Origin of the sequence: Pseudomonas sp. B2M1-30, from assembly GCF_025447575.1 — a bacterium.
GTDB classification, from domain to species: domain Bacteria; phylum Pseudomonadota; class Gammaproteobacteria; order Pseudomonadales; family Pseudomonadaceae; genus Aquipseudomonas; species Aquipseudomonas botevensis.
The window spans coordinates 399,863-512,334 of the sequence record NZ_JAOEJT010000004.1; the positions used below are offsets into that span (position 1 = coordinate 399,863).

Consider the following 112,472-nt stretch of genomic DNA (forward strand, 5'->3'; position numbering starts at 1 on the left):
TGTTGGCGCCGTCGATGTACACCTGGCCGCCGTTGTCATGAATGATCCCGCAGATTTCGCGGATGCCTTCTTCGAACACGCCGTGGGTCGACGGGTAGGTGATCATCAGCGCGGCGAGGTGTTCGCGGTGCTCGATGGCTTTGGCGCGCAGGTCTTCGATATCGACGTTGCCGCGGGCGTCGCACGCGGTCACCACCACACGCATGCCGGCCATTTGCGCGGTCGCCGGGTTGGTGCCGTGGGCGGACGACGGGATCAGGCAGATGTCGCGACGGTCTTCGCCACGGCTCTGGTGGTAGGCGCGGATGGCCAGCAGACCGGCGTACTCACCCTGGGAACCGGCGTTCGGTTGCAGCGAGATCGAGTCGTAACCGGTGGCGGCGCAGAGCATCGCTTCCAGTTCGTCGGTCAGTTGCTGGTAACCGGCGCTTTGCGCGGCCGGGGCGAACGGGTGCAGGGCGCCGAATTCGGCCCAGGTCACCGGGATCATTTCGCTGGCGGCGTTGAGTTTCATGGTGCACGAGCCCAGCGGGATCATGGTGCGATCCAGTGCCAGGTCCTTGTCCGCCAGTTTGCGCAGGTAGCGCATCAGCTCGGTTTCCGAGTGATAACGGTTGAACACCGGATGGTTGAGGATCGGCGACTGACGCTCCAGCGCGGCCGGGATGGTGCTCTGCACCGAGGCGGCGAGGGCGGCGAAGTCCGGCAGGGCCTTGCCGTCGGCGAACAGGCTCCACAGGGTTTCGATGTCAGCCTGGGTGGTGGTTTCGTCCACCGACAGACCCAGACGCTGGGCATCGACCACACGCAGGTTGATCTGCCGGGCGCGGGCCTTGTCGTGCAGGGCGGCGGTTTGCGCGCCGGTTGCCAGGGTCAGGGTGTCGAAGAAGTTCGCTTGCTCGACGTTCAGGCCCAGGGCGGTCAGACCCTTGGCGAGAATCGCGGTCAGGTGATGCACGCGATTGGCGATTTGGGTCAGGCCTTTGGGGCCGTGGTACACGGCGTACATGCTGGCGATGTTGGCGAGCAGCACTTGCGCGGTGCAGATGTTCGACGTGGCTTTCTCGCGGCGGATGTGTTGCTCGCGGGTCTGCATCGCCAGGCGCAGGGCCGGCTTGCCGAAACGGTCAACCGAAACACCGACCAGACGGCCCGGCATGTCGCGCTTGAACGCATCCTTGGTCGAGAAATACGCCGCGTGCGGGCCACCGAAGCCCAGCGGCACGCCGAAGCGTTGCGCGCTGCCGATGGCTACGTCGGCGCCGAACTCACCCGGCGGGGTCAGCAGGGTCAGGGCCAGCAGGTCGGCGGCCACGGCCACCAGCGCGTTGGCGGCGTGGAAGCGCTCGGTCAGTTCGCGATAGTCGAACAGGTCACCGTTGCTGGCCGGGTATTGCAGCAGGGCGCCGAAGAACGGCGTCACGTCGCTCAGCTCACGCTCGTCGCCCACCACGACTTCGATGCCCAGCGGCTCGGCACGGGTGCGCAGCACGTCGAGGGTTTGCGGGTGGCTGTGGATCGAGGCGAAGAACTTGTGGCTGCCCTTGTTCTTGCTCAGGCGTTTGCAGAAGGTCATGGCTTCGGCAGCGGCGGTGGCTTCGTCGAGCAAGGAGGCGTTGGCGATCGGCAGGCCGGTGAGGTCGCTGATCAGGGTCTGGAAGTTCAACAGCGCTTCGAGACGGCCCTGGGAGATTTCTGGCTGGTACGGGGTGTAAGCGGTGTACCAGGCCGGGTTTTCCAGCAGGTTGCGCAGGATCGGCGACGGCGTGTGGCAGTTGTAGTAGCCCTGGCCGATGTAGGTCTTGAACAGCTGGTTCTTGCCAGCGATGCCTTTGATCATCGCCAGTGCGTCGGCTTCGCTCAGGCCGTCGTCCATGCCGAGCACGCTGGTGCCCTTGATGCTTTCCGGGATGACGCTGGCGCTCAGGGCTTCCAGAGAGTCGAAGCCCAGGCTGTTGAGCATGGCTTGCTCGTCACCGGCGCGCGGGCCGATGTGACGGGCGATGAATTCGTTGGCGGTGCCGAGGTTTACTTGGGTCATGTCGGTACTCCTCAGGCTTCGGCTTGGGCTTTGATCAGACGGTCGTAGGCGTCCTGGTCCAGCAGTTTGCCGACAGCGGCGGCGTCGGTTGGCTTGAAGCGGAAGAACCAGCCTTCGCCCAGCGGATCTTCGTTGACCAGTTCCGGGCTGTCTTCCAGCGCCGGGTTGGTTTCCAGCACTTCGCCGTCGAGGGGCATGTACACGCCACTGGCGGCTTTGACCGATTCCACGGTGGCGGCTTCGGCGCCTTTGTCATAAGCCTGCAATTCAGGCAGTTGCACGAACACCACGTCGCCCAATGCGTTCTGCGCGAAAGCGGTGATGCCGACCGTGACGCTGCCGTCAGCTTCGGCGCGCAGCCATTCGTGATCTTCAGTAAAACGCAACTCGCTCATGGAAACTCCTAAGGGGCCAGACTCGTCTGGTGGACGCGGTGGAAGGCTGGGGCAGGAAAGCCCTTTATTTATGAGCGGGTACTTAGCAAAAACGCGGCCAATATAAAATTATCGTTATAAATCAAATAGTTATGTGATTTTTATGGCGCATAAGAAGATGTGGCTGTAGCGAAATCGCTACAGCGTAGGGCGAGGAGAAAAGCTGAACCGGATCAAAGCCTTGCAAAGTGGTGATCACAGAGGGGTGTAGCGATATCGTTCCGCTGTAGCGCTTTCAGTACAGATGGAGGTCGCTTTTGGCGCAAGCTCCGTAAGAGCAGGCTTGCCCCCGAAGGCGTCGGATCGGATGTAGCGCTTTTTGCGCGCAAGCCCACGCCCGCAAAGATCTTCAGTGACGGCAAGGTTCAGGTTGTTTCAGGTCTTGTTGGGAATGCCGTACTTGCGCAGTCGATGGGCGATGGCGGTGTGGGAGGTCTGCAGGCGGCTGGCGAGCTGGCGGGTCGAGGGGTAGCTGGCATAGAGCTTTTCCAGCAGGGATTTCTCGAAACCTTCCACGGCCTGTTCGAGGCTGTCGACGTCGGTGTCGGTCTGCCGCGCCACCGAGGTGCCGGCGATGTCGAGGTCGCCGATGTCCACCAGGCTGCTTTCGCAGATCGCCGCTGCGCGGAAGATCACGTTCTGCAACTGTCGCACGTTACCCGGCCAGCGGTTGCCGAGCAGCGCCGGATACGTGCCGGGGGCCAGGCGGCAGACCGGGCGCTGGATCTGCGCGCAGGCCTGCTGCATGAAATAACGGGCCAGCAGCAGGATGTCCTGGCCGCGTTCGCGCAACGGCGGGACTTCGACATTGAGTACGTTGAGGCGGTAGAACAGGTCTTCGCGGAACAACCCTTCGCTGACCATCTTTTCCAGGTCGCGGTGGGTGGCGCTGAGGATTCGCACGTTGACCTTCACTTCACGATCGCCCCCGACCCGGCGGAAGCTGCCGTCGTTGAGAAACCGCAGCAACTTGGCCTGCAGGTACGGCGACATCTCGCCGATTTCGTCGAGAAACACCGTGCCCTGGTTAGCCAGCTCCATCAGCCCCGGTTTGCCGCCGCGCTGGGCGCCGGTGAAGGCGCCGGGGGCGTAGCCGAACAGTTCGCTTTCGGCGAGGTTCTCCGGCAGGGCCGCGCAGTTCAGCGCGAGGAACGGCGCGTTGTGCCGTGCGCTGATGGCGTGACAGGCGCGGGCCACCAGTTCTTTGCCGGTGCCGGTTTCGCCCTGGATCAACAGCGGCGCATCGAGTGCCGCCACACGCTGCGCGCGGGCCTTGAGGGTGCGGATCGGCGGTGACTCGCCGAGCAGTGCATCGAAGCCTTCGGCGTGGTCGTGGTGCAACGCCGAGAGTTGTTCGCCGATGCGGTTCGGTTGGTAGAGGGTGAGCAGGGCGCCGGCGTCGGTGATCGGTGTGGCGTCCAGCAGCAGCGTCTGGCCGTTGACGGTGATTTCCCGCAGCGGCAGGCGAAAGCCCTGTTCGAGCAGGGTTTCCAGCAGGGCCGGGTCGTTGAACAGTTCAGCGACACTTTCACCCGCCGGCTCACGGCCGTACAAGGCGATCAGCGCCGGGTTGGCCAGCAGCACCTTGCCCGCGCTGTCGAGGGCCAGCACCGGGTCGGTCATCGCCGCGAGCAAGGCATCGAGCTGCAAGTGCCGACGCTGGCCGGGCAGGATGTCGACCACCACCACGGCCTCGACGCCGCGCACGCGGAACAGCGCGTCTTTCAGCTCCTCAAGTACTTGCGGGCTCAGGGTCGGGGCGTCGATGTAGACGTTCGGCGGCACCATCTCCACCGCATCCAGATTGAGGTTGCGCCCACCGAGCAAGGCCAGGACTTCCTGGGTGATGCCGACGCGGTCGATGAAGCTGACGTGGATACGCATGGGGCGATTCAGTGTTCTGGGATGCGGAGGGGGGCAAGTATGCCTTGAGCAGCATCAAAAGCCACCCCTCACCCCAGCCCTCTCCCAGGGGGAGAAGGAGCCGATTGTGGGATGCTCGGGAGATACGCCGACCTGAAAATACTGCTGTGAATCCATAATCGACTCAGGTGTTCAGGTCGATGTCTGCCGTTCGACAACTCGGTCAGTCCCCTCTCCCCCGGAGAGGATTAGGGTGAGGGGCCTTCGGGGTTTATTCGAAATGCTCGGGATTCACCGGCTCCCCGGACTTCATGTTCAGTTGCACCCGGATGTCCTCGAACATGGCGTCGTAATGCTTGTGGGTCGACTGGATACTGCTCAAGGCCTTGGGGATGCCGTATTTTTCGGCAATCTGCGTCACGTTTCGGGCAAAGTTGTAGGCCTCTTCCTTGGGCAGAAAGAACGGCTCGTCCACCGCTTTGCCCTGGATCGTGCCGTGCATCCGGAACTGCATCCCTTTGCCTTTCTGCGGGTCCTGCGCCACTTCATAAGTCAGGCAAATGTCGTAGTTGACATCACCTTTGGTCAGCGCGTGTCGCTCGATGTGCAAACGGCCGGGTTCGAACTGGGCCATGGTGTTCTCCTTTCAAGGCATGGGAGAAGGGCAGACCGCCGGCCTGCCCCCGGAGTTTCTTGTTATCGGTAAGTGATCCCCGGCGTAGCGGTGCTGACCCGCGTGCCGGCGCTGCCCTGGACGATGGCTTCGATATCCGCGAGCGAACCGATCACCGCGACCTTGCCAGTATGGCGCGCAAATTCGCTGGCTGCCTGCACCTTTGGCCCCATGGAGCCAGCGGCGAAGCCCAGGCGCTCCAATTCATCCGGGTGGGCCTGGGCAATGGCTTTCTGGGTCGGCTTGTTGAAGTCGATGTAGGCCGCGTTGACGTCGGTGGCGATCACCAGCAAGTCGGCTTCCAGTTGTTCGGCCAGAAGCGCCGAGCACAGGTCCTTGTCGATCACCGCCTCGATACCCTTGAGGTTGCGGTTCTCGTCATACATGGTCGGGATGCCGCCACCGCCGGCGCAGATCACGATGCTGCCCTTGTCCAGCAGCCACTTGATCGGGCGGATTTCGAAGATGCGTTTCGGCCGTGGGCTGGCGACCACGCGGCGGAACTTGTCGCCGTCGGGGGCAATCGCCCAGCCTTTTTCGGCGGCGAGTTTTTCCGCCTCGGCCTTGTCGTAGACCGGCCCGATCGGTTTGGTCGGGTTCTTGAAGGCGGGGTCCTGGGCGTCGACTTCGACCTGGGTCAGCAGGGTGGCGAACGGCACCTCGAAGTCCAGCAGGTTGCCCAGTTCCTGTTCGATGATGTAGCCGATCATGCCTTCGGTTTCGGCACCGAGCACGTCTAGCGGGTAAGGGGTGACGGAGGTGTAGGCCGCCGCCTGCAACGACAGCAGCCCGACCTGTGGGCCATTGCCGTGGGCGATGACCAGTTGATTGCCGGGATGGATCTTGGCGATCTGCTCGGTGGCGATACGGATGTTGGCGCGCTGATTGTCGGCGGTCATCGGTTCACCGCGACGGAGCAGGGCGTTACCGCCCAGAGCAACGACGATACGCATGATGCTGGTCCTTCTGAAAAAGGAAAGTACGGGCTCCCGGTCGACGGTGGGGGCGGGTGGGTTCGCGAAGGAAGCGTGTCAGGCAACATCGGTAGCGCCTGAAACACCGCATTCGCGAGCAAGCCCGCTCCCACTGGGGCTTTACAGGTCAGCCAGGGTCGAGACCAGGATTGCCTTGATGGTGTGCATGCGGTTTTCCGCTTGCTCGAAGGCGATGCAGGCTGGCGACTCGAACACGTCGTCGGTCACTTCGATGCCGTTGGCCAGGTGTGGATACTGCTCGGCGATCTGCTTGCCGACCTTGGTGTCGCTGTTGTGGAACGCCGGCAGGCAGTGCATGAACTTGGTGCGCGGGTTGCCCGAGGCTTTCATCAGCTCGGCGTTGACCTGATACGGCAGCAGTTGCTGGATGCGTTCGCCCCAGGCTTCGACCGGCTCGCCCATCGAGACCCAGACGTCGGTGTGGATGAAGTCCACGCCTTTGACCGCCGCTTTCGGGTCTTCGGTCAGGGTGATGCGCGCGCCGCTTTCTTCCGCGTACTTGTTGCAGCGTTCCACCAGATCGTCATGGGGCCACAGGGCTTTCGGTGCAGCGATGCGCACGTCCATGCCGAGTTTGGCGCCGATCAGCAGCAGTGAGTTGCCCATGTTGTTGCGCGCGTCGCCCAGGTAGGCGTAGCTGATTTCATGGATGGGCTTGTCGGCGTTTTCGCGCATGGTCAGCACGTCGGCGATCATTTGTGTCGGGTGATATTCATCGGTCAGGCCGTTGAACACCGGCACCCCGGCGAACTTCGCCAGCTCTTCGACGATTTCCTGCTTGAAGCCCCGGTACTCGATGGCGTCGTACATGCGCCCCAGCACGCGGGCGGTGTCCTTCATGCTTTCCTTGTGGCCGATCTGCGAAGAGTTCGGGTCGATGTAGGTGACGTTGGCGCCCTGGTCATAGGCGGCGACTTCGAAGGCACAGCGGGTACGGGTCGAGGTTTTTTCGAAGATCAGGGCGATGTTGTTGCCCTTCAGGTGTTGTTGCTCGGTGCCGGTGTATTTGGCGCGCTTGAGGTCGCGGGACAGGTCGAGCAGGTAACGCAGCTCGCGGGTGGAGTGGTGCTCCAGGCTCAGCAAGTTACGGTTGTGGATGTTGAAAGCCATGATGGATCTCCTTCGGTATCGGTTATCCCCCTGGCTGCACTCGGTCAGTGACAGCCAGGGCTCAGAGGTTTAGTAGTCGATCGGATCACGCACGATCGGGCAGGTCATGCAGTGGCCGCCGCCACGGCCACGGCCCAGTTCGCCAGCGCTGATGGTGATGACCTCGACCCCGGCCTTGCGCAGCAGGGTGTTGGTGTAGGTGTTGCGGTCGTAGCCGATGACCACGCCCGGTTCCACGGCCACCACGTTGTTACCGTCGTCCCATTGCTCGCGCTCGGCGGCGAAGCTGTTGCCACCGGTTTCCACCACGCGCAGGTTCGGCAGGTTGAGCGCCCCGGCCACCACTTCGAGGAAGGTCTTGTTCTCGCGTCGCACGTCCAGGCCGTAAGGCTTGCTTTCATCCTGACGGATGACGAACGGCACGATCTCCCTGACCACTTCCGGGAACACCGTGACCAGGTCGCGATCGCAGAAGCTGAACACGGTGTCCAGGTGCATCGCCGCACGGGATTTCGGCAGGCCGGCGACCACCACTTTTTCCACCGCGCCTTTGGCGAACAGTGACTGCGCCAGTTGCGCGATGGCCTGACGCGACGAGCGCTCGCCCATGCCGATCAACACCACGCCATTGCCGATCGGCATCACGTCGCCGCCCTCAAGGGTGGCTTTGCCGTGGTCTTTGTCCGGGTCGCCGTACCAGACTTCGAAGTCGGCGTTGGTGAACTCGGGGTGGAATTTGTAGATGGCGCTGGCCAGCAGGGTTTCCTGACGGCGCGCCGGCCAGTACATCGGGTTGAGGGTCACGCCGCCGTAGATCCAGCAGGTGGTGTCGCGGGTGAACTGGGTGTTGGGCAGCGGGTCGAGCAGGAAGCTCGAATGGCCCAGGTAGTCGCGGTACATCTTGATGACGTTGGAACCTTCGCTGTCGGGCAGGTCTTCACCGGACACGCCGCCGATCAGGAATTCGGCGAGCCGGCGTGGCTCCAGGCCTTCGAGCCAGCTGCGCACTTCGTTGGTCAGGCCGAGGCCTACGGTGTCAGCGGTGATCTTGCGATCGAGAATCCATTTCAGCGCTTCGGGGTTCTGCACGGTCTCGGTCAGCAGGTTGTGCATTTCCAGGACTTCGATGCCGCGCTCGCGCATCTTGGTGACAAAATCGAAGTGATCGCGCTTGGCCTGGTTGACCCAGATCACGTCGTCGAACAGCAGTTCATCGCAGTTGCTCGGGGTCAGCCGCTGATGGGCCAGGCCGGGGGAACAAACCATGACTTTGCGCAGTTTGCCGGCTTCGGAATGGACGCCGTACTTAACTTTTTCCGTGGTCATTACAGTGATCCTCCAGAGTGAAACAATCGGTGCATTACAGGGTCAGGAAGCCGTCGTACAGTCCGTAGGCTGCCACGATGGCGCCCACGACCACTGCGGCGAAAATCAGCTTCTCGACGTTGGTGAATACCGGTTTGTTGAGTTCCATCTTGGCCTTGGCGAACAGGATCGCGCCGGGCGCATAGAGCAGGGCCGAGAGCAGCAGGTACTTGGTGCCGCCGGCGTACAGCAACCAGATCGCGTAGATCAGGGCGACCGCGCCGATCAGCAGGTCCTTGCTGCGTTCGCTGGCCGCGCCTTCATAGCTTTCGCCGCGCACCGCCAGCAGCAGGGCATACGCCGCCGACCACAGGTAGGGCACCAGGATCATCGAGGTGGCGAGGTAGATCAGCGACAGGTAAGTGCTGGCTGAAAACAGGGTGATGACCAGGAACAGTTGCACCATGGCATTGGTCAGCCACAGGGCGTTGACCGGCACATGGTTGGTGTTCTCCTTGCGCAGGAACTCCGGCATGGTGTGGTCCTTGGCGGCGGCGAACATGATCTCCGCACACAGCAGCACCCACGACAGCAGTGCCCCGAGCAGCGAAATGATCAGGCCGACGCTGATCAGGATCGCGCCCCAGTGACCGACCACATGCTCGAGCACGGCGGCCATCGACGGGTTCTGCAGTTTCGCCAGTTCCGGCTGGGTCATGATGCCCAGCGACAGCACGTTCACCAGCACCAGAAACAGCAGCACGGTGATGAAGCCGATCACGGTGGCCTTACCGACGTCGGAGCGTTTTTCCGCCCGGGCCGAGAAAATGCTCGCGCCTTCAATGCCGATGAACACCCAGACGGTGACCAGCATCATCTTGCGCACCTGATTCATCACACTGCCCAGGTCCGGGTTTTTCACGCCCCAGATATCGGCGGTGAAGATCTCCAGTTTGAAAGCGAAGATCGCGATCAGCACGAACAGCAGCAGCGGCACGACCTTGGCGACGGTGGTCACCAGGTTGATGAACGCCGCCTCCTTGATCCCCCGCAGCACGAGGAAGTGCACGCCCCACAGCAGCAACGAGGCGCCGATGATCGCCGCGACGGTGTTCCCTTCGCCGAACACCGGAAAGAAGTAACCCAGGGTGCTGAACAGCAGAACGAAGTACCCCACGTTCCCCAGCCAGGCACTGATCCAGTAACCCCAGGCGGATGAGAAACCCATGTAATCGCCAAATCCGGCCTTGGCGTAGGCGTAAACACCACCGTCCAGGTCAGGTTTGCGATTGGCCAAGGTCTGGAAGACAAAAGCGAGGGTGAGCATGCCGACGGCGGTAATGGCCCACCCGATCAACACGGCGCCGACGTCCGCACTGGCGGCCATGTTTTGCGGTAATGAAAAGATCCCGCCACCGATCATCGAACCAACTACCAGCGCAACGAGTGCGCCGAGTTTTAGTTTTCCGGGGGATTCAGACATTGCATGACTCCAATGTAGGAGAAGAGAGACATCAGGTTAAGTCGACCTGTCGGTGAAACAGCTGACATGGATCAGTGCATCGCTACATTCCATTGTTGAATGAATGACTTATCTCTCGGGATCAGGCAAAAGCATACGACCGGAAAAGCCTGTTCCAGAGGCCTCTGGCTAGATCAAAAAGGAATTGCTCTCATTGCTTCGAATTTCAACTTAGATGGTTTTCGGGTTTTCGCAAATTTTCATCATCTGTTTTCGGAACAGATTCGATTTATTAGTGTCCCGGCTGGTAACTAGATGTTTCGTACTATGAGTTAGAGTGATCGGCTATATATAAAAAGCGAGAATTGGCGTTATCGAATAAACGTTATTACGCTTTATCCATTTAGTTAATGCCGGTTACATGACGGTTTTGCGGCAACCGCCGCCCTTGGGGAATGGGAGACGCTTCAATGTCGCAACCGACGCAAAAACTGCGCCTTGGGGCGCTGATCGCCCTGGTGGTCGGATCGATGATTGGCGGGGGGATTTTCTCGCTGCCGCAGAACATGGCGGCCCGCGCCGATGCCGGGGCGATCCTGATCGGCTGGGGCATCACCGCCATCGGCATGCTGACCCTCGCATTTGTCTTCCAGACTCTGGCCAACCGCAAGCCGGAGCTGGATTCCGGGGTGTACGCCTACGCCAAGGCCGGGTTCGGCGACTACATGGGCTTCTCCTCCGCCTGGGGTTACTGGATCAGCGCCTGGCTGGGCAACGTTGGCTATTTCGTGTTGCTGTTCAGCACGCTCGGGTATTTCTTCCCGGTGTTCGGCCAGGGCAACACACCGATTGCCATTGGCTGCGCCTCGCTGCTGCTGTGGGCCGTGCATTTCCTGGTGATGCGCGGGATCAAGGAGGCGACGTTCATCAACCAGGTGACCACCGTGGCCAAGATCATTCCGCTGATCATGTTCGTGGTGATTGCAGCGGTGGCGTTCAAGGCGGACGTGTTTACCCGAGACATCTGGGGCCGCAGCAACCCGAACTTCGGCGGGGTGATGGAGCAGGTGCGCAACATGATGCTGGTGACGGTGTTCGTGTTCATCGGCATCGAAGGCGCCAGCGTGTACTCGGCGCGGGCAGAGAAACGCAGCGACGTCGGGCGGGCCACGGTGATCGGTTTCATTGGCGTGCTGGCGTTGCTGGTGCTGGTCAACGTGCTGTCGCTGGGGATCATGAGCCAGCCGGAACTGGCGGATTTGCAGAACCCGTCACTGGCGGCGGTGCTGGAACACATCGTCGGGCCGTGGGGCGCGTTGTTGATCAGCATCGGTCTGGCGATATCGCTGCTCGGCGCGTTGTTGTCCTGGGCGCTGCTGTGCGCCGAAATCCTCTTCGCCACCGCCCGGGACAAGACCATGCCGGCGTTCCTGAAAAAGGAAAACGCCAACCATGTGCCGGTCAACGCGTTGTGGCTGACCAACCTGATGATTCAACTGTTCCTGCTGATCACGCTGTTTTCCGAGGGCACGTACACCAGTCTGATCTACCTCGCGTCATCGATGATTCTGGTGCCCTACCTGTGGTCGGCGGCCTACGCGGTGCTGCTGAGCGGACGCGGCGAAACCTACGAACACGCCTCGGCCGAGCGCACCAAGGATCTGCTGATCGGCGGCATCGCCCTGTGTTACGCGGTGTGGCTGTTGTATGCCGGCGGGGTCAAGTACCTGCTGCTGTCGGCGCTGCTCTACGCGCCGGGGGTGATTCTGTTCGCCAAGGCCAAGCATGAGCAGGGCGAGCCACTGTTCACCACCATCGAGAAGGGCATTTTCACCTGCGTGATCGCCGGGGCAGGACTCGCGGCGTACGGGCTGTACAGCGGTTTGCTGTCGCTGTGAGGTTGCGACTCGAATATCAGCCGCCCTATGACTGGCCGGCGATGCTCGGTTTTCTGGCGGCGCGGGCGGTGACCGGGATGGAGACGGTGGTCGATGGCGTGTATTCGCGCAGCATCGGTTTGAACGGGGTGCATGGTTGCGTTTCGCTGTGGCCGAGCGCCGAAGATGCGCTGGAGGTGGCGCTGGATTTTCCCGATGCGACGGCCGTGCCGGAGATTGTTGCGCGCTTGCGGCGGATGTTTGATCTGGACGCGGATTTGCCGATGATGCACGGGCATCTGGCGCGTGATCCGTTGCTGGCGCGGTTGATTGTCGAACGTCCGGGGCTGCGGGTGCCGGGGGCGTGGGACGGGCTGGAACTGGCGTTTCGCGCGGTGCTCGGGCAGCAGATTACGGTGGTGGCGGCGATTCGGCTGGCGGGGAAACTGGTGGCCGGGTATGGCGAGCCTTTGGCGTGTGCGGTGCCGGGGCTAACGCACGTTTTTCCTCGTGCAGAGGTGCTGGCGGTGGCTGATCTGGCGGCGCTGGGCATGCCGAAGAGTCGCGGGCGAACCTTGTCCGGCGTAGCACAGGCGTTGCTGGATGATCCGGCGTTGTTCGAGCCAGGGCGCGAGGAGGGGGTGGCGCGGCTGTTGGCGTTGCACGGGATTGGCGAGTGGACGGCGCAGTACATCGCCTTGCGCCAGTTGCGGGACATGGATGGCTTTCCCCATGGCGATGTCGGTTTGTTGCGAGCGCTGGAAGTGCTGGAGGGCGAGCGGCCGACGGCGCGGGACCTGGCGGCGCGAGCTGAGGCCTGGCGGCCATTTCGCGGGTATGCGGCGCAGGTGTTGTGGGGGGCTTTGAGTCGTGGGGATTGAGGTGCACCACAGTCAAAACCACCGCGCCCGATGCGCCCCCAACTCCGTAGCCGGTAAAGCCCATTGCAATGGCGTTCCCTCTATCCGCAGGGGCACCTGCAACCGATGTGCCGGCCCCCACGGTGTCTGCTCCACCCGCAAGTCCTGATCCTGTTGAACCTCGGCACGCAACACCTCATTCGTCCCCGGCCCATGCTCGATCAGCAGCTTCGCCGTGCGCGCCAGTGACAACCGTGCCGAACCGCCCCGTCCACTGTGCAAGCGCTCGCTCAGCAACCGGATCGCACTCGCTGCCATCAAATACCCGGTGGCGTGATCCAGTGCCTGTACCGGCAGTGGCGTGGGCTTGTCGGCATGTTTCCAGCGCTGTCCGGCCTCGGCGATGCCGCTGCTCATCTGCACCAGACTGTCGAAGCCCCGGCGGTTCTGCCACGGGCCGCTCCAGCCGTAGGCATTCAGGCAGACGTCGATCAACCCCGGCGCCAGTTGTCGGCGGCGTTCGGCACCGAAGCCAAGGTGTTCCAGCGCATCGGCGCGATAGCCGTGGAGCAGGATGTCGGCGTCTTGCAGCAGCCCCTCGAACACCGCGCGATCCGCCGGATCCTGCAGATTGAGGCGGGCACAACGCTTGCCGAGGGTCATTTCCGACACCACGCCGGGTTCGTTCCAGGTCGGTGGATCGATGCGCAACACATGGGCGCCGAGGCCGGCGAGAAAGCGACTGGCGGTGGGGCCGGCGAGGACACGGGTCAGGTCGAGTACCTTGAGGCCGGCCAGCGGTTGCGCCATCGAGCCTTGCCACGCCTGGCGGTTTTCCTCCGGGTGATCGAGGAACTGAACCAGCGGCTCGGCATTCACCGCCAGCCCTTGCGGATGTTGCTGCCATTGCGCCCAGCTGCGCATTTCAGCGGCGCAGCCGTTGGCGTCGACCACCGCTTGTTCCAGATCGGCGCTGGACCATCGCGCGACTTTCTCTGTCATCGCCGCACGGTCGGCACAGGCACCCAGCACGCTTTCAGCGGCGGCGCGATGGTGCGGGGCGTTGGTGTGCAGACGAATCCAGCCATCCTTCGTCGGATAGTCACCGGCGACCGGATCCCACAGCGGCGGTACTTCCCAGCCGATCGGTCGCAGTGAGGCGGCAAACCAGAATGACGCGAGGCGGCGGTCAACTTCTACGCTGGGCAAGTCGCCGGTTTGCTGCTGGAGGAGTTCGGCGACGGCTTGCCCGGCAGCGGCAATGCTCGCACAGGCAAGGTCGGTGACGGCAAACACCGAGGGCAGAGCGCCTTCGCCGGTCAACGGAATCGGTGTGTGGGACAAGCCGAGTGCGGCTTGAACGGACGTGAGCAGATCAGTCATCGCAGGCCCTCCGGAAGAGGGCCTGATCATAAATCAAATCAGACGCGGAACTGATCCATCAACTTCATCTGCTGGCTCGCCAGGGCATTGAGCTGGCTGCTGATCGCCGCCGATTCGGTGGCCTGTTCGGTCAGGGTTTCGGTCACGGTGCGGATCGCCGAGACGTTGCGGTTGACCTCTTCGGCCACCGCGCTCTGCTGTTCGGCGGCGCTGGCGATTTGCAGGTTCATGTCGCTGATGACCGTCACCGCGTCGCTGATCTTGCCCAGGGCGTCCACGGCCTGGCGGATCTGCCCGGCATTGTTGTGGGCCTGGGTCTGGCTCGAGTGCATGGTCGCGACCACGCCACGGGTGCCGGTCTGGATGCGCTCGATCACCAGGCGGATTTCCTCCACCGAATCCTGGGTGCGCTTGGCCAGGTTGCGCACTTCGTCGGCGACCACCGCAAAACCGCGTCCGCTCTCGCCGGCGCGGGCCGCTTCGATCGCCGCGTTGAGGGCGAGCAGGTTGGTCTGCTCGGCGATGCTGCGGATCACCTCCAGCACCGAACCGATCTGCTCGCTGTTGACCGCCAGCGCTTCGACTTCGGCCACCGCTTTGCTGACCTCGTCGGCCAGTTGATTGATGTCGCGGGTGCTGCGTTCGATGATCGACATGCCGTCCTTCGCCGATTGGTCGGCGCCTTTTGCCGCGTTGGCGGCGTTCGAGGCGCTGTTGGCGACGTCGTGGGCGGTGGCGCTCATTTCGTTGGACGCGGTGGCGACCTGATCGATTTCGCGGAACTGCACCTGCATGCCTTCACTGGTCTGGCGGGCGATTTCCGAAGACTGGTCGGCGGTGCCTCGAGCTTCGGTGATGCTCTGCTTGATCTGCGCGATGGTCGGTTGCAGCTTGTCGAGGAAGCGGTTGAACCAGTTCACCAGCTCGCCCAGCTCATCCTTCTTGCTGTAGTGCAGACGCTGGGTCAGGTCGCCTTCACCGCTGGCGATGTTTTTCAGCATCTCGGCGACGCTGTTGATCGGCCGGGTGACGCCCGATGCGGTCAGCCAGATCAGCAGCAGCCCCACCAGGCCCGCGACTACCGCCACCAGCAATGCGGTGAGCGTGCCGGTTCGCTGGGCGTCGTCGAGCACGGCTTGCAGCTTGACCGAATCGGCCAGCAGCACTTGCTTGGGCAGGTCGATGACCACCGCCCAAGCCTTGGAATCGGCAATCGGATTGACCGGGTACACCGCGCGGATCAAATCGCCCTGTTCGAGGATCTTCGGTGCGCCGGCACCGAGCAGTTGCAGGATGTCCTTGCCTTCGGCGCCGAGGGTTTCGCCGATGCTTTTGCCGACCTTGCTCGCGTCGTTGCTGTAAGCGCCCAGCACGCCGCTGCCGGAGACGATCAGCATGTGCCCGGCGCTGTTGAACAGCTCACGCTGGGAGTCCACCGCCGCCGCTTGCAGGGCGTCCAGGGCGATGTCGATACCGACCACGCCGATCGCCTTGCCGTCCACCAGCAGCGGTACGGAAATCGTGGTCATGAGCATTTCCTTGCCGCCGACGGTATCGGCATACGGGTCGAGCAGGCAGGTGCGCTTGTTGTCGCGCGGGCAGGTGTACCAGCTGTTGTAGGGCGTGCCGCTGAGGCTCAGGGTGGTCTTGGTCATGTCGTCTTCGACCATGATCGTGTTCAGCGCGGCCCCGGCGGCACGGCTCCAGTACGTGGCGAAGCGCCCGGCCTCATTGGACTGGCGGGCGGCGTCGTTGACGAATTCGCTGTCTTTGCCATCGAGGCCGTTGGGTTCGAACGCCAGCCACACGCCGAGCACTTTGCCGTTGCGCTCGAACGCGGTTTTCACGCTCTGGTTCAGCTCCTCGCGCAGGGCTCCGGCGTCCAGCGAACGCTTGGCGGCCATCACCCGCATGTCCTTGATCTGATCGGCCAGGGCGGTGATCACCGTCAGGCTTTCGCCAAAGGTTTTCTGCACCCGCACGGCCTGCTCGCCAGCCTTGGCCTGCAACAGATTCTGCACACTGGCGGTGAGCATCTTGCTGCTGGAGTCGTTGACCAGTTCGTCGTTCTGGTTGGTCTGGTAGATGTTGATGCCGACAATCAGCGCAACCACGCCGAGCAGACACAGGCCGGACAGCAGGACGATTTTCAGGCGAATGGAAAGAGAGTCGAACATGGGGCGATCTCGCGAATGGAATGTACGGTTGGCCACGGGGCGGACTCACCCGGTTCGCCAAATCCATTCAGCGCCATGTTTTGCTCATCGGCGCATAACGAGGGCGCATGAATGGCCTGCCGACGAACGGTCATGGCTAAACGTTTGCGCAGGAAAATGTGCTGAAAAGGCACTTAATTACAGTGAAGTTTCACGGCTGTTGCAGGGGGGGGATCAGACAGGATCAGGCAGGGATTCGGGGCGCGACCAGATCCACAGGTTGCCCAGGCTCATGCCGGCGATTGCCAGGTAGATTGGCCAGCCGTGATCGAGCATTACCAGCATCAGGGTGGCGCACAGCAACATGCTGACCGTGGCGCTGACCTTGGCCTTGCGGGCGATGATCTTGCCGTTGCGCCAATTGCTCAGGATCGGCCCGAACAACCGATGGTTTTCCAGCCAGGCACTCAGGCGCGGCGAGCTGCGCGTCGCGGCCCAGGCAGCGAGCAGAATGAACTCGGTGGTCGGCAGGCCGGGCACGACAATGGCGATCAGGCCGATGCCGAGGCTGACGTAGGCCAGCAGGCCGAACAGCACACGGGCGAGTTTTGAGGAGGCGGGTTGCGGCATGGACTCAGTGGGAGACTTCTGAAGCGGGAACGGGATCTTACAGGCTTACGCAATTCCCTGTGGGAGCGGGCTTGCTCGCGAAGAGGCCGTGTCAGCCGCCGACTGTGTTGACTGACACAGCGCATTCGCGGGCAAGCCCGTTCCCACAAGGGGAGAGCGGGTCAGGCCGGTTCGGCTTCGGTCGAGTAGGCCTGCTCCAGCAGCACGGTGAAGCGGTTGAAGGCATCGAGGGCGCCTTGCTCGGCTTCGGCTTCTTCCTCGGCCGTGAACTGCAGCGAGTCCAGGGTTTTGACGAAGCGCTTCCAGCCTTCGGCGCGACCACCTTCCGGCTCGCCGAGGTGACGGGCGCCGAAGGTTTCGCTCAGTTCCAGCGCAACAGCGCGTTTGATCAGGAACGCGGCGCCGAGCTTCGAGCCTTCGGAGACGAAGATCCAGCCCAGGGCGCGGGCCTTGCTCGGGTTCTTCACCGCGCCGGCCACCGGGGCCGGGATTTCAGTGTCCAGGTCCGCCAGGTCAGCCTTGGCCGCTTCGGCGCGGCAACGGGCTGGCAGGTCAGGCACGATGGCGGTCAGTTCGGCATCGTTGTACAGGTCGACCAGCTCCGACTGGAACAGGTACTGCGCAACCACGAAGCGGGCGAAACTGGCGCGGGTCTCGAACGGCGCATGGGCCTTGACCAGTGCATCGAGCTTGCTGTGCGGTTCGTGGGTGATCTGGTTCAGGCGTTGCGAACGCAGGGATTTTTCCGGGGCAGTCATGAGATGTCCTTGAAAAGAATTGGCACTTGATAACGAGACGAACGGGCCAGTGCCGGACAGTAAAAAAACCTCACTGCGCGACGATGGTCACGCGCAGTGAGGCAGGCAGGATCAGATGTCCCAGATCAGGTTGACCGCGAAGTTGCGACCCGGTTGGGTCAGACGGTCGAGGTTGGCCGGGCTGAGTACCGCCGCTTCGCCGACGCTGTCGTAACCGCGCACGTCATCCCACAGCCAGTATTTCTTGTCGGTCAGGTTGTAGATGCCGCCGCTGACGGTGACGTCGTTGGTAACTTTGTAGAACCCGGTCAGGTCAAGAATGCCGAAGCCCGGCGACTTGAACTGGCTGCTGACACCGTCCGGCGACTTGAAGTTGCTGTCGTCGACGCGATCCTTCTTCTTCACTACGGTCCAGCTCAGCAGGCCGCCGTAGTTGTCCTGGTCGTAGCCGAGGCCGAACACCCCGGTCAGCGGGTTGACGCTGTTGAGCGGCTCACCGCTGTCGTCGTTGCGACCGTAGGCGTAGGCAATCGAACCCTGGGTGTACAGGCCTTGCGGCGCTCCGAATGTATCCAGGTTCAGGCGACCCTTGACCTCGGCACCCTTGATGGTGGCGTGCTTGATGTTGTTGGTCTGGAAGGTCAGCTCGCTGTAGCCGGGAGTGACAGCGTCTTCGTTGATGAAGTCGCGGTACTTGTTATAGAACACCGCCACATCGAACGAGCCGGACTCGAAGTTGCCGCGCAGGCCGGTTTCATAGCTTTTGCTTTTTTCCGGTTCCAGGTCCGGGTTCGGCGCCACGTTGTAGCCGGTGGTGCTGTTTTCGAAGCGACCGTACAGCGCTTTCGCGGTCGGGGTGCGGAAGCCTTCGGCGTACTGGCCGTACCAAGTGTAGTTCTCGCTCAGGGCGTAGGTCAGGCCGAATTTTGGCGAGACTTTGTGCCAGGTCTTGTTCTCGTCGCTGACGGTGCCCAGGCCATCGGCGGCCACGGTGTTGAGGAATTCCTGGGTGATGTGCGGCTTGAGTTGGGTGTAGTCGTAGCGCAGGCCCGGCAGGAAGGTCCAGTTGTTCCAGCTGATCTGATCCTGGGCGAACAGGCTGTAGGTGTTGATGGTCGGGTCCGGGAAGTCGCTGGACTTCTTCAACACGTCGGCCGCACTGGTGGCGCCGATGGCGGTGCAGCCACGACCGACCGCCAGGCACTTGCCGTCGCCGCTGCGCGAACCGGTGACTTCCTGCTGCTTGAGGGTGGTGCCGTAGGTCAGGACGTGATCGGTGGCGCCGATGCTGAAAGCCTTGTCCGCCTGCGCGTCGAAGATCCACTGCTTCTCTTCGTAAATCGTGTCGCGGGTGCGCAGCACTTTACGGGTGATCGGGTAGTAGAACTCGTCGGTGCTCTGGTCAGTCTTGGCGGTCTGGTGGTTGAGGCTCCACTTCACGTTGTCTGCCAGCAGGCTGTTCAGCTCGAAGCTGTGCTCCAGGCCGAAACGTTCACGGGTGATGGTGTCGTTGCCGGTGCGCCACTGGTACATGCCGCCGGGCAGCACGCTGTCCGGGATGGTCGGGGCGCCGTTGAAGTACGGGCCGCCGTAGGCGCTTTTCTGATCGGTGTCGCGATCATCCTTGTACTTTTCGTAGGTCAGGCCCAGGCGCGAGCCTTCGTTGTAGTTCCAGCCGATTTTCGCCAGCACGTTAGTCGCTTTCACGTCCTCCGGGTTGGCGGCGGTGCGCTCGAGGCCGGTGCCGTTGTTGCTGCCGTAAGAGTCGGTTTCATGGCCGTCACGCTGGCTGTAGTGCAACAGGCCGTCGAACTGCTCGGCGCGACCGGCGACGGTGGCGGACTTCAGCCAGCTCTCGTCGGCGGAGCTGTAGCCGGTTTTCAAACGGGCGCCGACGTCCTTGCCCGGTTTGATGATGTCATCCGGGTCGAGGGTGAAGTAGCTGACCGCGCCGCCGATGGCGTTGCTGCCGTACAGCACCGAGGCCGGGCCGCGAAGGATTTCCACGCGCTTGATGATTTCCGGGTCGACGTAGTTGCGCTGGGTCTTGGCGTAGGGGCCGTTGAAGAAGCCGTCTGGCACTTCGACGCCGTCGACCTGAGTCAGGATGCGGTCACCGTCGATGCCACGGATGTTGTAGCCGCTGATCCCGCCACGCTGACCGGCGCCGCCCACGGAGACGCCCGGCTCGTAGCGCACCAGATCCTTGATGGTGTTGACGTTGTTGCGATCGAGCTCTTCGCGGGTGTGTACGGTGACGGTGCTTGGCACGCTGTTCACCGACTGCTCCTGACGGGTGGCGCTGATGGTCACCTGATCGAGATTGAGCGCGCCGCTGGTGCTGCGTTTCTCCAGCACGACGTTGTTGTTGCCCAGTTTGCGGAAGCTCAGGTTGGTCCCCACCAACAGGCGCTCCAGGGCTTTTTCCGGTGGCAGCGAACCGCGCACGCCCGGCGACGACACGCCTTCACCCAGTTGCGCCGGCAAGCCGACCTGCCAGCCCGTGACGGCAGTGAAGGCATTGAGGGCCGACACCAGCGGCTGCTGGCCGATGGCGAACGAATAGTCGCCCATGTTGCGCGCCGGCTGCTCGCTGGCGGCCATCAGCGGCGCGGTGCCGGCCATCAGAATGGCAGCAGTCAGCAGCGACAGCACGCGGGAAGGGGAAGAAGTCTGGCGGGTAAGGCGTGAGGACATCAATAGCGCTCCGTGTCGCACGAATCTTTATAGGTGCTGATTGAGTTCGCGAGATGCGAATCAATTGCATTGGCTATAACGAGACGAACGAGCTTTCGCTATCGAGTAAAAATAATTCTCATTTAGTTCAAAATCACCAGCGCCGGGAATTCCTGGAGCTTGGCCGAGGTGATGTGGGCCAGAGAACGCACCACGTCCAGCGGCTGGTCGAGACGGTAATTGCCGGTGACGGCGACGTCGGCCAACTGCTCGTTGGTGTTGATGATCCAACCCGGATAGTAGCGACGCAGCTCCGCCAGCACCTGGCTCAGCGGGCAGTTTTCGAACACCAGCCGACCCTGCACCCAGGCCAGATCGGTGGCGGCGTCGACTTTCGCCGGACGGTCGAAACCGTTGGGGCCGATGCGGATGCTTTCCCCGGCGGACAGACGCACCCGGGCGTCGTCACGGGTAGCTTGCAGATCGACGTCGCCACGCTGCACGCGAACCTGCGCCACGCCGTCGAGGTAGCGCACGGCGAACGCGGTGTCGCGCACGCTGGCCTTGACCGGGCCGGCATCGATTTCCAACGGCTGGCCGCGATTGGCCGCGACCTCGAAAAACGCCTCGCCCTGATACAGGCGGGCCACGCGTTTTTGCTCGTTGATCGTGCTGGAGAACGCCGAATTGGTGTTGAGCAGAACCTTCGAGCCGTCCTCCAGTTGCAGGCGCTGGCGTTCGCCGACCACCGTCAGGTGATCGGCCTGCAAACGCATGGGCAGATTGCTGAAACTGAACAGACCGAGCACAAGAACGGCGGCGGTCGCCAGCGGTTTCCAGTGCGGACGCAGCCGGGTGAGGACGGTGACTTTTGCCGGTTTTGCCGCCAGGTGTTGCGCACATTCGGCGACTTGCGGGCCATCCCAGATCGCCTGGGCCTTGGCGAACGCCGCCGCATTCAACGGATCCGCTGCCAGCCAGGCATGAAATTGCCGGGTCTGCTCTTCATCCGGACTGCCGAGCACGATGAGCCAGTCCAGGGCCTGGTCCATTGCGCTTGCGGCATCCTGCGCCGATGAGGGCGAAGGCGAGCGGTGGGTGTCCGTCACGGTGTTTCCTCGGCAGTGTCTGTGCACGGCTGTTTTTTTAGTGAAGCGTAAAAGTCGGGCAAGGGTAACAAAGCCCGATGATCCGTGCAGTCGATCTGCAACCGGCCGGCTCAGTCGCCATTCAGGCGTTCGGCGACGCCAATGCAGATGGTCATGATCAGCTTGAGTTCTTTCTGCACGGTGCTGAGGGACACGTTCAGTTCGCTGGCGATTTCCTGATAGCTGTGCCCGTGCAGGCGGCTGAGGATGAAAATCTGCTGCTGACGCGGGCTGAGTTGACTGAGGCTCACGTTCAGGCGCTCCAGCAATTGTTCGGCGTGGGCGGCATCTTCGGCGCTGCTGGCGGGGGCGGCGACGCTGTGAACCACGTCCTGTGGCACGTCGTCGACCATGGTGCGCGAATGGATCTTGCGCGCCCGCAAATGGTCCAGCGCCAGATTGCGCGCGGTCTGGAAGACAAAGGGTTCAAGGTGATCGATGGCCCGCTCGCTCAACGCCCGCGTCACGCGCAGGTAGGTTTCCTGCAACAGGTCTTCGGCGGTGCTGTGGTTGTTGACCATCCGTTCCAGCGTGCGCAGCAGCGAATTGCGCTGGGCAAGGAAGACGTGATTGAAGTGCGATTGACTCACGGGAGAACCTGATCCGTTTCGAGCGAATGATAATGCTTATCATCCAGTCGAGTGGTCAAGTCCTGATTTCAAAATGAAGATGTGGAAACGGGCTGGCTTGCGAAGGCTGCGTGTCAGTCGAAATCAAGGCTGACCGACACGGCCTCTTCGCGAGCAAGCCCGTTTCCACAGGAGGGATGGGGACGACTGCTTACTCGGCGTTGCACAGCGCCAGGCAGTTATCGAGCATGCGGTTGGAGAAGCCCCATTCGTTGTCGTACCAGGCCAGCACTTTCAGCAATTTGCCGCTGGATTTGGTGTGGTTGGCATCGAAGATCGACGACAGCGGATTGTGGTTGAAGTCGCTGGAAACCAGCGGCAGCGCGTTATAGCCGAGAATCTTCGAATGCTGGCTGGCGGCCTTGAGCAGGGCGTTGACTTCGTCGGCCGAGGCTTCGCGCTTCAATTGCACGGTCAGGTCCACCAGCGACACGTTGATCACCGGTACACGCACGGCCATGCCGGTCAGCTTGCCTGCCAGCTCCGGCAGCACCAGGCCCACGGCTTCGGCGGCACCGGTCTTGCTCGGGATCATGTTCTGAGTGGCCGAACGGGCGCGGTATGGGTCGCTGTGATAGACGTCGGTCAGGTTCTGGTCGTTGGTGTAGGCGTGGATGGTGGTCATCAGGCCACTTTCGATGCCCAACTCGCGGTGCAGCACCTGGGCCACCGGGGCCAGGCAGTTGGTGGTGCACGAGGCATTGGAAATGATCTGGTGCGACTGGCGCAGGATGTCGTGGTTCACACCATAAACGACGGTGGCGTCGGCGCCCTTGGCCGGTGCCGAGATAATCACTTTGCGTGCGCCGGCAGTAAGATGCGCAGCGGCTTTGGCGCGGTCGGTGAACAGACCGGTGCATTCGAACACCACATCAATCTTTTCCGCCGCCCAGGGCAGGTCGGCCGGGTTGCGAATCGCGCTGACCGAAATGCGGTCGCCGTTGACGGTCAGGCTTTCGTTGTCATGCTGAACATCGGCATCGAACGTGCCGTGAACGGTGTCGTATTTGAGCAGATGGGCGTTGATCGCGCTGTCGCCCAGATCGTTGATGGCGACGATCTGCAAATCCTGTCGATAGCCTTGGGTATACAGTGCGCGCAGGACATTACGGCCGATGCGGCCAAAACCATTGATTGCGATTCGAAGAGTCATTGAGCAGCGCCGCCGTCGTTTTGTTGTTGGAATTACAAGATTATTCGCATAAAAATAGAAAACAAGCCTTTTTAGTGGCAATATTTTGTTTTATCTACAACGAGTGACCTGAATCAACTGGTCCGAATGATCAAGAAAACCGTCTGTCATCCCACGCATGCGGGCTTTTGATCAGCATAGACAATCAGGTCGCCACATCCGTTAGCCTGGAGTTCTACACATGCATCCCCGCGTCCTTGAGGTCACCGAACGGCTTATCGCCCGCAGCCGCGCCACGCGTCAGGCTTACCTTGCACTGATTCGCTCAGCTGCCACTGACGGGCCGATGCGCGGCAAGCTGCAATGCGCCAACTTCGCCCACGGCGTGGCCGGTTGCGGCAGCGAAGACAAGCACAGCCTGCGGATGATGAACTCGGCGAACATCGCCATTGTTTCTTCGTATAACGACATGCTCTCGGCGCATCAGCCGTACGAAGTCTTCCCGGAGCAGATCAAGAACGCCCTGCGCGAAATCGGCTCGGTCGGCCAGTTCGCCGGCGGCACTCCGGCGATGTGCGATGGCGTGACCCAGGGCGAGCCGGGCATGGAACTGAGCCTGCCGAGCCGCGAAGTGATCGCGATGTCCACGGCGGTGGCGCTGTCTCACAACATGTTCGACGGCGCGCTGATGCTCGGCATCTGCGACAAGATCGTGCCGGGACTGATGATGGGCTCCCTGCGTTTCGGCCACCTGCCGACGATCTTCGTACCGGGCGGGCCGATGGTTTCGGGGATTTCCAACAAGGAAAAAGCCGACGTGCGCCAGAAGTACGCGGAAGGCAAGGCCACCCGCGAAGAGCTGCTGGAATCGGAAATGAAGTCCTACCACAGCCCCGGCACCTGCACCTTCTACGGCACCGCCAACACCAACCAGTTGCTGATGGAAGTCATGGGCCTGCACCTGCCGGGCGCTTCCTTCGTCAACCCGAATACGCCGCTGCGCGACGCGCTGACTCGCGAAGCCGCGCATCAGGTCACCCGTCTGACCAAGCAGAACGGCAGCTTCCTGCCGATCGGCGAAATCGTTGACGAGAAGGCGCTGGTCAACTCGATCGTCGCGCTGCACGCCACCGGCGGCTCGACCAACCACACCCTGCACATGCCGGCCATCGCCATGGCGGCGGGCATCCAACTGACCTGGCAGGACATGGCCGACCTCTCCGAAGTGGTCCCGACCCTGAGCCACGTCTATCCGAACGGCAAGGCTGACATCAACCACTTCCAGGCCGCTGGCGGCATGTCGTTCCTGATCCGCGAACTGCTTGAAGCGGGCCTGTTGCACGAAGACGTCAACACCGTGCTCGGCCATGGCCTGAGCCGCTACACCAAAGAGCCGTTCCTCGATAACGGCCAACTGGTATGGCGCGAAGGTCCGACCGAAAGCCTCGACGAAAACATCCTGCGCCCGGTGGCGCGGGCGTTCTCGCCGGAGGGCGGTCTGCGGGTGATGGAAGGTAACCTCGGTCGCGGTGTGATGAAGGTGTCTGCCGTGGCGCTGGAAAACCAGATCGTCGAAGCGCCGGCCATGGTGTTCCAGGATCAACAGGATCTGGCCGATGCGTTCAAGGCCGGTCTGCTGGAGAAAGATTTCGTCGCGGTGATGCGCTTCCAGGGGCCGCGCTCCAACGGCATGCCGGAGCTGCACAAAATGACGCCGTTCCTCGGCGTGCTGCAGGATCGCGGCTTCAAGGTCGCGCTGGTGACGGACGGACGGATGTCCGGCGCCTCGGGGAAAATTCCGGCGGCCATCCACGTCAGTCCCGAAGCTTATGTCGGCGGCGCTTTGGCGCGGGTGCAAGAGGGCGATATCATCCGCGTCGATGGCGTCAAAGGCACCCTGGAACTCAAGGTCGACGCCGCAGAATTTGCAGCGCGCGAACCGGCCAAAGGCTTGTTGGGCAACAACATCGGCAGCGGTCGCGAGCTGTTCGGCTTCATGCGCATGGCCTTCAGCTCGGCGGAGCAGGGCGCCAGCGCCTTCACTTCTGCCCTGGAGACGCTTAATTGAAACTGGCTTTGGTCGGTGATATCGGAGGCACCAACGCACGGTTCGCGTTGTGGAAAGATCAGCAGCTCGAAGCGGTGCAGGTGCTCGCCACGGCCGACCATGCCAGCCCGGAGGAGGCGATTGCCCTCTATCTGAGCGGGCTCGGTCTGGCGCCCGGGGCCATCGGTTCGGTGTGCCTGTCGGTGGCGGGGCCGGTTAGCGGTGATGAGTTCAAATTCACCAACAACCACTGGCGCCTGAGTCGCAAGGCGTTCTGCCAGACCTTGCAGGTCGAGCAACTGTTGCTGGTCAACGATTTCTCGGCCATGGCGCTGGGCATGACCCGTTTGCAGCCCGGCGAATTCCGTGTGGTTTGCGAGGGCACGCCTGAGCCGTTGCGTCCGGCGGTGGTGATCGGCCCGGGCACCGGCCTGGGTGTCGGCACCTTGCTCGATCTTGGCGAGGGGCGTTTTGCCGCGTTGCCGGGAGAGGGCGGTCACGTCGATCTGCCGCTGAGCAGCCCGCGTGAAACCCAGTTGTGGCAGCACATCTACAACGAAATCGGCCATGTCAGCGCCGAAACCGCGTTGAGCGGTGGCGGCTTGCCGCGTGTCTATCGGGCGATCTGCGCGGTGGACGGGCATGAACCAAAACTCGACACGCCGGAGGCGATCACCGCCGCCGGCCTGGCCGGTGACCCGATCGCCCTGGAAGTGCTGGAGCAGTTCTGCTGCTGGCTCGGCCGTGTGGCCGGCAACAACGTGCTGACGACCGGCGGACGCGGCGGGGTGTACATCGTGGGTGGCGTGATTCCGCGCTTCGCCGACTTCTTCCTCGAAAGCGGCTTTGCCCGCAGCTTCGCCGACAAGGGTTGCATGAGCGATTACTTCAAGGGCATTCCGGTGTGGCTGGTGACGGCGCCGTATTCGGGCCTGATGGGCGCGGGTGTGGCGCTGGAACAGGCGGGTTAAAAGTGGTTGCAGGTTGTGGGAGCGGGCAAGTCTGCTCCCACGGCAGTTTTGTGGTGTTTGTAAAATCAGTGCTTAAGGCATAATCCGCCCCAATTCCAATAATCAGGATGCCTTCGAAGTGAGTTCAGTCAACAAGTCGATTTTGTTGGTCGATGACGACCAGGAGATACGCGAGTTGCTGGAGACGTACCTGACCCGCGCGGGTTTTCAGGTGCGTGCCACGGCCGATGGCGCCAGTTTTCGCCAGGCGTTGAACGAGGCGCCGAGCGATCTGGTGATTCTTGATGTGATGCTGCCCGATGAAGACGGCTTCAGTCTGTGCCGCTGGGTGCGCCAGCATCCGCGTCAGGCCCAGGTGCCGATCATCATGCTCACTGCCAGTTCCGACGAAGCCGACCGGGTGATCGGTCTGGAACTGGGCGCCGACGATTACCTCGGTAAACCCTTCAGCCCGCGCGAGCTGCAAGCGCGGATCAAGGCGTTGCTGCGTCGCGCGCAATTCGGTCAGGAGCGCAGTGGCAGCGAAGTGCTGGCCTTCGACGAATGGCGGCTGGATATGGTCAGTCACCGGCTGTTCCACACTGACGGCGAGGAAGTGATTCTGTCCGGCGCCGACTTCGCCCTGTTGAAACTGTTCCTTGACCATCCCCAGGAAATTCTCGACCGCGACACCATCGGCAACGCCACCCGTGGCCGTGACCTGATGCCGCTGGATCGCATTGTCGACATGGCTGTCAGCCGCTTGCGCCAGCGTCTGCGCGACACCGAAAAACCGCCGCGCCTGATCCGCACCGTGCGTGGCAGCGGTTACCAACTGGCAGCCAATGTGGTTGCCGGCAATGGCCACTGAGTTGTTGCGCCAACTCGCGCGCAAGGTGCCGATGCCGCGTTCGCTGCTCGGGCGGATGCTGTTGCTGACCTTGCTCGCGGTATTGTTCGCGCAGACGTTGTCCAGCGTGATCTGGGTGTCGCAACTGCGTGCGACGCAACTTGAAGGCCTGGTCACCAGCGCCCGCAGTCTGGCGCACTCGATGACCGCCAGCGTCAGTTACTTCCGCTCCTTGCCTGTGGCCTATCGACCGCTGGTGCTCGATCAGTTGCGCAGCATGGGCGGCACGCGCTTCGTGGTGACGCTCAACGACAAGCCGTTGGGCATGGACGTGTTGCCGGTCACGCCACGCAAAGCGGCGGTGATGAAAGCCGTGGACGAAGTGCTGCATCAATCCCTCGGCCAGGACACCGATATCTCGGTGACCTTCGTCAGCCCCGAGGATCTGCGGATCTTCAACGCCGGCCTGAAACTCGATGAATTGCCGCGTTCGTGGGCGCATTACGCGCTGACCCTGGAGCCGGTGAACCCACCGGTGCTGGTCACCCAGATCCAGATGGCCCCGGGCGAATGGCTGTACATCGCCTCGCTGCTGCCCGAGCCTTACACCAGTCTTGAAGAACAAGGCCTGCCGTCGCAGCAGGTGTGGTTCATCGTGCTGACCAGCGGCTTCTTGCTGTTGTTCATCGGCCTGCTGGTGCATTGGCAGAGCCGGCCGCTCAAGCGTCTGGCCCGGGCAGCGCGGGATCTGTCGCTGGGGGCTGACGTCGAGCCGGTGGCCGAGGGCGGCGGCAGCGAAGTGGTCGAGGTGGGGCGTGCATTCAACACCATGCGCGAGCGCATCAGCCGTTACCTGACTGAGCGTGCCCAGTTGTTCAGCGCGATTTCCCATGACCTGCGCACGCCGATCACCCGGCTGCGCCTGCGGGTCGAGCTGCTGGAAGACGAGCAGTTGCAAGCCAAGTTCGGTCGCGATCTGGATGAGCTGGAGCTGCTGGTCAAAGGCGCGTTGCAGTGCGTGAAGGACACTGACATCCACGAGAACATCGAGCCGGTGGATCTGAACCACGTACTCGAATGCCTGGTGGAGCCGTACCTGGCACCGAACGGCAACGGCCGCGTGACCCAGCAGGGGCGGGCGCTTGCGGCGTATCCGGGCAAGCCGCTGGCGCTGAAACGCTGCATCGGCAACCTGATCGACAACGCGCTGAAATACGGGCGGAACGCACATCTGCACATCGATGACGATGAGAGTGCGTTTGTCCTGCACGTCGACGACGAGGGACCGGGCGTGCCCGAGCAGCGCCTGGAGCAAGTCTTCGAACCGCACTTCCGTCTGGCCGGACAGCAGCAGGGGTACGGGCTGGGATTGGGGATTGCGCGCAACATTGCCCACAGTCATGGCGGGGAGGTGACGTTGCAGAATTTGCGTGAGGGCGGGTTGCGGGTGACCCTGCAGTTACCGCGCTCGGTGGATTGAACGTCCTTTGTCACGGTTTGGTGACAAAACCCGCCCCCTTCGTTACAAGCCCGCCCCGGCCCGTTGTTTAGACTGCCCGCAGTCATAACAACAAAAAGGGCCACCCATGGATCAGTTCAATCCAGGCTTCAGCAGTTGGCTGAATGCTCCTGCCCACCAGCACTGGCTCGCGGCCGAAGGCCTGCGCCTGCTGGCGTTCGCCAAGGCTTCACGACTTCCAGAAGGGTTCGGCAACCTCGATGAGCGCGGTCATCTGCCCGCCGATGCGCAGGCCGAAACCATGAACACCGCGCGTATGACCCACAGCTTCGCCATGGCCCACATTCAGGGTCTGCCGGGGTTCGCCGAACTGGTCGATCACGGCATCCAGTCCCTGCGCGGGCCGTTGCGTGATGGCCTGCACGGCGGCTGGTTCGCCAGCGCCGAACACCGTGACGGCAACACCGGCAAGAATGCCTATCTGCATGCCTTCGTTGCTCTCGCCGCCAGCTCTGCCGTGGCCGCCCGGCGTCCGGGCGCCCAGGCGCTGCTCGATGACGCCATCGACATCATCGACAGCTATTTCTGGAGCGAAGAAGAGGGCGCCATGCGCGAGTTCTTCAACCGCGACTGGAGCGAAGAGGAAGCCTATCGCGGCGCCAACAGCAACATGCACGCCACCGAAGCCTTCCTCGCGCTGGCCGATGTCACCGACGACCCGCGTTGGCTGGTGCGCGCCCAGCGCATCGTCGAGCGGGTGATCCACGGTCACGCTGCCGCCAACGACTATCTGGTGATCGAGCATTTCGACCGCGACTGGCAGCCGCTGCGCGAATACAACCACGACAATCCCGCGGACGGCTTTCGCCCTTACGGCACCACCCCGGGCCACGGTTTCGAGTGGGCGCGGCTGTTGCTGCACCTCGAAGCGGCGCGCGTGCGGGCCGGCATGCTCACGCCAGGCTGGCTGGTCACTGACGCGCAGAAACTGTTCGAGCACAACTGCCGTCACGGCTGGGACGTCGATGGCCTGCCGGGCATCGTCTACACCCTCGACTGGGACAATCGCGCGGTGGTGCGCCATCGTCTGCACTGGACGCACGCCGAAGCCAGCGCCGCCGCCAGTGCCTTGCTCAAGCGCACCGGCGATGAGCAATACGAGGCCTGGTATCGACTGTTCTGGGAGTTTTGCGAAACGAATTTCATCGACCGCTGCGACGGCAGCTGGCACCACGAACTCGACCCGCAAAACCGCCCGAGTGCCGATATCTGGGCGGGTAAACCGGATCTGTATCACGCCTGGCAAGCGGTGTTGATCCCGCGTCTGCCGCTCGCGCCGAGCATGGCGACGGCGCTGGCGCACTTGTCCCAGAGCGTTCCTGTGTAACCATGCGGTGACATTTGCGCGTCCCTTCGTTACCTGCGAGGGCGCGCGCCCTGTTTAAACTCCTGTGCAGCGCAAGCACCAGACTTGCATGCATAACAACAAGAAAGGTACATCTCAGATGAATGCGATTTCTCGCCTCGCTACTGTCATTTCTGTCGCCTCCCTGTTCCCGCTCGCAATTCTGCCTCTCAGTGTTTCCGCTGCCGAATCCAAAGGTTCGGTCGAAGTCGTGCACTGGTGGACGTCCGGTGGCGAAAAAGCCGCTGTCGATGTGCTCAAGGCGCAAGTTGAAAAAGACGGTTTCACCTGGAAGGACGGCGCCGTTGCCGGTGGTGGCGGTGCGACTGCCATGACCGTGCTGAAAAGCCGTGCCGTCGCCGGCAACCCGCCAGGCGTGGCCCAGATCAAAGGCCCGGACATCCAGGAGTGGGCCTCCACCGGCCTGCTCGACACCGACGTGCTGAAAGACGTTTCCAAGTCGGAAAAGTGGGACAGCCTGCTCGACAAGAAAGTCTCCGATACCGTGAAGTACGAAGGTGATTACGTGGCCGTGCCGGTGAACATCCACCGCGTCAACTGGCTGTGGATCAACCCGGAAGTCTTCAAGAAAGCCGGCATCGAAAAAGCCCCGACCACCCTCGAAGAATTCTATGCCGCCGGTGACAAGCTCAAGGCAGCGGGTTTCATCCCGCTGGCCCACGGCGGTCAGCCTTGGCAGGACAGCACCGTGTTCGAAGCCGTGGTGCTGTCGGTCATGGGTGTGGATGGCTACAAGAAAGCCCTGGTCGACCTGGACAACGCTGCGCTGACCGGTCCGGACATGGTCAAGGCCCTGACTGAACTGAAGAAAGTTGCGACTTACATGGACCAGGACGGCAAAGGCCAGGACTGGAACCTGGAAGCGGCCAAGGTCATCAACGGCAAGGCCGGCATGCAGATCATGGGTGACTGGGCCAAGTCCGAATGGACCGCCGCCAAGAAAGTCGCCGGCAAGGACTACGAGTGCGTAGCGTTCCCGGGCACCGACAAGGCGTTCACCTACAACATCGACTCCCTGGCCGTGTTCAAGCAGAAGGACGCGGGCACCGCAGCCGGTCAGCAGGACATCGCCAAGGTCGTGCTGGGCGAGAACTTCCAGAAAGTCTTCAGCATCAACAAGGGCTCGATCCCGGTGCGTAACGACATGCTGGCCGACATGGGCAAATACGGTTTCGACTCTTGCGCCCAGACCGCCGCCAAGGACTTCCTGGCAGACGCCAAGACCGGCGGCCTGCAGCCGAGCATGGCGCACAACATGGCGACCACGCTGGCGGTGCAGGGTGCGTTCTTTGACGTAGTCACCAACTACATCAACGACCCGAAAGCCGACCCGGCCGATGCCGCGAAGAAACTGGGCACCGCCGTCAAGGCCGCCAAGTAAAGGTCAGCACCGCTCTCCATGTGGGAGCGGGTTCGCCCGCGAAGGCATCGTGTCAGGTGATGCACCTGCTGCCTGACACAGCGCTTTCGTGAGCAGGCCCGCTCCCGCCGGGAGGGGATGCCCCAGCCATTTCTTTTCCCTGTACTGGATCTTCCCATGAGTTCTGTTGCTGTGTTCAGCAAGGCCTCGCCGTTCGATGCGTTGCAACGCTGGCTACCCAAACTGGTGCTGGCGCCGAGCATGTTCATCGTTCTGGTGGGCTTCTATGGCTATATCCTGTGGACGTTCGTCCTGTCGTTCACCACCTCGACCTTCCTGCCAAACTACAAGTGGGCGGGCCTGGCGCAATACGCGCGGCTGTTCGACAACGACCGCTGGTGGGTGGCGAGCAAGAACCTGGCGCTGTTCGGCGGCCTGTTCATCGGCATCACTCTGGTGATCGGTGTGCTGCTGGCGGTGTTCCTCGACCAGCGCATTCGTCGCGAAGGTTTCATCCGCACCATTTACCTGTACCCGATGGCGCTCTCGATGATCGTCACCGGTACGGCCTGGAAATGGCTGCTCAACCCGGGTATGGGCCTGGACAAATTGTTGCGTGACTGGGGCTGGGAAGGCTTCCGTCTCGACTGGCTGATCGACCCGGATCGCGTGGTGTATTGCCTGGTGATCGCAGCGGTCTGGCAGGCTTCGGGTTTCATCATGGCGATGTTTCTCGCCGGCCTGCGCGGCGTCGATCAATCGATCATCCGTGCCGCGCAGATCGATGGCGCGAGCATGCCGACGATCTACTGGAAAGTGGTGCTGCCAAGCCTGCGTCCGGTGTTCTTCAGTGCGGTGATGATCCTGGCGCACATCGCGATCAAGAGCTTCGACCTGGTCGCAGCCATGACGGCTGGCGGCCCGGGTTACTCCTCCGACCTGCCGGCGATGTTCATGTACTCCTTCACGTTCAGTCGCGGCCAGATGGGCATGGGCTCGGCCAGTGCGATTCTGATGCTCGGTGCGATTCTCGCGATCATCGTGCCTTACCTGTACTCCGAGCTGAGGACCAAGCGTCATGACTAGTCTCGCCGACAAACCTTCCATCAGCCTGAGCCGCATTGCGATCTACGCGGTGCTGATTCTCGCCGTCCTGCTGTATCTGGTGCCGCTGGTGGTGATGCTGCTGACCAGCTTCAAGACCCCGGAAGACATCAGCACCGGCAACCTGCTGAGCTGGCCGACCGTGGTCAGCGGCATCGGCTGGGTCAAGGCCTGGGCCACGGTCAACGGTTACTTCTGGAACTCGATCAAGATCACCGTTCCGGCGGTGCTGATCTCCACCGCCATCGGTGCGCTGAACGGCTACGTGTTGTCGATGTGGCGCTTCCGTGGTTCGCAACTGTTCTTCGGCCTGTTGCTGTTCGGCTGCTTCCTGCCGTTCCAGACCGTGCTGCTGCCGGCCTCGTTCACCCTCGGCAAGATGGGCCTGGCGAGCACCACCACCGGCCTTGTGTTCATCCATGTGGTCTACGGCCTGGCGTTCACCACGCTGTTCTTCCGTAACTACTACGTGAGCATTCCCGATGCACTGGTCAAGGCTGCACGCCTGGATGGCGCAGGGTTCTTCACGATCTTCCGGCGGATCATTCTGCCGATGTCGACCCCGATCATCATGGTCTGCCTGATCTGGCAGTTCACCCAGATCTGGAACGACTTCCTGTTCGGCGTGGTGTTCTCCAGCGGTGATTCGCAACCGATTACGGTGGCGCTCAACAACCTGGTCAACACCAGCACCGGCGCCAAGGAATACAACGTTGATATGGCGGCGGCGATGATCGCCGGGCTGCCGACCCTGCTGGTCTATGTGGTGGCAGGCAAGTATTTCGTGCGCGGCCTGACGGCCGGCGCAGTCAAGGGGTAATCATGGCAACGCTCGAACTTCGCAATGTAAACAAGACCTATGGCGCCGGCCTGCCGGATACCCTGAAGAACATCGAACTGTCGATCAAGGACGGTGAGTTCCTGATCCTCGTCGGCCCTTCGGGCTGCGGCAAGTCGACCCTGATGAACTGCATCGCCGGCCTGGAAACCATCACCGGCGGCGCGATCATGATCGGCGACCAGGACGTCAGCGGCATGAGCCCGAAGGATCGCGACATCGCCATGGTGTTCCAGTCCTACGCGCTGTACCCGACCATGAGCGTGCGCGAGAACATCGAGTTCGGTCTGAAGATCCGCAAGATGAGCCAGGCGGCCATCGACGAGGAAGTGGCGCGCGTCGCCAAGCTGCTGCAGATCGAACACCTGCTCAACCGCAAGCCCGGCCAGCTCTCCGGCGGCCAGCAGCAGCGGGTGGCGATGGGCCGTGCCCTGGCGCGGCGGCCGAAGATTTATCTGTTCGACGAACCGCTGTCCAACCTCGACGCCAAGCTGCGCGTCGAGATGCGCACCGAAATGAAACTGATGCATCAGCGCCTGAAGACCACCACGGTCTACGTGACCCACGACCAGATCGAAGCGATGACCCTGGGCGACAAAGTGGCGGTGATGAAGGACGGCATCATTCAGCAGTTCGGCACGCCGAAAGAAATCTACAACGACCCGGCCAACCTGTTCGTGGCGAGCTTCATCGGTTCGCCGCCGATGAACTTCATTCCGCTGCGCCTGCAACGCAAGGACGGCCGTCTGCTGGCGCTGCTCGATAGCGGCCAGGCCCGTTGCGAGTTGCCGATGAGCATGCAGGACGCGGGTCTGGAAGATCGCGAAGTGATCCTCGGCCTGCGCCCGGAACAGATCACTCTGGCGAGCGGCGAGGGCAATGGCCTGCCGAGCATCAAGGCTGAAGTCCAGGTCACCGAGCCGACCGGTCCGGACACCCTGGTCTTCGTCAATCTCAATGACACCAAGGTCTGCTGCCGCCTGGCACCGGACGTGGCACCGCAGGTGGGCGAAACCCTGACCCTGCAATTCGATCCGGCGAAAGTGCTGCTGTTCGATGCCAAGACCGGTGAGCGTCTGGGAACGGCAGGTGCGCCGAAGACCGAAGCGCATTCGGCAAACGTCGCCCAGTTCAAGGGTCGCTGAAAGACAACAGATGGGAGCCATCGGCTCCCATCGGGGGGCACGCGGCGGATGGCCTGTTATCCGTCGCAAGTTATGTAAACCGCGTTGGAAAAAAACAGTTAATAACAATAAAGACGAGGATGTAGGGATGAAAAAGAAACACTTAAATGCCCGGTTGATCTGCCAGGTTTCCGCTGCCGCAGCCCTGGTGCTGGCCGGCAACGCAATGGCCGCCGACGCATTCAGCTCCGATTCCAAATGGATGACGGGCGACTGGGGCGGAGAGCGGACCAAGCTGATCGAGCAAGGTATCGACATCAAGGCCGACTACGTGGGGGAAATGGGCTACAACGCCCACGGTGGCTACAACGACGACAAGACCGGCCGCTACAGCGACCAGTTCGGTCTGGGCGTGGCACTGGATCTGCAAAAACTGTGGGGCTGGGATAACACCCAGGCCAAGATTCAGCTCACCAACCGTAATGGCCAGAACATCTCCAACGACCGTATCGGCGACCCGCGTGCCGGCACTCTGAGCTCCTCGCAAGAGGTTTACGGCCGTGGCCATATGGTGCGTCTGACCCAGTTGTGGATTCAGCACCAGTTCTTCGACAACAAGCTCGACGTCAAGGCCGGTTACTTCGGTGAAGGCGAAGACTTCAACACCTTCCCGTGCGAATTCCAGAACCTGGCGTTCTGCGGCTCCCAAGTGGGTAACTGGGCGACCAACATCTGGTACAACTGGCCCGTCAGCCAGGCCGCGATCCGTGTGAAGTACAACATCAACGACGAGCTCTACGCGCAAATCGGCGCGTACAACCAGAACCCGTCGCAGCTGGAACACGGCAACGGCTTCAAACTCAGCGGCAGCGGCACCGCCGGTACTGTATTGCCGGTCGAGCTGGTGTGGTCGCCGAAGGTCAACAGCCTGCCGGGCGAATACCGTGTGGGTTACTACAAGAGTACGGCCGATGCCAATGACGTCCGTGAAGACGCCAACGGTAACGACGCTGCGACCACCGGTGATGCGTACCGCGTTCACAACAGCAAGCATGGCTACTGGTTCGTTGCGCAACAGCAACTCACCAGCCACAACGGCGATGCATCCCGTGGTCTGAACATCGCCGCCAACGCGACGTTCCACGACAAGGACACCAACTTCATCGACAACTACCAGTCGTTGATGTTTGTGTACAAAGGCCCGTTCGACGCACGTCCCAAGGATGATGTCGGTATCGGTTTCGCCCGTATCCATGTCAACGACGACGTGAAGAAAAACGCCGAGCTGCTCAACGCTTCGAACGGTGTTTCGGACTACGACAACCCGGTGTTCTCGCCTATTCGTGAAACCGAATACAACTACGAGATCAACTACGGTTTCCACGTCACCAACTGGCTGACCGTGCGTCCGAACCTGCAATACATCACTCATCCGGGCGGTGTGGATGAAGTGGATAACGCATTGGTCGCCGGCCTGAAAATTCAGTCGGTGTTCTGACGCGTCTGCGATAAGCTCCTCTCCATGTGCGCATATTTGCGGACAGCCAAGGCTGTCCGCTTTTTTTTGGAAGGGCTGGCGCCGCCCTTGGACGATGAATTCGGAACCGTGGCCCATGCATGAGCATCCGCTGCAACGCTTTTTCAGATCCTTGCGCGAACGACCGGTGTTCGCCTGGGAGCGCTATCAGATGCGCGATGTGCTGGTGATCGATCATCCGCTGTGTCAGGCGGTGTTCAGTCGGCAGGGCGCGCAGTTGCTGCATTTCCAGCCACGCGGGCAAAAACCGTGGTTGTGGTGCGCGGCGAAGTGGCCGCACGTCGGCGCGATCCGTGGTGGCGTGCCGGTCTGCTGGCCGTGGTATGGCCGCCATCCCAGCGAGAATGCGTGGCCGTCCCATGGCTGGGCACGACTGCTCGACTGGAAACTGCTCGACAGCAGCAGTGCCGAGGATGGTGTGCGCCTGCACTGGCAATTGCAGCTGTGCGACTGGCAGGTCGACCTGCACGCGCACTTGGGTGAGCGCATGGAATTGCGCCTGAGCACCGAGCACCAGGACGACATGCCGTGCCAGTTGAGCCAGGCTTTGCACGCTTACTGGCGTATTGGCGACGTCGGTGAGATAGCGCTGTCTGGGCTAGAGGGCGCGCAGGGTTATGACCAGTTGAACCGCCAGGCCTGCCAGCAGGAAGGCGAGTTGCGGGTCGAGGGCGGTTGTCAGCGCGTGTTCCAGCACGACGGCGAATTACAGATCAAGGACCACGCCTGGCAGCGTGCGCTGCGCATTGATACGGGTGAGAGCGCCGACACGGTGGTCTGGCACCCGGGCTCGCGACCGTTGCTGGGTGTGAGCTGGGATGAGGTGACGGAGTTTGTCTGCGTGGAGGCGGCGGCAGGCGGGACGGACAGTCTGCATCTGGCGCCGGGGGAGAAGGCGCATTTGAGTTTGCAGGCATGGGCGGGGGCTTGAGTGTTTCAGTTGCACTGCTGCCGTCACCCTAACCCTCTCCCGGAGGGAGAGGGGACCGATTGGGGGATATTCAAGAGATTCACCGACTTGAACGAATGTCTTTGAATCCATAATCGACCCAATCTTTCAGGTCGATGTATAGCGTCAGCCTCTTCGGTCGGCGCCCTCTCCCTCGGGGAGAGGGCTGGGGTTGGCCTTCAGGTTTTTGAGGCCTTAGTTGAACTCATCACCCACCGGATACCGGCTGGCATTCAAGCTCTCTTTGATCTTGCGCAGATGCGGCTGGAAATCCACCCCTCGGCGCAGCGTCATGCCAGTCGCCAGCACATCCAGCACCGTCAGCTGAATGATCCGCGAGGTCATCGGCATGTAGATGTCGGTGTCTTCCGGCAGCGGAATGTTCAGGCTCAGGGTGCTGGCCTTGGCCAGCGGCGAGTTCTCGGCGGTCAGACCCAGTACCGAGGCGCCGTTTTCCCGGGCGATGCGCGCCACTTCCACCAGTTCGCGGGTGCGGCCGGTGTAGGAAATGATCACGAACAGCTCACCGGTATGCGCCACCGAGGCAATCATCCGCTGCATCAGCACATCGGCATGGGCCGTAACCGCCAGGTTGAAACGGAAGAACTTGTGTTGCGCATCCAGCGCCACCGGGGCCGAAGCGCCGAGGCCGAAGAAGTGGATCTGCCGGGCCTGGATCAACAGGTCGACGGCGCGGCTGATCAGGTTCGGGTCCAGAGCCTGGCAGGCGCTGTCCAGCGAAGCGATGGCGCTGCCGAAAATCTTCTGGGTGTAGGCCTCGGGATTGTCATCGGCCTCAACGGCGCGACTGACATACGCAGCACCGCTGGCCAGGCTCTGGGCCAGTTGCAGCTTGAGTTCGGGGTAGCCGCTGACGCCGAACGAACGGCAGAAGCGGTTGACGGTCGGCTCACTGACCGACGCTGCCTGGGCGAGGGCGGCGATGCTGAAGCGGGTAGCCTGCTGTGGGTTGAGCAGGATCACTTCGGCGACTTTGCGTTCGGCCTTGTTCAGCTCTTCAAGGCGACTCTGGATCTGTTCCAGTAAATTTCGCACGCGGTCCATATGGGGTTCCTAATTCACCGGCGCCGATAAGCGCGCGGCTATGCAAATTGGGCCTTTGATGTGGCCCGTGACGGTGGCCTATCCTACTGATGGCTCCGACCGACCACCACTCGGAATCTGTATTTTGCGAAAATGTTGTGGTTATTACTACATTTTCCCTTGAGTGATGCCTTGAAAAAAGGTATTTGTAGCTTAACTTGATAAAAGAACAAACATCATGCCTTCGATTACGGTAGATCCGTGCAACTTTGCCTTGTTCGGCGCTTTGGGCGATCTGGCCCTGCGCAAGCTGTTTCCTGCCCTTTATCACCTGGATGGCGCCGGTCTGCTGCACGAGGACACGCGTATTATCGCGCTGGCCCGTGAAGCCGGCACCGAGCAGCAGCATCTGGCGTTCATCGCCGCCGAACTGCGCCGTTACGTTGGCAAAGAGCTGGACGAGGCCGTGGCCGAGCGCTTCCTGGCGCGCCTGAGCTACCTGCACGTCGACTTCCTCAAGACTGAAGACTATGCGGCCCTGGCCGACATCGCCGGCAACAGCCAGCGGATGATTGCCTACTTCGCCACCCCGGCGGCGGTCTACGGCGCGATCTGCGAGAACCTGGCGAAAGTCGGCCTCGCGGAAAACACCCGCGTCGTGCTGGAAAAGCCGATCGGCTCCGACCTGGAATCCTCGCGCAAGGTCAACGACGCCGTGGCGCAGTTCTTCCCGGAAAACCGCACCTACCGCATCGACCACTACCTGGGCAAAGAGACCGTCCAGAACCTGATCGCCCTGCGTTTCGCCAACAGCCTGTTCGAAACCCAGTGGAACCAGAACTACATCTCCCACGTGGAAATCACCGTGGCCGAGAAGGTCGGCATCGAAGGCCGCTGGGGCTATTTCGACAAGGCCGGCCAGTTGCGCGACATGATCCAGAACCACTTGCTGCAACTGCTCTGCCTGATCGCCATGGACCCGCCGGCCGACCTGTCCGCCGACAGCATCCGTGACGAGAAAGTCAAAGTGCTCAAGGCCCTGGCGCCGATCAGCCCGGAAGGCCTGACCACGCAGGTGGTGCGCGGCCAGTACATCGCCGGTCACAGCGAAGGCAAATCCGTACCGGGTTACCTCGAAGAACCGAATTCCAACACCCAGAGCGACACCGAAACCTTCGTTGCCCTGCGTGCCGACATCCGCAACTGGCGCTGGGCCGGCGTGCCGTTTTACCTGCGTACCGGCAAGCGCATGCCGCAGAAGCTGTCGCAGATCGTCATCCACTTCAAGGAACCGTCGCACTACATCTTCGCCCCCGAGCAGCGCTTGCAGATCAGCAACAAACTGATCATCCGCCTGCAACCGGACGAAGGCATTTCCTTGCGGGTGATGACCAAGGAGCAGGGCCTGGACAAGGGCATGCAACTGCGCAGCGGGCCGCTGCAACTGAATTTCTCCGACACCTGGCGCAGCGCGCGGATCCCCGATGCCTACGAGCGGTTGTTGCTGGAAGTAATGAACGGCAATCAGAACCTGTTTGTCCGTAAAGATGAAATCGAAGCCGCGTGGAAATGGTGTGACCAGTTGATCGCCGGGTGGAAAAAATCCGGTGACGCGCCCAAGCCGTATGCGGCCGGGTCGTGGGGGCCAATGAGCTCCATCGCCTTGATCACGCGGGACGGGAGGTCGTGGTATGGCGATATCTGATGTGAAACTGCCGGCGGGCGTGAGCGCCCACCCCTTCAAGAGCCCGGTGCTGCTGGCCGAAGGCCTGGCGCTGAATGTCGTCAAGCAGCTGAGCGAGGCCATCGCGGCACGCGGCAACGCGGTGCTGGTGGTGTCCGGCGGGCGCAGCCCGGTGGCGTTCTTCCAGCACCTGGCCAAGCAGGAGCTGGACTGGTCGAAGGTCGTCGTGACCCTCGCCGACGAGCGTTGGGTGCCGGTGGAACACGCTGACAGCAACGCCGGGTTGCTCAAGCAGTATCTGCTCAAGGGACCGGCAGCCAAGGCGCAATTCCTCAGCCTCTACAGCGCTGCGGCGAACGTCGAGCAGGCTGCTGAACAGGCTGATCGTTTGCTCGGCGAACTGCCGGCGATCGATGTGCTGGTGCTGGGCATGGGCGATGACGGTCACACCGCGTCGCTGTTCCCCGACAGCCCGAACCTCGCCGAAGCCCTGGCCGATGGCAGCCGTCGCTGCTGGCCGATGCTTGCGCCCAGCGTGCCGCGTCAGCGCCTGACCATGAGCCGCGCGCTGCTGGCCTCGGCCCGACACAAGATTCTGTCGATTTCCGGTCAGTCGAAACTGACCACCCTGAACGCCGCCGTGGCCGGTGACGATGTCGCCGCCATGCCGATTCGCGCGTTTCTGCAACCCACGTTAGAGATCTACTGGTGCCCATGAGCCAAGGAACAGCCGCTATGACAAACCCATCCCCGACCGTTTCCATGGCGGATAAAGTTGCCCTGATCGACAGTCTCTGCGCCAAGGCGCGGATCCTGCCGGTGATCACCATTGCCCGTGAACAGGACGTGCTGCCGCTGGCCGACGCCCTGGCCGCCGGTGGCCTGACCGCGCTGGAAGTGACCCTGCGCTCGCAGTTCGGCCTCAAGGCGATCCAGATCCTGCGCGAGCAGCGTCCGGAGCTGATGACCGGTGCCGGCACCGTGCTCGACCGCAATATGCTGGCCGCCGCCGAAGCGGCCGGTTCGCAATTCATCGTCACCCCGGGTATTACCCGTGACCTGCTGGAAGCCAGCGTCGACAGCCCGATTCCGCTGTTGCCGGGCATCAGCAACGCCTCCGGGATCATGGAAGGCTATGGCCTGGGCTATCGCCGCTTCAAGCTGTTCCCGGCTGAAGTCAGCGGCGGCGTGGCAGCGATCAAGGCCCTCGGCGGCCCGTTCGGCGAAGTGAAATTCTGCCCGACCGGCGGCGTCGGTCCGGCCAACATCAAGAGCTACATGGCGCTGAAAAACGTCATGTGCGTGGGCGGTAGCTGGATGCTTGATCCTGAGTGGATCAAGAACGGCGACTGGGCGCGCATTCAGGAATGCACGGCCGAAGCCCTGGCCCTGCTGGACTGATGTTTCCGGCTTAACCCTACACCTCGTTGTGTGTTCTACGGCTTTACGGTGCGCTTGGTCGGTGCACCGTTTTTTTTTGCCCGGAAAAAAGCGTCGGGCAACAGCCGCGTCGTCAATTCGAGATACATAGTTACCGCACGGAGGGTTTCTTACGGCGCTAACCTGCGTTCATCTTATGGAAGAGAGAACGCGTCATGGATAACCAGTCTTCAACCTCAGCTGTCTATCAACTGGCCCCCGAGCAGATTGCCGGGCCGTACTTTCGCAACCCGAAACTGCTGCGCCGCAACATCAGCGAAGGCGCCGAAGGCCTGCCGTTGCTGCTGCGCCTGACCATCGTCGACGCCATGACCGGAGAGCCGGTCAGCGGGGCGCTGGTGGATATCTGGCATTGCAACGCGCGGGGCGCCTATTCCGGCTGGAGCCGGATCAATCCGGATCTGGAAGTCGACGACGGCGATATCGGCTCGATCCCGCGAACCGACGATCACACCTACCTGCGCGGCGGGCAGTTCAGCGATCACAAGGGCAGGGTGCGTTTCACCACGATTTATCCAGGGTTCTATGCCGGACGTGCCTTGCACATCCATGTGGCGGTGCGGATTGTCGCCGGCAACGAGTATCTGGAGGAGCGCAATGTGGCCTGGGTCGGCCAGCTGTATTTCCCCGAAGTCATTTCGCGCTCGGTGCTCAACGCCAAGGCCTACCGCGGGCGCGCCTCGACACCGCTGAACAATGCCGAGGACAGCTTTTACACCGAGATGGGCGGTGAGGACTCGACCCTGACGGTCTGGCCGATCGGTCGCGACTCCCACGAGGACGGCTACTTCGGTCACCTCACGATCGGCATCGACACCTTTGCGGTGTCGTCGCAGATCAAGCCCGAGGATTTCGACAAGTACACCGTTTAACGCAGCTCGTTCAGCGCGCGCACCAGGCACTGCATGTCGTCCGCCATGGTGGTCAGCCCCGGGGTGATGCGGATGCACGGCCCGCACGCCGCGCCGGTGCGCACCACGGTGAACAGGTTGTAGTCGCTGAGCAGACGCTCGACCATCAGTTGTTGATCGTCGTGCCGGGTAAAGCGCATCGAGGTGATGCCGCAATACAGGCGTGGGTCGTCCGGCGTCATCACTTCGATGCCCGGCAGGTTGCGCACCGCCTTGACCCACAGGTTGCGCAGGTAATTGAGCCGTGCGCCCTTGGCCGACGCGCCACCGAGCGCGCGGTGCTCCTCGAACACCAGCGGCAGGGTCATCAGCGCCGGGATGTTGGGTGTGCTGTAGGGCGTGCGTGAGCGGATATCGTTGACCGGGTAATGCATCTCGCCCATGTCCGGGTCGATGTCGGCCAGGCGTTGCGGGGCGATGTACAGGAAACCGAGGGTCAGCGGCGAGCCGATCCACTTGTGCAGGTTATAGCCGGCGAAGGCGATGCCCAGCGCTTCCAGATCGAATTCGATCTGCCCCAGCGCATGGGCGCCGTCGAGGATGACATCGATCCCGTGGGCCTTGGCCTGCGTGGTGATGGCTTGCACCGGCATCACCAGACCGGTGCGGTGGGTGACGTGGGTCAGGGCCATCAGCTTGAGCTTTGGATGGCGGATGAACGCTTCGCGATAGGTTGCCACCAGGCTGTCGAAGGTGGCCGGGTGCGCGTGGTCGATCTCGATCACTTCCACGCCGCGATGCCGCGCCAGCCAGCGCATGGCGCCCTTGACCGTGTCGTACTCCAGGTCACTGATGAGGACCTGATCGCCGGGCTGCAAGCGGTTGTAGTTGCGGATCAGCGATTGCAGGCCGGCGCTGGCGTTGGCAGTGAAGGCGACACTTTGTGCGCGTACGCCGATCAACTCGGCCAGTTGTGCGCGGATGTCGAGATTGTCGCTCTGCTCGAAGCGCTGGCGCACGTACACCGAGTTGCTGTTGTTGATCAGCTCGATGTTGCGCTGGTACTCGTCGACCACGGTGCGCGACATGCGCCCGAAGTAGCCGTTCTCCAGGTTCACGGGGCCGGGGTGCGAATCGTAGCGGTCGGCGAATGTCCGCCAGAAGACTTCATCATGGGCGCGCAAGGTGTTGTCGGGCATGGTCGACTCGGATCAGAAAGGGCGCCGTCAGTGGCGGGGGGCAGGTTTGCCGTGTTTGGCGCGCAGCGGTTCGAGCAGATCCGACAGGCCGTTGTGATCGATTTCGTGCATCAGTGCCAGCAACCCGCCCAGTTCGCCGTGGGGAAAACCTTCGCGGGCGAACCAGTTCAGGTAAGGGCCGGGCAGGTCGGCAATGATCCGCCCCTTGTATTTGCCGAAGGGCATTTCGCGGGTGATCAGCAGTTCGAGCTTTTCAGGATTCATCGCAGGGATCGTCAGGATTCAAACACTGCGAAAAATACAGGCATTCTGCATGCAGGCCAAATGACAGATCATGCAAATAACCGGGATACAGTTTTTGCGTTTAAATATAACTTGTTGAAAATTAACGATTATTTATCAAATCTGAAGCTGGCACGTCTGCTGCAATATCCCTTGCATCTTCCACCGATCGCAAGGAATTGAAAAATGACCGACATGAATAAAGAAGCCATTTCTGTACTCAATGACCTGATTGAAACCAGCAAGGACGGTCAGGAAGGGTTCAAGACTTGCGCTGAAGACATCAAGCACCCTGAACTCAAGGCGTTGTTCACCAAACGCTCCGCCGATTGCGCGACCGCCGCTGCCGAACTGCAAGCGACCGTGCGTTCGATGGGTGGCGATCCGGAAACCTCTACCAGCGTCAGCGGTGACCTTCACCGTCGCTGGGTCGACGTCAAAGCCATGTTCACCGGCAAGGACGAAGAGGCGGTGCTGAACGAAGCCGAGCGGGGTGAAGACCATGCGCTGAAGGCTTATCGGGAAGCCATTGAGAAGATCAACAAGCACAACCTCGTCGGAATTCGTGATCTGGTCGAGCGCCAGTATCACGGCGTGCAACGCAATCACGACCAGGTCAAAGCCCTGCGTAACCAGGCTCGCGCACGTTCGTAAGCGTTCACTGAGCATAAAAAAACGCCAGAGATGTCTGGCGTTTTTTTATGTCTCCAATCCAACCCTTTCCCCTCGCCTCCTTGGGGCAGAGGGTTGGGGTGAGGAGGCATCAGCCAATCTTGATCGCCGGCAGCGTCGGCAACGTCACGGTCTGCTGCTTGCGCGGTGCAAGGATTTCCGCCTCGCCATCCACCACCAGCTCATCACGCTGGTTGAACACGCGGGTGGCGATGCGCACGCGGAATTTCGGCAGTTTCTCGAGGATTTCCAGACGCACCGTCAGGGTGTCGCCGATCTTCACCGGCTTCTGGAAGCTCATCTGCTGGCCGAGGTAGATGGTGCCCGGGCCAGGCAACTCGCAGGCAACCGCCGCGCTGATCAGCGCACCGCTGAACATGCCGTGGGCAATGCGCTCCTTGAACATGCTGGCGGCGGCGAACTCGGCATCCAGGTGTACCGGGTTGTGGTCGCCGGACATCGCTGCGAACAGCTGAATGTCACGCTCTTCGACGGTCTTGCTGTAGCTGGCGGTCTGGCCGACTTCGAGGGCTTCGTAAGGGATGTTGGTAACCTGGGTCATCGGTTTCGATTCCTGTGACGGATTAAATGAATCCATAAAAAATTATTCGCTGCGATGCGGACGACGATGGCTCAGGGCCTGGTCGATCCAGGCGAGCACATCGGCGATCACTTCGTCGCGATTGGTCTCGTTGAACAATTCGTGCCGCGCCTGCGGGTAGATCTTCAATTGCAGGTTCTGGCTGCCGGCCGCGCGCAATGCATCGGCCAGATCAGTCAGACGCTTGCCTTCGCTCACCGGATCACATTCGCCGCCGATCACCAGCAGCGGCAGGCCCGGGTCGATCTGGGCGAGATTGGACGCTTTGCTGATTTGCTGCAAGCCGCCGAGCAGGTCGATCCATAGCTGGTTGGTGCAGCGAAAGCCGCACAGCGGATCGGCGGCGTACTTGTCGACTTCGACCGGGTCGCGGCTGAGCCAGTCGAACGGCGTGCGCGCCGGTTTGAACGCCTTGTTGAACGAGCCGAACGACAGCCACTCGATCAACGCGCTGCGTCCTTTGCCGCCCTGGCGCAGTTTTTCCACGCGGGCGATCTGCCGCGCCGCGCGGTACAGGGCAATCGGCTGGAAATTCGAACCACTGAGAATCGCGCCATGGAGGCTGGCGCTGTGGTGCAGCAGGTAGCCCTGGGCCAGATAGCTGCCCATGCTGTGGCCGAGCAACAGGATCGGCACGTCGCGATGGCGCTGGCCGATGAACTGGTTGAGGCTCGCCAGATCGCCGACCACCTTGCACCAGCCGTCATCATCGGCGAAATGCCCCAGCGTGCCGTGGTCGGCCGTCTTGCCATGTCCGCGCAGGTCCGGGGCGTACACACCGTAGCCGGCATCACAGAAGGCCTGCGCCAGTCGCGCATAACGGGCGCTGTGTTCAGCCATGCCGTGGGCCAGCAGGATCACCGCTTTCAACGGCGTGCCCGGCAGCCACTGGTTGACGAACAGGCGGCTGCGGTCACTTGCGTCCAGCCAGAAGGTGTCGTGGATCATGGCGCTTCCTTTTGCTGCATGGGCTCTGAGACGTTGCATTGTATAGCGCGTCCGATCAGCCCACGCCACGGCAGGAAGATTCACACGATCAATGAGGACGCTGGCCATATTTGCCTGTTTGACCATAGCTGCTAGTGTCCGTGAAGCTCCGCTTTTCGCATGCCGTTTCTGACGGATCAGGGATAAATGACAGAAAAGCGGCCCCGGATCGGCTCAGGTAAAGAGGACAAGAACAATGCAACCTGATTTCTGGAATGACAAACGCCCGGCGGGCGTACCCCTGGACATCGATGCGGGTGAATTCAAATCGGTGATCGAGGTGTTCGAGCGTTCCTGCAAGAAATTCGCCGATCGTCCGGCGTTCAGCAACATGGGCGTGACCCTGACCTACGCCGAACTGGAGCGTTACAGCGCCGCCTTCGCCGGTTACCTGCAAGCGCACACCGATCTGGTGCCGGGGGATCGCATCGCGGTGCAGATGCCCAACGTCCTGCATTATCCGATTGCCGTGTTCGGCGCCTTGCGCGCGGGGCTGATCGTGGTCAACACCAACCCGTTGTACACCGCGCGGGAAATGCGTCACCAGTTCAAGGATTCCGGTGCCCGGGCGCTGGTGTATCTGAACCTGTTCGGGCAGAAGGTCCAGGAAGTGCTGGCGGACACCGACCTGCAATACCTGATCGAAGCGAAGATGGGCGACCTGATGCCCACCGCCAAGGGCTGGCTGGTCAATACCATGGTCAGCAAAGTGAAGAAGATGGTGCCGGACTATTCGTTGCCCCAGGCGATCTCTTTCAAGAGCGCGCTGCGTCTTGGCCGAGGGCTGGGCATCAAGCCGTTGAACGCCGGTCTGAACGACATCGCCGTGCTGCAATACACCGGCGGCACCACGGGCCTGGCCAAGGGCGCGATGCTGACCCACGGCAACCTGGTGGCGAACATGCAACAGGTGCGCGCCTGTCTGGCGCAGTTGGGCGCTGACGGCCAGCCATTGTTGCGCGAAGGGCAGGAGGTGATGATCGCGCCGCTGCCGCTGTATCACATCTATGCCTTCACCGCGAATTGCATGTGCATGATGGTGTCCGGCAACCACAACGTACTGATCACCAATCCACGGGACATCGGCGGCTTCATCAAGGAGCTGAAAAACTGGCGCTTCTCGGCGTTGCTGGGGCTCAACACCCTGTTTGTCGCGCTGATGGATCACCCGGATTTCAAGACCCTGGATTTCTCCAGCCTCAAACTCACCAACTCCGGCGGCACCGCTTTGGTCAAGGCCACGGCTGAGCGCTGGGAGCAGCTCACCGGCTGCCGCATCACCGAAGGCTACGGCCTGACCGAAACATCGCCGGTCGCCTGCACCAACCCGTATGGCGACAAGTCACGCCTGGGCACGGTCGGTTTGCCGATGCCGGGCACCACGCTGAAAATCATCAGCGACGATGGCGTCGAGCAACCTCTTGGGGAGCGCGGCGAACTGTGCATCAAGGGGCCGCAGATCATGAAGGGCTACTGGCAGAAGCCGGAAGCCACCGCCGAAGTGCTGGATGCCGAGGGCTGGTTCAAGTCCGGTGACATTGCGGTGATCGATCCCGACGGTTTCGTGCGCATCGTCGATCGCAAGAAGGACATGATCATCGTCTCCGGTTTCAACGTGTACCCGAACGAGATCGAAGACGTGGTGATGGCTCACCCGAAAGTCGCCAACTGTGCAGTGATCGGCGTGCCGGACGAACGTTCGGGAGAGGCGGTGAAACTGTTTGTGGTGGCGCGGGAGACCGGGGTCAGCCTGGAAGAGCTGAAGGCCTACTGCAAAGAGAACTTCACGGCGTACAAAGTGCCGAAGCACATCGTCTTGCGTGAGTCATTGCCGATGACACCTGTCGGGAAAATCCTGCGGCGGGAATTGCGCGATATCGCTTGATCGATGGATGGCCGCGTGCAGCGCGGATCGCGGGCAAGCCATGTTGCCACAGGGTGATCGATGATCCTGTGGCAGCGGGCTTGCCCGCGATGCTTTTGGGCGCAAATGTCCCTGAATTCCGGGGCTTTTCAGAGGGTATAGGTTTTTTGCTCTAAAATGACTTTTAGTAAGTCTTGAGTCATTTAAATGACTGGGCGGGCCATTTTTGGCTCTAGTCGACCCTTGGCAAAGCTGCTACTCTCGGCGCGCTTTGTGACTTCTCGGCCTTGTAGAAAGCCAGATTCACCAATGACCAAACACCAATAATAATCGCATCAAATGCGGTGCTGAATTCGCGTTGCTGAGGAGTGGGCTTCCATGATCGAAGACTTTTGGAAGGATAAGTACCCCGCTGGAATTGCTGCCGACATCAATCCAGACGAGTACCCGAATATTCAGGCAGTGTTGAAGCAATCCTGCCAACGCTTCGCCGACAAACCGGCGTTCAGCAACCTGGGCAAGACGATCACCTACGGTGAACTGTACGAATTGTCCGGTGCCTTTGCCGCGTATCTGCAACAGCATACCGATTTGCAGCCCGGTGATCGAATCGCCGTGCAACTGCCCAACGTGTTGCAGTACCCGGTCGCCGTGTTCGGTGCCATCCGCGCCGGGCTGATCGTGGTCAACACCAACCCGCTGTACACCGCGCGGGAAATGGAACACCAATTCAACGACTCCGGCGCCAAGGCCCTGGTATGCCTGGCGAACATGGCGCACCTGGCCGAGGCTGTGGTGCCCAAAACCGGCGTCAAGCACGTCATCGTCACCGAAGTCGCCGACCTGTTGCCGCCGCTCAAGCGCCTGCTGATCAACAGCGTCATCAAGTACGTGAAGAAGATGGTGCCGGCCTATCACCTGCCCAAGGCCGTCAAGTTCAACGACGTGCTGAGCAAGGGCCAGGGCCAGCCCGTGACCGAAGCCAACCCGAACAGCGGCGACGTCGCGGTGCTGCAATACACCGGCGGCACCACCGGCGTGGCCAAGGGCGCGATGCTGACCCACCGCAACCTGGTGGCGAACATGCTGCAGTGCAAGGCGCTGATGGGTTCCAACCTCAATGAGGGTTGCGAGATCCTGATCACGCCGCTGCCGCTGTACCACATCTATGCGTTCACCTTTCATTGCATGGCGATGATGCTGATCGGCAACCACAACATCCTGATCAGCAACCCGCGCGACCTGCCGGCGATGGTCAAGGAACTGTCGAAGTGGAAGTTCAGCGGCTTCGTCGGCCTCAACACCCTGTTCGTGGCCCTGTGCAACAACGAAGGTTTCCGCAAGCTGGATTTCTCGGCGCTGAAAGTCACCCTCTCCGGCGGCATGGCCCTGCAACTGGCGGCGGCGGAGCGCTGGAAAGCAGTCACCGGTTGCGCCATCTGCGAAGGCTACGGCATGACCGAGACCAGTCCGGTCGCCACGGTCAACCCGATCCAGAACATCCAGATCGGCACCATCGGCATTCCGGTGCCGTCGACCCTGTGCAAAGTCGTCGACGATGCCGGTGTCGAGCAGCCGCTGGGCGAAATCGGCGAGCTGTGCGTCAAGGGTCCGCAGGTAATGAAGGGCTACTGGCAGCGTCAGGAAGCCACCGATGAAATGCTCGACAGCGAAGGCTGGCTGAAGACCGGTGATATCGCGCTGATCCAGCCGGACGGCTACATGCGCATCGTCGATCGCAAGAAAGACATGATTCTGGTCTCCGGTTTCAACGTGTACCCGAACGAACTGGAAGACGTGCTGGCGACCCTGCCGGGCGTGTTGCAGTGCGCGGCCATCGGTGTGCCGGACGAGAAGTCGGGCGAGGCGATCAAGATTTTCATCGTCGCCAAGCCGGGCGTCACGCTGACCAAGGAACAGGTGATGGAGCACATGCGCGCCAACGTCACCGGCTACAAGGTGCCGCGTTCGGTGGAGTTCCGCGATGCGCTGCCGACCACCAACGTCGGCAAGATCCTGCGTCGCGAATTGCGCGACGAAGAGCTGAAGAAGATCAAGGCGAAGGCCAGCGCCGCGTAAACCACGGCCCGGTAAAACAACAAGCCCCGCAGATGCGGGGCTTGTTGTTACTGAGCGGTTCGGCGTGGGTTCGGGGTGTGAGAGCAAACTTGGCCCTCACCCCAGCCCTCTCCCGAGGGAGAGGGAGCTGATCGCATGTATTTCAGATTCAACGTTCGACTCGATCTATCAGATCTCCCCGGTCAGTCCCTTCTCCCTCCGGGTGAGGGGGGCAACCCGGTGCTTACTGACGGAACTGCGCGAAGTTCACCTGGGTGCCCGCCGGACGCATGTCCTGCAGGAACGAGTCCTTGTCGGCACTCAGTTCCAGGCTCAGAGCCGCCTTGCGCTTGCCTTCGTTGCGGATCACCAGACCTTCAAGCTTCTCGCGCAGGAACGCGGTCGGCACTTTGACGTGCAGCAGTTGGTCGGTGGCCGGGGTGTGCATCAGCAGGTGAATCCACTCGTACTGACCGATCGCCAGACGCGTGACCGGCAGGTCGAACCACCAGATATTGCGGTTGCGGTTCAGTTCGGCGAAGTGGCAGTTGTTGACGCCGAGCACGGCACCGCCCAGTTCCTGGTTGCGACGGGCAATGGCCTGCTTTTTATCGAGTTTCATAACATTCCTGCGGGATCGGTTCTCTGGCGCGTTGCGCCCATAGGTGCGCATTCTCGTGGGAAAGCCTGCAAACATAAAGCGCAACCTGTTGCCGGCGACGAAATGAGCCCGTGAAAATAAATGAAACTTGGCGCAAACCGGGCCAGTCAATCCTTGTGTACTGACTTTCCCCGTCAATGTTCCAAGGAGAAACACCATGGGTAGCACGAGCGATAAAGTGAAAGGCATGGCCAACGAAGCGGTCGGCAACATCAAGCAAGGCGTCGGCAAAGCCACCGACAACAGCAAACTGCAGGCCGAAGGCAAGATCCAGGAAAAGAAAGGCGAAGCCCAGCAAGCGGTCGGCAAAGCCAAGGACGCGGTTAAAAAGGGTGTCGACAAGGCTTGATCCAGCCGTGAACGAAACCCCCGGGCGGCCATCCAAGGATGGCCGTTTTTGTATCTCGCTCACATGCCGTCACGGATCACGGTGTTTCAAAGTCGCCAAGTAAGCTACTTTGATCAGAGACAAACGGCCCCTGAGTCGCCACGACTTCAACCTGCTTTGCGGCGAAAGGAGACGCGAATGATTTTCCCGGACATGAAAGGTCTGCCCCTGCATCGGGTGATGATGCGCACGGTCACTGAATTCATGGACGACGAGATGTCGACCTATGCCTCGGCACTGGCCTACCAGATGCTGTTCTCGCTGTTCCCGTTCATTCTGTTCCTGATTGCCCTGATCGGTTTCCTGCACCTGCCGGACTTCTTCTCCTGGCTGCGCCTGCAATCGGAGCTGGTGTTGCCGCCCCAGGCGCTGGAGCAGGTCAACCCGGTGATCGATCAGTTGCAGCAGTCCAAGGGGGGCCTGCTGTCGGTGGGTATCGTCATCGCCCTGTACACCGCGTCCGCCGGCGTGCGCCTGATGATGAGCGCGATGAACGCCGCCTACGACGTGGTCGAGGGCCGGCCGATCTGGAAGCGTTTCCCGCTGTCGATCATCTACACCGTCGGTATCGCCGGCATGTTGCTGGTGGCCGCCGCGCTGATGGTGCTCGGGCCGCAGGTGATGGGCTGGATCGCTGCGCAGGTCGGTCTGGAAGATTTCATCGTGACGGTATGGACCATCGCCCGCTGGCCGGTGATCGTGATTCTGATGATGGTCGCCGTGGCGTTGATCTACTACGTGATGCCGGACGTCAAACAGGAGTTCCGTTTCATCACGCCGGGGTCGGTGCTGGCGGTGGTGGTGTGGATCGTCGCGTCCCTGGGGTTTGCGTTCTACGTCAAAACGTTCGCCAACTACAACGCCATGTATGGCAGCATCGGTGCGATCATCGTGTTGTTGCTGTATTTCTATATTTCCGCCGCCGTGCTGTTGCTCGGTGCGGAGATGAATGCGGTGATCGAACACATGTCCAGCGAGGGCAAGGACCCGGGCGAGAAAGTCCCTGGCGAACTCGATGAGCATCCCAAACAACATGTTTCCGGCCTTGGGCGCGATCACTCGCTCAATCCGAACACTGACGAAGCCTGACCAATGATCCGTGAAATCCTGAAAATGGGTGACGAGCGCCTGTTGCGCATCGCGCCACCGGTGCCGGCCGGGATGTTCGACAGCCCTGAACTGTGGCAACTGATCGACGACATGTTCCAGACCATGGAAAGCGTCGGCGGCGTTGGCCTGGCTGCGCCGCAGATCGGTGTCGACCTGCAACTGGTGATCTTCGGCTTCGAACACAGCGAGCGTTACCCGGACGCCGAAGCGGTGCCGCAGACGATCCTGATCAATCCGCTGATTACCCCGCTCAGCCCGTTGATGGAAGAGGGCTTCGAAGGCTGTCTGTCAGTGCCCGGCCTGCGCGGCGCAGTGGATCGCTATCAGCAGATTCGCTACGAAGGTTTCGACCCCAAGGGCGAGCCGGTCGTGCGCGTGGCGTCAGGGTTCCATGCGCGGGTGGTGCAGCATGAGTGCGATCACCTGATCGGCCGTCTCTATCCGTCGCGCATCACCGATTTCAGCAAGTTCGGCTTTACTGAAGTGATGTTCCCGGATCTGGACCCGAACGCGGACGACTGATATTCCCGACATCGCCGCTCCCGGTCAGGTCGGGCGCGACTCCAGTCCCATCGCAATCATCGGCTTGCTCCGCGCGTAACGGCTCAATCGCTCGGCCATGGCGTAGGGCAGGGTGGTGTCGAAGCTGAACCCGCGCCGCTCGTAAAACCCCCGCAGATCCGGGTGGCAGAACAGCCACACCGGTGCTTCCACTCCCTTTACCGCTTCGGCGATCAACTGCGCAGCAATGCCCTGCTCGCGACAGGCCGGGTCGACGAGCAGCCCGGTCAGCCAGAACCCGCCCGCCACCGGCCGCAGACACAGCGCGGCAACGATCTCCTCACGGCGCGCCACCCACAATTGTGCATCGCGCACCGCTTTCATCGACGATTGATGGGCGCGGTAGAACTTGTTCATCAAGGGCCAGGACAGCTCGTCGAGCTGGCTGTAGCGAAGGTTGGTCATGGCGTCGGACTATCGTTGCAAAAGGCGCTGATTATAAGAGAACCCAAGGGTTTGCTTCCTGCGTAAAAATAATCTGCAAGATTGCCCGAGGGTGTTGCACAGAACGGATAGGTCCCCGTTCCGAGCCGCGCCATGTCCCATTACTTCGACGACCGTCATCGTCAACAGATCGAAACCCTGCGCCAACGCTTCACCGCCCGCACCGAATGGCCCACCTGGCTGTTGCTGATCGGCGTCTACGCCGGTTGGTTCGCGGTGGTGCTGGGCAGCGAGTGGCTCGGTCGCGGCTGGAGCACGCTGCTGATGATTCCGTTGCTGGTGCTGTGGCTGTCGGTGCAGCACGAATTGCTTCACGGGCACCCGACGCGCTGGACGACCGTCAACAAGATCCTCGGCTACGCGCCGTTGGCGGTGTGGTATCCCTACACCCTCTATCGCGACAGCCATTTGCAGCACCACCGCGACGAGCACCTGACCATCCCCGGTGTCGACCCCGAAAGTCGCTACCTCAGCGCCGCACGCTGGCAGGGCAGTTCGCTGTTCGAGCGCAGCCTGCACTGGTTGAACAAAACCGTATTCGGCCGCTTCCTGCTCGGTGCGCCGCTGGCGTTGTTGGCGCTGGCCGCCGAAGAGCTGCAACGCCTGAAAAACGGCGAGCGCCAGGCCTGGCTGATGTGGTTGAGCCACGGCGCGCTGACCCTGCTGATGCTGGGGTTCATCGCCCGCTTCAGCATACTGCCGGTGTGGCATTACCTGCTGCTGATCAGCGTGCCGGCGCTGTCGATCGCGATGATCCGCTCCTACTATGAACACCGACCCCACGCGCAACCGGAGCAACGCACCGTACTTAACGAGGCTGGCTGGCCGTGGCGCTGGTTGTTCCTCAACCTGAATTTTCATCTGGTGCATCACGACTTGCCCGCCCTGGCGTGGTACGACTTGCCCCAGGCCTACTTCGCCCGACGCGAGCAATGGCAGGCACGCAGCGGGGGATTTGTGGTGCAGGGCTACGGGCAATTGTGGCGGCGCAATGGATTCAGGCCGATCGACAGCCCACGGCATCCGTTCCACTGATCGTTGGAACGTCGCGAAGACCCTGATGTGGGGACCTGTTTATAAGGAACAACACGCATGACCCAACACCACGCCGAACTCCTGATGTACGTCGCCCCCGAGCCGATCCGCGCCGCCAACGAGCGCTGGCTGGCACGGATCCTCGAGTTGCTGGGCCACACTCGGCTGAGCGCCGAGGGTCTGTCGCTGCCTGAACTCTGGCGTTCGCCCGACCTGCTGCTGACCCAGACCTGCGGCTACCCGCTGATGACGGCGCTGCGCGAGCAGGTACGGATCGTCGGGCGTCCGCGCTACGAGTTGGCCGACGCCAGCGCCGGCAATCATTGCAGCCTGATCCTCGCGCGCACCGGTGACCCGCGCCAAACCCTGGCGGACTTTCGCGGCAGTCGCGGGGTAATCAACAGCGACGATTCGAACAGCGGCATGAACCTGCTGCGTCAACGTCTGGCGCCGCTGCATCAGGACGGACAGTTCTTCGCCTCGGTCGCGCTCAGTGGCGGTCACCGCGAGAGCCTGCGCTGGCTGCGTGAGGATCGCGCCGATCTGGCCGCCATCGACAGCGTGACCTACGCCTATCTGGCGCAGTATGCTCCCTCGGAGGTCAGCGGACTGCGGGTCATCACGCGCACGGCGTTCAGCCCGACGCTGCCTTTCATCACGCTTGCCGACGCAACGGATGCACAAGTCGAACAACTGCGTAGCGCGATGAACCAGGCACTGCGAGAGTTGCCGCAAGTGAGGCAAACCCTCGGTCTTGTCGACGTGCTGCCGGCCAACGAAAGCGATTACCGGATCGTTCTGGACTATCAGCGCGAGGCCGAAGACCTGGGTTATGGTCGCTTGCGTTGATCGTTGGTTTTATATTTCTATAAGGAATATAAAAATAAGATTTAAATATTATTAATGCATAAGGCTCCTTGCTAGGATCGCGCCACCGGACTACCGGACATTCAGCGACCCTCACCCAGGAGCCCCTATGTCCGGCGCCCATTCATCCCATTGCAAGTCTGTGGACGCGCTGTTCCGCGCCCACTACCGCTGGTTGTGCGAACGCCTGCGCCGACACACCGGTGAGGCGGCCAGCGCCGAAGACATCGCCGCCGAAACCTTCGCCCAACTGCTCCAGGCCCCGGGCCTGACCGCCATTCGCGAACCTCGCGCGCTGCTTACCACCATTGCTCAACGCCTGCTGTATCAAGCCTGGCGGCGCGGCGATCTGGAGCGGCGGCACCTGCAGCAACTGCAACTCGACGGTCCGGATCACGGCTCTTCACCGGAGGAACTGGCGCAGTTGGCCCAGACCCTGAACCGTCTGGATCACAGCCTGCAACGCCTGCCGGGCAAGGTGCGTTCGACCTTTCTGCTGGCGCGGATCGATGGCCTGACCTACCCGCAAATCGCCGCCGAGCTGGGCATCTCCCAGCGCTCGGTCAGTGTGTACATGACCCGTTCCCAGGCCTTGTGCGACCGCCACTGCGCCAACCAATCCGTGACTCGTCCCCAACTCCAAAACAAGAGGTCTGCATGAGATCGATCAAAAAACTGCTCGGCGGCTCGCTGCTGGCCCTGACGCTGACGGCCGGCCATGCCATGGCGGCGGAAAAAACCGCGCCGATCCACTTCGGTGACATCACCTGGGAAAGCGGCAGCTTCATCACCGAAGTGCTGCGCCTGATTGTCGAAAAAGGCTACGGCTACCCGACCGACACGTTGCCGGGCAGCACCGTCAGCCTGGAAGCGGCGCTGGCGAAGAACGACATCCAAGTGATCGGCGAAGAGTGGGCCGGGCGCAGTCCGGCGTGGGTCAAGGCCGCCGCCGAGGGCAAGGTGTTCGGCCTCGGCGACACTGTGAAGGGCGCCACTGAGGGCTGGTGGGTGCCGGAGTATGTGATCCAGGGCGACCCGGAACGTGGCATCAAACCGCTGGCGCCGGAACTGAAATCCGTCGCTGATCTGCCGCGCTACAAGGACGTGTTCCGCGATCCTGAAGACCCGAATCGCGGACGCTTCCTCAACAGCCCGACCGGCTGGACGTCGGAGATCGTCAACAGCCAGAAGCTCAAGGCGTATGCCTTGACCGACAGCTTCGTCAACTTCCGCACCGGCTCCGGCGCGGCGCTGGATGCCGAGGTGGCGTCGTCGATCAAACGCGGCAAACCGGTGCTGTTCTACTACTGGTCGCCGACGCCGCTGCTCGGCCGTTTCAAACTGGTGAAGCTGGATGAGCCGCCGTTCGACGCCGAAGCCTGGAAGACCCTGGCCGATGCCAACAACCCCAACCCGAAGGGGACTCGCTCGATGCCGGCGAGCCTGGCGATTGGCGTGTCGGCACCGTTCAAGGCGCAATATCCGGAACTGGTGACGTTCTTTGAAAAGGTCGACCTGCCGATCGATCTGCTGAACCAGACCCTGGCCGGGATGAGCGAAAAGCGCCAGCAACCGCGCCAGGTCGCCGAGGCGTTCCTGCGCGATCAGCCTCAGGTGTGGAAAGCCTGGGTGCCGGGGGAAGTGGCGAGCAAGGTGTCCGGGAGTCTGTAGTTCTTTTCTGAAGTTTTCGTAGTGCTGTTCTGATGCCTTCGCGGGCAAGCCGCTTCCACATGGGTTTTGTATGTACACAAACATCCAGTGTGGCAGTGGGCTTACTCACGAAAGCGTCCGCCGTCTCGACACCCATTCGCTGAACCGTTTCTTGTCCGAAAACCCCGCCGTACTGGCCGACTAGTGGCCTTGCGCAAGGCTTTGCGCTGTCTATGCTCACTCATAACTAACCATGTCGACCGCCATATCACGGCGTCTCGCTTCAACTTGGTCAGTTGCCAATCAAAGCTGCCAGAGTGCGCAATCCAAGGCACCGACACTTAACCGGCAAGGAGCATGTTTTTTTAAATGGAAGTTCTTCTGCATGTTAGGGCTGGCCCGCCACCGGGCTATCAAGAGACGGATGTCTTGATTAGAGCGTCGTTACATGGACTCTCCGATTAACCATCGTTTATCACCTGACAACTTCCTCCCGTGGAGGAATGCGTGTGCCTGTTCTGTGGACCGTCGTTTTCGATCTTTGAAAGACCTGAACTTTCATCCAATCAAAAGACCGCACGAAAGGTGATAGAGACATGTTCAACCTACATCACAAGGCTGACTTGCAGGAAATCGAGCGTTTCAGCTGTGCCTTGACCGAAGCCAACGCCAAGCTGGCGGCGATCAGCCGTTCGATGGCGATGATCGAATTCACCCCGGACGGCATTGTTCTGGATGCCAATGACAACTTCTGCAAGACCATGGGGTACACCGCCGAAGATGTGCGTGGCAAACATCACCGGATCTTTTGTGAAGAGGTGTTTTACCGCAGCGAGGAGTACGCAAAACTGTGGCGCGACCTGGCCCATGGCGAACCCATCAGCGGCACTTTTCTGCGCCTGGACAAGAGTGGTCGGGAAATCTGGCTGGAAGCCAGTTATATGCCGGTGTATGACCAGGACAGGCAAGTTCGCAGCGTGATCAAAGTGGCCTCGGACATCACTGCACGGGTCAACAAGGAACACGAAGAGGAAAGTATGCTGGCGGCGATCGGTCGTTCGATGGCGGTGATCGAGTTCACCCCGGAAGGCAATGTGATTACCGCCAACGAAAACTTCCTCAAGACCATGCAATATTCGCTCGGCGAAATCGTCGGGCATCATCACAGCCTGTTCTGCCATCGTGTCGAAGCCGAGTCGGCGCAATACAAGGCGTTCTGGGCCTCGCTCAATCGCGGCGAATATCACTCCCACCGTTTCGAGCGCAAGAACAAGTCCGGGCAGACGGTTTACCTCGAAGCCTCCTACAACCCGCTGTTCGACGCCAAGGGTCGCTTGTACAAGGTGGTGAAGTTCGCCAGCGACATCACCCATCAGATGACCACGTTGCAGACCGCTGCCGAATCGGCCCACAGCACTTCGGTACAAAACGACGCCTGCGCGCAAAAAGGCTCACAGGTCGTGCAGCAAACGGTGCAGATCATTCAGGACATTTCCCGCGATCTGAACGAAGCGGCGCTGAGTATCGATGCGGTGAGCAAGCAGTCGGACATCATCGGCACCATCGTCCAGACCATTCGCGGAATCGCCGACCAGACCAACCTGCTGGCGCTAAACGCAGCCATCGAAGCGGCGCGGGCCGGCGAGCATGGGCGTGGGTTTGCGGTGGTGGCGGACGAAGTGCGCAGCCTGGCGGCACGTACCAGTCAGGCGACCGTGGAAATCGTCGAGGTGGTGCGCAAGAACCACGATCTGTCGTTGAGCGCGGTGTCGAGCATGCAATCGAGTCTGAGCCGCACCGGGCTGGGCGTGGAACTGGCGAACGAGGCGGGGGATGCGATCCGCGAAATCCAGCAGGGCTCGCGGCATGTGGTGGATGCGATCAGTCAGTTCAACGAAACCCTGCAACTGAACTGAATACGCCTGGACACCGAAGCGAATGAGGGAGCAGATCGGCTCCCTCATTCGCAAGGGCGAGCTCAGAGAGACGCGAGAAACTTCTGCGCGACCTTGTCGCTGTCCTTGGCGTCGTTGGCGTTCGGGTTCTGCTTTTGCGCCTCCGCCAGTTTCATCTTGTCCTGCAAGCGTTCGGCGATCTCTTTGCCGATGGCCAGTTGTTTCTCCGGCGGCATGGCTTTGATGTCGTCCTCGGTCAGGCCCATTTCCTTCAGGATACTGTCGCGCAAACGCTGTTCCGGCGTTTTGCTCATGTAGTCCTTGAATTCTTCGGTGGCCGTGGTGCCGGTGGTTTTGCTTTGAGAGGCATCGGCGGTTTGCAGACCGACGCGGGTCTTGGCGAACGCTTCGTCGACGTTGTCGCTGATGCGCGTGGCTTCGCTGACTTGCCGGGTCGCCAGTTGCGTCGCCGATTCCTGCACTTTGGAGGTGGCTTCGGCGGTTTGCGCCTGGGCCTGGTTTTGCAGGGTTTGCAGCATCGCGCCATGCAGGCCGCTTTGCAGACCGGCAGCGGCGGTGGTCGTCGCGTCGTCATTCAGATGCTTGGGCAGGTGAATGATGGGCTGTTGTTTTGCACTGACCAACATGATGAGTAGACCTTGTAGGTAATGGCTGTCAGGGCAACCGCAGCAATTACCGTGCCTTTTGTATAATTTCTTTTATTTCAATGAGTTAGATTTCAGTAGGCGAGGGCGGAGCGGTCATCTCTTGCCGATGGGCGGCAGGCGATGACCGTCGCCCGTCACACCACCGGGTCCGGCAGCGCCGACGCCGGCAGACCGAACACCCGGTCGAACAGCCAGTTGAAGGCGAAGGTGTAGCAGGGGATGAACACGATCAGCGCCAGATCCAGCAGGAACGCCTGCACCAGGCTGATGTTCATCCACCAGGCGATCAGCGGGATCAGGAACACGATCAGCGTCAGTTGGAAACCGACGGCATGGGCGATGCGTCGTTTGACCGTGCGGGTGCGCGATGTCTGGCGAATTTCCCAGCGTTCGAACAGCGAGGTGTAAATGAAATTCCAGGTCACGGCGATGGTGGTGATGATCACCGCCAAGGGGCCGGTGCTGCCGGGCGAAGTGCCGGACAACAGCGCCAGGCCAAGGGCGGAGAAGGTCATGCCGATCACTTCATAGAGCGACACGTAGACCAGTTTGCGTTTGACGCCTTGCATGGGTTTGCCTCTTTCGTACGACGGGGTGGCGAAGGCGGCGAAAGATAGCTTCAATAGTGCTGACAGAAAAAGTCAGCAGCTTTCAGATTTATTGACAGGTTGATGAAGTGAATTTCAACAGCGACAGCATCGAATTGTTCCTCGCGGTCATCGAACGAGGGTCGTTCTCCGCCGCTGCCCGAGCCTTGGGCAAAGTGCCTTCGGCGGTGAGCATGGGCATTGGCAACCTGGAGGCTGAACTCGGCTATCCGTTGTTTGACCGAAGTCATCGAGAACCGCAACCCACGGCGATGGCCCTGTCATTGCTGCCTCACGCGCGGCTGATTGCCGGGCAGCTCAAGCAATTGCAGGTGCATGCGGTGGAGCTGTCGTCGGGGCTGGAGAGCAAGCTGTCGATCGGGGTGGTTGCGGACATCGACCGGCGGCGTTTGATGGCGGCGATCAAGGTGATTGCCGAGCGTCACCCCTTGCTCGATATCGAGGTACTAACCGCGCCCCAGGATGATGTGCTGGCACTGTTGCACAGCGGTCGGGTCAGCCTCTGTCTGGCGTTCGCCGGTTTGAGCATGAACGCGCTGGAGCGGTTTCAGTTCGTCGGCAGCGAACGGATGATTGCCACGCTGGCGGCGGACAGTCCGCTGTTGCAGGGGCAGAATCTGTTTCTTGAGGATCTGGTGCATGTGCGGCAGATCATTGTCGCCAGTCGGGACTTGCCGATCAGCGAAACCCGGCCGCTGGTGGCCGAATCCCATTGGCGTACCGATAATCTGGAGACGGCGCTGGAGATGGTCGAGGCGGGGTTGGGCTGGGGCAATTTTCCGCTGTCGGTGGTGCAGTCGCGGCTGGATTCGGGGCGGCTGAAACGATTGAATTTTCGCAACATCGAGAACGGCCTGGTCCTGCCGGTGCATGCGGTGTGGCTCAAGCGCCAGCCGTTGCAGAAGGGCGCGCTGGCGCTGGTCGAGTGCCTCGGTCGCTGAGATTCGATTGAGCGGGGAGCGGACAAGCCCGCTCCCGTCAGGGTCAGCTGCTTTCGCGTACCTTCAATTCGAAACCCATGTCCTCCACCGGCCGCGCCACGCTGTTGCCGGCCATCAGCGTCAGCATCTGCTCCGCCGCGCGCCGGCCAATCGCCTCGCGCGGGGTGTTGATGCTGCTCAGGCGGGGGACCATGTGCTCCGACATCGGCAGGTCGTTGAAACCGAGGATCGCCACCTGTTCGGGAATCCGGATGCCGTGGCGCAAGGCTTCGAGCAGCGCGCCCTGGGCCAGGTCGTCGTTGCCGAAGAAGATCGCGTCGACATCCGGATGCGCCGCCAGCAGTTGCAGGAACAACTCGCCACCCAGGCCCACCGACGAAGCGCGCGGCGTCAGCACTTCGAGATCCGGGTCATAGCGACCGGCCTTCTGCAAGGCTTTGCGGAAACCTTCGCCCCGCAGCAGGGTGCGCTGATCGAGTTGCGCGCCGATGTAGGCCAGGCGCTGGCGGCCACGGGACAGCAAATGCTCGGCTGCCGTTTCACCGGCGCTGAGCTGGGAGAAGCCGACGCAGTTCACACCGGCGGCGCTGTCCAGCTCCATCATGTAGACGCAGGGAATGTTGCTGGCCTCGATCATCCGCCGCGAACTTTCGGTGCGGTCGAAGCCGGTCAGCAACAGGCCGCGCGGCTGGTAGGCCATGTAGTTGCGCAGCAGTTTTTCTTCTTCGTCGCGCGAGTAGTGGAAGTTGCCGATCAGCACTTCGAAGCCCTTGGGCGTCAGGACTCGATGGATGGCCTCCAGGGTGTCGATGAACAACAGGTTGGACAACGAAGGCACCAACACCACCACCGAATGGCTCTGGGCCGAGGCCAGGGCGCGGGCGGCGGGGTTGACCACGTAGTTGAGTTCAAGGGCGGCTTTCTGGACTTTTTCCACCAGTTCGGTGGCGACCGTACTCACCCCACGCAACGCGCGGGAGGCGGTAATCGGGCTGACTCCGGCCAGTCGGGCGACTTCGTTGAGAGTGGGACGGCCGGTGGTGCGGGTATTTTTATCGTTTTTAGGGGTGGTCATCGGGCGGCTTGCCAAACAAAAATCAAGGCACTAAGGTAGCGCTGTCCAGATGCAGCTGCAAATGCGTGAGCGGGGTCCTGCCTGATCCTCGCTTTTTGGCGTCCGGAGCGAACCTGCTGCAACCCAAAAAAACGACAAGAAGGCGTCGGCAACTTCTGCCTGTGCACTAGAGTCATAGCTAGCAAAGGTAGCGCTGTCTGCGCGCTGAGGTGTTACATGAATCATCCCATCACCGCCCTGGTCATCATGGGCGTTGCCGGTTGCGGCAAGACGTGCGTCAGCGAGGCCCTGTGCCAATTGAGCGGCGCCACTGCCATTGAAGGCGATACTTTTCATCCGGCCGCCAACATCGAAAAGATGAGCGCGGGGATCCCCCTGAACGACGAAGACCGTGCCGGCTGGCTCGACAGCCTGTGCGACGAACTGCGCCGCGTCGACGCCCGTGGCGAGCGCCCGGTGCTGACCTGCTCGGCCCTCAAGCACATTTACCGCGAACGCCTGCGCAGTGCCTTGCCGGGCCTGGGTTTCGTATTCCTCGAGCTGACGCCTGAAGTGGCCGCCGAGCGTGTGTCCCACCGCCCCGGCCATTTCATGCCGGCCACGCTGATCGAAAGCCAGTTCGCCACCCTCGAGTCGCCCAAGGGCGAGCCGCTGACCCTGGCGTTGAACGCTTCGGTCCACAGCGTCGAAGAACTCGCGGCCCAGGCTCACCAATGGTGGCAGGCCAACGGCCTGAAACAGGCGGTATGAGTGTGCTTGTGAAGATAGCGCTGTCCTTTCGGCTTCTGTTCAACCCGCTTTAATAACAACAACAAACCAGGAGACACCCCCAATGTTTGGCATGTCCCATGACGCCTACCTGCTGCTTGACGCAGTGGTCACGGTGATCGGACTCATCGTCCTGATCACCAAGTTCAAGCTCCATCCCTTCATTGCCCTGACCATTGCCGCCGCGTTTCTCGGCCTGACGTCCGGCATGCCGATCGGCACCATCATCAAGGCGTTCCAGGACGGCTTCGGTGGCGTGCTCGGTTTCGTCGGCATCATCCTCGCGCTGGGCACCATGCTCGGCAAAATGATGGCTGAATCCGGCGGGGCGGATCAGATCGCCCAGACCCTGATTCGCGCGTTCGGCAAGGACAAGGTCCAGTGGGCCATGATGTTCGCCGCGTTCCTGGTGGGCATTCCGTTGTTCTTCGAAATCGGCTTCGTGCTGCTGATTCCGCTGGTGTTCATCGTCGCCCGGCGTACCGGCGTGTCGATCATCAAGATCGGTATCCCGCTGCTGGCCGGTCTGTCCGCCGTACACGGCCTGGTGCCACCGCACCCGGGTCCGCTGCTGGCGATCGGCGTGTTCGGCGCCGACATCGGCAAGACCATTCTCTACGGCCTGATCGTTGCCCTGCCGACCGCCATCATTGCCGGTCCGATCTTCGGTACGTTCATCGCCAAGCACATTCCGGGTCACCCGAACCAGGAGCTGGTGGATCAACTGGCCCGTGAATCGGACTCCAGCGATCTGCCAAGTTTCGGCATCACCCTGGTCACCGTGCTGCTGCCGGTGTTCCTGATGCTGCTGAAAACCTTCGCTGACGTGGCGCTGCCGGACGGCCATTTCTTCCGCACCTGGATGGACATGATCGGTCACCCGATCTCGGCGCTGCTGCTGGCGTTGCTGCTGTCGCTGTACACCTTCGGCTACAAGCAGGGCATCGGTTCGAACCAGATGCTCAAATGGCTCGACGCGAGTCTGGCGCCGACCGCTGCGATCATTCTGATCATTGGCGCCGGCGGCGGCTTCAAGCAGATGCTGGTAACCAGCGGCGTGGGCGACGTGATCGGCCACATGGCGGTCAGCGCGCAGATCTCGCCGATCCTGCTGGCGTGGCTGGTGGCGGCGGTGATCCGCATCGCGACCGGTTCGGCCACCGTGGCGACCATCACTGGCGCAGGCATCGTGGTGCCGGTGGTCGGGATGATTCCGGGCGTCAACCGTGAACTGCTGGTACTGGCCACCGGTGCCGGCTCGCTGATCCTGTCCCACGTCAACGACGCCGGTTTCTGGCTGGTGAAGCAGTACTTCAACATGACTGTGGCGGAAACCTTCAAGACCTGGACCGCAATGGAAACCATCCTGTCGGTGGTCGGCCTGGGCTTTATCCTGTTGCTGTCGCTGTTCGTTTAAGCGATTGGCAGGCACAAAAAAACCGCAGCGATGCGGTTTTTTTGTGCCTGATGATCAGGCGCTGGTTTTGGCGACCAGGCCATCCGCCCGGAACATCCCGCGAATCCCGCGCACGGCCTGGCGAATCCGGTCCTGGTTCTCGATCAGCGCGAAGCGCACGTGATCGTCGCCGTACTCACCAAAGCCGACACCCGGCGAGACGCAGACCTTGGCTTCGGCCAGCAGCTTCTTGGCGAACTCCAGCGAACCGAGGTGCGCGTAGGCGTCGGGAATCTTCGCCCAGACGTACATCGAGGCTTTCGGATTTTCGACCATCCAGCCCAGTTCATGCAGCCCTTTGACCAGCACGTTGCGGCGCTGGCGATACTGTTCGGCGATGTCGCGCACGCATTGCTGATCGCCTTCCAGCGCGGCAATCGCGGCGACTTGCAGCGGGGTGAAGGTGCCGTAGTCGTGGTAGCTCTTGATCCGCGCCAGGGCGCTGACCAGTTCCGGGTTGCCGACCATGAAACCGATCCGCCAGCCGGCCATGTTGTAGCTCTTGGACAGGGTGAAAAACTCCACCGCGATGTCCTTGGCGCCCGGCACCTGCATGATCGACGGGGCTTTCCAGCCGTCGTAGACGATGTCGGCGTAGGCCAGGTCATGCACCACCAGTACGTCGTACTGCTTGGCGAGGGCGATCACCCGCTCGAAGAAATCCAGCTCCACGCACTGCGCGGTGGGGTTGGACGGGAAGCCGAGAATCATCATCTTCGGTTTCGGGATCGAACCGCGAATCGCCCGCTCAAGCTCAGCGAAGAAGTCCACGCCCGGCACCAGCGGCACCGACCGCACCTGGGCGCCGGCAATCACGGCACCGTAGATGTGAATCGGGTAGCTCGGGTTCGGCACCAGCACGGTATCGCCCTGATCCAGGGTCGCCAGCATCAGGTGCGCCAGGCCTTCCTTGGAGCCGATGGTGACGATGGCTTCGCTTTCCGGGTCGATATCGACCTCGTAGCGTTCCTTGTACCAGTTGGAAATCGCCCGGCGCAGGCGCGGAATACCCTTGGAGGTGGAGTAGCCGTGGGTGTCTTCGCGCTGGGCCACCGTGACCAGTTTTTCGACGATGTGCGGCGGGGTAGGGCCGTCGGGGTTGCCCATGCTCAAGTCGATGATGTCTTCGCCACGACGTCGGGCGGCCATCTTCAGCTCGGCGGTGATGTTGAAAACGTAAGGGGGGAGTCGATCAATGCGCGCAAAGCGGCGCGGCGAACCTTGTTCAGCCATTGTTGCCTCGGATAACGTAAGCGCCCGGAACCGTCCGAGCGACGCTGGTCACTGCGGTGACCTGTGGCGGAAGATAAGGGCAGTGATGGCGAACTGTCCAGCGTGCAGCTAAACAATTTTTTCCCAAGGAATGTGGTTGATGGAATTCACCAGTGGCTTCTTGCTGAGCCTGTCGCTGTGCCTGGATATCGGCGTGGCCAACATCGCGATGATTACCCTGGCGATGCAGCGCGGTTACTTCCAGGGCTTTGCCCTGGGGCTCGGCACCTGCGTCGGCGACCTGATCTACGCGGTTCTGGCCCTGGCCGGGATGACCGTTCTGCTGCAATACGAAACCGTGCGCTGGGTGCTGTGGATCGGTGGTTCGGCGCTGCTGATCTATTTCGCGGCGAAGATGGTTTATTCGGCGATCCACCATGAGGCGCTGCTGGCGGAGACGGCCGAGGTCGGCCAGAACTCCCACCGCAAGGAATTCTTCCGAGGGATTTTTCTGGCGATGTCGTCACCCAGCGCGATTCTCTGGTTTGCGGCGGTGGGCGGCACCCTGATCGCGCGCTCCGGCGGAGGGGGCCCACTCAGTTCGGCGCTGTTCCTCGGTGGCTTCCTGAGTGCCGGGCTGCTGTGGTCGGCGGGCCTGTGCTTCGCCGCCAGCCACGGCGGCAAGCTTTTGGGTGACAAGTTGTTGCGCTACTCCTACATGGCATCGGCGGCGATCTTCTGCTATTTCGCGATCTACGTGATCGTATCTGGCTATAACGAGTTCATCGGCGCGGCTGCCGTCGAGCAGTTGCACACGTTGTGACGTTGCGAATCGGGTTTGGCTTCTATACTCCAGCCGAACCCTCTTCTTTTGCTTCAGGAGTCGCGTCATGGATGAGCAGAAACGCGTCGAAGTGGCTGAACCTCGCTTCGAACATGGACACTTCCTGCTGATTGCAGGTCTGGGCGGTCGATTCACTCAGGAAACCACTCACGGCATCCCGGCGTTATGGGAAAAATTCCTTCCCCATCTGGGCCATATTCCCGGCCAGAAGGGCGATGTCACCTACGGCGTCTGCTGCAATTTCGACGGCAAGGGTGGCTTCGACTACATCGCCGGGGTGGAGATCAAGAACCTCGACGATCTGCCGCAGGACAAGTACCGCTGGATCGAGGTGCTGCCCCGGCAGTACGCGGTGTTTGAACACAAGGGTTCGCTCGAACACCTGCCGCAGACCCTGCAATACATCTACAAGACGTGGCTGCCGGCGTCCCACTACGTTGAACTCAACGCTCCGGAGATCGAGCGCTACAGCGCGGATTTCAACCCTGTTCGGCAGACAGGCACGCTGGAAATCTGTGTGCCGGTCCAGACCCGTGACTGAACGGCAACCGGCAGCGCGAAGCCCTCTCGCGCTGCCGGTTGGACCCTATTTGCCCTTGCCGATCCGGCGCGCCCGCAACAGGTCGACGGACAAGGTAATGAAGCCGAAAACACTGATGCCCAACACCATCAACAAGCCGATCTGAATGCTGCTCATAAGCGGTTTCCCCATGGGTGATCCGAGACAGGCGTCAGAAATAGCCCCTCCCGCTATCGAAGAAAAGCGCTTATACGCAGGCTTTACGCTGCCCGGGCGGATCGATATGAACACCTTATTCCTTTATCCTTGGCGCTCTTGTTTTCGCTGATTTCGAGCCGCCATGAACACTGTCATCCGCCACGTCACCGCTGCTGACCTGGATCGCTGCTACGCCATTGAAACCCTTGCCTACGAAGGCGACGAAGCCGCAACCCGGGAAAAAATCGCCACGCGCATCGCCACCTGGCCGGACGGTTTCATCGTCGCTGAAGTGGATGGCGAAGTGGCCGGGTTCATCAACTCCGGCGCGGCGTTCGATGTGCAGATGTCCGATGAAGCCTTCAAGGAACTGATCGGCCACGACCCGGCCGGCCCCAATGTGGTGATCATGTCGGTGGTGGTCCATCCGGACTATCAAGGGCTGGGCCTGGCGAAGCGCCTGCTCGGCGAGTTCATCGAACGCATGCGCGCCCAGGGCAAGGCGACCATCCACTTGATGTGCAAGGAACGGCACATCCCGCTGTACGCCGGGTTTGGCTTCGCCTACATCAAGCCGTCCGAGTCCGACCACGGCGGCATGGCGTGGCACGAGATGATCCTGACCCTCTGAAGAGCCGTGGGAGCCGGGCTTGCCCGCTTGTTAGTAGAGAGAGTTTTGCACTCGGGCCGGGGCTTCGCGGTCGTAAGTCTCGGCATCGAACTGCCCATCATTCAGGCGCTTGTGAAAAGCCCCGGCGCTGGGCAATGCCGAGCGGGGAACGTGGCTCTCGGGGTTCCACGCATCCGAGCGCACAAACGCTTTCGCACAATGGAAAAACGCCGCTTCCACGTTCACCAGCAACACCGTGCGCGCCGGTTTGCCGTTCACCGCGAAGCTTTCCAGTAACTCGGGATCGGCGCTGATGGTCGCGGTGCCATTGACCCGCAACGTTTCACCGATCCCCGGAATGATGAACAGCAGCGACACGCGCGGATCGTGCAGCACGTTGCGCAGGGTGTCGATGCGGTTGTTGCCCGGGCGATCCGGCAGCGCCAGGGTGCGTTCGTCGATGATCCGCACGAATCCCGGCGTATCACCGCGCGGCGAGTTGTCGAGGCCATCGATCCCCACCGAACTGACCACCAGCAAGGGCGAGAGCCGCACCATCGCCTGATAGTCCTCGTTGAGGAAATCGATCTGTTTGCGTACCGCGCGGTCATGGGGCTGGCCGTAGATGGCTTCCAGCGCTTCGATTGAGTCGATCATCTGCGTCCCTCGATTCTTTGCAAGGCAGCCTCAGAAAAACAGCCCCATGCGCCGTTCGTAACCGATCCGGCCCTTGTACGCCTCGCCGCTGTCAACGAAGCCGTGTCTGGCGTACAGCGCAATCGCCGCGTCGTTGTCGGCATCCACCGACAGTTCCAGACCCTTGATCTCCGGCCAAGCCTGGCGCGCGACCTCGGGCAGCGCTTGCAGGCAGGCCTTGCCGTAACCCCGGCCCTGGGCACGATGATCGACCTGCAACGCGTGCAGCGTGGCGCTGTGTTCATTGGCCCAGGCCGGCAGCACCGGCGGTCGCTTGAGCAGCAGGAAGGCCACCGGCACGTCCTCGGCCAGCAGGGCAAAACCCTTCACGCCCAGGCCAGGTTTCGACAGCAGGGTGTGCAAGGCACCATGGATGTCACCGGAGAATTTAATCTGCTCGGGGTGGATTTCAATCGCCTCGACCTGCTGCCGCTGGGTGGCATTCAGGCTGTCGTAGGGTACGAGTCGGGCTGTCACTGGAGTGTCCTTGTTCCAACGCAAAATGAGCCTCGGATTCTAACGATTCCAGCGGATGCAGATTTTTTTATTTCGCCTGTCGATCCATGCAAACGGCAAACGACTAAGGGTGTCTTCAAACAAAAACAACGGAGAACACCATGAACGCTAAAACTCAAATCCAGACCCTGATCGACACTTATCGCGATGCTGTCATGACCAAGAACGTGGACAAGGTCATGGCCCTGTACGCCGAGGACATCGTGTCCTTCGACGCGATCAAGGCCCTGCAATTCAAGGGCAAGGAGGCCTACCGCGCCCATTGGATCGCCTGCATGGAAATGTGCCCCGGCCCGCACATCTTCGAGTTCCACGAAGTCGCCATCGAGACTTCGGAAACCCTCGCCTTCGCCCACTGGGTCGCCAATTGCGGCGGCACCAACGAGAAAGGCGAGACCCAGAGTTGCTGGATGCGCGCCAGCGCGTGCTACCGGCAGATCGGCGGGACGTGGAAGATCGTCCACGAACACTGGTCGGCGCCGTTCGATCCGATGAGCGGCGCAACTTTGTTCGACGTCACGCCCTGAGCACTGCGCGGTTCGCCAAAGTGCCGATCTGCGGTCATAGTTGATCCGTCCGATGCAGGAGAAAGCGATGAAATATCTATGCCTGGTCTACAGCGACGAGCGTCTGTTGCACACGTCGCCCGACAGCCCGGAAGACGCCGAGTGCTGGGCCTACGCCGAGTCGATCCAGGGCAGCGGCCGGATGGTCGCCGCCGAAGCGCTGGAGTCGGTGCAGACCGCCACCACTGTGCGGATGCGCAACGGCAAGCTGTCGATCACCGATGGCCCGTTCGCTGAAACCAAGGAGCAACTGGCGGGCTTCTATCTGATCGACGCCCGGGATCTCAACGAAGCGATCCAGGTCGCCGGCAACATTCCGGCGGCCCGGGTCGGCAGTGTCGAAGTGCGCCCGGTGCGCCAGTTGAATGTCTGACCGATGACGGATGCAGCGATCCAGGCGCGGGTTGCGCAGGTCTATCGCGACGACTCGCGGCGGATTCTGGCGACGCTGATTCGTCTGCTCGGCGATTTCGACCTCGCCGAAGAAGCCTTGCACGAGGCGTTCTTCGTCGCGGTCGAGCGCTGGCAGCGCGACGGCGTGCCGGACAATCCGCGCACCTGGCTGGTGTCCACCGGACGCTTCAAGGCCATCGACGTGTTGCGCCGCCGCGCGCGGTTCAAGGCTTCGCAGCCGTTGTTGCTGGCGCAACTGGAGGAACTGGAGCAAACCGAGTGGAGTGACGAGGATTTGGAAGACGACCGCCTGCGGCTGATCTTCACCTGTTGCCACCCGGCACTGGCGGCGGATGCGCAAGTGCCGCTGACCCTGCGTGAAGTCTGCGACCTGACCACGGAGGAAATCGCCCGGGCATTTCTCTCGGCGCCGGCGGCGATTGCCCAGCGCATCGTGCGGGCCAAGGCGAAGATCCGCGACGCGAAAATCCCTTATCAGGTGCCCAGCCTGAGCGAATTGCCCGAACGCCTCGAGAGCGTGCTGCGGGTGATTTATCTGGTGTTCAACGAAGGTTACTCGGCGTCGGTCGGCGCCCAGGTCACGCGCGAAGACCTGACGCGTGAGGCGATTCGTCTGGGGCGGCTGTTGATGGAGTTGCTGCCGGAGCCGGAGGTCATCGGCTTGCTGGCGCTGATGCTGTTGCACGAGTCGCGGCGCCCGGCGCGGACGTCGCCGCAGGGGGAGTTGATCTTGCTGGACGATCAGGATCGCCGGTTGTGGGACGCGCAACTGATTGCCGAAGGTTGCGCGCTGGTGGAACGGGCGCTGACCACCCGGCGGTTCGGGCCGTATTGCCTGCAAGCGGCGATTGCGGCGGTGCATGCCGAGGCGGCGACGGCGGGGGATACGGATTGGGAACAGATCGTCGGGCTGTATGACGTGCTGTTGCGGGCGGTGCCGTCGCCGGTGATCGAACTCAATCGCGCGGTGGCGGTTGCCAAGCGGGACGGGGCGCTGGCCGGGCTGGAACTGATCGAAGGGATTTTGCAGCGCGGGGAGTTACAGGATTACCACCTGGCACATTCGGCGCGGGCGGAGTTTTGCCGGCAGTTGGGGCGGGTGGAAGAGGCGCGGGAAGCGTATCGGCGGGCACTGGAATTGACGCGGCAGGAGCCGGAGCGGCGGTTTATCGAGGGGCGGCTATCGGCGCTGGATCGCTTGCCCTCACCCTAGCCCTCTCCCGGAGGGAGAGGGGACCGATCGGGGGATATTGGCGAAACCCGCCGACCTGAGCGATTGGCGGTGAACCGGTAATCGATCAGGTATTTCAGGCCGACGCATACCGAAAGTCCCCCTCGGTCCCAATCCTGCAATCAACTCAATCTCTCGGGTCGACGCATACCGCAAGACACCACGGTCAGCGCCCTCTCGCCCGGGAGAGGGCTGGGGCGAGGGGCTCTTTTTTACCTGGAGGCGGCTCAAGCCTGCTGGCGGGTCGCCGCCATGACAATCTCGCGAATGCACACGCCCTGCGGCTGCTCATAGGCATAGGCAATCGCCGTCGCCACGTCCTCGGCGCCCAGCACCGTGCCACCCATCTCCTGTTTCCACGCCTGATAGCCGGTCTTGATCGCCTCATCCGTGGTGTGGCTCAGCAACTCGGTCTCCACCGCCCCCGGCGCGATGGTGGTCACCCGCACGTTATGCGGCGACAACTCTTCGCGCAGGTTTTCCGACAAACCATGCACCGCGAACTTGGTGCCGACATACGCCACATGGTTCGGGAACGTCTTGCGGCCAGCCACCGAGCTGACGTTGATGATCGTGCCGTGCCGGCGCTCGATCATCCCGGCCACCACCGCATGCACGCCGTTGAGCAGTCCCTTCACGTTGACGTCGAGCATCTGCTCCCACTGCGCCGGGTCCTGTTTGCTCATCTCGCCGAGCAGCATCACCCCGGCGTTGTTGATCAGCGCATCGGCCGGGCCGAACCGGGCTTCGGCCTCGGCGACAGCGGCCAGCAGCGCGGTGCGGTCGGTGATGTCGACCTGGCGGCTGAGGGTGTCCGGCAGCTCCAGCGCTTGCAAGCGTTCGATACGTCGGGCCAGCAAAAGCAACGCATGACCGGCGGCGCTCAAACGGCGGGCGGTGGCTTCGCCGATGCCCGAACTGGCGCCGGTGATGATGATCAATGGCTTGCCCATGACTGCACTCCTGAAATAAGAAAAACAAATAACCAGATACGGAGCACAGTATATTTAGCGTCTCCGAGGCTGAAAAATGCCTTATTTCTCTGTCTGCTATCGGAATCTCCTATGGATATCCGCCATCTCAAGGCCTTTCTCGCGGTGTTTGAGGAACGCAACATCACCGCCGCCGCGCAACGTTTGTTCATCAGCCAGCCGACGCTGTCGGTGACCATCAAACAGCTTGAAGAGGAACTCGGCGCGACGCTGTTTGTGCGTCAGCCAAGGGGGGTGGAGGTCAGTGCCGAAGCGCGGTTGTTGTACCCGCAGGCGCGGCGCATGGTGGCCGAATCCGAGGCGCTGAGCCGGATGTTTCGCAGCCGCGAGGACCGCGTGCCGCTGACCCTCGGCATCGAAGGCGATATCGCCGCCCGTCACATCGAAGCCTTTGTGCGCATGGCCCGGCAGGCGCTGCCCAACCTGTTGCTGACCCTGGAGGAGGGCTGTCACGGCGACGGTCGCCTGGCGGTCGAGGACATGTGCTGCGAGGACGAACTGTTCCTGCCGTTGTGGGAAGAGTCGTATGTGATGGCGTTGCCGGTGGATCACCCGATGGCGATGGCGGGCGCCGGATGGACGCCGATCGAAGACTGGATCACCTGTCCACAGCATCCGTCGCACCAGCGGTTGATGGCGTTGTACGGGCGCTCACCGGCGGCGGTGGCGGGGCATGCCGGGTCGTTGCAACAGGCGTTGCACATGGTTGCGGCGGGGGTTGGCGTGGCGATGTTGCCGCAGTCGCTGGTGCACGGGCAGACGCGGGTGGTGGAGCGCGCGTGGCACTTGCCGGCACCGACCCGGCGGGTTGGATTGTGTTGCGCGGCGCAGGCGCTGGAATTGCCGGCGCTGCGCGGGTTGCATGAGTTTTTCCAGGTGAATCGACCGGCGGCGATCGAGGCTGCGTGAACCCGAGGGGCATGGGGGAGGCGGGCGAACGTCTTCGCGGGCAAGCCCGGCTCCCAGAAGCTCGGCTGTTGTCCCTGAACAAGGGAACAACACCAAACCGGTGGGAGCCGGGCTTGCCCGCGAATGGCCGAGCCGCTATTCCAGCATCTTGCTCAACAACCAGCTCCCCGCCGGCCCCGGCGGGTACAGCCGCGACCACAGGGCATCGACAAACACCGGTTTCGGCCAGCCGCGCACCTTCAACTCGACCAGCGTGCCGTTGCCGAAACGCTCCACCAGCCAGCGCGGCAGTGGCGCCCAGCCGAAGTTCTTTTCGGCCATCTCCAGCAGCATCAGGTAACTCGGCGCCGACCACACCCGGCCCTTGGCGCGGCTGTCGTAGGGATTGACGATGGTTGCCAGGCGCAATTCACGATGCTGCTCCAGCACGGTTCGATCGATGTGCCCGAGCGTCGCCAGCGGATGCCCGGCACTCGCGAACAGGGCGATTTCCGTGCGCTCGGCGACTGTCGAGGTCACCAGATCCGGCGGATAGCTGTCGCGCATCTCGGCGAAGGCCAGGTGCGTGCGGCCGCGTTGTACCAATTCGATCAGGTCGTCGCATTCGGCAATCAGGCATTCCAGTTCCAGATCCGGATAACGCTGCTCGAACTCCACCAGCGCCGCCTCGAAACGGTAGGACTGATAGGTGTCGGAAATCGCCACCGTGAGCTTCGGCTCGACGCCCTGGGCCAGTTGCCGCGCGGTCATTTCCAGACGACTGGTGGCCGACAGGATCGCCTCGGCCCGCTGCAACATCACATGGCCGGCCGGGGTCAGGGTCGGTTTGCGGCTGCTGCGGTCGAACAACATCAGATCCAGATCGATCTCCAGGCTCGCCACCGCCGCGCTGATGGTCGACTGACTGCGCCCGAGTTTGCGCGCCGCCGCCGAAAACGAACCCTGAGTGGCGGCCTGCACGAATGCCAGCAACACTTCCTGAGAAGCCATGAACTATCGCCTTGATCGATGGTTATTGGTTATGAAGTATCGGCAGAAGGCTGGATCATGGCAACCGTCTTCAACGCGTCTCTTTAACCAGGAGCCTGGCCATGAGCGCCAACAAATCCATCACTGAACGTATTTTCCAGGCCATCGGTTTCGAACTGCTGGCAATTCTGATCTGTACGCCGCTGCTGGCGTGGATCATGGGTAAACCGTTGCTCGACATGGGTGTGGTCACCCTCGCCGTGGCGATTCTGGCGCTGGCGTGGAACGTGGTGTTCAACGGTTTCTTCGACCGCATGCTCAAACGCTGGAACATCGCGCACAACGCCTGGGTGCGGGTCGTGCATGCGCTGCTGTTCGAGGGCGGATTGATCGTGATGGGCGTGCCGTTGATTGCCTGGTGGCTGTCGGTCAGCCTGTGGCAGGCGTTCCTGCTGGACATCGGTGTGCTGCTGTTTTTCCTGCCGTACACCTACGTTTACCACTGGGCGTATGACGTGGTGCGCGAGCGCTGGATGATGCGCAACGTCTGTCAGAACTAAATACAAAAAATCGCCGCCTGCGACAGCTCCTGCAGGGTTCAAGTGCAGGAACTGTCACAGGCTGCGATCTTTTCAGCGTTTAGAGAAACATCCCGCCCGACGCTTCCACCCGCTGGCCATTGATCCACTGCGCCCCCGGCGACAGCAGCAGCGCCAGTGCCCCGCCAATGTCATCCGGCTGTCCGGCACGGCCCAGCGCGGTGTTGCTGGCGACCATTGCATTGAGCGCCGAGTTGTCGCGCACCGCGCCACCGCCAAAGTCGGTCTCGATGGCGCCCGGCGCCAGGATGTTCACCGAAATCTGCCGCGCGCCCAACTCCTTGGCCTGGTAACGGGTCAGCACTTCCATCGCCCCTTTCATCGCCGCGTAGGCGGCATAACCCGGCAGGGTGAAGCGCGCCAGACCGCTGGAGATATTGATGATCCGCCCGCCATCGTTGATCAGCGGCAACAGTGTCTGGGTCAGGAAGAACGGCCCCTTGAGCTGAACATTCATCAGCAGGTCGAACTGCGCCGGGGTCGTCTCGGCGAAGGACGCATGCACGCCAATCCCGGCGTTGTTGATCAGAAAATCGAAGCGCTGACGATCAAACAGCTGCAATGCCTGCTCGATCTGCACGGCGAAATCGGCAAAGCCTTCGCTGCGGCCGACGTCCAGTTGCAGCATCACGGCTTTGGCGCCGAGTTTTTCCAGTTCCAGCACCAGCGCCTGGGCTTCATCGGCGCGGCTGTTGTAAGTGCCGATGATGTCCACGCCCTGCGCGGCGAGGTGCAGCGCTGCGTTCTTGCCAAGGCCACGGCTGGCACCGGTGATCAATGCGATTTTGCGGTTCATGGGGCTTCCTCGATTGCAGTGATGAGTGGATGACGCAAAGTTTATTTATCCGCTGGATGGTGATAAACAGAGCGAAACCGGAATCACTGGTCGGTATATCCGAACAATACCGAGGCTATCCATGAACAAACTGGAACTGCTGCGCACCTTCGTCCGGGTCAGCGAACTGTCGAGTTTTACCCTCGCCGGAGAGAGCCTCGGGCTGCCGCGCTCGACCGTGTCCGAGCATGTGCAGGCGCTCGAAAGCCTGCTCGGTGCGAGACTGCTGCAACGCACCACGCGCAAGGTCCAAGCGACGCAGGACGGCCTGGCGCTGTATGAGCGGAGCAAGGATCTGCTGTCGCACATGGACGAAATCGAAAACCTGTTCCGTCAGGACGAAGCCTCGCTGACCGGGCGGATTCGCTTCGACATGCCGAACATCCTCGCGCGGCGCGTGGTGATGCCGCGTCTGCCGCAGTTCACTGATCGGCACCCGAATCTGGAACTGGAAATCAGCAGCACCGACCGCCGCGTCGATTTGCTCAGCGAGGGTTTCGATTGCGTGTTGCGGGTCGGCGCGCAGCCGGATCAATCAGTGGTGGCGCGGCATGTGTGCGACTTCGCGATGGTCAATTGCGCAAGCCCGGCGTACCTGGCGCGCTACGGCGTGCCGCTGAACCTGGAGGATCTGGCCCGGCATCGGCTGGTGCATTACGCCGGGGTGCTGGGATCGCGCTCGGAAGGATTCGTCTACGAGGAGGCGGGTCAGGTACGCCGTCTGGCCATGGCCGGCAGCGTGACGGTCAACAGCACCGACGCCTATGAGTCGGCGGCGCTGGGCGGCTTTGGTCTGGTGCAGGTGCCGCGAACCGGCATGCACGGCTATTTGCACAATGGCGAACTGGTGGAGGTCTTGCCACAACACAACGCCCCGGCCATGGGCGTTTCACTGCTGTACGCGCGGCAACGGCATTTGCCCTTGCGGGTGCGGGTGTTCATGGACTGGCTGACGGAGGTGATCCGCTCCAGCCTCTGAACCCTGCACAAAACAATGATTGTGGGAGCGGGCATGCCCGCTCCCACAGGCCGGGTCAGAAGATCTGGGTGAACAACCAATACAGGCTGCCCGACAGCAGGATTGCCGCCGGCAATGTCAGCACCCAGGCCATCAGCAGGTTGCGGATGGTCTTCATCTGCAAGCCGCCACCGTTGGCGACCATGGTCCCGGCCACGCCGGATGACAGCACATGGGTGGTCGACACCGGCAAGCCGAACATGTCGGCGGCGCCGATGGTCAGCATCGCCACGGTTTCCGCCGAGGCGCCCTGGGCGTAGGTCAGGTGGGTCTTGCCGATCTTTTCACCGACCGTGACCACGATGCGCTTCCAGCCGACCATGGTGCCCAGTCCCAGGGCAATCGCCACGGCGATCTTCACCCACAGCGGAATGAACCGCGTGGCGTTGTCGATCTGTTGCTTGAACAGTTGCAGCTTGTTGGTGGTGTCGGCGTCGAAAGTGCCGACCTTGTTCTTGTCCATCAGGCGAATGGTTTCACTGGCCAGGTACATGTCGTTACGCACGTTGCCCATGGCTTCGGCCGGCACCTTCGCCAGCGAGCCATAACCCTTCACTTCGTCACCGATGTGCCCGGTCAGCGACGCGAGGGCCGGGATCAACTGCGGCGTGACTTCCTTGCTGCGCACGTAATCCGAGAGCACCGGACGCGGATCGGCCGGGGCCGGCAGCGGTGCACTTTTCACCAGCGCTTGCTGGGTGACTTCGGCCACGGCGGCGAACTGCAACGCCTGATCGGCAGGCATGGTGCGGTTCAGGGCGTAGGCCATTGGCAGGGTGCCGACCAGAATCAGCATGATCAGGCCCATGCCTTTCTGGCCATCGTTGGAGCCGTGGGCGAAGGACACGCCGGTGCACGTCAGGATCAGCAGGCCACGAATCCACCATGGCGGCGGGGTGTTGCCTTCGGGTGCCTTGTACAGCGAGCGATTCTTCACGAACGCACGCAGGGCCAGCAGCAACAGCGCCGCGCAGCCGAAGCCCACCAGTGGCGACAACAGCAAGGCGTAACCGATCTTGGTTGCCTGCGCCCAGTCCACGCCGCTGGTGCCGTCGCGACCGTGCATCAGCGCGTTGGCCACGCCGACGCCGATGATCGAACCGATCAGCGTGTGCGACGACGAGGCCGGCAGGCCCAGCCACCAGGTGCCGAGGTTCCACAGGATCGCGGCGATCAGCAGGGCGAAGATCATCGCGAAACCGGCGGACGAGCCGACCTGCAGAATCAGTTCCACCGGCAGCAGGGCGATGATGCCGAACGCCACCGCGCCGCTGGACAGCAGCACGCCGAGGAAGTTGAAGAAACCCGACCACACCACCGCAAAGTGCGGCGGCAGCGAGTGGGTGTAAATCACCGTCGCCACGGCGTTGGCGGTGTCGTGGAAACCGTTGACGAACTCAAAGCCCAGGGCAATCAGCAGCGCCACGCCGAGCAGCAGGAACGGCGTCCAGGTGGTGACCACCGTGCCCAGTTCGTGCATGTCATGCATCAGGCTGTAGGCGGTGAACAACAGCCCCATCGCCAGCACCGCGAAAAATACTACGTAGGTGAACGGGCCGGTTTTTTTATCGAGGGCCGGCCTGCCACTGGCAGCAGAGGCCTGGCTGGCGGTCAGGGAGGGAGTAGCCATGAGGGGACAATCCTGAGCGAGGGAAGGAGTGTCGCTCATGATCGTTTCTAAATATTACAGAAAGGCTGCGGCAGATCAGTGTTTGGCGGATTAGCCGGTTCATTGATCCGAATCCACGGCTGCATGCGCGGTCCTTGGTTGTCGCAGGAGCCCTCAGTAATCCCCGCGCTTGCGGAATGCCCAGCGCCCGGCAATCACGGTGAAGGTCGCCACCAGTGCCACCAGAATCCAGAACCCTTCCGGATCCTGCGCCAGCGGCACGCCGCCGACGTTCATGCCGAAGAAACCGGCAATGATGTTGATCGGCAGCGCCAGCACCGTGACCACGGTCAGGGTGAACAGCGTGCGGTTGCTCTGCTCATTGAGATTGGCGGCGATCTCTTCCTGCAACAGCTTGATCCGCTCGCCGAGGGCGGTGAGGTCGTTGATAATCAGCGCAAACTCCTCGGTGGACTTGCGCAGTTCCTTGACGTCCTCCTTCTGCAACCACGACGGCGGGCGGTTGAGCAGGCGCAGCAGCGAACCCGGTTCCAGCGCCAGCAGCCGTTGCAGGCGCACCAGCACCCGACGGTTGGCACCGAGTTCGGCGCGATTGGTCGACAGCCGTGAGGAGAGCAATTCGTCCTCGACCTGATCGACGCTCTGGCTGGTCTTGCGCACGATCTGGGTCAACACTTCGCCCTGATCGCGCAGCAGATGCACGAGCAATTCCGACGGCGAACGAAAGCGCTCGCCGGCCTTCACCGACGAGCGCAGTTTGTCCACCGAATGCAGCGGTTGCAGGCGTGCGCTGACGATCAACTTGTTGCGCACGCAGACCCACAGTGTCGATACATCCGACGACACCATGCTGCTGAGGTTGAACACCACATCGTTGACCACCGCCAGCAACGCCGAGTCGACGTGTTCGATGCGGGTCGAACGCGAACCTTCGTGCAAGGCCTCGAAAAACTCCTCGGGCAATTGCAGATGGCTTTTCATCCAGCGCTCGCACGCGGCGTGGGCCAGGTTCAGGTGCAGCCAGAGAAACTCGTCGCTCTCGCTCTCGCTTTCGTCCTGCAAGCAGCGCAGGGCGGTTGCCGAGTCGACTTCGCGGCCACGCTCGCCGGGGCGGAAACGGAAGCCGTAGAGCAAGCCAAACAGGTCAGGGTCGCGATGACTGATATCGAGGCTGTGGTTCATGAAGGCTCGCTGCAAGGAGGGCGGCTGGGGCGGGATCGACAGATTCACCTGAGCCGCATCATCGCAATGTCACATGACCGTTGTGTGACAGCAAAGTGACGGCAAATCAGCCACTTACCGGCTGTCGGAGAATTCTCAAGAAAGGCTCTGGCACGCCGATCTCAGGTGCGTTAGGTTGCGCGCCTCTGGCCATGAGCCAGAGGTTCGCCGACACGGATGTCCGGCCATAATCCACGTCTTACCGGACGTGCTCATCCCTGTCTCGAGTACCTGCGATGTCTTTGCAAAAATCCCTGAGAGCGCAAATTCTGGCCCTGTTGAGCGGCAGCCTGCTGGCGATGCTGCTGATCGCGCTGGCCTGCTTTCACTTCCTGTCCAACGGCGTGCAGAACTACAGCCAGTTGATCGGCGGTCCGCTGCACACCTCGCAGTTGATCGACGAAGCCAACTTGCAATTCAAGGTCCAGGTACAGGAGTGGAAAAACGTCCTGCTGCGCGGCAAGCAACCGGCTGACCTGGGCAAATACTGGGGCCAGTTCGAAGATCGCCAGCGCGATGTGCAGGGGATTCTCGGCGAGCTGGCGAATCAGCAAGGCCTCGAGCCGGCGCTGAAAACCCGCATCGAGCGACTGCGTGACGAGCATCGTCAGCTCGGCGCCGCGTACCAGAAAGGCCGTGACGCCTTCGTCGCTGCCGGTGGTGACCCGACGGCCGGTGATGTGGCGGTCAAAGGTGTCGATCGCGCCACCAGCGATCAGATGAGCGAACTGGTGGCCGAATTGCGCAAGCAGGGCACCGAGCAATCGGCGCTGATCAGCGCCAGTGCCGAGCGCACCGTATGGCTGGGGCTGTTGGTGATGCTCGCGTCGGGCCTGTTGATCGGGCTGTTGAGCCTGTGGCTGGTCAACCGCAATCTGGTCGAGCCGATCCGCAAACTGATCGACTACGTGACCCAGTTGAACCGTGGCCGACTGGCCGAGCGTGTGGTCAGCCATCGTCAGGACGAGTTGGGTAACCTGGCCGCAGCGGCCAACACCCTGCGCGATTTCCTCGCCGAAACCTTCACTCATCTGCAACGCAGCGCCAAGGATCTGGACAGCGCCAGCGGCGAATTGAACGCCATTGCCACGCTGATGGCCGGTGGCACCAACGAGCAGTTCAGCCGCACCGATCAAGTGGCGACGGCGATGAACGAAATGTCCGCGACCGCCCAGGAAGTCGCCCGCCATGCGGCCGATGCCGCGCGTGCCGCCGACGATGCCGATCAGTCTGCCCAGCAAGGTGAGACGGTGATGCAAAGCACCATCCACAGCATCACCCAGATGCGCGGCGAAATCGCCAATACCGCCACGGTGATCCGTCGCCTGGAAGCCGATAGCGGCCGTATCGGCAAGGTGCTGGAAGTGATTCGCGGCATCGCCGAGCAGACCAACCTGCTGGCGCTCAACGCCGCCATTGAAGCGGCGCGGGCCGGTGAAGCCGGGCGTGGTTTTGCGGTGGTGGCCGATGAAGTGCGCAACCTGGCGCAACGCACGGCGGAGTCGATCATCGAGATCAACCAGATCATCCACAGCGTACAGACCGGCGCGGTGGACGCCGCCCAGGCCATCGACAGCGGCCAGACCCGCAGCGATGAAAGCGTCGAGCAAGTGACCCAGGCCGGCGCCATGCTCGAGCGCATCACCCTCGCGGTGGAAGCGATCCGTGACATGAACCGCCAGATCGCCACTGCCGCCGAAGAGCAGACTTCGGTGGCCGAAGACATCTCGCGCAACCTGACCGAGATCACGGCGATCGCCAGCACCAACCTCGACAATGTGCAGCGCACCGAAAGCGCCAGCCAGAATCTGCATGGTCTGTCGGGGCAGTTGAACGAAGTCACCGCACGCCTGAGCGCCTGATGCCCTGGCTGTGTACCGGCGCGGATACCGAGTCGGTACACAGTCGATCTCAATTCATCGCACCTGCCGCCGATGGCCGGTGATCTATAACCGGCATTGGAGATTTCCCATGGTCAGCATCACGTCCGTTTCGATCAACCAGACCCTTACCACGTCGACCAGCAAGACCTCGATCAGCGATACCGGCGAGGACACCTCGACCAGTGCGACGGCCAGCACGGGTGTGAGCGCAGACACCAGCAAAGTGGCAGCAGGCGGCGCGGCTGCGGCGGGGGGCAGCAGCTCCAGCAGCAGTGGCGAGTCGGACACGGTGAAAGAGCTGCGCAAGCAGATCGCCGAATTGCAGAAACAGTTGCAGGAGCAGCAGCAAGCCCTGCAAGCGGCCCAGGCCAAGCAGGAAAGCCAGGATGCCAAGGCTGCCGAGGTGGCGGCGGCCCAGTCGCAGATCGCGGCGACCTCGGCGTCCTTGCAGACGGCGACGGCGGCGTTGTTGCAGGCGTTGCAGGATTCGGACAGCAGCACTTCGGGGGCGTTGGTCAGCACTTCCGCGTGAGGTCTTTTCCCCTGACTCTCTCCCGGAGGGAGAGGGGACTGACCTGACTCCAGACGCAAAAAAACCGCACGACTCAACCAGAGTCGTGCGGTTTCGTTTTAACAAAAATCAAGTGTCCTGCTTATTGCTCAACACTTTGCCGGTCGTTGCATCAAAGTCCACGTCGAACTCTTTGCCGTCAGCCGTTTTCAATTCAACTTCATACTCATAACCATTGAAGTGGTTATCCAGATCGGTGTCCGTAATGGTCGCCCCCGGGTGCAGTTTCAGGGCTTCGGCGTTCATCGATTCCAGCGACTTGATCTTGCCGGACTTCACCAGTTCGGGGATCTGGTCGACGCGAACGTCAGCCTGGGCCAGGCCAGCGGTGAGGGTCAGGGTGGCAGCGGTAAACAGGGCAGTCAGGGTTTTCATCGGTTATTCCTTTGGGTGGCTCATTCAAGTGCGTTCAGGTTAATCACCGCAACTTAATTCACCCTTAAAAAGCGCTACGAGTGTTTGCGTCGTTTGTTCAATCGCCGTTCGCGGGCAACTTTCATGCTCCGTCTTCGATTAATGGAGGTGAGCATGAAACGCATCTTTTCGTGGCTGTACGCGCCGTTGTTCTGGGGCGGATTCATCGGCGGCGCAATAGGCTTGGTGGGGCATTCGACCTGGTGGCTGTTGCCGCTGTTTGCTGTGGCGCTGGTGGTGTCGTTCACCGCCGAATGGCTGTTGCCTTATGAGGTGAACTGGAATCGTCCGGCCGGCGATCGTCTTCGTGACATGCTCCACGCGTTGGTCAACGAAGCGCTGAATGCCGTCGGCCTGCTGGCATTGCCGGCGCTGGTGACACTGTTGTCGATTGAAGGGGCATGGCCGTCGAACTGGCCGCTGTGGTTGCAAGTCGGCCTGGCGATTTTCATCGCCGATGCGGGCGTGAGCCTGATGCATTACGCCAGCCATCGCGTGTCGTGGTTGTGGCGGCTGCATGCGATTCATCACAGCGTCGAGCGGCTCTATGGTTTCAACGGTTTGATGAAGCATCCGCTGCATCAATTGCTGGAGGCGACAGCGGGACTGCTGCCGTTAATGGTGCTGGGTATTCCGTCCGGGGTGGCCGTGTTGCTGGCATTCGCCATTGCGATCCAACTGTTATTGCAGCATTCGAACGTCGACATGCGCGTCGGTCCGTTGCGCTGGATCTTCGCCTGGGCGCCGCTGCACCGCTTTCATCACATGAAGTACGGGCGCGCCGGTGACGTCAATTTCGGGCTGTTCTTTACCCTGTGGGACTGGCTGCTGGGCACTGGTTTTTACACGGAGCATTACCGGATCGGCGAGGGCGACCTGGGCATCGGCAGTCGCCTGGATTTTCCCCGGGGCTATGTGGCGCAGTTGCTCGATCCCTTCGAAGCGGCAACGCTGGGCAAGGAACCGAAAGTACCCGACGGCTTGAGACGTTGAGTCAGTCCAGCAAGCGCAGTTCGATGTGTTGCAGCGCCTGGCGGGCGGTGACGCCGAAGAGTTTTTTCAGGCTGCGGGAGAAGTGTGCGGAGTCTGCAAACCCGGCGGCGTGGGCGGCGTCGGTGACCGCATGGCCCGCCAGAATCGCCGCGATCGCCAGTCGCAATCGCCGCCACAACACCATTCGTCGTACCGGCAGGCCGACCTGACTGACGAACAATCGCTGCAATTGGCTCATGGACAGGTGCGCCGCCTCGGCGACGGCGCTGGCGGCGACTTTGCTCGACAGCGATGCATCGACGGTGGCGAGCGCTCGTTCGATTCGCGGATCATTCAGCGTGCGGCGTGGGCATTGGCTCATCGCACGATCCAGGGCCGTCAGCGACAACTCAATGTCGAACAGTGCATCGCGCAACGCCCAAGCCTCAAACCGCAACGGTTCGGCGTACACCGTGAACACGGGGTCCGGCGCTTCGAGAATCGCATGGCGGGTCTGCGAGGCAATCAGCAGGCGTGAGGTGGTGACGGGTGTGTCCTCGACCAGAACCGTCATTGGCCGGTCGGGCGCGAGTATCAGTTGGTGTGCGTAGTGGGAGTGGGGCGCAGTGCGCCCCGACATCCCGTGGATCAGGCCATAGTCGTGCCCCAGCCAGAGGCGGCCTGTCCACGGGGTGTCCGGTTGCATCAGAAACCGTTGTTCTTCAACACCTGATCCACACTGGCGGCGGCCGGGCGTTTAAAGAATTTCAGCAGTTCGCTGGCGCGGTTGGTGAAAATACCATCGACACCTGCGTCCATGACCTTCTTGTAGTCCACCGGCTCGTCGACGGTGTAGACGTGAATCAGCAGGCCCTGGTCGTGGGTGTACTTGTTCATCCACGGCTGCACCAGATCCGAATAGCTTTGATCGCCGCCATGGGTCAGCTTGGCCGACGGGCCGGTGCCGATGGCGCCCTGAGCCTTGGCATAGTCGATCCATTGCTTGAATTCAGCTTCGGATTTCGGCTCCTGTTTGCCGTAGAAGGTGTTCTTGTCTTTCTCACCGGAGTCGGCAAACGACACGCTGGATTTCGGCTCGATGCTGCCTTCACCGACCCACAGCAACAGGATCTTCGGCACCTGCGGCATTTCCTTTTGCAGCAGTTCGAGGCTGTTCTTCTCGAAGGTTTGCAGGATCACCTTGCCGTTGCCCTGACCGACCGCGACTTTGCCTTTCGTCGGTTTGGCATCGGCCGGGATCAGCCAGCCGCGCGCCTGGAGTTTTTCCTTCAGGTCATGCTCGATGCCAGGGAACAGTTGTGGCTCCTTGGTTTCGATGTACAGGCCGGGCTTGTGCTTGGGACTGGCCTGGGCGATGTCGATGATTTCATCGAGGGTGAGGATTTTCAGCCCGGCGTAGGACGGGCGCGCGCGATCCGGGTAGGCCTTGTTGTACCAGCTACCGGCGTCGAGGGTTTTCAGTTCGGCCATGGTGAAGGCGTTGGCCGGGCTGTCCTTGCGCTCCGGGAACTTGGTGGCGACGTCGGTGGTGCGTTGCAGGTTGTTGTCGTGCAGGGCGAACAGCACGCCGTCCTTGCTGCGTTGCAGATCCATTTCCAGATAGTCGGCGCCGAGGTCGCGGGCCAGTTTGTAGGATGCTGCGGTGGATTCGGGGGCATCGAAGGACGCGCCACGGTGGGCGATCACCGCCGGGTGCGGAATGCCATGGGCCTTGGCCAGCGCGTCGGGACCGGACTGGGCGGCGTGGGCCTGACCCAGACCGAGCATCAGGCTCAGCAGCAGGGCGCTTTTGGTGAAAGTGGCGGGCATGTCGAGGTCCTTTCGCAGGTATTTTCGAAGATGTACCTTTTAGCAACTCAAACGAAAACGTGCTATCGCGATACCGACATAAACGTACTGAAAGCGAAAATTTCCGCACTTTTGTGGGTTTGTTTGCAGTACGCTTGGCCACGGCAATCACTCCGGCAGAGGGTGTGCCTCACCGCCCTGCGTGTAGACCATCGATCTTTTTCGTGAGGTTTACCATGCGCATCACTTCCCAACTCATCTGCCAGGCTGCCGACGACCTCAAGGGTTTTGTCGGCCTCAATCGCAAGACCGGTCACTACATCGTGCGTTTCAGCGAAGACTCGTTCGGCATGGACGTGGCCGATGACGGCATCATTCCCACCAGCGAATTCGTCTGGACGCCGGTCACCGAGCAGACCATGACCTTGAGCCGCGAGCGGATTCAGTTGCTGCTGGATCAGAACATCGATGAGCGGATCAACATCAGCGAGCCATTGCGGGTTTACATGAGCAAACGGGAAGTGCCGGAGATTGAGGCGGTGCGCAGTCTGCTGAAGGGATGACGGTTCGGGCCTTTTTGCGGGCAAGCCCGGCTCCCACATTGGAGTGTGTTGCCCCTGTGGAAGCCGGGCTTGCCCGCGAAGGCGATCTGAAAGGCACCGCCGGATCTCAGCCAAACCGATAATCCCGCTCAACCTGGCATACCCGTGTGTGACAGGCCGCATACCACGTCGAACGCCCGCGCTCGCGAATCAGTCGATGTTCGGGATGTTCCTTCCACGCCAGAATCGCCGCTTCACTGGCCCAGTACGAAACCGTGATCCCCACGCCATCCGTGCCCCGTACCGATTCAACGCCGAGAAACCCCGGCTGCTCGCGAACCAGTTCCAGCATGCGTTCGGCGGCTTCGGCGTAACCCTGATCACCCTCGGTGCGGGTCGAGGTGAAAATCACCGCGTAATACGGCGCCTCGGGTGTCTCGCTCATCATGACCGGCGCTCTGCACAGGCGTCGACAAACGCCCGCACCAGCGGTGGCATCTGCCCCTTGAGAGCCGCGCGTTCCGGCTGAAACAGGGTGGCGACAAAAAACGGGTGACCCTTGAGTTCGATGGCGCGCAGGTCACCCGCCGAATCGTGGCCCACGGCGTGCAGGCCGTGGCTCAGCAGTTGTTGCTCGAACTGCGGATTCACACCGAAGCGGCAGCGATAGCCTTCTCGAATCTCCGACGTTTCGTACGCCTGGGCGATCAACGAGCCGGGCAGCAGATGAATGCTGTCCACCGCTTCCACCAAGGCACAGGTCAACGGCGTGAGCACGGCACGTTCGGCGTTGGGCGCGACTTCGCCATGCTCGGCATCGGTCCAGCCAAGGACGTTGCGGGAAAACTCCAGCACCGCATGCTGAAAACCACCGCAGGTGCCGAGGAAAGGTCGCTGCTGTTCGCGGGCAAAACGAATCGCCCGCAGCGCGCCGCCCTCGCTGTTGTAAGGGGTGGCCGGAACACCCCAGAACCCGTGGTAATTCTCCAGCGGCGTGTCGGCGTGAATCTGTTCCGTTGCCAGCCATTCAAATTGCATGTCGCGACCAGTGAATTCAGCCACTAGGCCGAGGGCGACGGGAATGGCCTGGTGGGCGGTGACGTGCGGATCGTGATCGCCGATCAGGGCGATGCGCAGAACTCTGGATTCCATGAGGACTCGCTGTGCTTGTTGAGGGATGGAAGCCACTATAGATTGGCGTTCACGCACTCAATATTGGCGTTTGCCCAAGTGATCAATGCATCGACGCACTATCAACTCGACTATCCGGATCTGGCGCTGATTCTCGCGCTGGTGCGCGGCGGCTCTCTGGCCCGGGCTGCGCAGCTGTTGAAGGTGGATGTGTCGACGGTGTTTCGTGCGGTGCGTCGACTCGAGGCGGCGCTCGGCCAGCAATTGTTCGAAAAAAGCCGCGCCGGGTATCTGCCCACGAGCCTTGCGCAGTCGCTGGCGGAGCAGGCCGAGCGCGCCGAACAGGCACTGGAAGCGGCGCGCATTGGCGTGGAGCAGGGCGGCGAAGTGGTCAGCGGCACGGTGCGCCTGACCTGTACCGATTCGGTGCTGCAAGGCTTGCTGTTGCCAGCGCTGGCGCAGTTCATGCCGAACTACCCGGCGCTGACCCTTGAGCTGAGCACTTCCAACGATTTCGCCAACCTCAGCCGCCGCGATGCCGACATCGCCCTGCGTCTGACGCGCTCACCGCCGGAGCATCTGGTCGGACGCCAATTGGCGAAGGTTTCCTACCGGGTCTGCGCCAGTGCCGGCTACCTGCAAGGTGTCGATCCTACGGATCTGGCGGCGTTGACCTGGATCGCCCCGGACGATTTCCTGCCGGATCACCCGACCATCGCCTGGCGCCGCCAGCATCTGCCCGGGGTGACGCCGGGTTATCGTTGCAACAGCATGTTGTCGGTGACTGAACTGGTGCGGGCCGGGCTCGGGGTGGCGGCGTTGCCCGACTTTCTGATCAACGAGGATTTACAGGCCTTGAGTGAGCCGCTGCATGGCTACGACACGGCGTTGTGGCTGCTGACCCGCCCGGATTGTCGGGCATTGCGCTCGGTGGTGACGTTGTTCGATGAATTGGGGCGGGCGTTGCGGTTGGCGTGATACGGGTAGCCCGAGAAGGGGGCGGGCCGATCCAGCGGCCCGACACAAATTTGATCCCCCCCCCGTTAACGGGGCATCACCCCGGCGCCCGCTCATTGGCAAACATGCTCACCGCCTCAACCGCTTCACCGGCGCCATCACGAATCTGCAAAATCACCGTCCCCGCCTGATCCGCCAGTTCCACCCCCTGTGCCGCCCGGCCACGGGTGCCGTCCATGCTTTTGATCGCCTGACGGGTTTCGCTCTGGATCAGACCGATCATGTTGGAGATCTCCGCCGTTGAACCGCTGGTGCGTGCCGCCAGTTGCCGAACTTCGTCCGCCACCACGGCAAAGCCGCGTCCCTGTTCACCGGCACGAGCCGCCTCGATGGCGGCGTTGAGCGCCAGCAGATTGGTCTGATCGGCAATCGAGCGGATGGTGTTGACGATGGCGGTGATCTGTTCGGAGCGCTCGCCGAGTTGTGCGATCAGGGTTGAAGATTCGGCGATGTCATCGGCGATCTCGCGCATTTCGCTGGCTGCCTGCTGGATCACTTGAGTGCCTTGTTCGGCGACTTTCCGGGTCGCCACCGAGATGTGATAAGCGGCGCTGGCGCTACGCGCATCCTGCTCGTGCTGCTCGACCCGGGCAGTGACGTCCGAGGCGAATTTCACCACTTTGCTCAACCGGCCCGAGGCGTCGTAGACCGGGTTGTAATTGGCCTCCAGCCATACCGTGCGCCCGTGTTTGTCCACGCGTTCGAACTGGCCCTGGAACAACTCGCCCTGATTCAGTCGGCGCCAGAAATCCTGATAGGCGCTGCTGTTGACCAGTTCCGGGGTGCAGAACAAGCGGTGATGTTTACCCTTGAGTTCGGCCAGGGTGTAACCCATGCGCGTCAGAAAATTCTGGTTGGCCGTAAGAATGTTGCCGTCGAGATCGAATTCGATCACCGCCATGGCCCGGTCGATCGCCTGCAACTTGGCATTGGCTTCGCTTTCCTGCTGCACCTTGGCGGTGACATCCATTGCGTACTTGACCACTTTCACCACGCGGCCCGAGGCGTCCTTGATCGGGTTGTAACTGGCTTCGAGCCAGATTGGCCGGCCCTGGCTGTCGACGCGTTCGAAAGTGCCGGACTGGAACTGGCCGTTTTTCAATCGTGACCACAGCTCGCTGTACTGGCTGCTGCGGGATACCTCCGGCGTACAGAAGCGGCGATGGGACTGACCGATCACCTGTTCGGCGGTGTAACCCATGGTCTTCAGGAAGTTGTCGTTGGCACGCAGCACCACCGCATCGAGATCGAATTCAATCACCGCCATGGAGCGGTCAATGGCATCGAGCAGGCTGGCTTGCTGGGCGACGGTCTGCTGCAGGTCGTCGAGGGCGGACTGGTGACGGTTGAAGAACATTTTGGCTGCGCTCCGGAAATAGGGCTTGAGGTGTTGTCCCTGTTCCCGCACTGGCAGGCCGAACGTGGATGGCGTTCGACGTGGACTGCATAATGCCAGCATCCTGGTTGGCGAGCAGATCTTATACAAACTGTTTGTTCATGTACAAGAAAACGAATGCGACAGCTTTTGTACAAGTTTTGTCAGACGCTGGAATGGCCCAACGCTACGCTGATTGTGTTACGGCCCGTGTGTTTGGCGGTATACAACGCTTTGTCGGCATCGTCCAGCCAGTCGAGTGCGTCGGGGTAAGCGCGTTGATAGCGCGCCAGTCCGATGCTCAGGCTGACCCGTAATTCGGGTACATCGGGGTGGCGGTATTGGTGCAGGGCCTGGCGCAGTTGCTCCATCAATGCTTCGGCCTTGGTCAACGGCAGGTTGGGCAGGATCACGCAGAACTCGTCGCCGCCATAGCGGCCGGCCAGATCACGCTGGTCCAGCAGGGATTTCAGTTCACGGCTCAGCTGGCGCAGTACCGTGTCGCCGACGATATGGCCGTAACTGTCGTTGATCACTTTGAAATGATCGATGTCGATCAGCGCCAGTGTGGCCTGGCTGTTGTGCTCGTGGCATTGCTGGAATTTCAGGTGCAGCAGGTCTTTCCAGGCGCCGTGGTTGAGCAGACCGGTCAGGCTGTCGGTGCGACTGAGGGCGCTGAGGGTGCGTTTGTGTTCCCCGAGTTTTATCGCCAGACGGTAACAGACCATGCCCAGGGCCAGCGGGTAGAGCGTGAGCATGGGCAGGCATGCCCAGACCTGAATCGGTGTGGTGGTGAGGCTGAACTTCACCCCGAAAATCGACCAGCCCAGCAGCACGCCAATCAGCTGAGCGAGGGCGCCAAGCATGCACAGTCGCTGACCGCCGGCCGCCACGTTGTTCATGGTCATCATCGACAGGATGGTGACGGTGGTCAGCGGATTGAATTGAAAGCTCGCGGCCCAGAAACCACCGAAGACCGAGTCATACAGCAGGTTGCGGCGTTCGGCGTGATAGGGAAATGCCGAGCGGGTCGACACCTGATAGGCCACATGAGGCCAGGCCAGACCATTGAACAGCAACAGAGCCCAGAGCCAGGCCGGCGGGTTCAACGGGTACAGCGCGGCACCGACACTGAACATGCCAATGCCCAGGCCAATGGCCCGTGGAAGGTAGATGCGCCTGGCGAATGACAAGCCTTTGCCGCGTTGGTTTTCCATGATGTTCTGCGCCAGATTCATTCTGAAACACTTTGCAGTGTAAAACTCTGACTGACCGGTCGTCGGCCAATTGGCAGACATTGTCATTTATTCCAGCGGGAATATTCAGTGTCCTTGTGAGCCATTTAACCGGGATAAAGGCTCGCGCAGTCCCGGTCTAGAGCTGGTAGCAGGCCAGAAACATGTCCAGAGCGGCCTCGACCACGGTGTTTTGCGTGGCGCTGTCGAGGGTAGGTTGGCCCATGGAAATCTGTGGCCAGAAGGCGAAGGCTTTCAGCAGACCTTGCACCTGATGCGCGGCGAATTCCGGGTCGACCGGTTTGAGTCGGCCAGCGGTCTGGGCGGCGCGGATCCACACAGTCACGCTTTCTTCGCGTTCGCGCATGCGCGCCACCATGTTCTGCGCGCGCTCCGGGGAGTGAATGGTGGCGGCGATGGCAACCCGCGCCAGGTTGAGAAAGTTTTCGTCGGCCATCAGCTGCAATTTGGCCAGCAGGATCTGGCGCAGTTGGTCGCGCAAAGGTTGCTCAGGTTGATAGGCCAGGGATTGCTCAGTGCTGATCCGCGCCCACAACTGGCCGAGAATTTCGGCGAACAGCTCCTCTTTACTCGGGAAATGGTTGTAAACGGTGCGCTTCGATACCCCGGCGGTCGCCGCAATCCTGTCCATGCTGGTGATGTCGAAACCGTTGGCGCGAAACTCGGTGATGGCCGCCTGAATGATGGCTTCGCGTTTACGGTCGGTGAGGCGCTGTGGAGCTGTCATAAATTCGATTCGGCAGAAAAAAGAGGAAATTACACTCGGCAGTTTACTTGTCATCCGGTTTGATGCAACCTAGAAACTACACCGATCAGTGTAATGTTGTCTTAATCGGTGCACCCTAAAACCAGATGTCCGGCTGATGCGTGCGTGCCTTGGCCCTTTATCGTCCCACCGTGGAAAACCGTGAATTGTTCGGTTTTTCTGGAGTCATTCATTCATGGCCAATTCAATTTCCTCCGCGAATCACGACTCGACAAACGCGGCATCCACGCCTGAAGCCTCCCGGCAGGATCAGGGACTGTTCCGCAACCATGCCCCGGTGCAACGGGAAGGCGTACGCAAGATGCTGCGAATCATGTGGAACATGATCTTCCACAAACCCCACAACACCCGCCCCGCAGGGGCCATCCCGGTGCAGCCCCTGACCCGCGAAGACCTGCTGGCGGCGCCTAACCACAGCGTTTACCGCCTTGGTCACTCGACCCTGCTGCTGAAGATGCAGGACAAATTCTGGATCACCGACCCGGTGTTCGCCGAGCGCGCTTCTCCGGTGCAATGGGCCGGCCCGAAACGTTTCCACCAGCCACCGATCAGCATCGATGAGTTGCCACCGATCGAAGCGGTGATCCTGTCGCACAACCACTACGACCATCTCGACTACGAGGCCGTGCTCAAACTCGCGGCCAAGACCAACGTCTTCCTGACCCCGTTGGGCGTCGGCGACACCCTGGTCAAATGGGGCATCGACGCCGATAAAGTCCGCCAGTTCGACTGGTGGCAAGGCACCGAGGTCGCCGGTATTCGTTTCATCGCCACCCCGTCGCAACACTTTTCAGGCCGTGGGCTGTTCGACAGCAACGCCACCCTGTGGGCGTCCTGGGTGATGATCGATGGTGACAAACGCATCTTCTTCAGCGGCGACAGCGGCTACTTCAACGGCTTCAAACGCATCGGCGAACAATACGGCCCGTTCGACCTGACTTTGATGGAAACCGGCGCCTACAACGTCGAATGGCCCCACGTTCACATGCAGCCCGAAGAAACCCTGCAAGCCCACATCGACCTCAAGGGTCGCTGGCTCTTCCCGATCCACAACGGCACCTTCGACCTGGCCATGCACGCCTGGCACGAACCTTTCGACCGCATCCTCGCCCTGGCCTGGGAGCGCAGCGTCTCCATCACCACCCCGCAAATGGGCGAGGCCTTCAACCTGGCGCAACCGCAGCGGGGGAGTACGTGGTGGCTGGCGGTTGAAGGGGAGGGTGAGGTTGTTGTTCAGAGCGCTTGAGGCTTTGACCTGATTCGCTCTGCGGAGCGAATCAGGTCACTTCCGTCGCCGGTTCCCGACAACCGATTAATGTAGTGCTCAATCGTGATTATCGGCACCTCTCGAAACTTGCCACGAAGGATCTCTTTCAGCTTTACCAAAGAAAGCTCAAGCTTGCGTGCTGCCTCTGCTTCACAGGTGCCAAGCGTTTTGATGAGCTCGGCCAGTTGGCTAACGCGTTCCGATTTACCTCGCATATCCTCGGCATCGGCAAGTTCTAAAGACTGATAAACATCACGTTCGATTTCTTCAATTTTGATCATGTCCTTGAGCCTTCATTCAGCCATCGCAAAATCCCCACGCTCCACACTCTCCGGTGTCACCCCCTTCAAACTCGCACTGCGCCCCGGCGCAAACCCCGGGAAGAACACCAACCCCTGTGCCTCAAACCGATAGGCCAGCGCCAACCGTGTCGCATCCGCCACATCCTGCTGCGCTTCAAACCCCTGAATGTCGTCTACCGAAACCTCGGCCTCCCGCGACAGTTGCTCCACGCTCCAGCCGAGCATTACCCGGGCCTGTACGCAATGGGTCGGGGTGAACTGGAAGAGGGCGATACGTTCGAGAATGAGGTTCATCGCTAAAGAGGCCATGGTGTGCTCCGGGCTCGAGAGTGCTGATGGAAAATATACTGTGTTTTTGTACAGTTGTTTTCGGCCGGGATCAAACGCATTTTTTGATTTGCCCTACTTCGCCGCCTTCAACCAGACGGACGGTGCCTGACCGAGGATGCGGCGGGACATGGTCGAGAATGCCGCCGGGCTTTCATCGCCGAAATCCAGGGCGACTCTCGTCACGGCTTCCCCCGCCGCCAGCCGTGCCAGCGCCTGTACAACGCAGGCTCGCTGGCGCCATTGGCTGAAACTCAGGCCGGTTTGCTGTCGGAACGGTCTGTTGAAGGTGCGTAAGCTTACGTGTAAGTCAACCGCCCATTGCAGGGGTGGCAGGTGGGCATTCGGCTGATACAGAAACTTCTGACACCGCTCCCAGTAGTTTTCCGTCAGACGGAAGGGGGATATGCAAGGGCAGTGGCGCACTGCGCGCCAATTCGTACAGCAGCAAATCCATCAGCGTTCCATTGCGGCTGGTCTGGTCGCGGTTTATCGCGTTGGAGTCGAACCTCGATTCCTTCATGCAGTGCAGTCATAATCCGCCCCGAATTTCCCAGCGTCGGTTTTCATGCCCCGACGCTGCCCCCACTCCATTCAAGGATCGATCAATGCTCAAGGGACTGATGCGCCTCGCACCCTGCGCCGCTGTGTTGTGCTCTCTGATTTCCACCGCTCACGCCGACGAGGGCAAGCGCGTATTCACCGGCACCTTGGGCAAAACGCCGATCGTCGTCGAACTCAATACCGCACAGCAGGACGAAGTGACCGGCCGTTACTTCTACGAGAAGTACCATCGTGACCTGCCCCTCAGTGGCGCGTTGCTGGACAGCACGCTGACTCTGGTTGAAGGTAACAATCGTTATGGCGACGACAAACCGCTGCCGACCTTGAAGCTGGAAGAAACCGCCGATGGCTGGCAGGGCGAGTGGCAAAGTCCGCAGGGCAAGAAGCTCGCCGTACAACTGTCGGAAGCCAAACTTGCCGCGCCGTCATCCAATGCGCTGCCTTTTATTGCCGCGCTGCCGGCCAGCGATCCGTACGAATATTTGCGTGTCCAGGGGCTCAAGCTCAAACCGCTGAAGAAGCAGGACTTCATGGGCTACACCCTGCAATGGTGGACGGAGCCAGACTCGAAGATTTCCTTGTTCAGCGTGGAATCCGGTCTGCCGAAAGATGACCTGCAACGGGTCAATCAGCAGTTGCTCGGGCGGTTGTGGAGCGAGGTCATCAGCTATCACGGTTGTCAGTTGATGGGCGGGGAAAACGTCGAGTTCATGCAGCAGGCGGAACCCAAGCTGATTTCGCCAGCGGTGGTCAGCCTGAACATCTCCACCAGTTATTACTGCGGCGGCGCGCACCCGGACTTCGGCGATTCCCCGCTCAACATCGACGTCAACACCGGCCACCCGTTGTCGCTGGAAGATGTGTTGTGGGTCGGCAAAGGGCAGCCGCTGCTCCATGCCGAGCGCGACAGCCTGGGTGACAAACCGTTGAGCGAAAGCGAAAGTGCCGCGCGCTCAACTTATCAACGGGAAGTCCTGGTGCCGTGGCTGATCAAACAATTCACCGCGTTGTACCCCGAAGAAATGAAGAAGCCGACTCAGGAAGACGACTGCGACTTCACCGATGAAAGCATCTGGGGTTATTCGTCCTGGCACTTCACCGCGAAAGGCCTGTACCTGGGCCCTTACTTCGCCCGCGTACAACGCTCGTGCGACGCGCCGGACTGGTCGATCCTGCCGTACTCGGTGGTCAAACAGCATCCCGGCGCGGTGAAACTGCAACTGCCGCAGAACTAAGCGTCACGCCAGGCCCGGCGCTTCGCGCACAATGAAGTGGTCGAGGTTCTCGATATTCACACTGAACACCCCGAACGTCTGTTCGGGGTTTTTCTTGCTCGGCACTTGCTTCAGCTCCGGCGTCACGCCGTAGAAGAAACAGAACAACGCTTTATCACTGTCGATCGCGTGTTTGATCTCTTCCAGAAACGCCTTGCGCTTGCGGTAGTTGTCGATCAGCTTCTTGCTCAAATAGACATTCACCGAATACGGCTTCTTCTTCGCCTCATTCGCCTGCTTGAACCAGACCTTCTGCTCGAAATCGATGCGAAAACTCTGGGTGTAATCCTTGATCTCCTTGATCTTGCCCCAGTAAATCAGCCCCCTGTTATCCAGCAGATACTCGATCTTCTTGAAAAACGAGCCATAAGGCGCCGTATGCTCGCCGACCTTCAACGGCATGCGCTTGAGCAGCTCCTTGTCGGCGAAGTTCGACACAAAACACTCCACCGGGTGGGCGAAGACACTGGTCTTGTCCGGCGCCGTCTCACGGCTCGCCGACTCTTTAGCACTTACCCCAGCGACCCGTACCGGATCATCGCGCAACACATTCGCTTCCACCTTGGGCGCCGCAGGCTTGCGCACATACTCACGCCGAGTCAGTAACAACTCCGACGGAAAATGCTCCTCCGGCCCACCATCCACCTCGCCATCCGCCGCCTCAACGCCCGACCCCGGAGTCTTCAAACTCACATACGGACAGCCCGCCACATGCTGCGTCGTGGGCAGGTTCTTGAAATGCGGAGTGCGCACGTAATTCACGTTCTTGGCGTTGAACGTGCCCAGCTCATTCGACGCATCGAAGGCCGAACGACAGGCATCGTTGGGGCACTGGAAGTGTTCCTTCGCAGAATCGAACGCCACCGTCTCATCGAAATTCAGATCGCGAACGTCATAGATCGACAACTTGTCGTCGAGGCTGAGGCAGTAGGCTAGATCGAATTTCATGGCGGGGCTCGGGTCCTTGAGTGGTGGAGGGGTATTAATAGCGGGTGGTGGGGTGGGTTGCACTGATTGTTTTCAGGATGGATTTTTGGCCCTGACAGTTGCCATTTTTTGTGGCGAGAGAAAACTCCTTCGCCACTAACTGAATCAGCTCACCAAATAACGTTCTAGGCGTTTCACTTTTTCATAAAGCGACTCGGTGAATTCATCCTTGTCGCTTGAGTAGTGACAACGGCGATGGCAATTCGGGCACAGGGCCACGGCATTTGTTGTCCAGTCTGGGCCATCATTGGCGAGATGCTGAACGTGGTGTACCTCAAGAAAGTGTGAACCATTTGGAAGTTTGAACGGAGCTTCTAGTCCACACCCTTCGCAAATACCGTTGGCATTTTTCAGAACCCAAAGCTTGGTCAACGGATCACGTGAAAATGTTGTTTTTGTACCGACGGTCTGTTGCGGTTTCTCGATACCGCGTGGAATGCCAACCAACTCACGTTGTTCCAGTCTTGAAACCTTGGCGTTCAGCGCTTGGTCGTCAGCCGTTGGTGAATAGTCGTCTGGATCGAAAGCCCCCTTCGCAATCATCGCAGCACGAACCCGTTGTGCTACTCCCGCACCGAGGTGTTTGGCAGGCAGGTAGCCGATGATATATGGCAGACACAAATCGCTGAGTTCGGTGGAGATGTTACGCATTCGGAACTCAATAGAACCTCTACTCCGATTCTTCAGCACACCTTCGCGCAGCAGCCGGTTCTCGTGCGCCTTGTTGAGCCTCTGACCACTTTTTTCAATCGCAAGCATCTTGAGATAACCATCGACCGCCGCTTCTAGTTCTTCGTCACTCCAATCAGTTTTTTCTTTTTCGATGTCCATAAGATCGCCGAGGGTTGTGAACCCTCGGACGATACTGAGTGGCCATTACGGATGTCTACGAAAACTCCTACAAAAAATAGCAACGGATCTCGCGATTGATCCTACAAGCGTATGTCACTAACCGAGTGAATGCTTCGACGGCTGAAGCACCTGCGCGACTTTTCGCCACCAAGGCTTGGCAACCGATTCCCGCCGTTGGGCCTGACCTTCCAGCAGATACGGCATATCCCGCAGCCGAATCCAGCCTTCATCCTGCCAATGCAGCAGGCTCAACGACATCTCCGACCAGTTCAACAAGCTCAACGTTGGTCGATCCGTGTTCTCTGGAGACTCTGCATCGCGCAACGTTGGCACGACTTGATTGGTCAGCCATTCACGCAGCAACCGGTTCTCGGGCGCGTAGTGGTACACGCAATAGTGCGTACACCCCCGACTCACTGAGCATCAGTTGCTTTGCAGGTTGCCTGTAATACTCGACCCACAAAACACGATGCTGATCTTTGTCCAATTTACTGACCAAACGATCACTCAGATGTACGCCCATCAATCGGCCAATATCGCGAGCACAGAACCATGCTTGGTTTTCAAGTAAAACCGCATGAAGAGCCAGGTTGTGGCGGGAGAAGACTGTTACAGAAAAAGGATCAGACACGACCGGCCTCCAAAACTTGGTGGCGGTGGGGAAGGTTGCTTCTAGGCATATCGATGACCTCTACGTTTGAATTTTTGGAGGGCCGGCTCCAACGTAGAGTGGACTTAAGAAATCCCAACAAGCGGGACAACCACACACCACGCGGATCAATCATCAGAGATGATCGTGCGTTTGTGTCATTAGCCAAGCTTTCTACATTGGGCGTTTCTTAGGCACCTAGAGCTGTTTATGAGTTGGAGATATAGAGAGTATTCTTAAAGATCTGTAGGAGATTTATTAGTGGGTGAGGTGTTAAATTTGTTAGAGTTTTTTGTATATTGTAAGCGCAAGGATAGGAGGGGGTATTTATGAGTTTAATAATTAATGTTTGATTTTTGTGAGGCTTGGTCTCTTATCCATATATAGGGTTTAAGGGGGGGAGCCTGACATTTTATTTTTTGTCAGGCTAGCTGTGTGCGACTGATAAAATCGTCAAAGCTTTATGATGGTGATTTCTTTTCCGGGAGATGCGTACCCCAAGATATTATATTCGGCTGGTTGAGCGTAGCATATTTGTATGTCTGGCATCTCTAGTGCGGCGAGAGCTGCGCCCACTGTTGATATTTTTGTATTTAGTGGACATATAACGATGTTCTCATTCGGGAACTGACTTATGTAGCTCTCCAAAGAGGACTTTGTGAAAAAAGGGTCAGTGCATGAAAATTCTAAGTTGTGAGGACTGTCTATCGATCTGGGGTTTTCCAGAAAATTATTGAGGATGTTCTGAGCAAATCCAAGGTTTGTTAGGTGGTGTTCTTCGGATACAGAATGGTCCTTAGCCCCATAGGCGATCGTCAGTCTAGAAGGCTCATATCTATTTATAACTTCCGTAGAGCGCTCGGTCTCGAAGCCCACCATAATTATTAAGTGAAGTTTTTTTGAAGGTAACATTGTCCCTGGAAAGCCAAGTATGGAGCGAATGTCAACAACCCCTCGACTCAGCCACTTTTGATCTTTAGAGGTGTTGAAGCTGTACTCGTCTGCTCCTGTGTATAAGAGGGTTGTGCCTTTTAATAGGTTTTTACTTTGGAGTAGCCCCATGAATGCAACTAGCATTTCGTGAGAGAGGGAGGTAATGTCAACAACAATTTCCTTACCCCTTATGCCAGGCTCTTCAAGCTTTTCCTGGATCAGATCAATCGTTTCTATTAGTGATTTAGAGTCTGCACCTAAAATTTCTGAATTTGGCCCTGCTGAAGAAATAAAAGCTTCACCATAATTTGTTTGCGGTGTTCCTACCCGGGGTGGGTTAAGCAACCCTATGATTTTTTTTGGAGTTGATGGATTTATATTTTGTATCGCACACAAGCTTCTCTGGTCGAACCCTAAACCTAAGAAAAGAACAAAGTCCTTATTCAGAAGCTCGCTATTTAGCTCTGAAAGAGGGATTTTACTCATGGTCAATTTCTCCAAGTAGAGACATTTGTGGCGACTCAATCAATACCTTCTCTGGGCCATACTTGCGTAACCGATTTACGAATTTGCTTGGGTTTTCGGAAACTTCAAGTAGAAAACCGCTTTTTAATGAGAGGTAATTAGAGAATCCCATTGGGTCTAATTTGAAAGCGGGTGCCAACCTTCTGGATAGTACGTACAGCTTTGTTCTTCCCATTCCAGTTTTATTTCCAGTGGCATCTTCATATAAATAACCAAACTTCACCCCCATTTTTAGTATTTCTTCCAATTCTTTAGGAGGGTTGTCACTGATAACAAAGGAGAAGACTCGACGTTGAGATGCTCGTTCATCCATGATATGAGCTTGGAAAAGTGAACCGATACCTTGTATCAAGTTTTTTAGCTTGTCGATGTTTCCTAGGTTTGCCGAAATGTCTGGATAATTCTGTGCATCGTCTTTTATTTCATCAAATTTTGAAATTAAAAGCTCATCGGATTGTTGCCGGATTTCATCGTCTTGAATAACAGCGGAAATAGAGGTGACAGGCTTTCCATCGTTGACTTTTATCTGGTCTGCGAACATCCTTGCTGCTGGTTCTAGGAAAAATCTTATTATTCCTGAAGAAATATGAACCAACTGTTCAAAACCTGCGTATTTATACCGAGCGCCTTGCTTTGATGTTCCTGAAAGACGCCTAATGTATTCTGGCCTAGCAAATCTGTATGCATCATCGCCAGCGCGATAGCCCCCAGTAGTAGAGCTGATCCATCGCTTATTTATTTCCTCTGATATAGTACGTATTTCGTTTTCTTGATCATTATCTACAGGGAAAAAATCTGCGGGGTTGATATCCCCAAATCCGAAGCGACGCAAACGTTTTTCAACTATTTGCTCTACAAGCTTAGGGTAGTTATCTTTTAAAGACCCCGTATAAACGGAAGTGAAGTTTATTTCCGAATAGTCATGAGGCGCTTCAATTTTAATTCCAGAAGAGGTGGTGAATGTTTTGTATCCCATCTGGGTAGATATTTTTAAAGAAACGACATCTGTGCTTCTATAAGAAACCCATGTGTTCAGAACTTTTGTTTGTTGTAGCGTTAAGTTGTCCGCGTCATCCAGTAGGAAAAATACGGGGCAGTCTGGGAGTATCTGGTTTTCCCGAAGAGCCCGAATTACGGGTAGTAGTACGTCCTGAAAGCCGAGTAACGACCCCGAGTAAGGGAAGTAGTCTTTTGAAAAGGCTCTACGTTTTATGTAACCAACAGTTTCTGCTTGTAGAGAGTCGAAGATGTCAATTATCGCTGAGAGTGATGTGTTGTTTTCAGCGATATGTTTTTTTGCATCCCAGCCAACGTACTCTAATCTTTTGTAAAGTACGGATAATGCAAAGTTAGATAATTTTGTGTTTGGCTCAATGTTTGCGCTGAAAAATGTATGATGGGCGGAGATGGAAACGAACAGTGAACTTAATATTTTTGTTACTAGAACATGTTCGGAGAAGATAAACCCGCTTGGCTCACTTTCTATTCTTGAGTACTCAGCTGAGTTTACTTCGGTTGCTTTAATTGAAAGATATGCTCCATAGAATGGGAGGTCTTGTAATGAGCAACCTCTTGCGAGACATTGAGCTCCCGGAGTCATCATTTTTAGCATCATACTTTTACCACTGCCCCGATGGCCGTGTAAAAATTGATGACCGCTCAACTGAAGGTTGTCATATTCTGGATACGGGACGAATAAATCGACAAGCTCTTCTGAACTAAGGTTTTCTGGGGTTTTTACAGAAAACGGATTAACCTTTAGCTCTGAAATTATATTACCTTCCATTGCTCTCTCCTGAGATGGTTGTAATGTACTTGGCGGCATAGTCGGAACCGCAATAAGCTTTCAGTTGGGATTTTAAACTTGAATGCACGTTTTCCGGGTACCCTTCGTCCATTAGCTCAGGTACAGGTATCTTATCCAGTGTTTCGTGAGTTTTAGAATCTACAATTTCGATGCTTGCGCGTATAGATTCTACTGCGTAAGTTCCTCTAGTGTGAATGTTGCAGTATTTTCTCTCTCGATCCATTTTTTCAAGTCGATCTAAAATTTCGTCAATTAAATAAACCGATTTGATGACGGATCCATCTTCTTGCTTTCGTTCCTCACATCCCCAACTTTGTGATACGTCGTCGGTTGTTAGTACAAATTGAATATTGACTCTTCTATCATCGGATCCGTAAACCGAGCCAAGTATTGAAGCCGCGTATTTGTGATAAATTAAATTGTGTGTGGGTAAATTGCCATGTTTTAGTAAATATTTAGCCGCCCTTCCGCTGTTTTCACAAATTTCATCCGCAAAACGAACAATTGCGGCCAATAAGCGCGACCTTATCTTAATTGTTCCTACTAGATCACTGCTGTTTAAAGTGCCAATGGTGTCGCGGCTTCCGTTAACTTTTCCGCCATGGGCCTCTGCTATACGTGCTATTATTTTTAATTCGGATGTATCGCCCCCTAGTAACTCGCTATGTTCCCGTAAAAACTGGAAGCATTTTTTTCATGATCGTCACGTCCGTGGATGTTGCCAACATCATGAATTCGAATCGCTACTAATAATATATATAGCTCGTAGGGCTGTAAAATTTTCCAATTTGCGATGTCTTCTATATCGGCATTTAATAAATCGCCAGCATATCGAACAACTTCATCGAAATGTTCCGCATTATGTGCCGTGTAGTATCCTGGAGTTTTTGAGTTTACACCAAGGCCGGTATCAATTTGTGGATAGATATCTACACGTAGTTTGTTCAAGAAACTGCAGTACTGAATGAAGTAATCATTATGCATTCTAGGAAATTTTGTAGCTTCCTTGCATTTTTCCTTAAGAATCACTTCTAAGGCCTGCATAGTGTTCAGCTCAGTCATTTTGTCGTACTCATTATCATGTCGAACACAGCTTTAGCGAGCAGTGGGGGAACTGCATTACCTACCTGTTGTTGTTGAAATCCGATAGAGCCATAAAATCTGAACGAATCCGGGAAAGACTGTAATCGAGCCGCTTCTCTGACAGAAAGACCTCTATTTTCCCAGGGATGTATCAGCATGTTTTTTCTGAAGTTACCTATTACTACTGAGGGTTCGTCAGATTTCAATCGTCTGTAAATCCCAGTGTGGCAACGGGATGCGTCTTTATAGTTTTCCATCAAGTGTACTGGGATGTTTTCCCAGTTACCGCCCTCTGGGATGTGTTCATATCGTTCAATGATATATGGTGCGTTATTTGTAACGATATTATTCCAGCATGCTTTGTTTTTTCCGCGAATTTTTTTTGCATACGCTGTGCTGGCTTTCATTAGATATTCGGAGTGATCTCGTTTATCTCCATTTTTTAACTGAGGTAGGTCTGCAATTGCATCTTTTACTGTAATGTGTTTTTTGCGGTTTTTGGTGGCGGAGGTACAGTGATTCCATGGAGAGAGCCAATTATGAATAAACGATTTCTCTTCTGCGGTACGCCATAATCCGCGGAATTTAGTATAAAGGTACTTGTAGTGTATCCAATGTCGGAAAAACCTTTTAATACTTCTGCTAAAAAGTATCCGCTTTCTGTTTCTAATAGACCTTTAACATTTTCGAATACTATCCAGTCAGGCCTGCTTTCCTGTACTAGTCTCAAATATTCTCGAAAAAGCCAGTTATTCGGATTCTCAACATTTCTATTCTTTTGATTAGATGTTGAGAAACCTTGGCATGGAGGGCCTCCGAAAAGAACAATTGGTCCTTTAGTTTTAAGAACCATGTGCTCTTTTGCGCGAATATCCTTGACGTTGGCCTGTAATAGGCACGTTTCAATATGATTTTCACGAAAGGTTTTTGCTGCATTCGGGTCAGATTCGACTGCGAATTTCACCTTCACGCCGCTCATTTCGGCACCGACGGACATCCCACCAGCACCGCAGAACAAATCGATTCCTAGCACTTCCTGTCACTTCTCGAAAAATTGATAGGTTGCCAAAAGGCAATTTAGAAAATTTTATTAAAATTCTAATAACGTCATGGATCTTAAAAGTCAAGCTAGTAAATTCTTGGTTTGGGCATAGAAAAAGCCCCGATTTACGGGGCTTTTTCTATGGTGATGGGTAGTAACAGGTCAAATACCAGCGGGATTGATCAGTCCCAGCTCAACGCCCCACCAGTCTGATACTCAATAACCCGAGTCTCAAAGAAGTTCTTCTCCTTCTTCAAGTCCATGATCTCGCTCATCCAAGGGAACGGGTTAGTCGTCCCTGGATACTCTTCCTTCAAACCAATCTGGCTCAGACGACGGTTAGCGATGAACTTCAGGTAGTCCTCCATCATCGCCGCGTTCATGCCCAGTACGCCGCGAGGCATGGTGTCGCGGGCGTATTCGATTTCCAGTTGAGTACCTTGCAGGATCATCTGCGAAGCTTCTTCCTTCATTTCGGCATCCCACAGGTGTGGGTTTTCGATTTTGATCTGGTTGATCACGTCGATGCCGAAGTTCAGGTGCATGGATTCGTCGCGCAGGATGTATTGGAACTGCTCGGCGACGCCGGTCATTTTGTTGCGGCGGCCCATGGAGAGGATCTGGGTGAAGCCGCAGTAGAAGAAGATGCCTTCCAGGACGCAGTAGTAGGCGATCAGGTTGCGCAGCAGCTCTTTGTCGGTTTCGACGGTGCCGGTGTTGAATTCCGGGTCGGAGATGGCGCGGGTGTATTTGAGGCCCCAGGCGGCTTTTTTCGCTACCGACGGGATCTCGTGGTACATGTTGAAGATTTCGCCTTCATCCATGCCCAGCGATTCGATGCAGTACTGGTAGGCGTGGGTGTGGATCGCCTCTTCGAAGGCCTGGCGCAGGATGTACTGGCGGCATTCCGGATTGGTGATCAGGCGGTACACGGCCAGGGCCAGGTTGTTGGCTACCAGGGAGTCGGCGGTGGAGAAGAAGCCGAGGTTGCGCATCACGATGCGGCGCTCGTCGTCGGTCAGGCCTTCCGGGTTTTTCCAGAGGGCGATGTCGGCGGTCATGTTGACTTCTTGCGGCATCCAGTGGTTTGCGCAGCCGTCCAGGTATTTCTGCCAGGCCCAGTCGTACTTGAAGGGCACGAGCTGGTTGAGGTCGGCGCGGCAGTTGATCATGCGCTTTTCGTCAACGGCGACACGGGCGGCGGAGCCTTCGAGTTCGGCGAGGCCTTCGGCGACGTCGAGGGAATCCAGTGCAGCCTTGGCGCGGGCCACGGCGGCCGAGTCTTCGGCGGTCACGGCGCGGGCTTCGAGGGCGGCGGCACCGCCGGCGCTGTCGAGGCGGTCCATGTTGGCTTCAGCGGCGTGGCCGGCGTTGGCGCCTTTCACTACGGCTTCTTCACTGTCTTCTTTGTCGAATTCGTCCCAGCTCAGCATGACGTGTCGTCTCCTGCGTGAGGGCCAGATGCCCGTGTGAAACCTGATGGTTGGTTTTTCACACGGCCGTACTGGCCGCGTTGGATAGCGTTTTTTGCAGCGATGCGACGCAGGCAAATAAACATGGATTTTGTACGGGGTTCCGAGAGCCTCTGATGGGCGCAATCAGCGTTGGACGCTGCTGCGGGGCTTCAGATTGGCTGTTGATCCCTGTAAGGGAATATTGCTGACCCGATTAGGGCGGCATTATAGGGAAAAAAATATGCTTGTGGGGGGAGGCGAATCGGCGCAGGTGCGTGAAACGGGAGGGTGATTTCAGTCGGAGCGAGGGTTTACAGGGCTTTGATCGAGATTGGCTATGCGGGATTTTTTTTCAATTATTTTTCTGCCGGGCGACGATTGTTCAAGAAGTGATCAAAAAAACACTATTTTCACTACATGTTGTGTTTCGCAATCCTTTTTTGCCTCTCCAGACACAACTGAGCCCGACCGAAGCCGGGCTGGAATCGACGCTCAGCGAGGCGCTGAAATGATCGATTCGGTGCAGTCTGAATCATCAATTGGTGCAGCCGTTGCCCATGATGCTGTAACGCAGGATGTGACGCTGGCCGGTGGAGTCGTCGTACTCCATTTTCATCGGAACCACTTCGCAGACATTGGGTACTTCGCTCATCGATACAACTTTGGCGATGTCCAGATGAGTGGAGTAAGTGTATTCCTCGATGGCCGGTTGTTGCTGTGCGACATCAGTCGGGACCTCGTCTGCCATGGCGGTTGCGCACAGACTGCTGAGGGCCAGAACCAATAAAGCTTTCATTTCAAAGTTACCTTCTTGAGGTCGAGTGGGGTCACGCAACCTTTTTGGGGTTGCGTGTGGAACTTCATTGCTTTGATTCATTACTTGGAGCGCTGGATTAACGGCCTTCGTGGGGGCTGTAACGTTGTTAATCGCTTTGCCTTGTCGGCGAGGTGAATTTTAGGGAGGCGGGGGAGGGGTAAACAGCCGTGGTTTTGATAAACACCTTTGGCAGATTTGGTAACAATCGCGCCGCAGAATGAAAAATCACCGCTTCGCCAGTGCCGGCGGGGCCGTGGATGTTGGGGCTGGCGGGTATGCCCACGTTTTGCAGGGGCTTGTTACTACCATCGTCGAATGGTTCTATACGGTCGCCCCGGCTACAACAGGGTCATACAAAAACAACTATTACACCGAGGTAGGAAAGATGAGTGCGGCTTCCCTGTATCCCGTTCGTCCCGAGGTAGCAGCCAATACGCTGACCGACGAGGCGACCTACAAAGCCATGTACCAGCAGTCGGTCGTCAACCCTGACGGCTTCTGGCGCGAGCAGGCCAAGCGCCTCGACTGGATCAAGCCTTTCACCACGGTGAAGCAGACGTCGTTCGACGATCACCACGTCGACATCAAATGGTTTGCCGATGGCACCCTGAACGTTTCCTACAACTGCCTCGACCGCCATCTGGCCGAGCGTGGCGACCAGGTCGCGATCATCTGGGAAGGTGACGATCCTGCCGAAAGCCGCAACATCACCTACCGCGAGCTGCATGAACAAGTGTGCAAGTTCGCCAACGCCCTGCGCGGTCAGGACGTGCACCGGGGTGACGTGGTCACCATCTATATGCCGATGATCCCCGAAGCCGTGGTCGCCATGCTGGCCTGCACCCGGATCGGCGCGATTCACTCGGTGGTGTTCGGTGGTTTCTCGCCGGAAGCCCTGGCCGGTCGCATCATCGACTGCCGCTCGAAAGTGGTGATCACCGCTGACGAAGGCATCCGCGCCGGCAAGAAGATTTCCCTCAAGGCCAACGTCGACGACGCCCTGACCAACCCGGAAACCAGCAGCATCCAGAAAGTCATCGTGTGCAAGCGCACCGGTGGCGACATCAAGTGGAACCAGCATCGCGACATCTGGTACGAAGACCTGATGAAAGTGGCGGGCACCGTTTGCGCGCCGAAAGAGATGGGCGCTGAAGAAGCGCTGTTCATCCTTTATACCTCCGGCTCCACCGGCAAGCCGAAGGGCGTGCAGCACACCACTGGCGGCTATCTGTTGTACGCAGCGATGACCCACGAGCGCGTGTTCGACTACCGTCCGGGCGAAATCTACTGGTGCACCGCCGACGTCGGCTGGGTCACGGGGCACTCTTATATTGTCTACGGGCCACTGGCCAACGGCGCGACCACGCTGCTGTTCGAAGGCGTGCCGAACTATCCGGACATCACCCGGGTGGCGAAAATCGTCGACAAGCACAAGGTCAACATCCTCTACACCGCACCGACCGCGATCCGCGCCATGATGGCCTCCGGCACTGCCGCCGTTGAAGGTGCCGATGGCAGCAGCCTGCGCCTGCTCGGTTCGGTGGGCGAGCCGATCAACCCGGAAGCCTGGGACTGGTACTACAAGAATGTCGGCAAGTCCCGTTGCCCGATTGTCGATACCTGGTGGCAGACCGAAACCGGCGGCAACATGATGAGCCCGTTGCCGGGCGCGCATGCGCTGAAACCGGGTTCGGCGGCGCGTCCGTTCTTCGGCGTGGTGCCGGCACTGGTCGACAACCTCGGCAACATCATCGAGGGCGAGGCCGAGGGCAATCTGGTGATTCTCGATTCGTGGCCGGGCCAGGCGCGCACTCTGTACGGCGACCATGACCGCTTCGTCGACACCTACTTCAAGACTTTCCGTGGCATGTACTTCACCGGTGACGGCGCGCGTCGGGATGCCGATGGCTACTACTGGATCACCGGGCGCGTGGACGACGTGCTCAACGTTTCCGGCCACCGCATGGGCACCGCCGAGATCGAAAGCGCCATGGTCGCCCACCCGAAAGTCGCCGAAGCGGCGGTGGTGGGTGTGCCGCACGACATCAAGGGACAGGGCATTTATGTCTACGTCACCCTGAAGAATGGCGAAGAGCCGACCGAGCAATTGCGTCTGGAACTGAAGAACTGGGTGCGCAAGGAGATCGGCCCGATTGCTTCGCCGGACGTGATCCAGTGGGCACCGGGGCTGCCGAAGACCCGTTCGGGCAAGATCATGCGCCGCATTCTGCGCAAGATCGCCACGGCGGAGTACGAAGGTCTGGGCGACATTTCCACCCTGGCCGATCCGGGTGTGGTGCAGCATCTGATCGATACGCACAAGACCATGAACGTCGCGTAAGCAGCGGGTCTGCAGCCTGAAGAGCCCCGTCCGGCATCACGCCGGACGGGGCTTTTTGTTTTCCAATAATTATCGGTTTCGCCCGTCAGACCTTTCTCGCTGTTACCCGTCAGCCTTCAAGTAACTGAATGTGTAACCGCCCGCTGCGCAACGGGGCGATGGGAAACGTCGCGCCCCGTTTCGGGGCCGGGAAAATCCCTGTGAAAAATAAGACATCACCCCGCGCTTGCCGGATTAGAAGGGTTTGCGAATAATAGGCCCGCAATTTGCAGCGTAGATCGGTTCACTGTCTTTTGCTCTTGCATGAAATTGCAGGGCTGTCAATGTGCTCAAGCGGGTTTCTCGGTGCATCTGTAATTAGTTGTCGCATTGAAGAAATATCGGCTTCGGGCCTGTCGTTAGAATGCCGATCACTCGCTCGCCGTGGCTCGTGTTGAAATCGCATCCGGTTTCAGCGGGAAAAGTCCTACGGACGCAGCAACGCTTTTCAGTTCCACCCATTCGCATATTGGGCTGTCGCTCACTCTGCCGTTTTTGCCCTTTACCGATGGAGTTCCAAGATGAAGAAACTCGTGCTGCTTGGCGCCCTGGCACTGTCCGTGCTGTCCCTGCCATCCTTCGCGGATGAGAAGCCCCTGAAGATCGGTATCGAAGCGGCTTACCCTCCATTCGCTTCCAAAGCCCCGGACGGCAGCATCGTCGGTTTCGACTACGACATCGGCAACGCCCTGTGTGAAGAAATGAAGGTCAAGTGCCAGTGGGTCGAGCAAGAGTTCGACGGTCTGATCCCGGCCCTGAAAGTGCGCAAGATCGACGCGATCCTGTCGTCCATGTCGATCACTGAAGACCGCAAGAAGTCCGTGGACTTCACCAACAAGTACTACAACACCCCGGCCCGCCTGGTCATGAAGGAAGGCACCGCAGTCAGCGAAGGCCTGACCGAGCTGAAAGGCAAGAACATCGGCGTGCAGCGTGGCTCGATCCACGAGCGTTTCGCCCGCGAAGTCCTGGCCCCGCTGGGTGCCGAGATCAAGCCATACGGTTCGCAGAACGAAATCTACCTCGACGTGGCCGCCGGCCGCCTCGACGGCACCGTGGCGGACGCTACGCTGTTGAATGACGGCTTCCTGAAAACCGACGCCGGCAAAGGCTTCGCGTTCGTCGGCCCGGCCTTCACCGACGTCAAATACTTCGGCGACGGCGTAGGCATCGCGGTTCGCAAGGGCGACGCCCTGAAAGACAAGATCAACACTGCCATCGCGGCCATCCGCGAGAACGGCAAGTACAAGGCTATCCAGGACAAGTACTTCGACTTCGATATCTACGGCAAGTAACACGTCGCAGCGACAAGTCAGAAATGGCGCAAGCAACAGGATCTCTGCGGTTTGCGCCATTTTTTCATCCCAACTTTCGAGGACCTGAATCATGTTGAAAGGCTACGGGGCTGTCATCCTCGATGGCGTATGGCTGACGCTTCAGCTCGCCTTGTCGTCCATGGCTCTGGCCATCGTTCTCGGGCTGATCGGTGTCGCGCTGCGCCTGTCGCCGGTGCGCTGGCTGGCCTGGCTGGGCGACCTGTACGCGACGGTGATTCGCGGGATTCCCGATCTGGTGCTGATCCTGCTGATCTTCTACGGCGGCCAGGACATGCTCAACCGCGTCGCGCCGATGCTCGGTTATGACGAATACATCGACCTCAACCCGCTGGCCGCCGGTATCGGCACACTCGGTTTCATCTTCGGTGCGTACCTGTCGGAAACCTTCCGTGGCGCGTTCATGGCGATCCCGAAAGGCCAGGCTGAAGCCGGCATGGCCTACGGCATGAGCAGTTTTCAGGTGTTCTTCCGGGTGATGGTGCCGCAGATGATTCGTCTGGCGATCCCCGGCTTCACCAACAACTGGCTGGTGTTGACCAAGGCCACTGCGCTGATTTCCGTGGTCGGTCTGCAAGACATGATGTTCAAGGCCAAGCAGGCGGCCGACGCCACCCGCGAGCCTTTCACCTTCTTCCTTGCAGTGGCGGCGATGTACCTGGTCATCACCAGTGTTTCGTTGCTGGCACTGCGTCACCTTGAGAAGCGCTACTCGGTAGGCGTAAGGGCGGCTGATCTATGATCTTCGACTACAACGTCATTTGGGAGGCCCTGCCGCTGTACCTCGGCGGCCTGGTGACCACCCTCAAACTGCTCGCGCTGTCGCTGTTTTTCGGTCTGCTGGCGGCGTTGCCGCTGGGCCTGATGCGCGTCTCGAAGAACACCGTGGTCAATGGTGCCGCGTGGCTCTACACCTACGTGATTCGCGGCACGCCGATGCTGGTGCAACTGTTCCTGATCTACTACGGTCTGGCCCAGTTCGAAGCCGTGCGCGAGAGCTTCCTCTGGCCGTGGCTGTCCAGCGCAACGTTCTGTGCGTGCCTGGCGTTCGCGATCAACACCAGCGCCTACACCGCCGAAATCATCGCCGGCAGTCTCAAGGCCACGCCGAACGGCGAGATCGAAGCGGCCAAGGCCATGGGCATGTCGCGGGTCAAGATGTACAAGCGCATCCTGCTGCCGTCGGCCCTGCGCCGGGCGCTGCCGCAATACAGCAACGAAGTGATCATGATGCTGCAGACCACCAGTCTGGCGTCCATCGTGACCCTGATCGACATCACCGGCGCGGCCCGCACCGTCAACGCGCAGTTCTATCTGCCGTTCGAGGCGTACATCACCGCCGGCGTGTTCTACCTGTGCCTGACCTTCATTCTGGTGCGCCTGTTCAAGCTGGCCGAGCGTCGCTGGCTGAGCTACCTGGCCCCACGGAAGCACTGATATGGAACGCATCGACCACGTTTTGCCGTGGAGCCACCTGGGCAGCGAGCGCCGAATCTCGGTATTCCGCTTCGGTAGTGGCGAGCGCAAGGCCTACATCCAGGCCAGCCTGCACGCCGATGAGTTGCCGGGCATGCGCACCGCCTGGGAACTGAAAAAACGCCTCGGCGAGCTGGAAGCCCAAGGCCGGCTCAACGGCGTGATCGAACTCGTGCCGGTAGCCAACCCGTTGGGTCTGGGGCAGTTGCTGCAAGGCAATCACCAGGGCCGTTTCGAGGCCGGCAGCGGCAAGAATTTCAACCGTGATTTCGTTGAGCTCAGCGCGCCGGTGGCCGCCGAGCTGCAAGGCCGGTTGGGCGACGATCCGCATGCCAACATTGCGCTGATCCGTCAGACGATGGCCGCGCATCTGGCGGCATTGCCTGAGGCGAGCAGCCAGTTGCAAGGCATGCAACGGGTGCTGCTCAGCCATGCCTGCACCGCCGACGTGGTGCTGGACCTGCATTGCGACGCCGAAGCCGCGCTTCACATGTACGCGTTGCCGCAGCACTGGCCGCAATGGCGTTCGCTGGCTGCGCATCTGGATGTGAAGGTTGGCCTGCTGGCGGAAGACTCCGGCGGCAGCTCCTTCGACGAAGCCTGTTCGCTGCCGTGGCTGCGTCTGTCGCGGCTGTTTCCGGACGCGCAGATTCCGCTGGCCTGCCTGGCGACTACCATTGAACTGGGTGGTCAGGCCGATACCGACCGCGCCGATGCCGAGGCCTGGGCCGAGGGTATTCTGGCGTTCCTCGCCGAGCAAGGCCTGATCAGCGGCGAGTGGCCGAACCCGGCGCACGAACCCTGCGAAGGCATGCCGTTCGAGGGCACCGAATTGCTGCTGGCGCCGCACCCCGGCGTGGTGAGCTTTTTGCGCAAGCCTGGCGAATGGGTCGAGGCCGGCGCCGAGATTTTTGAAGTGATCGATCCTGTATCCGATCGGGTCAGCACGGTATGTGCTGGTACGTCCGGGGTGCTGTTTGCCATTGAACGGCTGCGCTATGCCCAACCCGGTTTCTGGCTGGCCAAGGTGGCGGGGCGCGATGCGCTGCGTCACGGGCGCTTGCTCAACGACTGACTGACTGTTTTTGTGAGAACCGACCGCATGTACAAACTTGAAGTCCAAGACCTGCATAAACGCTATGGCAGTCACGAAGTGCTCAAGGGCGTGTCCCTGAAAGCGGCAGCCGGCGATGTGATCAGCATCATCGGCTCCAGTGGCTCCGGCAAAAGTACCTTCCTGCGTTGCATCAACCTGCTGGAGCAGCCGCACGCGGGCAAGATCCTGCTCAACAACGAAGAGCTGAAACTGGTGGCGAACAAGGACGGCGCGCTGAAGGCTGCCGATCCGAAACAGCTGCAACGCATGCGTTCGCGCCTGTCGATGGTGTTCCAGCACTTCAACCTGTGGTCGCACATGACTGCGCTGGAAAACATCATGGAAGCGCCTGTTCATGTGCTGGGCGTGTCCAAGGCCGAAGCCCGCGAGAAAGCCGAGCACTACCTGAACAAGGTTGGCGTGGCCCATCGTAAGGACGCATTCCCCGGCCACATGTCCGGTGGCGAGCAACAGCGTGTGGCGATTGCCCGTGCGCTGGCGATGGAGCCGGAAGTGATGCTGTTCGACGAGCCGACGTCGGCCCTCGACCCTGAATTGGTCGGCGACGTGCTGAAAGTCATGCAGGCCCTGGCCCAGGAAGGCCGCACCATGGTGGTGGTGACCCACGAAATGGGCTTCGCCCGTGAAGTGTCGAACCAGTTGGTGTTCCTGCACAAAGGCGTGGTGGAAGAGAGCGGCAACCCGCGCGAAGTGCTGGTCAATCCGCAATCGGAACGTCTGCAACAATTCCTCTCGGGCAGCCTCAAGTAAACGCTCCCGTTATGCACCAAATTAGGTCATGCTGCGCAGCGCGCCAGATGGTCTAATTTGGTTGCAGCCGTTTTCGGTTTTTTCCTCTGTTTATGTTTCGGATCGCCCGCCATGACTGCCCATCGAATTGGTTTCCTGATTTGGCCCAGCACTAAAGCCTTGACGCTGGCGCTGGCGGAGGAGGCCTTGCGTGTTGCTCAGCGGGTGCATCCGGATGTGGTCTACGAGTTGTCGTTCCTGCAAGCCGAGCCGCCGAGCGAAGGCGAGTGGCAACTGCCCGGCGAGCCTTGGGCCGGCAAACTGGAAAACTTTCAGAAGCTGTTTCTGCTCGCCGATGAGCCGCCGGCCACCCTGGCGCCGGCCCTCAGCAGCGCGCTCAAGCAAGTGGTGCGTGCCGGATGTGTGATCGGTGGTTTGTCGGCCGGTGTGTATCCGTTGGCGCAACTCGGTCTGCTCGACGGTTATCGCGCCGCCGTTCACTGGCGCTGGCAGGACGATTTCGCCGAGCGCTTCCCGAAAGTCATCGCCACCAGCCATCTGTTCGACTGGGATCGCGATCGCCTGAGCGCGTGCGGCGGCATGTCGGTGCTGGATCTGCTGCTGGCGGTGCTGGCCCGGGATCACGGCGCCGAACTCGCCGGTGCAGTCTCTGAAGAGCTGGTGGTCGAGCGCATCCGCGAGGGCGGTGAGCGTCAGCGCATTCCGTTGCAGAATCGCCTCGGCTCCAGCCATCCGAAGCTCACCCAGGCCGTGTTGCTGATGGAAGCCAACATCGAAGAGCCGCTGACCACCGACGAAATCGCCCAGCATGTGTGCGTGTCCCGTCGCCAGTTGGAGCGGATCTTCAAGCAATACCTCAACCGTGTGCCGAGCCAGTACTACCTGGAGCTGCGCCTGAACAAGGCCCGGCAGATGTTGATGCAGACCAGCAAGTCGATCATCCAGATCGGCCTGTCCTGCGGTTTCTCCTCGGGGCCGCATTTCTCCAGCGCCTACCGCAACTTCTTCGGCGCCACGCCACGGGAAGACCGCAACCAGCGACGCAGCAGCAGCCCGTTCGAATTGTCGTCGGTGCCACCCGAGCGCGGCTGACCTGACACGCAAAAGCCATGGCATCACTGCCATGGCTTTTTTCATTGCGGGTTATCTCAATCTTCGATATCGCCCCCCGGACGGTTCACCGTGCCCGGTTGGCCGGCGATGTTGTCGACGTTCAATGTGAGCCCGGTTT

General features: G+C 60.1%; 110 protein-coding genes and 2 pseudogenes (2 of these 112 running past the window's edge). 55 read left to right on the top strand and 57 right to left on the bottom strand.

What is annotated here, in order from left to right; translation table 11 throughout:
* The 8 genes from gcvP to arcD (N8H74_RS11280) all read right to left on the bottom strand — a co-directional run.
* A protein-coding gene (gene gcvP, locus N8H74_RS11245; protein WP_262147562.1) for an aminomethyl-transferring glycine dehydrogenase crosses the window boundary here: on the bottom strand, nt 1-2,041 show its 5' portion. It extends 812 nt beyond the left edge of the window; only the first 2,041 of its 2,853 coding nucleotides appear in the window; the start codon lies at nt 2,039-2,041; the stop codon falls past the left edge of the window.
* 11 nt (nt 2,042-2,052) lie between these two features.
* Nucleotides 2,053-2,436, bottom strand: a complete 384-nt coding sequence (gene gcvH / locus N8H74_RS11250) for a glycine cleavage system protein GcvH (protein WP_262147564.1) — start codon at nt 2,434-2,436, stop codon at nt 2,053-2,055.
* 414 nt (nt 2,437-2,850) lie between these two features.
* The gene (locus N8H74_RS11255; protein WP_217832851.1) at nt 2,851-4,359 is read right to left on the bottom strand and encodes a sigma-54-dependent transcriptional regulator; all 1,509 of its coding nucleotides are present in this window, start codon (nt 4,357-4,359) and stop codon (nt 2,851-2,853) included.
* 250 nt (nt 4,360-4,609) lie between these two features.
* A complete protein-coding gene (locus N8H74_RS11260) occupies nt 4,610-4,972 on the bottom strand; it encodes a DUF5064 family protein (RefSeq protein WP_217832852.1) in 363 nt (120 codons plus the stop codon).
* A 62-nt stretch (nt 4,973-5,034) separates the two neighbouring features.
* A complete protein-coding gene (gene arcC, locus N8H74_RS11265) occupies nt 5,035-5,964 on the bottom strand; it encodes a carbamate kinase (protein WP_217832853.1) in 930 nt (309 codons plus the stop codon).
* Nucleotides 5,965-6,105: 141 nt separating this feature from the next.
* The gene (locus tag N8H74_RS11270; protein WP_217832854.1) at nt 6,106-7,116 is read right to left on the bottom strand and encodes an ornithine carbamoyltransferase; all 1,011 of its coding nucleotides are present in this window, start codon (nt 7,114-7,116) and stop codon (nt 6,106-6,108) included.
* Between the two features lie 69 nt (nt 7,117-7,185).
* A complete protein-coding gene (gene arcA, locus N8H74_RS11275) occupies nt 7,186-8,442 on the bottom strand; it encodes an arginine deiminase (RefSeq protein WP_217832855.1) in 1,257 nt (418 codons plus the stop codon).
* A gap of 34 nt (nt 8,443-8,476) precedes the next feature.
* Entirely contained in the window at nt 8,477-9,904 is a 1,428-nt protein-coding gene (arcD, locus tag N8H74_RS11280) for an arginine-ornithine antiporter (RefSeq protein ID WP_262147567.1), read from the bottom strand.
* Nucleotides 9,905-10,353: 449 nt separating this feature from the next.
* On the opposite strand from arcD (N8H74_RS11280), the gene arcD (N8H74_RS11285) reads away from it, so the two are divergent.
* A complete protein-coding gene (gene arcD, locus N8H74_RS11285) occupies nt 10,354-11,781 on the top strand; it encodes an arginine-ornithine antiporter (RefSeq protein WP_262147569.1) in 1,428 nt (475 codons plus the stop codon).
* Nucleotides 11,778-12,641 carry a DNA-3-methyladenine glycosylase gene (locus tag N8H74_RS11290; RefSeq protein WP_262147571.1) on the top strand — a complete coding sequence of 288 codons (864 nt, stop codon included), beginning with the start codon at nt 11,778-11,780 and terminating at the stop codon, nt 12,639-12,641. Before arcD (N8H74_RS11285) ends, N8H74_RS11290 begins: the two co-directional genes overlap by 4 nt.
* A 12-nt stretch (nt 12,642-12,653) precedes the next feature.
* On the opposite strand, the gene N8H74_RS11295 is transcribed toward N8H74_RS11290, so the two are convergent.
* The 8 genes from N8H74_RS11295 to gap form a co-directional block, all read right to left on the bottom strand.
* On the bottom strand, nt 12,654-14,003 hold the full coding sequence (locus tag N8H74_RS11295; protein WP_262147573.1) for a CoA transferase: 1,350 nt from the start codon (nt 14,001-14,003) through the stop codon (nt 12,654-12,656).
* A 38-nt stretch (nt 14,004-14,041) separates the two neighbouring features.
* Nucleotides 14,042-16,180, bottom strand: a complete 2,139-nt coding sequence (locus N8H74_RS11300; RefSeq protein WP_217832860.1) for a methyl-accepting chemotaxis protein — start codon at nt 16,178-16,180, stop codon at nt 14,042-14,044.
* 213 nt (nt 16,181-16,393) lie between these two features.
* Nucleotides 16,394-16,789, bottom strand: a complete 396-nt coding sequence (locus N8H74_RS11305) for a YbaN family protein (RefSeq protein WP_217832861.1) — start codon at nt 16,787-16,789, stop codon at nt 16,394-16,396.
* Between the two features lie 161 nt (nt 16,790-16,950).
* A complete protein-coding gene (locus tag N8H74_RS11310; protein WP_262147576.1) occupies nt 16,951-17,547 on the bottom strand; it encodes a biliverdin-producing heme oxygenase in 597 nt (198 codons plus the stop codon).
* 111 nt (nt 17,548-17,658) lie between these two features.
* On the bottom strand, nt 17,659-20,244 hold the full coding sequence (locus N8H74_RS11315; RefSeq protein ID WP_262147578.1) for a TonB-dependent receptor: 2,586 nt from the start codon (nt 20,242-20,244) through the stop codon (nt 17,659-17,661).
* 122 nt (nt 20,245-20,366) lie between these two features.
* Complete coding sequence (locus N8H74_RS11320; RefSeq protein WP_217832864.1) at nt 20,367-21,332, bottom strand: FecR domain-containing protein; 966 nt, start codon at nt 21,330-21,332, stop codon at nt 20,367-20,369.
* 110 nt (nt 21,333-21,442) lie between these two features.
* Nucleotides 21,443-21,961 (bottom strand): sigma-70 family RNA polymerase sigma factor, encoded by a 519-nt coding sequence (locus tag N8H74_RS11325; RefSeq protein ID WP_262147580.1) that lies wholly within the window; start codon nt 21,959-21,961, stop codon nt 21,443-21,445.
* Nucleotides 21,962-22,151: 190 nt separating this feature from the next.
* Nucleotides 22,152-23,153 (bottom strand): type I glyceraldehyde-3-phosphate dehydrogenase, encoded by a 1,002-nt coding sequence (gap, locus tag N8H74_RS11330; RefSeq protein ID WP_262147582.1) that lies wholly within the window; start codon nt 23,151-23,153, stop codon nt 22,152-22,154.
* A gap of 220 nt (nt 23,154-23,373) precedes the next feature.
* Between gap and edd the strand changes: the two genes are divergently transcribed.
* From edd to N8H74_RS11385, 11 genes are all read left to right on the top strand, one after another.
* The gene (gene edd, locus N8H74_RS11335) at nt 23,374-25,200 is read left to right on the top strand and encodes a phosphogluconate dehydratase (protein WP_262147584.1); all 1,827 of its coding nucleotides are present in this window, start codon (nt 23,374-23,376) and stop codon (nt 25,198-25,200) included.
* Nucleotides 25,197-26,150 carry a glucokinase gene (locus N8H74_RS11340; RefSeq protein ID WP_217832868.1) on the top strand — a complete coding sequence of 318 codons (954 nt, stop codon included), beginning with the start codon at nt 25,197-25,199 and terminating at the stop codon, nt 26,148-26,150. The genes edd and N8H74_RS11340 overlap by 4 nt, the downstream gene beginning before the upstream one ends.
* Nucleotides 26,151-26,268: 118 nt before the next feature.
* Entirely contained in the window at nt 26,269-27,000 is a 732-nt protein-coding gene (locus N8H74_RS11345; RefSeq protein ID WP_025112821.1) for a response regulator transcription factor, read from the top strand.
* Complete coding sequence (locus N8H74_RS11350; protein ID WP_279309310.1) at nt 26,990-28,459, top strand: ATP-binding protein; 1,470 nt, start codon at nt 26,990-26,992, stop codon at nt 28,457-28,459. The genes N8H74_RS11345 and N8H74_RS11350 overlap by 11 nt, the downstream gene beginning before the upstream one ends.
* Nucleotides 28,460-28,565: 106 nt before the next feature.
* Nucleotides 28,566-29,825 carry an AGE family epimerase/isomerase gene (locus tag N8H74_RS11355; RefSeq protein ID WP_262147587.1) on the top strand — a complete coding sequence of 420 codons (1,260 nt, stop codon included), beginning with the start codon at nt 28,566-28,568 and terminating at the stop codon, nt 29,823-29,825.
* A gap of 118 nt (nt 29,826-29,943) precedes the next feature.
* Nucleotides 29,944-31,245, top strand: coding sequence for an ABC transporter substrate-binding protein (locus N8H74_RS11360; protein WP_262147589.1), 1,302 nt, complete (start codon nt 29,944-29,946; stop codon nt 31,243-31,245).
* Nucleotides 31,246-31,401: 156 nt separating this feature from the next.
* Entirely contained in the window at nt 31,402-32,310 is a 909-nt protein-coding gene (locus N8H74_RS11365) for a sugar ABC transporter permease (RefSeq protein WP_217832871.1), read from the top strand.
* Entirely contained in the window at nt 32,303-33,148 is an 846-nt protein-coding gene (locus tag N8H74_RS11370) for a carbohydrate ABC transporter permease (protein WP_217832872.1), read from the top strand. The genes N8H74_RS11365 and N8H74_RS11370 overlap by 8 nt, the downstream gene beginning before the upstream one ends.
* A gap of 2 nt (nt 33,149-33,150) precedes the next feature.
* Nucleotides 33,151-34,311, top strand: coding sequence for a sn-glycerol-3-phosphate ABC transporter ATP-binding protein UgpC (gene ugpC, locus N8H74_RS11375; protein WP_262147592.1), 1,161 nt, complete (start codon nt 33,151-33,153; stop codon nt 34,309-34,311).
* Nucleotides 34,312-34,438: 127 nt separating this feature from the next.
* A complete protein-coding gene (locus tag N8H74_RS11380; protein ID WP_262147594.1) occupies nt 34,439-35,788 on the top strand; it encodes a carbohydrate porin in 1,350 nt (449 codons plus the stop codon).
* Nucleotides 35,789-35,903: 115 nt separating this feature from the next.
* Nucleotides 35,904-36,758: a D-hexose-6-phosphate mutarotase gene (locus N8H74_RS11385; protein WP_217832875.1), complete on the top strand. Its 855-nt coding sequence runs from the start codon at nt 35,904-35,906 to the stop codon at nt 36,756-36,758.
* Nucleotides 36,759-36,971: 213 nt separating this feature from the next.
* Here N8H74_RS11385 and N8H74_RS11390 read toward each other — a convergent pair whose 3' ends face one another.
* Entirely contained in the window at nt 36,972-37,832 is an 861-nt protein-coding gene (locus tag N8H74_RS11390; RefSeq protein WP_169842436.1) for a MurR/RpiR family transcriptional regulator, read from the bottom strand.
* A 226-nt stretch (nt 37,833-38,058) separates the two neighbouring features.
* On the opposite strand from N8H74_RS11390, the gene zwf reads away from it, so the two are divergent.
* The 4 genes from zwf to N8H74_RS11410 all read left to right on the top strand — a co-directional run bounded on the left by zwf (nt 38,059) and on the right by N8H74_RS11410 (nt 41,816).
* A complete protein-coding gene (gene zwf, locus N8H74_RS11395; protein ID WP_217832876.1) occupies nt 38,059-39,525 on the top strand; it encodes a glucose-6-phosphate dehydrogenase in 1,467 nt (488 codons plus the stop codon).
* Nucleotides 39,512-40,222, top strand: a complete 711-nt coding sequence (pgl, locus tag N8H74_RS11400) for a 6-phosphogluconolactonase (protein ID WP_262147596.1) — start codon at nt 39,512-39,514, stop codon at nt 40,220-40,222. Before zwf ends, pgl begins: the two co-directional genes overlap by 14 nt.
* Nucleotides 40,223-40,239: 17 nt before the next feature.
* Nucleotides 40,240-40,905, top strand: a complete 666-nt coding sequence (locus N8H74_RS11405) for a bifunctional 4-hydroxy-2-oxoglutarate aldolase/2-dehydro-3-deoxy-phosphogluconate aldolase (RefSeq protein ID WP_262147598.1) — start codon at nt 40,240-40,242, stop codon at nt 40,903-40,905.
* Nucleotides 40,906-41,099: 194 nt separating this feature from the next.
* Complete coding sequence (locus N8H74_RS11410; protein WP_262147599.1) at nt 41,100-41,816, top strand: intradiol ring-cleavage dioxygenase; 717 nt, start codon at nt 41,100-41,102, stop codon at nt 41,814-41,816.
* Here the strand turns inward: N8H74_RS11410 and N8H74_RS11415 are convergent.
* Complete coding sequence (locus N8H74_RS11415) at nt 41,813-42,994, bottom strand: aminotransferase class V-fold PLP-dependent enzyme (protein ID WP_262147601.1); 1,182 nt, start codon at nt 42,992-42,994, stop codon at nt 41,813-41,815. The two genes, N8H74_RS11410 and N8H74_RS11415, sit on opposite strands and share 4 nt — an antisense overlap.
* Nucleotides 42,995-43,021: 27 nt before the next feature.
* Nucleotides 43,022-43,258: a DUF3820 family protein gene (locus tag N8H74_RS11420; RefSeq protein WP_025112833.1), complete on the bottom strand. Its 237-nt coding sequence runs from the start codon at nt 43,256-43,258 to the stop codon at nt 43,022-43,024.
* 204 nt (nt 43,259-43,462) lie between these two features.
* On the opposite strand from N8H74_RS11420, the gene N8H74_RS11425 reads away from it, so the two are divergent.
* Nucleotides 43,463-43,930 (top strand): PA2169 family four-helix-bundle protein, encoded by a 468-nt coding sequence (locus tag N8H74_RS11425; RefSeq protein WP_217832881.1) that lies wholly within the window; start codon nt 43,463-43,465, stop codon nt 43,928-43,930.
* A 109-nt stretch (nt 43,931-44,039) separates the two neighbouring features.
* On the opposite strand, the gene N8H74_RS11430 is transcribed toward N8H74_RS11425, so the two are convergent.
* The gene (locus tag N8H74_RS11430; RefSeq protein WP_217832882.1) at nt 44,040-44,510 is read right to left on the bottom strand and encodes a MaoC family dehydratase; all 471 of its coding nucleotides are present in this window, start codon (nt 44,508-44,510) and stop codon (nt 44,040-44,042) included.
* Nucleotides 44,511-44,552: 42 nt separating this feature from the next.
* Complete coding sequence (locus N8H74_RS11435) at nt 44,553-45,497, bottom strand: alpha/beta hydrolase (protein ID WP_262147605.1); 945 nt, start codon at nt 45,495-45,497, stop codon at nt 44,553-44,555.
* Nucleotides 45,498-45,732: 235 nt separating this feature from the next.
* On the opposite strand from N8H74_RS11435, the gene fadD2 reads away from it, so the two are divergent.
* Both fadD2 and fadD1 read left to right on the top strand, forming a co-directional pair.
* Complete coding sequence (gene fadD2, locus N8H74_RS11440) at nt 45,733-47,421, top strand: long-chain-fatty-acid--CoA ligase FadD2 (RefSeq protein ID WP_262147607.1); 1,689 nt, start codon at nt 45,733-45,735, stop codon at nt 47,419-47,421.
* A 357-nt stretch (nt 47,422-47,778) separates the two neighbouring features.
* On the top strand, nt 47,779-49,479 hold the full coding sequence (fadD1, locus tag N8H74_RS11445; protein WP_217832885.1) for a long-chain-fatty-acid--CoA ligase FadD1: 1,701 nt from the start codon (nt 47,779-47,781) through the stop codon (nt 49,477-49,479).
* Between the two features lie 223 nt (nt 49,480-49,702).
* Here the strand turns inward: fadD1 and N8H74_RS11450 are convergent, their stop codons facing one another.
* Nucleotides 49,703-50,080, bottom strand: a complete 378-nt coding sequence (locus N8H74_RS11450) for a hypothetical protein (RefSeq protein WP_217832886.1) — start codon at nt 50,078-50,080, stop codon at nt 49,703-49,705.
* Nucleotides 50,081-50,276: 196 nt separating this feature from the next.
* Between N8H74_RS11450 and N8H74_RS11455 the strand changes: the two genes are divergently transcribed.
* The 3 genes from N8H74_RS11455 to def all read left to right on the top strand — a co-directional run bounded on the left by N8H74_RS11455 (nt 50,277) and on the right by def (nt 52,139).
* On the top strand, nt 50,277-50,468 hold the full coding sequence (locus N8H74_RS11455) for a CsbD family protein (protein WP_217832887.1): 192 nt from the start codon (nt 50,277-50,279) through the stop codon (nt 50,466-50,468).
* Between the two features lie 177 nt (nt 50,469-50,645).
* The gene (locus N8H74_RS11460) at nt 50,646-51,596 is read left to right on the top strand and encodes a YihY/virulence factor BrkB family protein (protein ID WP_217832888.1); all 951 of its coding nucleotides are present in this window, start codon (nt 50,646-50,648) and stop codon (nt 51,594-51,596) included.
* Nucleotides 51,597-51,599: 3 nt separating this feature from the next.
* Nucleotides 51,600-52,139 carry a peptide deformylase gene (def, locus tag N8H74_RS11465; protein WP_262147610.1) on the top strand — a complete coding sequence of 180 codons (540 nt, stop codon included), beginning with the start codon at nt 51,600-51,602 and terminating at the stop codon, nt 52,137-52,139.
* Between the two features lie 24 nt (nt 52,140-52,163).
* Here def and N8H74_RS11470 read toward each other — a convergent pair whose 3' ends face one another.
* A complete protein-coding gene (locus N8H74_RS11470) occupies nt 52,164-52,583 on the bottom strand; it encodes a GNAT family N-acetyltransferase (protein WP_262147612.1) in 420 nt (139 codons plus the stop codon).
* Nucleotides 52,584-52,715: 132 nt separating this feature from the next.
* On the opposite strand from N8H74_RS11470, the gene N8H74_RS11475 reads away from it, so the two are divergent.
* The 5 genes from N8H74_RS11475 to N8H74_RS11495 all read left to right on the top strand — a co-directional run bounded on the left by N8H74_RS11475 (nt 52,716) and on the right by N8H74_RS11495 (nt 58,090).
* Complete coding sequence (locus N8H74_RS11475; protein WP_262147614.1) at nt 52,716-53,657, top strand: fatty acid desaturase; 942 nt, start codon at nt 52,716-52,718, stop codon at nt 53,655-53,657.
* Nucleotides 53,658-53,714: 57 nt separating this feature from the next.
* On the top strand, nt 53,715-54,506 hold the full coding sequence (locus tag N8H74_RS11480) for a PhnD/SsuA/transferrin family substrate-binding protein (protein WP_262147616.1): 792 nt from the start codon (nt 53,715-53,717) through the stop codon (nt 54,504-54,506).
* Nucleotides 54,507-54,633: 127 nt separating this feature from the next.
* Nucleotides 54,634-55,185: a sigma-70 family RNA polymerase sigma factor gene (locus N8H74_RS11485; protein WP_262147618.1), complete on the top strand. Its 552-nt coding sequence runs from the start codon at nt 54,634-54,636 to the stop codon at nt 55,183-55,185.
* On the top strand, nt 55,182-56,195 hold the full coding sequence (locus tag N8H74_RS11490; RefSeq protein WP_262147620.1) for an ABC transporter substrate-binding protein: 1,014 nt from the start codon (nt 55,182-55,184) through the stop codon (nt 56,193-56,195). The genes N8H74_RS11485 and N8H74_RS11490 overlap by 4 nt, the downstream gene beginning before the upstream one ends.
* Nucleotides 56,196-56,770: 575 nt before the next feature.
* Complete coding sequence (locus N8H74_RS11495; RefSeq protein ID WP_262147622.1) at nt 56,771-58,090, top strand: PAS domain-containing methyl-accepting chemotaxis protein; 1,320 nt, start codon at nt 56,771-56,773, stop codon at nt 58,088-58,090.
* Between the two features lie 62 nt (nt 58,091-58,152).
* On the opposite strand, the gene N8H74_RS11500 is transcribed toward N8H74_RS11495, so the two are convergent.
* The gene (locus N8H74_RS11500) at nt 58,153-58,716 is read right to left on the bottom strand and encodes a hypothetical protein (RefSeq protein ID WP_262147624.1); all 564 of its coding nucleotides are present in this window, start codon (nt 58,714-58,716) and stop codon (nt 58,153-58,155) included.
* 155 nt (nt 58,717-58,871) lie between these two features.
* Entirely contained in the window at nt 58,872-59,306 is a 435-nt protein-coding gene (locus tag N8H74_RS11505; protein ID WP_217832897.1) for a PACE efflux transporter, read from the bottom strand.
* A 107-nt stretch (nt 59,307-59,413) separates the two neighbouring features.
* On the opposite strand from N8H74_RS11505, the gene N8H74_RS11510 reads away from it, so the two are divergent.
* The gene (locus N8H74_RS11510; RefSeq protein WP_262147626.1) at nt 59,414-60,286 is read left to right on the top strand and encodes a LysR family transcriptional regulator; all 873 of its coding nucleotides are present in this window, start codon (nt 59,414-59,416) and stop codon (nt 60,284-60,286) included.
* Nucleotides 60,287-60,329: 43 nt separating this feature from the next.
* Here N8H74_RS11510 and N8H74_RS11515 read toward each other — a convergent pair whose 3' ends face one another.
* On the bottom strand, nt 60,330-61,361 hold the full coding sequence (locus tag N8H74_RS11515) for a LacI family DNA-binding transcriptional regulator (RefSeq protein ID WP_217832899.1): 1,032 nt from the start codon (nt 61,359-61,361) through the stop codon (nt 60,330-60,332).
* Nucleotides 61,362-61,577: 216 nt separating this feature from the next.
* Here N8H74_RS11515 and N8H74_RS11520 point away from each other — a divergent pair, with 216 nt between their 5' ends.
* Both N8H74_RS11520 and N8H74_RS11525 read left to right on the top strand, forming a co-directional pair.
* Nucleotides 61,578-62,111 (top strand): gluconokinase, encoded by a 534-nt coding sequence (locus N8H74_RS11520; protein ID WP_217832900.1) that lies wholly within the window; start codon nt 61,578-61,580, stop codon nt 62,109-62,111.
* Nucleotides 62,112-62,193: 82 nt separating this feature from the next.
* Nucleotides 62,194-63,546 carry a GntP family permease gene (locus N8H74_RS11525; RefSeq protein ID WP_217832901.1) on the top strand — a complete coding sequence of 451 codons (1,353 nt, stop codon included), beginning with the start codon at nt 62,194-62,196 and terminating at the stop codon, nt 63,544-63,546.
* Nucleotides 63,547-63,600: 54 nt separating this feature from the next.
* Here N8H74_RS11525 and alaC read toward each other — a convergent pair whose 3' ends face one another.
* A complete protein-coding gene (alaC, locus tag N8H74_RS11530) occupies nt 63,601-64,818 on the bottom strand; it encodes an alanine transaminase (RefSeq protein ID WP_217832902.1) in 1,218 nt (405 codons plus the stop codon).
* A gap of 139 nt (nt 64,819-64,957) precedes the next feature.
* On the opposite strand from alaC, the gene N8H74_RS11535 reads away from it, so the two are divergent.
* The 3 genes from N8H74_RS11535 (at nt 64,958) to N8H74_RS11545 (ending at nt 66,990) form a co-directional block, all read left to right on the top strand.
* Entirely contained in the window at nt 64,958-65,620 is a 663-nt protein-coding gene (locus N8H74_RS11535) for a LysE family translocator (RefSeq protein ID WP_262147630.1), read from the top strand.
* Between the two features lie 67 nt (nt 65,621-65,687).
* The gene (locus N8H74_RS11540) at nt 65,688-66,182 is read left to right on the top strand and encodes a GyrI-like domain-containing protein (RefSeq protein WP_217832904.1); all 495 of its coding nucleotides are present in this window, start codon (nt 65,688-65,690) and stop codon (nt 66,180-66,182) included.
* Between the two features lie 319 nt (nt 66,183-66,501).
* Nucleotides 66,502-66,990: an N-acetyltransferase gene (locus tag N8H74_RS11545; protein WP_217832905.1), complete on the top strand. Its 489-nt coding sequence runs from the start codon at nt 66,502-66,504 to the stop codon at nt 66,988-66,990.
* 30 nt (nt 66,991-67,020) lie between these two features.
* Here the strand turns inward: N8H74_RS11545 and N8H74_RS11550 are convergent, their stop codons facing one another.
* Nucleotides 67,021-67,626, bottom strand: coding sequence for a pyridoxamine 5'-phosphate oxidase family protein (locus tag N8H74_RS11550; RefSeq protein WP_262147632.1), 606 nt, complete (start codon nt 67,624-67,626; stop codon nt 67,021-67,023).
* A 30-nt stretch (nt 67,627-67,656) separates the two neighbouring features.
* Nucleotides 67,657-68,142, bottom strand: a complete 486-nt coding sequence (locus N8H74_RS11555; RefSeq protein ID WP_217832907.1) for a GNAT family N-acetyltransferase — start codon at nt 68,140-68,142, stop codon at nt 67,657-67,659.
* 140 nt (nt 68,143-68,282) lie between these two features.
* Here N8H74_RS11555 and N8H74_RS11560 point away from each other — a divergent pair, with 140 nt between their 5' ends.
* The 3 genes from N8H74_RS11560 to N8H74_RS11570 all read left to right on the top strand — a co-directional run bounded on the left by N8H74_RS11560 (nt 68,283) and on the right by N8H74_RS11570 (nt 70,374).
* Complete coding sequence (locus N8H74_RS11560; RefSeq protein ID WP_262147635.1) at nt 68,283-68,708, top strand: nuclear transport factor 2 family protein; 426 nt, start codon at nt 68,283-68,285, stop codon at nt 68,706-68,708.
* Nucleotides 68,709-68,775: 67 nt separating this feature from the next.
* Nucleotides 68,776-69,120 carry a YciI family protein gene (locus N8H74_RS11565; RefSeq protein WP_217832909.1) on the top strand — a complete coding sequence of 115 codons (345 nt, stop codon included), beginning with the start codon at nt 68,776-68,778 and terminating at the stop codon, nt 69,118-69,120.
* Nucleotides 69,121-69,123: 3 nt separating this feature from the next.
* The gene (locus tag N8H74_RS11570) at nt 69,124-70,374 is read left to right on the top strand and encodes an RNA polymerase sigma factor (RefSeq protein ID WP_262147637.1); all 1,251 of its coding nucleotides are present in this window, start codon (nt 69,124-69,126) and stop codon (nt 70,372-70,374) included.
* Between the two features lie 245 nt (nt 70,375-70,619).
* Here the strand turns inward: N8H74_RS11570 and N8H74_RS11575 are convergent, their stop codons facing one another.
* On the bottom strand, nt 70,620-71,345 hold the full coding sequence (locus tag N8H74_RS11575; RefSeq protein WP_262147639.1) for an SDR family oxidoreductase: 726 nt from the start codon (nt 71,343-71,345) through the stop codon (nt 70,620-70,622).
* Nucleotides 71,346-71,456: 111 nt separating this feature from the next.
* On the opposite strand from N8H74_RS11575, the gene N8H74_RS11580 reads away from it, so the two are divergent.
* Nucleotides 71,457-72,293: a LysR family transcriptional regulator gene (locus N8H74_RS11580; RefSeq protein WP_262147641.1), complete on the top strand. Its 837-nt coding sequence runs from the start codon at nt 71,457-71,459 to the stop codon at nt 72,291-72,293.
* A gap of 135 nt (nt 72,294-72,428) precedes the next feature.
* Here the strand turns inward: N8H74_RS11580 and N8H74_RS11585 are convergent, their stop codons facing one another.
* On the bottom strand, nt 72,429-73,283 hold the full coding sequence (locus tag N8H74_RS11585) for a LysR family transcriptional regulator (protein ID WP_262147643.1): 855 nt from the start codon (nt 73,281-73,283) through the stop codon (nt 72,429-72,431).
* 101 nt (nt 73,284-73,384) lie between these two features.
* Here N8H74_RS11585 and N8H74_RS11590 point away from each other — a divergent pair, with 101 nt between their 5' ends.
* Nucleotides 73,385-73,822, top strand: a complete 438-nt coding sequence (locus tag N8H74_RS11590; protein ID WP_217832914.1) for a multidrug/biocide efflux PACE transporter — start codon at nt 73,385-73,387, stop codon at nt 73,820-73,822.
* A gap of 79 nt (nt 73,823-73,901) precedes the next feature.
* Here N8H74_RS11590 and N8H74_RS11595 read toward each other — a convergent pair whose 3' ends face one another.
* Entirely contained in the window at nt 73,902-74,657 is a 756-nt protein-coding gene (locus N8H74_RS11595; RefSeq protein ID WP_217832915.1) for an SDR family oxidoreductase, read from the bottom strand.
* Between the two features lie 121 nt (nt 74,658-74,778).
* On the opposite strand from N8H74_RS11595, the gene N8H74_RS11600 reads away from it, so the two are divergent.
* A complete protein-coding gene (locus tag N8H74_RS11600) occupies nt 74,779-75,675 on the top strand; it encodes a LysR family transcriptional regulator (RefSeq protein WP_262147645.1) in 897 nt (298 codons plus the stop codon).
* Between the two features lie 55 nt (nt 75,676-75,730).
* Here N8H74_RS11600 and N8H74_RS11605 read toward each other — a convergent pair whose 3' ends face one another.
* Together N8H74_RS11605 and N8H74_RS11610 are read right to left on the bottom strand one after the other, a co-directional pair.
* Nucleotides 75,731-77,344, bottom strand: coding sequence for an inorganic phosphate transporter (locus tag N8H74_RS11605; protein WP_217832917.1), 1,614 nt, complete (start codon nt 77,342-77,344; stop codon nt 75,731-75,733).
* Between the two features lie 153 nt (nt 77,345-77,497).
* A complete protein-coding gene (locus N8H74_RS11610; protein ID WP_217832918.1) occupies nt 77,498-78,526 on the bottom strand; it encodes a transporter in 1,029 nt (342 codons plus the stop codon).
* Between the two features lie 275 nt (nt 78,527-78,801).
* Here N8H74_RS11610 and N8H74_RS11615 point away from each other — a divergent pair, with 275 nt between their 5' ends.
* Both N8H74_RS11615 and N8H74_RS11620 read left to right on the top strand, forming a co-directional pair.
* Nucleotides 78,802-80,427 carry a methyl-accepting chemotaxis protein gene (locus N8H74_RS11615; protein WP_262147648.1) on the top strand — a complete coding sequence of 542 codons (1,626 nt, stop codon included), beginning with the start codon at nt 78,802-78,804 and terminating at the stop codon, nt 80,425-80,427.
* Nucleotides 80,428-80,536: 109 nt separating this feature from the next.
* Complete coding sequence (locus N8H74_RS11620) at nt 80,537-80,980, top strand: hypothetical protein (protein WP_262147650.1); 444 nt, start codon at nt 80,537-80,539, stop codon at nt 80,978-80,980.
* A 108-nt stretch (nt 80,981-81,088) separates the two neighbouring features.
* Here the strand turns inward: N8H74_RS11620 and N8H74_RS11625 are convergent, their stop codons facing one another.
* Complete coding sequence (locus tag N8H74_RS11625) at nt 81,089-81,394, bottom strand: PepSY domain-containing protein (RefSeq protein WP_262147652.1); 306 nt, start codon at nt 81,392-81,394, stop codon at nt 81,089-81,091.
* 153 nt (nt 81,395-81,547) lie between these two features.
* On the opposite strand from N8H74_RS11625, the gene N8H74_RS11630 reads away from it, so the two are divergent.
* The gene (locus N8H74_RS11630) at nt 81,548-82,426 is read left to right on the top strand and encodes a sterol desaturase family protein (protein ID WP_262147653.1); all 879 of its coding nucleotides are present in this window, start codon (nt 81,548-81,550) and stop codon (nt 82,424-82,426) included.
* A gap of 1 nt (nt 82,427) precedes the next feature.
* On the opposite strand, the gene N8H74_RS11635 is transcribed toward N8H74_RS11630, so the two are convergent.
* Nucleotides 82,428-83,111: a helix-turn-helix transcriptional regulator gene (locus N8H74_RS11635; protein WP_262147654.1), complete on the bottom strand. Its 684-nt coding sequence runs from the start codon at nt 83,109-83,111 to the stop codon at nt 82,428-82,430.
* Entirely contained in the window at nt 83,111-84,235 is a 1,125-nt protein-coding gene (locus tag N8H74_RS11640) for a glycerophosphodiester phosphodiesterase (protein WP_217832923.1), read from the bottom strand. Before N8H74_RS11640 ends, N8H74_RS11635 begins: the two co-directional genes overlap by 1 nt.
* A gap of 215 nt (nt 84,236-84,450) precedes the next feature.
* Between N8H74_RS11640 and N8H74_RS11645 the strand changes: the two genes are divergently transcribed.
* Complete coding sequence (locus N8H74_RS11645) at nt 84,451-84,777, top strand: DUF2025 family protein (protein WP_217832924.1); 327 nt, start codon at nt 84,451-84,453, stop codon at nt 84,775-84,777.
* 106 nt (nt 84,778-84,883) lie between these two features.
* Here N8H74_RS11645 and N8H74_RS11650 read toward each other — a convergent pair whose 3' ends face one another.
* Nucleotides 84,884-85,204: an antibiotic biosynthesis monooxygenase gene (locus N8H74_RS11650; RefSeq protein WP_262147655.1), complete on the bottom strand. Its 321-nt coding sequence runs from the start codon at nt 85,202-85,204 to the stop codon at nt 84,884-84,886.
* Nucleotides 85,201-85,908, bottom strand: coding sequence for a CTP synthase (locus tag N8H74_RS11655; RefSeq protein WP_262147657.1), 708 nt, complete (start codon nt 85,906-85,908; stop codon nt 85,201-85,203). The genes N8H74_RS11650 and N8H74_RS11655 overlap by 4 nt, the downstream gene beginning before the upstream one ends.
* A gap of 15 nt (nt 85,909-85,923) precedes the next feature.
* Here N8H74_RS11655 and N8H74_RS11660 point away from each other — a divergent pair, with 15 nt between their 5' ends.
* Nucleotides 85,924-86,865 carry a LysR family transcriptional regulator gene (locus N8H74_RS11660; protein WP_262147659.1) on the top strand — a complete coding sequence of 314 codons (942 nt, stop codon included), beginning with the start codon at nt 85,924-85,926 and terminating at the stop codon, nt 86,863-86,865.
* Between the two features lie 76 nt (nt 86,866-86,941).
* Here the strand turns inward: N8H74_RS11660 and N8H74_RS11665 are convergent, their stop codons facing one another.
* The 3 genes from N8H74_RS11665 to N8H74_RS11675 all read right to left on the bottom strand — a co-directional run bounded on the left by N8H74_RS11665 (nt 86,942) and on the right by N8H74_RS11675 (nt 90,262).
* Nucleotides 86,942-88,261, bottom strand: coding sequence for a PAS domain-containing methyl-accepting chemotaxis protein (locus tag N8H74_RS11665; protein WP_262147661.1), 1,320 nt, complete (start codon nt 88,259-88,261; stop codon nt 86,942-86,944).
* 182 nt (nt 88,262-88,443) lie between these two features.
* On the bottom strand, nt 88,444-89,496 hold the full coding sequence (locus N8H74_RS11670) for a diguanylate cyclase (RefSeq protein ID WP_262147722.1): 1,053 nt from the start codon (nt 89,494-89,496) through the stop codon (nt 88,444-88,446).
* A 157-nt stretch (nt 89,497-89,653) separates the two neighbouring features.
* Nucleotides 89,654-90,262 (bottom strand): TetR/AcrR family transcriptional regulator, encoded by a 609-nt coding sequence (locus N8H74_RS11675; protein ID WP_262147662.1) that lies wholly within the window; start codon nt 90,260-90,262, stop codon nt 89,654-89,656.
* Between the two features lie 214 nt (nt 90,263-90,476).
* Between N8H74_RS11675 and N8H74_RS11680 the strand changes: the two genes are divergently transcribed.
* Nucleotides 90,477-91,547, top strand: a complete 1,071-nt coding sequence (locus N8H74_RS11680; protein ID WP_262147664.1) for an MBL fold metallo-hydrolase — start codon at nt 90,477-90,479, stop codon at nt 91,545-91,547.
* Here N8H74_RS11680 and N8H74_RS11685 read toward each other — a convergent pair.
* The 3 genes and pseudogenes from N8H74_RS11685 to N8H74_RS11695 form a co-directional block, all read right to left on the bottom strand.
* A complete protein-coding gene (locus N8H74_RS11685) occupies nt 91,535-91,849 on the bottom strand; it encodes a helix-turn-helix domain-containing protein (protein WP_262147666.1) in 315 nt (104 codons plus the stop codon). The two genes, N8H74_RS11680 and N8H74_RS11685, sit on opposite strands and share 13 nt — an antisense overlap.
* Nucleotides 91,850-91,861: 12 nt before the next feature.
* Nucleotides 91,862-92,179, bottom strand: a complete 318-nt coding sequence (locus N8H74_RS11690; RefSeq protein WP_262147668.1) for an XRE family transcriptional regulator — start codon at nt 92,177-92,179, stop codon at nt 91,862-91,864.
* Between the two features lie 93 nt (nt 92,180-92,272).
* A pseudogene (locus N8H74_RS11695) lies at nt 92,273-92,681 on the bottom strand (AraC family transcriptional regulator); the annotation flags it as partial.
* A 124-nt stretch (nt 92,682-92,805) separates the two neighbouring features.
* Between N8H74_RS11695 and N8H74_RS11700 the strand changes: the two are divergent.
* Complete coding sequence (locus N8H74_RS11700; RefSeq protein WP_262147670.1) at nt 92,806-93,996, top strand: hypothetical protein; 1,191 nt, start codon at nt 92,806-92,808, stop codon at nt 93,994-93,996.
* 3 nt (nt 93,997-93,999) lie between these two features.
* Here the strand turns inward: N8H74_RS11700 and N8H74_RS11705 are convergent, their stop codons facing one another.
* The 10 genes and pseudogenes from N8H74_RS11705 to N8H74_RS11745 all read right to left on the bottom strand — a co-directional run bounded on the left by N8H74_RS11705 (nt 94,000) and on the right by N8H74_RS11745 (nt 103,346).
* Nucleotides 94,000-94,983, bottom strand: coding sequence for a hypothetical protein (locus tag N8H74_RS11705; RefSeq protein WP_262147672.1), 984 nt, complete (start codon nt 94,981-94,983; stop codon nt 94,000-94,002).
* A gap of 144 nt (nt 94,984-95,127) precedes the next feature.
* Nucleotides 95,128-95,853 carry an HNH endonuclease gene (locus N8H74_RS11710; RefSeq protein WP_262147673.1) on the bottom strand — a complete coding sequence of 242 codons (726 nt, stop codon included), beginning with the start codon at nt 95,851-95,853 and terminating at the stop codon, nt 95,128-95,130.
* Between the two features lie 117 nt (nt 95,854-95,970).
* A pseudogene (locus N8H74_RS11715) lies at nt 95,971-96,505 on the bottom strand (Bro-N domain-containing protein).
* Nucleotides 96,506-96,976: 471 nt separating this feature from the next.
* Nucleotides 96,977-97,942: a hypothetical protein gene (locus N8H74_RS11720; protein ID WP_262147675.1), complete on the bottom strand. Its 966-nt coding sequence runs from the start codon at nt 97,940-97,942 to the stop codon at nt 96,977-96,979.
* Entirely contained in the window at nt 97,935-99,767 is a 1,833-nt protein-coding gene (locus N8H74_RS11725; RefSeq protein WP_262147677.1) for a hypothetical protein, read from the bottom strand. The genes N8H74_RS11720 and N8H74_RS11725 overlap by 8 nt, the downstream gene beginning before the upstream one ends.
* A complete protein-coding gene (locus N8H74_RS11730) occupies nt 99,757-100,302 on the bottom strand; it encodes a hypothetical protein (RefSeq protein ID WP_262147678.1) in 546 nt (181 codons plus the stop codon). Before N8H74_RS11730 ends, N8H74_RS11725 begins: the two co-directional genes overlap by 11 nt.
* Nucleotides 100,303-100,439: 137 nt before the next feature.
* Complete coding sequence (locus N8H74_RS11735) at nt 100,440-100,850, bottom strand: hypothetical protein (protein ID WP_262147680.1); 411 nt, start codon at nt 100,848-100,850, stop codon at nt 100,440-100,442.
* Nucleotides 100,847-101,416 carry a DNA cytosine methyltransferase gene (locus N8H74_RS29340; protein ID WP_347710405.1) on the bottom strand — a complete coding sequence of 190 codons (570 nt, stop codon included), beginning with the start codon at nt 101,414-101,416 and terminating at the stop codon, nt 100,847-100,849. The genes N8H74_RS11735 and N8H74_RS29340 overlap by 4 nt, the downstream gene beginning before the upstream one ends.
* Nucleotides 101,344-101,904, bottom strand: a complete 561-nt coding sequence (locus tag N8H74_RS29345; RefSeq protein WP_347710403.1) for a DNA cytosine methyltransferase — start codon at nt 101,902-101,904, stop codon at nt 101,344-101,346. The genes N8H74_RS29340 and N8H74_RS29345 overlap by 73 nt, the downstream gene beginning before the upstream one ends.
* Nucleotides 101,905-102,095: 191 nt before the next feature.
* Nucleotides 102,096-103,346 carry a ribonucleotide-diphosphate reductase subunit beta gene (locus N8H74_RS11745; RefSeq protein ID WP_217832935.1) on the bottom strand — a complete coding sequence of 417 codons (1,251 nt, stop codon included), beginning with the start codon at nt 103,344-103,346 and terminating at the stop codon, nt 102,096-102,098.
* Nucleotides 103,347-103,642: 296 nt separating this feature from the next.
* Between N8H74_RS11745 and N8H74_RS11750 the strand changes: the two genes are divergently transcribed.
* Entirely contained in the window at nt 103,643-103,879 is a 237-nt protein-coding gene (locus N8H74_RS11750) for a hypothetical protein (RefSeq protein ID WP_262147683.1), read from the top strand.
* Nucleotides 103,880-103,902: 23 nt separating this feature from the next.
* Here the strand turns inward: N8H74_RS11750 and N8H74_RS11755 are convergent, their stop codons facing one another.
* Nucleotides 103,903-104,163: a DUF2790 domain-containing protein gene (locus tag N8H74_RS11755; RefSeq protein WP_007951066.1), complete on the bottom strand. Its 261-nt coding sequence runs from the start codon at nt 104,161-104,163 to the stop codon at nt 103,903-103,905.
* Between the two features lie 406 nt (nt 104,164-104,569).
* Between N8H74_RS11755 and acs the strand changes: the two genes are divergently transcribed.
* The 7 genes from acs (at nt 104,570) to argR (ending at nt 112,333) form a co-directional block, all read left to right on the top strand.
* Nucleotides 104,570-106,525 (top strand): acetate--CoA ligase, encoded by a 1,956-nt coding sequence (gene acs / locus N8H74_RS11760; protein WP_262147685.1) that lies wholly within the window; start codon nt 104,570-104,572, stop codon nt 106,523-106,525.
* Nucleotides 106,526-107,085: 560 nt separating this feature from the next.
* Entirely contained in the window at nt 107,086-107,859 is a 774-nt protein-coding gene (locus tag N8H74_RS11765) for an ABC transporter substrate-binding protein (protein WP_217832937.1), read from the top strand.
* Nucleotides 107,860-107,950: 91 nt separating this feature from the next.
* Nucleotides 107,951-108,640 carry an ABC transporter permease gene (locus tag N8H74_RS11770; protein ID WP_217832938.1) on the top strand — a complete coding sequence of 230 codons (690 nt, stop codon included), beginning with the start codon at nt 107,951-107,953 and terminating at the stop codon, nt 108,638-108,640.
* Nucleotides 108,637-109,335, top strand: coding sequence for an ABC transporter permease (locus N8H74_RS11775; RefSeq protein ID WP_217832939.1), 699 nt, complete (start codon nt 108,637-108,639; stop codon nt 109,333-109,335). Before N8H74_RS11770 ends, N8H74_RS11775 begins: the two co-directional genes overlap by 4 nt.
* A 1-nt stretch (nt 109,336) precedes the next feature.
* A complete protein-coding gene (locus N8H74_RS11780) occupies nt 109,337-110,449 on the top strand; it encodes a M14 family metallopeptidase (RefSeq protein WP_262147688.1) in 1,113 nt (370 codons plus the stop codon).
* A gap of 27 nt (nt 110,450-110,476) precedes the next feature.
* Complete coding sequence (locus N8H74_RS11785) at nt 110,477-111,241, top strand: ATP-binding cassette domain-containing protein (protein ID WP_003227281.1); 765 nt, start codon at nt 110,477-110,479, stop codon at nt 111,239-111,241.
* Nucleotides 111,242-111,352: 111 nt separating this feature from the next.
* Nucleotides 111,353-112,333 carry a transcriptional regulator ArgR gene (argR, locus tag N8H74_RS11790; RefSeq protein ID WP_217832941.1) on the top strand — a complete coding sequence of 327 codons (981 nt, stop codon included), beginning with the start codon at nt 111,353-111,355 and terminating at the stop codon, nt 112,331-112,333.
* A 56-nt stretch (nt 112,334-112,389) separates the two neighbouring features.
* Here argR and N8H74_RS11795 read toward each other — a convergent pair whose 3' ends face one another.
* Nucleotides 112,390-112,472 carry the 3' portion of a DUF6543 domain-containing protein gene (locus N8H74_RS11795; protein ID WP_262147690.1) on the bottom strand. 7,642 nt of this gene lie beyond the right edge of the window, so 83 of the gene's 7,725 nt are visible here — the last part of the coding sequence; its start codon lies off the right edge, out of view; it ends in the stop codon at nt 112,390-112,392.

Coding starts and splice junctions, on each gene's coding strand:
- N8H74_RS11525 (WP_217832901.1), top strand. CDS start 62,194: ATGTTTGGCATGTCCCATGACGCCTACCTGCTGCTTGACGCAGTGGTC.
- fadD2 (WP_262147607.1), top strand. CDS start 45,733: ATGCAACCTGATTTCTGGAATGACAAACGCCCGGCGGGCGTACCCCTG.
- N8H74_RS11495 (WP_262147622.1), top strand. CDS start 56,771: ATGTTCAACCTACATCACAAGGCTGACTTGCAGGAAATCGAGCGTTTC.
- N8H74_RS11770 (WP_217832938.1), top strand. CDS start 107,951: ATGTTGAAAGGCTACGGGGCTGTCATCCTCGATGGCGTATGGCTGACG.
- N8H74_RS11610 (WP_217832918.1), bottom strand. CDS start 78,526: ATGAACCACAGCCTCGATATCAGTCATCGCGACCCTGACCTGTTTGGC.
- N8H74_RS11585 (WP_262147643.1), bottom strand. CDS start 73,283: ATGGCTTCTCAGGAAGTGTTGCTGGCATTCGTGCAGGCCGCCACTCAG.
- N8H74_RS11500 (WP_262147624.1), bottom strand. CDS start 58,716: ATGTTGGTCAGTGCAAAACAACAGCCCATCATTCACCTGCCCAAGCAT.
- N8H74_RS11735 (WP_262147680.1), bottom strand. CDS start 100,850: ATGACTGAGCTGAACACTATGCAGGCCTTAGAAGTGATTCTTAAGGAA.
- N8H74_RS11520 (WP_217832900.1), top strand. CDS start 61,578: ATGAATCATCCCATCACCGCCCTGGTCATCATGGGCGTTGCCGGTTGC.
- N8H74_RS11780 (WP_262147688.1), top strand. CDS start 109,337: ATGGAACGCATCGACCACGTTTTGCCGTGGAGCCACCTGGGCAGCGAG.
- N8H74_RS11455 (WP_217832887.1), top strand. CDS start 50,277: ATGGGTAGCACGAGCGATAAAGTGAAAGGCATGGCCAACGAAGCGGTC.
- N8H74_RS11625 (WP_262147652.1), bottom strand. CDS start 81,394: ATGAAAACCCTGACTGCCCTGTTTACCGCTGCCACCCTGACCCTCACC.
- N8H74_RS11705 (WP_262147672.1), bottom strand. CDS start 94,983: ATGAAATTCGATCTAGCCTACTGCCTCAGCCTCGACGACAAGTTGTCG.
- N8H74_RS11430 (WP_217832882.1), bottom strand. CDS start 44,510: ATGACCCAGGTTACCAACATCCCTTACGAAGCCCTCGAAGTCGGCCAG.
- N8H74_RS11630 (WP_262147653.1), top strand. CDS start 81,548: ATGAAACGCATCTTTTCGTGGCTGTACGCGCCGTTGTTCTGGGGCGGA.
- arcA (WP_217832855.1), bottom strand. CDS start 8,442: ATGACCACGGAAAAAGTTAAGTACGGCGTCCATTCCGAAGCCGGCAAA.
- N8H74_RS11310 (WP_262147576.1), bottom strand. CDS start 17,547: ATGACTGCCCCGGAAAAATCCCTGCGTTCGCAACGCCTGAACCAGATC.
- N8H74_RS11550 (WP_262147632.1), bottom strand. CDS start 67,626: ATGATCGACTCAATCGAAGCGCTGGAAGCCATCTACGGCCAGCCCCAT.
- N8H74_RS11360 (WP_262147589.1), top strand. CDS start 29,944: ATGAATGCGATTTCTCGCCTCGCTACTGTCATTTCTGTCGCCTCCCTG.
- N8H74_RS11690 (WP_262147668.1), bottom strand. CDS start 92,179: ATGGCCTCTTTAGCGATGAACCTCATTCTCGAACGTATCGCCCTCTTC.
- N8H74_RS11720 (WP_262147675.1), bottom strand. CDS start 97,942: ATGAGTAAAATCCCTCTTTCAGAGCTAAATAGCGAGCTTCTGAATAAG.
- gcvH (WP_262147564.1), bottom strand. CDS start 2,436: ATGAGCGAGTTGCGTTTTACTGAAGATCACGAATGGCTGCGCGCCGAA.
- N8H74_RS11380 (WP_262147594.1), top strand. CDS start 34,439: ATGAAAAAGAAACACTTAAATGCCCGGTTGATCTGCCAGGTTTCCGCT.
- N8H74_RS11680 (WP_262147664.1), top strand. CDS start 90,477: ATGGCCAATTCAATTTCCTCCGCGAATCACGACTCGACAAACGCGGCA.
- N8H74_RS11700 (WP_262147670.1), top strand. CDS start 92,806: ATGCTCAAGGGACTGATGCGCCTCGCACCCTGCGCCGCTGTGTTGTGC.
- N8H74_RS11450 (WP_217832886.1), bottom strand. CDS start 50,080: ATGAAACTCGATAAAAAGCAGGCCATTGCCCGTCGCAACCAGGAACTG.
- N8H74_RS11620 (WP_262147650.1), top strand. CDS start 80,537: ATGGTCAGCATCACGTCCGTTTCGATCAACCAGACCCTTACCACGTCG.
- N8H74_RS11685 (WP_262147666.1), bottom strand. CDS start 91,849: ATGATCAAAATTGAAGAAATCGAACGTGATGTTTATCAGTCTTTAGAA.
- N8H74_RS11415 (WP_262147601.1), bottom strand. CDS start 42,994: ATGCCCGACAACACCTTGCGCGCCCATGATGAAGTCTTCTGGCGGACA.
- N8H74_RS11675 (WP_262147662.1), bottom strand. CDS start 90,262: ATGACAGCTCCACAGCGCCTCACCGACCGTAAACGCGAAGCCATCATT.
- N8H74_RS11775 (WP_217832939.1), top strand. CDS start 108,637: ATGATCTTCGACTACAACGTCATTTGGGAGGCCCTGCCGCTGTACCTC.
- N8H74_RS11485 (WP_262147618.1), top strand. CDS start 54,634: ATGTCCGGCGCCCATTCATCCCATTGCAAGTCTGTGGACGCGCTGTTC.
- N8H74_RS11460 (WP_217832888.1), top strand. CDS start 50,646: ATGATTTTCCCGGACATGAAAGGTCTGCCCCTGCATCGGGTGATGATG.
- N8H74_RS11650 (WP_262147655.1), bottom strand. CDS start 85,204: ATGATGAGCGAGACACCCGAGGCGCCGTATTACGCGGTGATTTTCACC.
- arcD (WP_262147569.1), top strand. CDS start 10,354: ATGTCGCAACCGACGCAAAAACTGCGCCTTGGGGCGCTGATCGCCCTG.
- edd (WP_262147584.1), top strand. CDS start 23,374: ATGCATCCCCGCGTCCTTGAGGTCACCGAACGGCTTATCGCCCGCAGC.
- N8H74_RS11435 (WP_262147605.1), bottom strand. CDS start 45,497: ATGATCCACGACACCTTCTGGCTGGACGCAAGTGACCGCAGCCGCCTG.
- N8H74_RS11355 (WP_262147587.1), top strand. CDS start 28,566: ATGGATCAGTTCAATCCAGGCTTCAGCAGTTGGCTGAATGCTCCTGCC.
- N8H74_RS11570 (WP_262147637.1), top strand. CDS start 69,124: ATGACGGATGCAGCGATCCAGGCGCGGGTTGCGCAGGTCTATCGCGAC.
- N8H74_RS11385 (WP_217832875.1), top strand. CDS start 35,904: ATGCATGAGCATCCGCTGCAACGCTTTTTCAGATCCTTGCGCGAACGA.
- N8H74_RS11565 (WP_217832909.1), top strand. CDS start 68,776: ATGAAATATCTATGCCTGGTCTACAGCGACGAGCGTCTGTTGCACACG.
- N8H74_RS11470 (WP_262147612.1), bottom strand. CDS start 52,583: ATGACCAACCTTCGCTACAGCCAGCTCGACGAGCTGTCCTGGCCCTTG.
- N8H74_RS11535 (WP_262147630.1), top strand. CDS start 64,958: ATGGAATTCACCAGTGGCTTCTTGCTGAGCCTGTCGCTGTGCCTGGAT.
- N8H74_RS11615 (WP_262147648.1), top strand. CDS start 78,802: ATGTCTTTGCAAAAATCCCTGAGAGCGCAAATTCTGGCCCTGTTGAGC.
- def (WP_262147610.1), top strand. CDS start 51,600: ATGATCCGTGAAATCCTGAAAATGGGTGACGAGCGCCTGTTGCGCATC.
- acs (WP_262147685.1), top strand. CDS start 104,570: ATGAGTGCGGCTTCCCTGTATCCCGTTCGTCCCGAGGTAGCAGCCAAT.
- N8H74_RS11670 (WP_262147722.1), bottom strand. CDS start 89,496: ATGGAAAACCAACGCGGCAAAGGCTTGTCATTCGCCAGGCGCATCTAC.
- N8H74_RS11765 (WP_217832937.1), top strand. CDS start 107,086: ATGAAGAAACTCGTGCTGCTTGGCGCCCTGGCACTGTCCGTGCTGTCC.
- N8H74_RS11580 (WP_262147641.1), top strand. CDS start 71,457: ATGGATATCCGCCATCTCAAGGCCTTTCTCGCGGTGTTTGAGGAACGC.
- N8H74_RS11370 (WP_217832872.1), top strand. CDS start 32,303: ATGACTAGTCTCGCCGACAAACCTTCCATCAGCCTGAGCCGCATTGCG.
- N8H74_RS11755 (WP_007951066.1), bottom strand. CDS start 104,163: ATGAAAGCTTTATTGGTTCTGGCCCTCAGCAGTCTGTGCGCAACCGCC.
- N8H74_RS11640 (WP_217832923.1), bottom strand. CDS start 84,235: ATGCCCGCCACTTTCACCAAAAGCGCCCTGCTGCTGAGCCTGATGCTC.
- N8H74_RS11595 (WP_217832915.1), bottom strand. CDS start 74,657: ATGAACCGCAAAATCGCATTGATCACCGGTGCCAGCCGTGGCCTTGGC.
- N8H74_RS11725 (WP_262147677.1), bottom strand. CDS start 99,767: ATGGAAGGTAATATAATTTCAGAGCTAAAGGTTAATCCGTTTTCTGTA.
- N8H74_RS11405 (WP_262147598.1), top strand. CDS start 40,240: ATGACAAACCCATCCCCGACCGTTTCCATGGCGGATAAAGTTGCCCTG.
- N8H74_RS11505 (WP_217832897.1), bottom strand. CDS start 59,306: ATGCAAGGCGTCAAACGCAAACTGGTCTACGTGTCGCTCTATGAAGTG.
- N8H74_RS11315 (WP_262147578.1), bottom strand. CDS start 20,244: ATGTCCTCACGCCTTACCCGCCAGACTTCTTCCCCTTCCCGCGTGCTG.
- ugpC (WP_262147592.1), top strand. CDS start 33,151: ATGGCAACGCTCGAACTTCGCAATGTAAACAAGACCTATGGCGCCGGC.
- N8H74_RS11305 (WP_217832861.1), bottom strand. CDS start 16,789: ATGCCGCAACCCGCCTCCTCAAAACTCGCCCGTGTGCTGTTCGGCCTG.
- arcD (WP_262147567.1), bottom strand. CDS start 9,904: ATGTCTGAATCCCCCGGAAAACTAAAACTCGGCGCACTCGTTGCGCTG.
- pgl (WP_262147596.1), top strand. CDS start 39,512: ATGGCGATATCTGATGTGAAACTGCCGGCGGGCGTGAGCGCCCACCCC.
- N8H74_RS11785 (WP_003227281.1), top strand. CDS start 110,477: ATGTACAAACTTGAAGTCCAAGACCTGCATAAACGCTATGGCAGTCAC.
- N8H74_RS11545 (WP_217832905.1), top strand. CDS start 66,502: ATGAACACTGTCATCCGCCACGTCACCGCTGCTGACCTGGATCGCTGC.
- alaC (WP_217832902.1), bottom strand. CDS start 64,818: ATGGCTGAACAAGGTTCGCCGCGCCGCTTTGCGCGCATTGATCGACTC.
- argR (WP_217832941.1), top strand. CDS start 111,353: ATGACTGCCCATCGAATTGGTTTCCTGATTTGGCCCAGCACTAAAGCC.
- N8H74_RS11255 (WP_217832851.1), bottom strand. CDS start 4,359: ATGCGTATCCACGTCAGCTTCATCGACCGCGTCGGCATCACCCAGGAA.
- N8H74_RS11295 (WP_262147573.1), bottom strand. CDS start 14,003: ATGACTGATCTGCTCACGTCCGTTCAAGCCGCACTCGGCTTGTCCCAC.
- fadD1 (WP_217832885.1), top strand. CDS start 47,779: ATGATCGAAGACTTTTGGAAGGATAAGTACCCCGCTGGAATTGCTGCC.
- arcC (WP_217832853.1), bottom strand. CDS start 5,964: ATGCGTATCGTCGTTGCTCTGGGCGGTAACGCCCTGCTCCGTCGCGGT.
- N8H74_RS11540 (WP_217832904.1), top strand. CDS start 65,688: ATGGATGAGCAGAAACGCGTCGAAGTGGCTGAACCTCGCTTCGAACAT.
- N8H74_RS11475 (WP_262147614.1), top strand. CDS start 52,716: ATGTCCCATTACTTCGACGACCGTCATCGTCAACAGATCGAAACCCTG.
- N8H74_RS11260 (WP_217832852.1), bottom strand. CDS start 4,972: ATGGCCCAGTTCGAACCCGGCCGTTTGCACATCGAGCGACACGCGCTG.
- N8H74_RS11605 (WP_217832917.1), bottom strand. CDS start 77,344: ATGGCTACTCCCTCCCTGACCGCCAGCCAGGCCTCTGCTGCCAGTGGC.
- N8H74_RS11300 (WP_217832860.1), bottom strand. CDS start 16,180: ATGTTCGACTCTCTTTCCATTCGCCTGAAAATCGTCCTGCTGTCCGGC.
- N8H74_RS11665 (WP_262147661.1), bottom strand. CDS start 88,261: ATGTTCTTCAACCGTCACCAGTCCGCCCTCGACGACCTGCAGCAGACC.
- N8H74_RS11635 (WP_262147654.1), bottom strand. CDS start 83,111: ATGCAACCGGACACCCCGTGGACAGGCCGCCTCTGGCTGGGGCACGAC.
- N8H74_RS11480 (WP_262147616.1), top strand. CDS start 53,715: ATGACCCAACACCACGCCGAACTCCTGATGTACGTCGCCCCCGAGCCG.
- N8H74_RS11560 (WP_262147635.1), top strand. CDS start 68,283: ATGAACGCTAAAACTCAAATCCAGACCCTGATCGACACTTATCGCGAT.
- N8H74_RS11645 (WP_217832924.1), top strand. CDS start 84,451: ATGCGCATCACTTCCCAACTCATCTGCCAGGCTGCCGACGACCTCAAG.
- N8H74_RS11365 (WP_217832871.1), top strand. CDS start 31,402: ATGAGTTCTGTTGCTGTGTTCAGCAAGGCCTCGCCGTTCGATGCGTTG.
- N8H74_RS11600 (WP_262147645.1), top strand. CDS start 74,779: ATGAACAAACTGGAACTGCTGCGCACCTTCGTCCGGGTCAGCGAACTG.
- N8H74_RS11655 (WP_262147657.1), bottom strand. CDS start 85,908: ATGGAATCCAGAGTTCTGCGCATCGCCCTGATCGGCGATCACGATCCG.
- N8H74_RS11575 (WP_262147639.1), bottom strand. CDS start 71,345: ATGGGCAAGCCATTGATCATCATCACCGGCGCCAGTTCGGGCATCGGC.
- N8H74_RS11410 (WP_262147599.1), top strand. CDS start 41,100: ATGGATAACCAGTCTTCAACCTCAGCTGTCTATCAACTGGCCCCCGAG.
- zwf (WP_217832876.1), top strand. CDS start 38,059: ATGCCTTCGATTACGGTAGATCCGTGCAACTTTGCCTTGTTCGGCGCT.
- N8H74_RS11270 (WP_217832854.1), bottom strand. CDS start 7,116: ATGGCTTTCAACATCCACAACCGTAACTTGCTGAGCCTGGAGCACCAC.
- gap (WP_262147582.1), bottom strand. CDS start 23,153: ATGACTCTTCGAATCGCAATCAATGGTTTTGGCCGCATCGGCCGTAAT.
- N8H74_RS11515 (WP_217832899.1), bottom strand. CDS start 61,361: ATGACCACCCCTAAAAACGATAAAAATACCCGCACCACCGGCCGTCCC.
- N8H74_RS11745 (WP_217832935.1), bottom strand. CDS start 103,346: ATGCTGAGCTGGGACGAATTCGACAAAGAAGACAGTGAAGAAGCCGTA.
- N8H74_RS11490 (WP_262147620.1), top strand. CDS start 55,182: ATGAGATCGATCAAAAAACTGCTCGGCGGCTCGCTGCTGGCCCTGACG.
- N8H74_RS11425 (WP_217832881.1), top strand. CDS start 43,463: ATGACCGACATGAATAAAGAAGCCATTTCTGTACTCAATGACCTGATT.
- N8H74_RS11590 (WP_217832914.1), top strand. CDS start 73,385: ATGAGCGCCAACAAATCCATCACTGAACGTATTTTCCAGGCCATCGGT.
- N8H74_RS11350 (WP_279309310.1), top strand. CDS start 26,990: ATGGCCACTGAGTTGTTGCGCCAACTCGCGCGCAAGGTGCCGATGCCG.
- N8H74_RS11710 (WP_262147673.1), bottom strand. CDS start 95,853: ATGGACATCGAAAAAGAAAAAACTGATTGGAGTGACGAAGAACTAGAA.
- N8H74_RS11420 (WP_025112833.1), bottom strand. CDS start 43,258: ATGAATCCTGAAAAGCTCGAACTGCTGATCACCCGCGAAATGCCCTTC.